The following is a 92,309-nucleotide window of genomic DNA, read 5'->3' as shown; positions in this document are numbered from 1 at the left end:
AGACCTTTCTTTCATTACTGTGTGAGACTTGATACTTTTGCCTGCAGGCAGATTCCTCGGAACCCGCCCACCGCATCGCGCATCAAGCGCCCACACTTATCGGCTGTTAGTTTTTAAAGATCGGTCCGCTTCACGTGGCGCAGCGCCTGCTTCAACTACCCGGCACTGCGTTCCGTTCTGCGTCGCTGCATCTGCAGCAGAGAAGCGGAATTATGGAGAATTTCCGCTACGCCGTCAACAGGTTTTTTCACATTTCCTGACCTGCCCGACGCGCTGGAAGCCTTGCCACTGCTGGCTTTCCCGCCTCTTCATGCCCGGAGGTCCGGCGCACGAAAGAGCGAGATTCTAGCGAGCCCAAAGGCGACTGGCAAGCGCTATTTTGACGTGCTCGACTGCGCGCCGAGCGGGCACGATAACCACGACACGAACAATTGATTATTCCAATTCTGGCAAAAAGCTGAAACCCGTAGAAAAGCGGAAACATAGTTCACACAACCGCGTGTTTGCGCATCACCCGCTCCACCACACCCATAAAGTGATCCAGATCCGGTGTCGCACGATTCTGTTCTTTCGCGCGGTCGTCCCACTTACGTAGATTCAACGCATCTTCCGCATAGGGCTTGGCCAAAAACGCCTCGGCATCTTCGCTACTGAAGATGCCGCCCTGCAATTCCAGGCTCCTTACCGAATCCGCGGAAAGCTGTCGGAAATACTTGTCGTCGATTGCGCACAGGCAGCGTTTGGCGTCGACGTGCAATCGGATCGGCTCCAGCACCGCATGCGGCAACACCGGCCGCAAGAACGGTAGCGCGAAATACTGATGCAGATCGTCGATGCCCCGCTCGGTCGGCGTGTCGCCTTGCCGGTTCAACAGATGCCCAAGGTCGTGCAAAAATGCCGCTGCCACCAGCTCGTCGCCGACGCGCGCCTCCTGGGCCAGCGTACCGCTTTGCAAAGCATGTTCCAGTTGCGTCACCGGCTCTCCGCTATAGGCCAGATTGCCGTATTGCTCGAATAGCGCACGGATGTCGCTCACACTCAATGCCACTGCGCTACTCCCACGGTAATGAAAACGTCTTCAGATTAGTGAAGCTCTTCATCGCTTCCTGCACGCCTTCCTTATAGCCGAGCCCGGAGTCCTTGATGCCGCCAAACGGCGTTAGCTCGATCCGGTAGCCGGGCACTTCCCATACGTTGACCGTCCCCACGCGCAATTCGTTGATGAAGCGCGTGATCGCGTCCTGCCGGTTCGTACACACGCCCGACGACAACCCGAACGCCGTCCCATTGCTGATGCGAATGGCGTCGTCGAGCGTATCGAACGTGATGATCGGCGAGACCGGTCCGAAGGTTTCCTCGCGCACCAGCGTCATCGACGGATCAACGCCGTCCAGCACCGTCGGCGCGTACAGCGCGCCATTGCGCCGGTTGCCGATCCGCAGCCGCGCGCCACCCGCAATCGCTTCGTTGACGCGCGCCTCGAAAAGCTGCGCCGCGGCGACGTCGATCACCGTGCCCATCTGATTCGACGCATCGAATGGATCGCCGAATGACCAGGCCCGCGTTTTCTCCACGAGCAGTTCGGTGAAATCCGCCGCCACACGCTGTTGCACCAGAATTCGCTTGACCGCCGTGCAGCGCTGCCCTGAGTTCTTATAGGAGCCCTGCGCGGCCAGCGTCGCCGCACGTTCGAGATCCGCGTCATCGAGTACGATCAGCGGATCGTTGCCGCCGAGTTCCAGCACGACGCGCCGGTAAGCGGCCTTAGCGGCGATGTATTTGCCGATCGCCACACCCCCCGTAAACGTGACGAGTTCTGCCAGCGCATGCGTGATCAGCTCGTCGGCGATTTCACGCGGATCGCCGGTGAGCACCTGCAGCATGGGCGCGGGCAAGCCGGCTTCATAGAGCACATCGGCGAGATAAAGCGCGGACAACGGCACCTTCTCCGACGGCTTGAGCAGCACGCGATTGTTCGTCGCGATTGCCGGCGCAATCTTGTGCGCGACCTGGTTCATCGGGTGATTGAACGGCGTGATCGCGACGATCACACCCTCCAGCGGCTCGCGCTGCGAAAAGACGCGCCGCTTCTTGCCGTGCGGCGTCAGATCGCAGGAGAAGCTCTGCCCGTCGTCGCGCAACGCTTCGATCGACGCGAACTTCAACACATCCGCAACCCGACCAATCTCGTAGCGCGAGTCCTGCTTCGACAAGCCCGATTCGAGCGAGATCAGATCCGACGCCTCTTCGCTGCGCTCACGCAGCAGCGCGGCCGCGCGCTCCAGGATCTGCGAACGCTCGTAACGCGTGAACGTTGGCCGATACGCGGCCGCGTAGTCGAACGCGGCGCGCACGTCGTCGACGCTCGCGAGCGGAACTGTGCCGACACGCGTGCCGGTGTAGGGATCGAGTACGTCGAGGGTACGCGCGCGGGTCGCGCGTTTGCCTTCGAGCCGCAGCGCTTCGGCGCGGAAAGCCGGATGGTCACGCAGCGTGGTGTTCATGATGCGCACACGCGATTGAGCGCAAGATCGAAGATATCGAAGTTGCGCAGTCTATTGCCATTAGTGCCGTGAGTGCCGCCCAGCGAAGCCTCGACACGCCGGTTGAACAGCAGCGGTACTTCCTGCTCGGAAATACCGCCGTGGGAACGCAGCGGCACGGTCAACCCGGACAGATCATGCTCATCGCGACGCGTGCCCAAAACGACATGTTTCGTGCTGACTACGACGACATCGCCGACGCGGTCCTCCGGTAGCTCGAAGCGTTGGCACGCCGTGCGATTGTCGAGCACCACCTCGATGCCCGGCAGCCGGCCGATGCGCTCGATCGCCAGCGCGGCATCGACTCCGCGCGGCAGATAAACCGTCGCGAACGACCCGAGCGCGCCGTGATGCACCACGTACGGATCGGTGATCGGCAGGATAACGCGCGCGGTCTTCTCGCCAAGCCAGTCGTCCAGCATGTCCTGCAGGTAGATCACGTTCGGCTCGCCGGTGGCCGGATCGTGCTTGGCGTTCATCCCGTGGTCGGCAGTCAGGCCGATCACCCAGCCGAGCGCGTCGAGCTTCGCGAGATAGCGGTCCATCATCGCGTAGAACGCGTTCGCGCCTTCGGTGCCGGGCGCCCATTTGTGCTGGACGTAATCGGTGGTCGACAGATACATCAGGTCGAGCTTGCGCGTCTGCGCGAGCCGCACGCCGGCGGCGAACACGAATTCGGACAGCCCCGCGCTGTAGACATCGGGCAACGGCAAGCCGACCAACTGGAGCACGTCGTCGATACCGTTGTCCGCGATGGTCGCTTTGTCGGCTTTCTCCGCCGAGAAGCAGATCCCCTTCAGTTGCCAGCCGAGCAGGCTGCGCAGCTTGTCCTTCGCGGTGATCACGGCGACCGCGGCGCCTGCCTCGGCAGCGGCGGCGAGCAATGTGCCGGCGCGCAGATAGGCGGGATCGTTCATCATGACCGCGGCGCCCTCGCCGTGGTTCGCGTCCGGGTCCCAGAAGTAATTGCCGCAGATGCCGTGCACCGACGGCGGCACGCCGCACACGATGGACAGATTATTCGGATTGGTGAACGACGGGATCACGCAGTCGCCCTTGAAGGCCGAACCGCTTTCGAGCATCTTGCCGATGAACGGCGCGACGCCGGCCGCGACCGCCGCCTCGAGATAATCGAACTCGCAGCCGTCGACGCACACCACGACGGTAGGTTGCGAAGGGAGCCGGTAGCTGCGGCCGTTGACTTCGATCGTGCGCTCGCCTGAGTTTGCCATCGGTGCCTTCCATGCGTGCGTGGCACGCGTGCTGTCGTTAATTGAGTCTTCCGGTCGAGCGGTCGCAACAGCCAACGCTTGCGCTCAATCGCCCGAAACGGGCGCGGCCGGCGATCCGGACGGGCCGGCCTGCGGCCGCGCCGTCTCGCACGCCGCGCGCGCGCGCTGCAGGCCGCCGTTCACGTGCCCGCGTATCAGCGCCGCGGCATGCTCGGCGTCGCGCGATGCGAGCGCCGTCAGAATCGCGCGATGCTCGGCCAGCGAGCGCGCCATCGCATGGGCATGCACTCGCAGCGCGGCACGCCGGAACAGGCTCAACTCACTCACCAGCCGCCGATACGTTTCATAAAGCTTCCGGTTGCCCGAGGCCGCCACCAGCGCGTCGTGAAACGCCACGTTGGCTCGCGCGTAACCGTCGTGGTCCTGCGCATCGGCTGCGGCGCGCATCGCGTCGAGCCAGTCGCGCAACACCGCGAGCTTCGTTGCGTCGATGCTCGCCGCCAGCATCCGGCACGCCGCTTCTTCGAGCACCGCGCGCACCGCATAAATCTCGTCCGCCTCAGCCAGCGACACCGTCCGCACGAACACGCCCCGATTCTTCTCCGTACGCACGAGGCCGGCCTGCTCCAGCGCGCGAAACGCCTCGCGCACCGGCCCGCGCGACACACGCAGGCGCGCGGCCCAGTCGGCCTCGTTGAGCTTGTCGCCGGGCGCGAGCGCCCCTTCGACGATGTGCCGCTCGATCTGGTCGCGTACCAGCGTCGTCAGCGAATGCCTGCGCACGAGATCGATTGGATCGACAGAAGGAGCCAACATATATTCGGTCATTTTGGCATATTTTGCCACATTCACATGGGTTTGCACGACGACATTGCACCCCGACGCGCTGCGCAACGACGCGTCAGTCGAGCCGACGACGCGGGACGCGCGCGGCGATCACGAGCAGCGCGGCCAGCGAAACCAGCAACAGGATCAGCGACAACGCGGAGGCCGGCAGGTAATAGCCGCGCTCCACCTGCCCGACGACGACGATCGGCACCGTCGCGAAGCCCGGCGGATAGACGGTGAGCGTGGCGCCCAGTTCGCCCAGCGACAGCGCGAAGCCGAGCGCGAGACTCGCGCGGATCGCCGGCACCAGTTGGGGCAGCACCACGCGGCGCAACACCATCGACGGCGGCGCACCGAGGCTGGCCGCCGCGTCGCGCAAAACCGTCAGCTCGGGGCGCAACGCCGCGGCCGCGCACCGGTAGCAGAACGGCAGCACTAGTGCGAGCTGCACGAACACGACGATCGCCGCCGAGCTCGACAGATCCACCGGCCGCTTGTGATACGCGATCAGCACCGCGAGCCCCAGCACCACGCTCGGCACGCCGTTGGGCATCATCGCGATGGTGTCGACGAACGCGCCCAGGCCGCGCCGGTCGCGCCCTTCGAGCGCGAGCGCAAGCCACAGCCCGAGGATGGTGCCCAGCGCCGCGACCCCCATGCCGATTTCGAGACTGGTGGTCAGCGCATCGAAGTCGCTCGAACTGAGACGTTCGAACCAGCGCATGCTCAAACCGTCGGGGAGGATCGTGCCGGACCAGTGAGAGGCCACGCTCGACAACGCGACGACCAGCACCGGCACGACGAACAGCCAGAAGCACAGCAACCCGGCCAAGCCGAGAAACAGTCCCCCCAGCACACGCACCAGCAGACTCCGGCGCACCGGCCGCGCTTTCCTGGGCATGACCGGCAACACGGTCGGCTCGAGTTCAACGGCCATGGCCCGCTCCTTTCACCTTGCGACGGTTGACCTGGCGGTACAACGCGTACAGCGACAAAGACATCGCCAGCATCACGACCGCGCCGGCGGCGGCGGCCGGCAGATCGAGGTCGACGGTGGCGGAACTGTAGATCGCGACCGGCAGCGTAATGAGATGGGCGCTGCCGAGCACGAGCAGGATGCCGAACTCGTTGAGCGTCAGCAGGAAACACAGAATGGTGCCGGCCGCGATGCCCGGCCAGGCGAGCGGCAGGATCACCTTGAACGCCACCATCAGACCGCTCGCGCCGAGGCTGCGCGCGGCTTCGATCAGACGCCGGTCGAGCAGCGCGAAGGAGGCGAGCGTCGGACGCACGACGAATGGCGCGTAGAACACGACCTCTGCGAGAATCACGCCGCCGACGCCGAACAGAAAGTCGAGCGGCGGCGCCGGCAGGTTCAACAGTCGCTGCAGGCCGATGCTCACGGAGCCTTGAGAGCCGTACAGGAAGATCAGCGTGAACGCGACCAGAAACGAGGGGAACGCGACGAACAGCTCGAGAAAGCGCGTGATCAACCGCGCGCCGGGAAACGGCTTGAAGAACAGGATCGAGGCCAGCGCCACGCCGAGCAGCGATGCGAGGCCAGCGCTGGCGAACAGAATCCACAGCGTGGTGCCGATCACGCCGCGCGTCTCCGGATTGCCGAAGAAGGTCGAATACGCTTGCAGGCTCAGGCCGTGTGCGCCGGTCAGGCTCAGCATCACCAGACGCACGAGCGGGTAGATCACCAGCGGCCCGAGCACCACCACGGCGATAAAAAGCAGATGCCATTGCGCCGCGCGCGCGCGACGCTTCACCGCGGCGGTATGCGACGCGGCGCTGGCGCGGCGACGCGCATCGGCGCAGGCGTCGGCCGCGCTCAACGACGCCGGCGTATCAGGGCTGGATAAGGACGACATCGTCTGCCTCATAACGCAGGGACACGCGCGCGCCCTTCACCGGCGCCATGCCTTGGCCGCGCTGCAGGGTGACGAGCACCGGTTCGCCAGGCAGCGCGTCGAGCATGAGCTGCACCGACAGCACCGCGCCGTACCACTCGACCGACGTGATCACGCCATGCATCTGCCCCTCGCCGAGCGGCACGATGCACAGCGCCTCCGGACGCAAACAGGCGACCCGCTCGCGCTCGTTGTAGCGCACGTCGTCCATCGCGAACGCGACCTGCGGCGGCAACAGATTGGCCGCGCCCAGATAGCGCGCGACGAAGCTGTCGACCGGCGTGTCGTACAGCTGTTGCGGCGTGCCCAGTTGCGCGATGCGTCCGTCGCGCATCAGCAGCGTGCGGTCGGACAGCACCAGTGCGTCGTCCTGATCGTGCGTCACGCACAGGATCGTCAGATTCGGCAAACGCTCGTGCAGCGCCTTCAGCTCGGAACGCACCGACGCGCGCAGATTGGCATCGAGTGCGGACAGCGGTTCGTCGAGCAGCAATACGTCCGGCTCGATCACCAACGCGCGGGCGAGCGCCACCCGCTGCTGCATGCCGCCCGACAGTTGTGCCGGCATCACGTGGCCGGCGTCGCCCAGCTGCACCAGCTTCAGCACATCGGCGACACGTCGCGCGATGTCGCGCGCCGGCGTGCGGCGCGCGCGTAAACCGAACGCGACGTTCTCGAACACCGACAGATGCGGAAACAGCGCATAGCTCTGAAACAGCAGACCGAGATTGCGCCTGTGCGGCGGCACGTGCGTGAGATCGTGGCCGGCCACGCTCAGGGTGCCGGCGAGACCATCGGCCTCGATGAACCCGGCGATGAAGCGCAGCAGGGTCGTCTTGCCACAACCGCTGCGGCCAAGCACGGTAAGCAACTCGCCGCGCTGGATGGTCAGCGACAGATCGTCGAGCACCGTGCGCGTGCCGAAGCGCACCGTCAGATGGTCGATCTGCACGCCGCCCGGCGCGTTCGAACGCGCGGCATCGAGCGCGTCCGGTGGGGCGTCGAGCGCGTCGGGGGGAGCAAGACTGGCCATATTCACCGGATGGTCCTCCAACAGGATTGATGCTGACCGGCGCCGGTCCATTCCGCAAGGCGCCGCCCGACTCCGTTACGTCGATTTCACCGCGAGCGGCGCTCTACTTCGGTTTGACCACTTCGATCTGCTTGCCCGAGGAGCCGATCACCTCGCTCTTCCAGCGTGCGGTCCACTCGGCCTTCTTCGCCATGACGTGGTTCCAGTCCACCGGAATCAGCTTCACGCCGGCGATGGCCTGCTTGACCGTCTCGCCGTTCTTGCCGGCGAGCGGCACGTCGGTGCGGCCCGGAATGCCGAAGATGTCCGGCACCTTGGCCTGCACTTGCGTCGACATCAGGTAATCGATCAGCTTCTTGCCTTCAGCCTGATTCGGCCCGTTCTTGATCAGACCGATCGCGTACGGCAACTGGAACGTGCTCGGCTGGCCGCCGGGCTCGGCCGCGAGGAACACCGGCTTGAGCGACAGGCCGCCGTTGGCGGCGTCGTCGAGATCCATTTGCAGGTCGCCGTTGGCGACGGCGATTTCGTTGCGCGAGAGCAGCACGTCCAGGTAGCCCGTGCCCTTGGTGTGGAACTTCGCGCTTTGTTCGAGCTTCTTCAGATAGTCGAACGCCTTGTCCTCGCCCATCAGCGACGAGGTCAGAATGATCACCGCCATGCCGTCACCCGCCGTAGCCGGGTTCGAATACGCGACCTTGCCGCTGTAGTCCGGGTGCAGCAGGTCCGCGAAGGTCTTCGGCGGAGTTTTGGTGACGTCCGGGTTGATCGCGAAGGAGAAATAATTGTTCACGAAGGTCGCCCACGCACCGTTGGGCGCCTTCGCGATCGCCGGTACGTTCTTGTAATTGGCGCTCTCGTACGCCTGCAGCAGGCCCGCCTGGTCCGCTTGCTGGATGAACGGCGGCAGCGTGACGATCACATCGGCCTTCGGCTGATCCTTTTCGATGGTTGCGCGGTTCACCACCTCACCGCTGCCCGCCGTGACGATATTGACCTTCACGCCTTCCTTCTTTTCGAAGGCCGGCAACACGTCCTTGTAGAGATTTTCGAGGCCGTCCGCCGTATACAGAACGACGGCGTCGGCCGCGTGGGCCTGGATCGCCGCGCCGCCGAATGCCGCCGAGGCGACGAGCGCCGGCAGCAGTTTGCGAACGAGAGCGGCGGTAGCGTGTAGGGAATGCGTCGTTGTCATGTCGTTTTCTCCGAAAGGCAAAAACCAGACGGTCGGGATAACCCGAGACCTGTTGTGATTGAACGGCGTTAGCGCCGTGCCGCTTGCGTGTTGCCCGCAGCCAGCGGTCATGGCATTGCACGCGCACAGTTGCGCGCCGATTGCCGACCAGTGGCCCGATTGCAGATTGCCGACAACCTAGCTGCTTATTCTCCAGCCAAAATTCCAGCCCCTCTACGACGCTCGCGCTGCCTGCCATGCGTGAACGGGCATGGCAAGGATCACAGGTTCGCGTGACAACGCCATGACGATTGTGGCGAGTTCCACAAAACTACACAATTCGCCAATAACAGCCAAAATGTATTTGTTTGCCAACCTGCCTACGGCGGCATATGCGCCGGATAGCCGCAGTCGCGGGCCCGTGGAAATGGTGCGATCCTGCGCGCAGGATCGCGGTCCACTCACGGGTGCTTCACTTCTTTTCTCGCCGACGCGCGCTGAGCGATGCGGCTACCAACGCGGCGAACCGATCCCCCGGCTGACCAGCGCACGCACGACCGCTTGCGCGCCGCGCTCGGTGGAAATCGTACATGGCGAAAATGTCTATGTGTGCATCCCGGTTCATGTGCAGCGGGAGTTGAGCCGTCGAAACGGCTTCTCGCACGCAACTGCTCGACTATCGCTGTGCCCCTGAGCTCAAAGCGGCGCGCATCAGTTCGCCCGATTGAGGTCTGCAGTGAGCAAAGGTGTGCGCGTTTGGACGCGACGACGCGAGAAGACGATGCGGCCTGCGGCAGCTAGCGGTGCATCCACCGCGATGCTGGATGCCGTTTCGGGACCCGTCGCGGCAGCGTGCCTTGAGTGCATGGGCTTGTGCGGGGTCCGCAACGCAATCGCATCATGCGTTGCCCGCGCTCGAACGCATGCTCGCACGAGTCGGCATCGCGAGACGGGGCGTGCAGCCCCGCAGCAAGTCCGCAGTCACGCGATCAGAATTTCCGGCCCATGGGCGGTAATCGCCTTGCCGAGCGCTCGCTCGGGCGCCAGTTCGGTCACCAGGTAGCGCGCCGCCTCGATCCCGTTGATCCGCACCGGCGTGACGCGTCCGAATTTCGAATGATCGGCGACGATCACCACGGTGTCGGCGGCGGCGATCATGCGACCGCGTACTTCGGCCGCCATGCGGCTGTAGTCGGTCAGATAGCCGTCCGGCGAGATCCCGCCGGCGCCGATGAACGCGAAGTCCGCGTGATACTGCGTGAGTTGCTGGACCGTGTCGAGCCCGAATGTGGCGTCTTCGATGTCCGACAGCTCGCCGCCCAGCAGCGTCACGCGGTTGTCGTTGCGTCTGCCGAGCAGCAGCGCGATGCGCCAGTCGTTCGTGTAGACCACCAGACGATGCCGGTCGAGCAGCGCCCGCGCCACGGCCTGCGTGGTGCTGCCCGAATCGATGATGAGCGACGCGCCGTCCGGCACGAACTCGGCTGCGCGCTCGCCGATCGCACGCTTCGCGCCGGCGTTGGCCGCTTCGCGCGTATCGAGGTCCGGCTCGCGACGGTCGCTCGACAGCGCGCCGCCGTGCGTCGTGACGAGTAGTCCGCGCACGGCGAGCGCGTTCAGGTCGCGACGGATGGTCTCCCGCGACACCTTCAGTTCGCGCACCAGTTCGGCGACCGAAAGCGCGCCGGTCTTCGCGACTTGCGCCAGGATGTATTGGTGACGTTGTTCTGCGAGCATTGACGGCTTTTCCTTCATCATCCGGCGAGACGCTTGTCACGCGAGACGTTTCTTGATTCAACGCCCTTTAGTTTAGATAAGGGCTTTTTGCATCCGCGATTTCCGCAGGGAGAGGCATCTGCGGGCATCTGCAAATCACTCAACTTTAGACGTTGGCGCAGCTTTTTCACTCATTCGCTGAAAACCTCGCCGGTCGTGCAATTGGGTGCAAGCCGCGAAACAGCTGAAGCTCGATACCCACATGGTTCGGGGCATCCCCGTGCCTTCGTCTCGAAGCGACCACATCGCGGCGCAGTTGAACCTACCGATGCGAGCCGGCCGTCGACGGCCCGATGCGTGAGCAGAAGCGTGAAGAGTGGCAAAGCATCCGGGCGCGCCGCGAAGCTGGCGACGACCTCGTTCTCACGCGCATCGAACCGCCTGTAGCGGCGTTGACGCCGGAATCATACACGGTGCGAAAACTGTGTGAGGATTTCGTCACGGACCACATTGAACGGCACCGCGATGCTCTATGCGCCTCGCACTTCCGGTCTGCGCATCATGACAAGGATCGCCGCGATTGCACACTTGCCAGCCGCGTCGATTACGCGAAAACGGGTGCTCGAGTTGCCAGATAGGAGCGTCAGACATCACGCAAGCGCAGAGTGGCGGGCTTGTGCCGGTGGTTCGCCGGTCGCGTTGCCATGCGCGAGTCTGCATTGCAGGAATTACAGGTTGGCGGTGTAGTCACTACAGTGCGAGCGGATCTCGTCGACGTCATACGTTTAGAAGGTTCGTCGCCGCGATCGTCTCGATCGTCCTTGCCGGACGTCGAAAAACGGGCGGGAGTCGACAGCGATCACCGACGCCGGCGATGCTTTCGGCAAGCGCGGCGTGAGGCGCCTGCGCTTGACGATGCATCCTCGCTCGATCTGAACGAGCACGCCATAACAATGCGTCCACGAATACCGCGACACTGTCGGGAATCCATCGGCCCTTTTCCATAGTATTTCCCTTTTACCCCAACGACTCCGCCGTCGATACCTCACTGCATGCGTCAGTGGCCGCTGGACCGAGACCCCACGCCGACGCTCTATCGGTTTCGCCAATGCTCAACGTAGCGGAGCAGAGCACTGTCCAGTGTGGGCAGAATCGCTCCGCGGTGACTCCTCAGTACGCTGTAGGCCGGCCTCGCAGCGCCATGATTCATATCTTTCACCGGGCGCGCTTGCACGAGCGCCGCGTTCATGTGCGCAATGGCCGCGGCCTGCAGTGCCACGCTCGCCCGTGTGACGGCCCCGAGGTTGCTGAGATGGAGAATTCCGGTTTCCGCGTCGATAAGAAAATCCAGACAGGCATGTACCAGATCCGGCACATACGTCAGCGATACGGTCACATCCGCCTCGGCGATAAACGGCAAATCGCGAGACAACGCATCAAGCGCCCGGAACAGCAGGTTGTCGTTGTCCCACGGCCCGAACAAAGCGCCCGTGCGAACCACGAGCGCCTGCGGACACACACAGAGCACTCGCCGCTCGGTTTCAGCCATGCTGCTGCCGTAGCGGTTAAGCGGAGCCGCGCCGTCGGTCTCGCAATACGGTTGCGCGCGTAGACCGTCGAAGACGAAGTGGGACGAGAACGTTAGATACTGGGCTTGTCGCGCGGCACAGGCTCGCGCAAGTCTCGTCGTTCCGATCATGGTGCCCCAGAGATGGTGTTCGGCGCAGCGCTCGGCTTCGTCGACGTCGATGGCGTCGGTTGCATTCACAACGGCCCAGGCGGATTCCCGTCGAATCAGTTGCTGAACAGCTTCGCCGTCCGTCAGGGCGATGTCGTCGAGCCGCACTGCCCTGTGCTTCAGATCGCGCTGCTCGCAGATTTGCGCGAAGGCACGGCTGAGTGCGCCGTTGCCAATGATGACGATGGGCGCGGCTGCACGGGTCGCAATCTGCACCGGGCGAGGTCGCGAAGCGGTGCCGTGTGCATCGTGCTGCACCGGCTCGCAGAAAAAGCGCCCCGGCCGACGCCACCAACCCGTGCCATGCAGCGCCGGATGCATCGCGGGACGGCCGGCGGCGAGATCGCGCATCAGACGACCGATTGCCGTCTCTCGCGGCTCGGCAGCACGAACGTCGAACGCGCCCACCTCGTAGTACCCGCGCTCGTCCGTGACGAGGCAATTCCAGTCGTACGATCCGAGCAATGCCCAGACCGTCACGGCGCGCACGTCCACGCCTTGCTCGCGTGCATCGTTGGCGTCCGTCCATATCTCATGGAGCCAACGCATCTGATCCTGGCGTGTCGAGTCCGTGTGAGCCTCAGTGACCGCAATGGTACGGTGATAGCGCTGCCATGCTTCGTCGATGAGTGTCTTGATGCCAGACGGCGGAACCGCTAGCGCACGCGCTGCTTCTATATCAGCCAGACGATAACCGTGCCACTCGCAATGATAGGCGCACGGATACTTGTCCAGCCGATCGTCCAGCCACCGCGCGCTCGTGATGTAGTAATTAAGTCCGATGATGTCGGGAGGACAGGGATTGTCGGCAAACCATAGAACTTCATCGGATGGAATGCCTGCGTCGATGAAGTACTTCCACAAAGAGTGGCCCGGCACGACTGTTCCGCAGAGCAGGTCCCATGTAAGCCAGCGCCGTTCATTGTAGAACTCGACCAGCTTGCGCATCGCAGGGCTGCCTTCTGTCTTACCCAGGTCGTCAGTCTGGACGAGTTTTGCCTCCGGATTGACTTTCCGCACTTCACGCATTGCGTACACGGTGGCCTTGCACTGGTTGATCAGTACCTGCAGATAAGTGCGGTCGTCTCTTCCATGCGGGTGCCAAACGCCGTAGAGCCCGCTAAAACGCGCCGTCGTGTTCGGCTCGTTCACCGGCGTGTAGTACTCGAGCCAGGGGTAGCGTTGCGCGAGCACGCCGGCGTATCGGGCGAGACCTCTGGCGAAATCGGCGTCGAGGAGCCCGCCCGGCAAGGGCCCACTGCCGTGATGAAGCAACCCGGCAATAGGCTGCACGCCAAGATCGCGCAATTCGGGCAGGCGCGCGTCAAGCCACCACCATTGGGCATGTTCGATACCGGCCGGCGCCGTTCTCTCCCACAGTGCCGGATAACGTAAAGCCCGTATGCCCAGGGAGGCGAAACGCTTCAGATCGGTTGCGCGTGTTGCATGTCCATTACGCTCCAGCTGACTAAAAACTTGGTCGCCAACGCGATTGAGCGTGCATTCCACCCCACCCCACAATGCCAACCGCTCTTCCATGGGCCTATACCTTTTTGCTGCCGGCGCTCGTTGCGCCGAATGCGCGACCTGCTCGCGTCCGAGCACTATTCGTGCCCCAACCAGGTGCTGGCTTTTTGGGAGTCCTCAACGGAACTCGGGAATGGTGATTGCGCAGGCAAGCGCAACGAGCCCAGATTTCGAATGATGGTGAAGCACAGCAGCACGGTCGACACCGGTGGTATCTCGCATGGCTATATGCGAACCAGTGCAAGAGCATCGCTGAGAAAGCCGCTATTGCTCCGACTACGAGTACTTGTGTAGTGCGTCCAGTCGGCTCGGATCGGAGTGCGACTCGCGTGGCAAGCCGCGAGCAGTTCATTACGGAGGCTATCCCTTGTCTTATCTGGAAGCTCAACAAATGGGGCGAGTCGCCAGTGCGAGCGCCCCCGCCACCGTCGTTCGTGAACGTCTGTACCCGAACAGGGCGACAGCACCATCCGGTTTGCCGCGGACCGTTCTGTGTCTTTCGCACTTGCGCTGGGACTTCGTGTATCAGCGGCCGCAGCACTTGCTCTCGCGCATCGCGAAACATACTGAAGTGCTTTTTTTCGAGGAGCCAGGACGCAGCGAGCGGCCCGAGGCATGGCTCGAGGTGCGAACTACCGAGGAAGGCATTCGCGTCCTGACGCCTTGCCTTCCCGCTGGCCGCACCGCGGAACAGGACGAAGCGGCGCAGCGTGTACTACTCGACCAATACCTTGCCAGCGCCGACGTGCGAGATCTTGGACTGTGGTACTACTCGCCGATGGCGCTTGCCTTCACCGGTCACCTGCACGCGCGACTGGTCGTGTATGACTGCATGGACGAGTTGTCGGCGTTCAAGATGGCCCCGCCGCAGATCGCGCAACGAGAAGCCGCGCTGATGCGCAAAGCGAACGTCATATTCACCGGCGGTCGAAGCCTGTATGAAGCCAAGCGCGGGCTTCATCCTAACGTCCATGCGTTTCCCAGCAGTGTCGACATCGGTCACTTTGCAGGCGCTCTTAAAGCGTCGCCCGAACCGTCCGACCAGGCCGGCATAGCGCGACCTCGCCTCGGGTTCTACGGCGTGCTCGACGAACGCTTCGATGCACCGTTGATCGGCGGGCTGGCCGCAGCCAGACCCGACTGGCAATTCATCATGCTCGGACCCGTCGTCAAGATCGAGCTGACTGACCTGCCTCGAGCCGACAACATTCATTACCTGGGTCAGAAAGCGTATGCGGACCTGCCGCGCTACCTGGCAAGTTGGGACGTCGCACTCATGCCGTTCGCCCTAAATGAGGCAACCCGCTATATCAGCCCGACCAAGACCCCGGAGTATCTTGCCGCCGGCCGTCCGGTCGTATCGACGCCGATCACCGATGTCGTGTCGCGCTATGGCGACAGCGGCGTTGTGCGTATCGCTCGTAACGCGGCCGAATTCGAGCGCAGTATTGAAGCTGCGTTGGTCGACGCGGCAGACCGGGCCGCCTTTCTCGCCCGCGTCGAAACAGTGCTCGCGGGAATGTCGTGGGACAACACTTGCGCGGCAATGCTGGCCGAGGTGGAGAAATGCGCGTTCTCCACAATTTAGGACAACGATCAGACCGTAGCCAGGACGGAAACGCAACCGCGCCGGAGCCTGCAAGGTTCAAGTCGAAGGGCTTCGATTATTTGATAGTAGGGGCGGGCTTCTCCGGTAGCGTCATGGCCGAAAGGCTCGCGCGGCAATACGGTCGACGTGTACTGATCGTCGACCGGCGTTCCCATATAGGCGGCAATGCCTACGACGAGTACAACCGCGACGGCCTTCTCGTACACCGCTATGGCCCACACATTTTCCATACTAACGCGCAACGGGTCGTCGATTACCTGTCGCGCTTCACCCAGTGGCGCCCCTATAGCCACCGGGTACTCGCGTCCGTCGATGGGATGCTGTTGCCGGTGCCCATCAACCTGACGACGCTCAACCGCCTGTATTCGCTCGCGCTCTCGCCGCAGCAGGCAGAGGCGTTCCTGACCGAGCGCGCTGAACCCGTCACGGAGATCCGTACGTCCGAGGACGTCGTTGTCAGCAAGGTTGGCCGGGAACTGTATGAAAAGTTCTTTCGGGGCTATACGCGCAAACAGTGGGGCCTGGATCCGTCGGAGCTCGATCGCTGCGTCACGTCGAGAGTACCGATACGCACCACCACGGACGACCGGTATTTCACCGACACGTTCCAATGTATGCCGCTGGAAGGCTATACGCGTATGTTCGAAAAGATGCTCGCGCATCCGAACATCAAGATCATGCTGAACACCGAGTACAAGGAAATCCGCGATGAGGTCCGCTATTCCAACCTCATCTACACGGGCCCCATAGACGAGTACTTCGAGCATTGCCTCGGTAAGCTTCCGTACCGCTCACTGATATTCGAGCATGCAACGCTCGAGCAGGAGCGCTTCCAGTCAGCCGCCGTCGTCAACTATCCGTCTGCGGACGTGTGCCATACGCGCATTACGGAATACAAGTACCTGACCGGGCAGCAGCATGCCCTCACAAGTATTACTCGCGAGTATCCGAGCGAGCACGGCGATCCGTATTATCCGATTCCGCAGCCGGCCAACGCTGAACTGTTCAAGCGTTATCAGGCGCTGGCCGACGCTCGTCCGGAGGTGACGTTTGCGGGAAGGCTAGGAACTTACCGTTACTACAACATGGACCAGGTGGTCGCGCAGGCGCTGACTATCGTGGAGCGGATCGCCGAACGGGAGGCATTGAAGGCGACGGCCTAGACGCTATCCGTGACGATCGCGTGGCTGTACCGTGCGACGCGCTGGCGGGCTTGTACGCTTCCTTGCTGCGGCTAGGCGCGCATTTCCCGGGTGCAGCAGTGCTTCATGACGAGAGCGGAGATGGAACGCTGCTATCAGGAGACGTGCTTCAGGTGACGCCCGAGCGCTCGCACGTATCGTTAATGTATAGTTATCCGAATTATTTTACAGTGTCGGCCGCTTGCGTCAAGGCGATCGGCATGGCGCTGGAGAACTTGCGCTACGACAGCGTGTATGGCAGCTTCGAGCACGCGGAGCTCCGCGGCGACGCCACGCAAGCTGTCAGAACATCAGTTGAACGTTATCTTGCGCTGCTCGATGGCCGTTTTCCGGAAACGCATTGCGTACGGCTTTATTCCGGATGGCGTGACGCGTCGATCGCGCCACAGATGTTCACGACGATTCCAGCAAACTATCGCATCCACCGGTTGAATTCGCCGGCCCGACCCGCCGGCCGCTCATCGGCGGTGGACCGGCAGCTAACAGCGGGCGGATCACAATGTTCACTTCCGGAAAGATGCCGCAGACCGGCTGTTGGCTTCGCTTGACGTAGGCTTTACAACGGAAGGCCGTCAGCCAAGGCGCCTACGTTATTCTGCGAGCATCCTGTAAATGGCCGGAAACCGGCACGCTGGGATTTCGCCACGATTTGAGAGGGCCGCTGTATCGTATTAGGCCCGACATCGCAACGCTACTGCGGCGCGCCCGTCTGCTCGTTACCTGCTAACCTGAGCCCTGGCCGCGCGCCGATATCCGGTCGATGCGCGTCGATGCCCGTCGATCTCTGTCGATCCTGCTGCTCCGTCAACCGAACATCCAATGCCGCCACTGCTTCGCCGTCTACTGCTGCTGTTGCACGCGCTGCGCTACGGCGCGCGCCTGATCTGGCTGGCCGCGCCGCCCGGGCGCAAACTCCACTGGATGGTCGAACTGCTCGGCCGTATGCATGCATCGGGGCGCAGCGTCGACAACCTGCACGGTCTGCTGCCGACGCTCGGACCGCTCGCAACCCGCTTCGCGCAGACGCTCGCGCAACGCCCTGAACTCGCGAGCGCGACCTTGCACGACGCAATCGACGCGGTCGATCACATGGAGGCGCCGCTGCCGCCGCGCGAATCCGCGGCGGCGCTGGCGCGCGCGTTCGGCATTCCGCTCGACACGCTGTTCAGCGCAGTCGACCTGGTGCCGGTGCGCAGCGGCTTTGCCGAACAGACGCATTTCGCACGGCTGCTGACGCCCATCAAAGGGCATCGCGAAGTGGCGATCAAACTGGTGCGCGCGGAGCAGCTTCGGCAGATCGGCGACGAACTGGCGCTTTTGCGCTGGGTCGCACGCTGGTTGGAAAAGCTATCGGGCACGGCGCGTCGCCTGCAACTGCGCGCGCTCGCGCAGACCTTCACCGACGACATTCTGCGCCGCTTCGACCTGCGCGCGGAAGCGGCCAACCTGAGCCAGACCGGCCATCATTTCGACGGCGACGCGCGCCTCGTCGTGCCGGACGTGATATGGGAGCTGTGCACTCATTACACGCTGACGATGCAGCGCATCAACACCTTGCCGGCGACCGACCTGGCCGGCCTCCACGGGCATCATGTGAAGCTCGCGCCGCTCGCCGCGCATATCGTCGAAGTCGTTTCCGAGCAGGCGTTCGAGCATGGCTTCTTCCACGCCACGCTGGACGCGCGCCGCGTGCGCGTGAGCATCGAGCGGGACACGCTCGGGCGCCTCGTGCTCGCGGAATTTTCGGTCATGTCGACACTGTCCACTGCCGAGCGCGAGTTCTTCGTGCACGGCGCGAGCGCGCTGTTCGAGCAGGACTACGGGCGCCTTGCCGAGATGCATCGCGATGCGGGGCACGTGTCGGCCGACACTCGCGCCGAAATGCTCGAAGCGGAGTTGCGCACGCGCGCCGAAGCCCATTTCGCGGCCGTGCCGGCGGATCGCTCCGCGGGCTCGCTGTTTCATCATCTGCTGCACGCCGTGCATCCGTTCGACGGCGCGGTGCCCGCCGGCCTCGCCACCGCGCAGCGCTCGTTCCAACAGGCCGAGACGCTTGCGCGTGTGCTGCATCCGGGCGTCGACACATGGAACATTGCGCGTCGCGTGATCGCGGACATTGCGCAACGCGACATCGACCATCGCGGCTGGATCAAGCGCATCTCGCGCGAGTTGCCGCATCTCGCGCATATGCTGCCGCGCGTACCGCAACTGGCGGTTCGCTATTTGCAAGCCGAACACGAGCGCGCGCGTACGCCGCAACAAAACGCGCAGTTGATCGCGGAGATCGGGCGCGAGTACCGCCGCACGCGGATGTTGCTGTGGGCCTGTGCGGTATGCGGCGGGCTGCTAGGCGCGGGGACGATGCTGCTGATCCGGTGATGAGTGAGCGCTACCGGTAGAACCACCTGCCGCACGGCCGTTCGCTGCCGCGCGATATATTGCAGCTTCGAACAAGACAGGCCACGCGCGTCCGGCCAGGATGGCGGCTTTCCACGCCATCCTTTTTTCGATGCTCGCTTCGCTCATTGCCGCTGTGTTCGTCGTGCTGTGGTCGACCGGTTTCGTGGTTGCCCGCGCGATCACTCCCTACGCCGATCCCAACCTCTTCCTGCTAGCGCGGTTTGGCGGCACCGCGTTGGTTTTCGCGCTCGCCGCGATAGTCGCACGCTCGGCTTGGCCCACAGGCCGCAGCCTGGGCAAGCACCTGGCGGCGGGCGCGCTCCTGCAAGGCATCTATCTGGGCGCCGGCTACTGGGCCGTCGCGCAAGGCATGAGCGCGGGCGTGATGGCCTTGCTCGGCGCGCTGCAGCCGCTCGCCACAGCCGCCGCCGCAGCGCCGCTGTTCGGCGAGCGCCTGTCGCGACGCGGCTGGACCGGCATGGCGCTAGGCCTCGCAGGCGTGGTGCTGGTGCTCGAGCCGAAGCTCGCGGCGGCCGCGCCGCCGACGGCGCATGGCAATGCGCCCGGGTGGCTGGTCGTGGTCATCTCGGTCGCCGCGGTCGCGTCGATCACGGCGGGCACGCTGTTTCAGAAGACCTCGCTCGCGAAGGCCGATATCCGCAGCGCGAGCGCTGTGCAAAATGTCGGCGCAGCGCTCGTCGCGGCGGTGCTTGCTCTGGCGCTCGGCGAGCATCGCTGGATCGGGTCGGCCACCTTGTGGGCCTCGCTCGCGTGGGGCATCGCGATGCTTTCGGGCATCAGCGTCACGTTGCTGGTGTGGATGGTCAGGCGCGGCGATGCGGCGCGCGCCACCGCGCTGATGTTCCTCGCGCCGCCACTCGCAGCGCTCGAAGGCTATGCCGGCTTCGGCGAAACGCTGCTGCCGGTGCAGATCGCGGGGTTCGCCGTCGCGCTGACGGGCGTGCTGCTCGCGCGCTCATGAAGTTGCCAGCGAGGACGCTCGCCAACGCTCATGCCCGCATCCGTCAAGCGTCTCGCCGAACGCGGACTCAATCGGCGGTGTCCGCGGCCTCCGGCACTTTCGCGCGCGCCTTGCTGCCGGGTACCGGCGCCCATGCGGGCCGGCCTTTGCGCTGCGAGTCCACCACAACGATGTAACGCCCCGCCCAAGGCATGATCTGCCGGTCACTTTTCAACACCCAGAGCGATTTTCCCGAGTCGATCAGCGCCGAGTATTCGGCATCGAGAATGCCGTAGTGGTCGAGAAAGGTATTGAGCGACGCGGGTATCCGCACGCAGCCTTTCGAGTGGCGGATGCCCAGGAGCGGTTCGAGCCGGTCGGGGTCGGTCGCATGCATCTGCAAGCGCATCTGCGACATGCCGCCTTTGCCCCACCCGCGTTCGCCCTGCGCCCAGCCGAGGTCGAAGATCCGCATATCGCGCTTGCCGTAGCCACGAATGTGGTTCTCGTTCTGCGTGCCCTCGGAACGGAAATCCATGTTGCTGGGCGTATGTTCGAAGACGCCGAGCGGCGTGATGAAATGGTCGTATTCCCCAGGCCGGCCGGTCGACACCGGCGATGCGCCAATCATCTGCCAGTTGTCGGCCGGCGCGGCGCGGAAGAAAAGAAACAGCGCCTGCACGTTCGCGCTGCGATCGACCAGCGCGACGTACTCGCCCGACAGATTGCCAAGCGTGTCGGCAGTGAGCGCCGTTTCCAGACGATTGGCATAAGCTCGCTGTTCGCCTGCCGGCACTTTCAACCGCCGCGTGACGGTTTGCGCGAACACCTCGCTCAGGATAAACGCACGGCGCGGATCGACGACGCCCGCCGCGTCGGGCGCGGCGACCGCCGACGCGTTGACCGTAGCTGCGGGCCCGTCCGCCCCGCCCTGCCCGCCTGCCGGCGCCGCGGGCCCGTTACCTGGCGCTGCCACGGCGCAGGCGCACGAAATCGCACAGACACTTGTGGCAACAGCGCGCGCAGCAAAACGAAATACAGCCACGGCGTGTGCGCCCCCCCTGCGGGTGGCACGGGCAACGCAAGCAGTGCGCGCGAACCGCGGCTCGCAGAACTCGCAGCGAAGTTGCCACAAGCCCGCTTTGTCGCACCGATGAGCTACCGGAGTGGAAGTCAGGCGGTCCGATACAAGCTGGCCAAGCCGATCTGGGTAGTTCATGCGTATTAGAGCAAACTTGATTTTTTATTGACTGCTCGCCCGGTTATGCGGCGCTCGGAACGAGAATGTTACTAAGCAGTTCACTTCCTGTCGATCTAGTTCGCGATGATTCATACGTCGCGTCATAAACTTCGGGCTTATTGGATAAGCCGCACGGGAGTTTTAAAGAACGTATATAAGTGTTAAAGCGCATCCGGGCGATAAATCGCCGATGCTGAATCAGCTTGCGTTGCTGGTTAAACTGCGTCGCCTGCCCGCGCTCGCGACATCGTTGATCATCCTATCGGCGCACGAGCGTTGATCGGTGAGAATGCGCAAGCAGAGCAATCAAATCATCACACAACACGACGCCATCGCGTTCAGGAGCGCATCGCAATGAACGCAGGTCACCGCCGCGCTTTATGCCGAATGAGAGCAGCTCGCCGCCGAAAAAAGACGCTTCGATAGTTACAACGCATATTTCGTCGCAATACGGTTGCCTTACGAAAACCAGAAAGACGCAGCCTGTACGTAGCAGGCGTTCAGCTTTTTTGCGCGGACAATAATCGCGCGCTCGACATGAAACCGCACGCCTATGCGATGCTCGCCACCCCGGATAACAGCGACGTGTTATTCAGGGACTAACGGACACAGGATTTCATGCTCGTCAATATCGAGACGCAGCCGATGATTGCGCAGTATGCGGTGGCTGGCGGGGGGGCAAGCCTGATGACCCGCAGCAAGCATGCGGCGGAGTGGCTCTATCATGGCGATGCGCAGCGGCGTAGTGCCGAGCGCCGACCTAAAGAGGAAGAAGCGCCGGCTGCGCACGTTCGCGAACGCACTTGCCGCATTCGAGACGCTGGCGCACAAGGCGCCGACCGCCGGCCACGAAATGCCGGCTCGGCCGCGCGCCGGTGAACACATGAACCGCATCCGCTGCGACGTGACCGGTGACTTCCTTCGCAAGCTTGCCACCAACGCCGAGCGCGGGAACGTTATGCACGACATGACGCGTCGCAAGCGGACGTGGTCGTACTGCCCGGTGCGGGCGAGCACGAGCATAAACAGAACGCCACGCAACCAACGCCGAGGCAAGCCCGACAAGCCTGCGGGGCGTCCACTCGCTAGTCGAAACGCATCCCCGCCACAGGCGCTTCGGCGGGATGGCCCGAGGCCGGCTACTGTGCAGGCGGTTCGTCGGTGAACAGATCGGCGCTCGCTTCGAGCGCCTGACCGCCGAGGTGCTTGCCATGAATCTGCCGCGCGATTACCTCGCCGACATACGGGACGTCGGCGTCCAGTTCGGCTATCGCGTACGCGCCCGGCTTGCCGGCGTCGATCACCTCGACGTTTTTCGCGTAGTGCCCGAGCTCATGCTTGAGGAAGTCCAACACTTGCTGCTCGCTGCACGACTGCGAAATGTTGCGCACGATGAGGTTCATACGGCCTACCCTCGACGCGCGTCGTGGCTCATGCGTCGATCCCCGGTCTCAATGCGCGCCGGGCGCAGCGCCGCACGTTGTTTCGCCTGCGTTGCGGCGAGTTCGCGGAGCACTGCAACACCGCCTGCGCCTAAAGCAATCAATGACAGGTAGAAGGCAATCATCTGAAACTCCTCTGCGAATCCATGCATGTTCAGATACTCAGGAATAACCGCATTCGGTAATAGCGCCGCCCCAACGGTAGGGTAACAGCCGGCTGAAAAACCGCCGTCAATGCACTGTACCTGAATACCCGCTAGTGCCCACAGCAAATCGTCAGTTCATTTCAAGACGGCGCATCGCGCGCCTCGGCGATCCTGCACGACCGCGCGAGCAAGACGGCTACGAGGGCGACAGCGAGCGTCCGACAGAGCGGCGCAGGCGAAGCGCCGGCTCACGCGCCGCCGCATCGCTTCGTAGCACAGGTTAGAGACGCGGGAAATTCCGAACTGCCGCCGCTACCCGCATGGTCCCTCGGCAAATGCGCCGCTAGTTCGCCGCTCGCGCCTGCAAGGCGCGAATCCGGCCAAGCGCCTGCGTATTCGACACGGTCGCATCGTACATTTGCGCGAGGTCCGCCTTCAGTGCGGTGCGTGACCCGCCGTCGAGATAAACCATGTGCCCCGATGGATAAAAGCGCGCCGACAGGTTCTGCCGGACCTGCTGACTGAGCAGCGGCATCTGCTGTAGGTCGAGCACGGTCTGATAGAACGGCGTCACGTAGTCGAAGAAGCCGTTCGCCGACAGCACCTTCAGATCGGGATTGAGCGCCATCACCGCGGCAAGATCGCCGGCGGTGTAGAGAATGATGTTGCCTTTGGAGTCGAGCCCTTTCTGTGCGCCGGTGGGATCGATGTGACCGAAGTCCCAGTACTTGAACGCCTGATCGTTCAGGTCCGTGAACGACGAAGTCGACGTGTATTTCAACTGCTCGTTCAGATACACGTTCCACATCGTCGTGTACACACCGGTCACCGCCGTCATGGTCGGATCGTTGCCGCCGGAGTTCGGGTCGATCTTGCCGGCAATGCCGGTGTCGATCGCCGTCACGCGACCGTCGTACTCACCGAGCGCGAGGCCTTGCGACTTCAGCAGCGTGGTCAGGAACAGCGAATTGCCCCGGCTGTCGTAGGCCGCGATGTCCAGGCTCCACGCAAGCAGGCTGGTTTTGTCGATGCCGGTGTACTCGCTCAGCTTTTCGACGGTCGCCGAATCGGTGGTGGGAAACTTGCGCAGCGCCGCCAGATAATCGGTGCGCGCGAACTGCGCGACTTCCTCGGCGAACGCGCCCAGATCGGCCGGCCGCGGCGCGATGCCGAGTTTCTTGTGATACCACGCGTCCGCGGCTGCGGTGGGCAGCGTGCCGACCGGGTTGCCGGATTGCGTGTAATCGAGAATCGACGATTGCAGCGTGATGCCGTTCAGATCGACGCCATCTTCGTGCAAGCGATACGCCAGCACGCAACTGCGCGCCGTCCCATACGATTCGCCGAACAGATACTTTGGCGAATTCCAGCGATTGTTTTTGGTCAGGAAACGCTTGATGAACTGCTTGATGGAGTCGGCGTCCTGGTCGACGCCCCAGAAGTCGCGATTCTTCTTCGGCGCGATGGCTGCCGAGTAGCCGGTGCCGACGGGATTGATGAACACCAGGTCGCTGCGGTCCAGCAGGCTGTCCGGGTTGTCTTCTATCGAATATGGCGCGGGCGGCGTGAAGCCCGGCATCGACGTCTTGATGCGGCGCGGCGCGAACGAGCCCAACAGCACGAAGACGGCCGACGATCCCGGGCCGCCGTTATAGAAGAACGTCAGCGGGCGGGTTTCCTCCTTCTGGTTGTCCTGCGTGAACGCGACGTAGAACATCCGCGCTGCCGGCTGCGAACTGCTCGGGTCGACGATGACCAGGTGACCGGCCGTCGCCGTGTAGTTGATCTTGTGGCCGCCGATGGTGACCGAATGATGCGTGAGCGCGGCGGTCTCGTCGACTGCGGTGACGGAATCGTCCGGCCCGTTGCCATAGGCGACTGGATCGAAGAACGGTTGATCGCCGGCTTGATGCGCGGCGCCGGAAGCGGCCGGAGCAGCCCGGGTGGCCGAAGCATGAGAATTGTGCGGCGACTGCGGACTAACGGAAGCTGACTCGGTGTTCGTCATGATCGCTCCATGGGTTCGTTCACGTCTTGTGGGCCGCCCTCAAAGGGACTTCCTTCTGGCGTCCCTACGATACACGTTGCAGGGCGCCGCCAATGAGACTTCCTTCGGCATCGCACAGCGACAACTGCAGGGCCTGAGTTCCAGACCTGACCTGCAGACTATAGTGCCGCCGCCACTTTCTGACCATTGGGACTGCCGAGCCCCGTGCAGGCATCCCAGCCCGCGGCCGCCGCGAAACTGCCGTTGTTGCCCTGTGTGATGTCGTTGCACGCGGCCGGCGTCTTGTACAGCTTCGGGTTGATGAAGCCGGCGGGCTGCCCCTTCGCCGCGTTGATGCGCGCGATGAGTGCCGCCCACAGCGGCGCGACCGCGCTGGTGCCGCCCACCACCGTCTGCGTGCCGTCGATCAGCACACTGTAGCCAGTGACAGGCGACGCGTCGCCCGCCACGTCCGGCACGCCGCGCCCGCCCAGCGGCTTCCTGCCGCCGCCCAGCGCGGTGGCCGACAAGCCGTTCTGCCACGTCGGCACCGGAAACGCCCGGCTCACGCCGCCGCCGCTGGCGCCACCCTGTGCGCCGTCGTTCCACACCACCTCATGCTCGATCGACGTGCCCGACGCGGCCAGGCTCGTGCCGCCGCACGCCAGCACATACGGGCTCGAGGCGGGAAAGTCGACCTGATCGCCACCGACCGCGCCATCGCTGGAACCGCTGTCCCCCGATGCCGCGCAGACCGTCACGCCCAGCGCCGCCGCGCTCTGCAACACACTGTTGAACGCCTTCAGCGACTGACTGGTCCAGCTCGATTCCGGCGCGCCCCAGCTGATCGAAATCACCGACGGCTTGTTGACTGTGTCGTGCACCGCCCGGCTCACGGCGTCGATGAAACCGGCGTCGCTGTTCTGCGTGAAATACACCGCGATGGTCGAGGCAGGCGCAATCGCGCCGACGATCTCGATGTCGAGCGTCACCTCGCCGTCCGGCCCGTTCGGGTCTCCGCTCGGGTGATTGCCGCCTTGGTCGACGCCGACCGACTTCACCGTGGGCGAAGCTACGCCGAGGCTCGCGAAATAGGACTTGAGATCGGCGGCGTTGTAGCCGCCGCCGAGTTCGATGATGCCGACGCATTGCCCGCCGCCGTCGCCTTGCGGAAACTGGTAAAGGGCCGCGAGCTGCGGCGGCGTGAACGACGCCTGCTGCCCGCGAGACGGCACGAACGGCGGCCGGATGCGAAAGTGCGGCCGCGCCTGGGGCCGGTTGTCGAGTCCGAGCACCGCTTCCACCACGCCGTGCAGGTCGTCCGGCACGCTGATCGTGCCGGTGCGCCCCCGAAACTGCCCGGCCGAGTGGTGCTGGAACTGCTCGAGCTTGACCTCGAACGCACTCTGAAATTGCCCGATGGTGCCGCTTAGCAAAACCGAGCGCGCCGCGAGGTCCTCGTGGACCACCGTCAGTCCATGCGCGGCGGCGAAAGCCTTCACCCTGGCGACGTCGTCCGGTGAGGCGCCGTACTCTTTGGCGAGCGCCTCTCGCGACAGCGGCTTGACGTTCGGGTCGCCGGCTTCGATCCGGCTAATCAGCGCATCGAACTGCGCCTGCTGCTGGCGGCGCAGCATCACAAACACTTCGATGCGCTGCGCCGGGTCGCACTGTCCAACCACCTTTGAACCTTGTTCGACGGTTCGCTCGCTTCCCGGCAACGGGTGCTTGTTGACCATGGTTTCGACTCTCCTGTTAACGTGACCGCGCGGGCCGCAACTTGCAGCCGGAGCACGTCACGGACCTGCACGAGCGCCGCAGAGCAACACCTGGCCCCCTACGGCGGCAGCGCGCTGTTCAAGAAACGCGTCAAGCGTCCGACCCAAGCATTCGACCACAGTTCCGGGACACGTGGCAGTTATCCGAATGGCTAACGCTGCCGCGCCTCGATGCCGACGCGCGTCGCTCGCGCTATGATGCTGCAGCGGCAATCCAGCCGTTACATCGCCTCGCGCGCCCGGCGCGCACGATTCAGAAGCAGAGGAACCCATGTCAATTTCGATGTATCAAGCATCCGTGCCCGTGCTGATTCGCGGACTCACGAACCTGCAAGCCATCCTGGGCAAGGCCGAAGCGCATGCCGCCGCAAAGCAGATCGATCCCTCGGTGTTCACCAGCGCCCGGCTCGCGCCGGACATGCTGCCGCTGGTGCGCCAGGTCTATATCGCGAGCGACACCGCGAAGGGTTGCGCCGCGCGTCTGGCCGGGGTCGAAGCGCCCGCATACGAAGATGTCGAACAGACTTTCGAAGAACTGCAGGCCCGCCTTCAAAAGACGATTGATTACCTGAAGGAATTCAATGCGACGCAGATCGACGGCTCGGAAGAGCGCACGATCACGCTGAAATTGCGCAGCGGCCCGGTCGAGTTCACGGGTCTGTCCTATCTGCTCGGTTTCGTGCTGCCGAATTTTTATTTTCATGTGACGACGGCCTACGACATTCTGCGTCACAACGGCGTCGAGATCGGCAAACTCGACTACCTGGGCGGCATCAAGTAAAGACCTGCGTGCGGGGCGGCAGGCGCGGGCGCAACCGCATTGACCGCCACGCCGGCCAGTGTCGGCGCCACTCGGCGCCGCCGGCAATGGCGTGGGCCGCGTCTCCTGGACGGCCTGCGGCAAGACGATCGCGACCGCCTCGTACGCCCCGCTGCAAAATTATCGAGGAGCCTACGCGCCGCGCGCAGAAGCCAACCAGGTGAACGGCATGCCAGAGCCGCGCCGCATCGAAACGGCGCGTGCCTGCGGCCAGGCTTCAGTCCAGCGAGAGCCGCAGCGCGAAGCCGATCAGCGCGGCCGAGAACGTCCAACGCTGCAACGTCTGCGCAAGAGGATGGGCGCGCATCCAGGCGGCAATCCGCGCGGCGCCGATCGCATACATCACGTCGAAGCACGCGCCGATAGCAAGCAGCACCAGGCCGAGTTCGACCATCTGCAACGCAACCGGCCCCGCCTCGGTCCGCACGAATTGCGGCAACAGCACCGAGCAGAACAGCAGCGCTTTCGGGTTGAGCAAATTCGTCAGCAAGCCTTTGACGAAGGCCGTCCGTAGCGGATGCCGGCCGTCATTCGCAGCGAGCGCCGCGGCGCCGCTCTCGGGCAGCGCGAACACCGGCGAGCGGAAAATCTGAATGCCGATCCACGCCAGATACACCGCGCCGCCATAGCGTACGACGTCGTAGAGCCAGGGTGCATTGCGCAACAGCGCCGCCACGCCGCAGGCGGAGAGCGTCACATGCGTCGCGCGCGCCAAGCCCAGGCCCCCGGCGGCCGCGAAGCCATTGCGCATGCCGCGTCCGATACTCGTTTGCAGCACCAGCGCCATATCCGGGCCGGGCACCGCATAAACTACCAGCAACGCAGCGACATACACGGCGAGCAGGTGCGCGGAAATCATCGAAGTCTCCTGTTTTGAAGGCTCTATCTTGCCCTCAGAGACGGAGAGTTTTCTGGCGAATATCAGTTCGTCAAGCCTCTTGCGTGGAGGAATACGCTAAGATCTAGCATTATCACGATGGCTTCCGCCAAACAGCGGCAGCCGCCCAAAGCCATGACGTCCGACCTCGACAGAACCGACCGCGCAATCCTCGCCGCGCTGCAAAACGACGGCCGCATGTCGAATGCCCGGCTGGCCGAAACGGTCGGCCTCAGCGAGACTCCTTGCGCGCGCCGCCTCAAGCGCCTGGAAAACGAAGGCTACATCGATCAATACCGGGCAGTGCTGTCGCGCTCCGCCCTCGGCTTTGGCGTAGTCGCGTTCGTCTATGTGCGCTTTGCCGTGCACGACCGCACGGTGGCCACGCGCTTCGAGCGCGAAGTGCAGGCGATCCCGCGCATTCTCGCGTGCCACAACGTGTCGGGCAGTGCCGATTACATCCTGCAGGTGGTGGCCCGCGACCTCGACGACTACGGCACGTTCATGCGCGATGAAATGCGCGGTCTGCCGGGCGTGACATCGGTGGAGTCGGCCTTGTCGCTGCATGAGGTGAAGGCCAACGGCGGCTTGCCGCTGTCCTGAGCGCGAACATGGCATAGTCCACTCTTTGCCACGGCGCGAGCCGACCCGAAGAACACGGAGTTTTCATGGACGACGAAAAGGCGCGAGCCGAAGAAACCGCCGCGATGGAGCGGGTATTGACCGCGACGCAACGTGTGCAGTCGGCGTTTGCGTCGCTGCAATCGCAATTCCCGCCCGCCGGCAGCGGCAAGCCTTCCCAGTTCGCGTTGCAGACGTTCGATGCGGCGTTGCAGGAACTGGAAGACGCGCAGGCGGCGTTCGACGAATTGCTCGGCGATCTACTCGACGGCAATCGTTGAGGCGCAGCCGGGCGATGGTCGCGTCACCGTCTGTTGCATCGCCGCTTATGCGTCACGGCCCGTTGCATCCGAAGGGCGTTCGGCAAAGCGTGGCCAGCGCAGTTCGCGCTTTTTTCCGCAACGGCGGCGCGGGTCATCGCAGGCAAGAATGCTTCGTTCAATGAACCCGCTGGCTCGTGACCGCAGCCGCGCGGTACCGTTTTAGTTTGCCGGCACACTGCAGCAAGCCGCGTGCGCTCATTAACACGCTTGCGTTTCGATCACCGGTTCACAGTGGATCGGAAAATTGACCGAGTTCGCGATATAGCATTTCTCGTGCGCCACATGATGCAGTTGCGCAGCCCGTTCCGCATCGCCCCCGGCCCGAATGACGACGTGCGGGCGAAGCACGATCTGTGAAAAACGGCCTTGCTGCCGCGTGTCGAGCATGGTGCCTTCGGCATTGTCGCGATAGTCGAGCACCACGATGCCGGCGTCCGCACAAAGATGGAGATACCAGAGCTTGTGGCACGCGCAAGCGGAAGCGACCAGCAGGTCTTCCGGATTCCATCGATTCGCGTCGCCGAGAAACGCCGCATCCGACGAGCCGGCAATGGCGGGCTTGCCCCCGGCCGTGATCGTATGATCCCGGCTGTAGTCGCGGTATCCCGAGGTGCCGGTGCCAAGGTTGCCCGTCCACTGCACCGATACCTGGTATGTGTGCTCGCCGTATGCCATGCCCCTCTCCATGTTGTCGAACCAGGCCCGGACCCGATTGCCGGGACATGCATTCTATACTCGGCGATGCGCAAGCTGCATGCGAGCGTGGCCAATCTCCTAGCGAGGCGGCGCGGCCCTGCCGGTCACGTTCGGTGCGCGCGGATCGGGGTTCATATAGAGGGCCGTGCCGTTCGCCCGCATCGTGTTGAGCGCCGGGCCCGAGCCGATGCTGCCCGTCGCGCCTGCCGAGGTTCCGGTACCGGGCATTGGCGCGGGACTCACATGCAAACCCGTTCCCGGGGAAGCGCCCGAATTGTTTGAACTGCCCGGCTGCGCGCCGGGCAACCCGCCGCCCGCGTTGTTGGGCTGCTGCGCATCAGCCGCCCCCGCCGCGCCAAGCATCAGCGCCGCCACGAGCGCCGACATCGTCATTGCGATACTGCCGGTTACGATTTTCATCATGCACTCACCACATCGTTGAACTGCGTTGCGCGCGACGCCCGCAATGCGGACCGCTCAAACATATGACGTCGCGTTGGGTGCTTCGTTCAAGTGCGACGGGGTGCGCGGAGCGGACGGCACATCGCATTGACGCCCGCAGCAAGCCGAGCCGCAGGGCGGCGCGAGAATCCCGCAGCAAGGCCGACGCGCGCCGCTCTCGCGCGGCCGTGCGCTCGCGGCGCCGCCCACACAGCCGCACAACATCGCGGTCACCCAATCCTTGCGGACGAACGACGGACCGCAACGCTCTCAACCCCACGGCCACGAAGCGACTCATCGAGCAGACAGTTCCACGACGCCCGCCACATTTCGCCGCCCGCGACCTTTCAAAAGGGAATAACACCACTGCCTCGCGCGTTATGATCGGCTGTCATGCCAGAGCGGCCGAGCGCGCACGATGGAGCATGCCTACATCCACCTTCTGCATCAGCTAGCCGGCCATTCGGCGTGGATGCTTGCGGTCGTCTTCCTCGCGGCTTTCCTCGAGGCGATCGCCGTGATCGGCACCTTCATTCCCGGCAGCACCGCGATGTTCCTCGCCGGCACGCTGACGGGCACCGGTTCGCTGAGCCTGGGCTGGGTCTTCGTGTGGGCGATCGTCGGCGCGATCGCCGGCGACGGCATGAGCTTCTGGATCGGCAGCCGCTACAAGGAACGCATCATCCAGCTATGGCCGTTTAGCAGACACCCGGAACTGCTCGACGCGGGCAACCGTTTTTTTCACAAGCATGGCGCGAAGAGCGTCGTGCTGGCGCGCTTCATCGGTCCGCTGCGGGCCATCGTGCCGGTCGTCGCGGGCATGCTCGACATGTCGCCGCTGCGCTTCTACGCGATGAACCTGCTGTCCGCGCTGCTGTGGGCGCCCGCTCATATCCTGCCGGGCGTCGTGTTCGGTGCGTCGGTGCTGCTCGCGGGCGCGGTGTCGTTCCGGCTGGTCGTGATTCTCGCGCTGCTGGTGTGCATCGTCTGGCTGAGCTTTCGCGGCGCCCGGTTCGTGCTCGCGCACGCCAATGCGTGGTCCAGTGCCGCGGGCCGCCATCTCGGCGACTGGGCGTGCCGGCACCCCGGTCCGCTCGGCCGGACCGCGCGCAAGATGCTCGACCCCGAGTTGCCGGACGCGACCAGCCTGCTCGTGACATCGCTGATCGTGCTCGCGTGCGGCGCGCTTTTTTTCGGCGTGCTCGCGGACGTGGTCAGCGGCGATCCGCTGACGATCGTCGATCTGTCCGTCTATCACTTCCTGCAATCGGTGCGCACGCCGTGGGGCGACACGGTGCTGGCGGCGCTCGCGACGCTCGGCAGCAGCATCACGCTGGCGATGCTATTGGTCGCAGTCACGCTATGGATGCTGTGGGAGCGGCGCTGGCGCACCATCGGCTACTGGCTCGCCGCGGCAGCGTTTTCCCAATTGCTGATCTTCGGGCTGCAATTCGCGATGCACCGCTCGCCGCCCAATGAACTGATGACCGGCCACTATGTGTTTCCGAGCAATCACGTGGCTGCGGTGGTCATCGTGTACGGCTTCCTCGCGTTCCTGCTCGCGCGCCGGGTCGGCATGGTGCAAGCCGTGCTGGTGGCGGCGGCGAGCATGATCGTGGTGATCGTCGTGGCGCTCGCGGGCGTGTACTTCGGGCGCTACTGGCTGTCCGACGCGATCGGCGGTGCGGCGCTCGCGTATGCGTGGGTGGGATTCGTCGCGCTGACGGCGATCTGGCGGCATCCGCAAGCGCCGCCGCAACGTCCGTTGATGCCCGCGGTGATGCTGGTGGTCGTTCTGCTCGGCGCGGGCGCACAGCTCGCCATCAATCTCCCGGCGCCGCCCGGCAGCCTGCCCAACCCGCCGCCCATCCGCGTCACGCAATCGGAATGGACCCGCTCAGTGTGGAAACGGCTGCCGTGCTATCGCTCGGATATCGGCGGCGACCGCAAGGAGCCGCTCACGCTGCAGTGGGCGTCCAGCCTCGATTCGATCCGCGCACAACTGCGTGCGCAGGGATGGATCGAGGGCGCCGACGTGTCCGCGCACAGCCTGCTCTCGCTTGCATCGCCCGACGTCGCGGCGGTGTCGCTGCCGGTGCTGCCGAAGCTGGACAACGGCGTGCCTTCGTCGCTCGTCCTGATGCGTGCCGGCGACACGCGCGCCCAACGCGACGTGCTGCGTTTCTGGCCGAGCGGTTACGCGGTGGAAAACGGCAGCTCCGCCACGCCGCTATGGCTCGGCGCCTTCGCCCACGAACGGCTGTTCCGGCCGTCGTGGCCGCTCAACATCCTGCGAGTCGACAGAGACCCCGGTTCGTTCGACACCCACGCCAAAGCAGTAGCGGGATCCGGCGCACGCATTCTGGCCCAGGTCGATTGTCATGGGGTGCCGGTGTCGCTGCTGACATCCGCGGCGAACTGAGCGGCGGGATCAGGCTTTTTTGGCGCTGGCCGTTGCCGCCGCCGCGCACTATGCCGGTTCGTTGCACCTGCAAACGATTTGCCGTCGGCTCAGACAGTTGGCACGGTTGCCAAGGATTTCGACACAACGTCGCAATCGGTTTGCGCGGACAAGCGTCAGCAAGCGACTGCTTTGAGTCCGGCTGCAGGTCATAACGTGATCTGCACCGCGCCATAAACCAGGCAGGCTTATGTACTTGTCGACGCGAATGTGAAATCCGCTAGAAGCGCTTTTACAATTCGCAGGCCGCATGCAGACGCAGATTGTGGCTGAATATATTCAACGAGCAAGTGTCAGTTAATGCGTTGCGCCAATGCAACGTCGATTGACCCAATACGGCTTCTTTGCTGCACGCTTGACGAATTGGTTTCGCAGAACTTATCAAGTCCCAAGGCCGATGCATAGGCGTGGCGATATCGGTCGAGGACGACGGCCGCCTAAGACCGTGAGGACTGCCGCATAAAACCTGTCGTAGACACCCGATCACGCTCGCATCATCAGCCGCGCAAACCAGAACTTTTTTGCCAAAATGTCCCGCTTTGACGTTATCGTCTCACTGCGACGTGAATTCGTAGATCAATAGGAGTCCCTGTGAAGAGTCGATTGATGTTTCGAGTCAAGAAAAACCGCGTGTCCGGCATTCGCGGCAGGGAGTCACACTTTGGCGGGTTATCTCTGCGAGTAAGCGTACTGATGCTATGCGCGAGCTATCCGGCTTATAGTTTCGCTGGCGTCGCCGTGCTGCGTCCGCCGCGCGAGGCGCTTTCCACTGCGCCGCTCGACGTGATAGTCGTCTATTCGGGCGATCGACCCGGCGGCACCGAGACAGACGTTCCCGCGCAGTTGAGCATCTCGATCAGCAACCCGGATGTCATTCCGAGCCCACTCAAACTCACGCGCGAGAGCGGCGCGCCGGACCACCTGAAGCTGGCGCCAGGCGATCTCAAAGCGGTCCGCTACAGCGGCACGTGGCCCAAGTGGGCGCGCGGCGCGATGAAGATCGACGTGCCCGAACTCGATGTCTCGCCTTCTTTTGTGCTGCTTACGCGACCGCCGGAATCCGGCAAGTCAAGCGCGCTGGCCTCCGTTGAAGGCGCTCGTGGCGAATCCGCCGGCATCGCCCAACAGCCCGCGAGCACGTTCCCCGTTTCGCCAACGCCGGCTCGCGCAAATGCGCCGATACCGGAACTGAACAGCTTCCTGAGCCGCTTCTCCGCCTATGAACCCATGTACTTCGCCGATGGCTCCAACGGAGAAAACCTCGCGAAATTCCAGTTGAGCTTCAAATTCCGCCTGGTCGTGCCGGACGATCCGCGCTCGCGCGGCTTCGTCGACAACCTGTACTTCGGCTATACGCAAACCTCGTTGTGGGATCTCGGCGAGTACTCCGCACCGTTCCGCGATACGAGCTACATGCCTCAAATGTTCTATTCGATCGACGACACCGGCTGGAAAAGCTCGTGGTTCACCAAGATGGGCATAGCGGCTGGCTACAGTCACGAATCGAATGGCCGCGACGGTCCGGAATCGCGCGGCATCGACATTTTATTTGTGCGCCCGAAATGGGAATTCGGCGACCTGAGTGCCAATCACCTGACCGTCGAGCCGAAGATCTATTACTACGCCCACATTGCGGGCGAGAACTCGGATATCGCGGACTATCGAGGCTACGTCGATCTGCTGCTCAAATACGGCAGTACCGACGGCTGGCAACTGGCCGCGACGTTGAGAAAGGGCATGAAATCCACCTATGGCAGTATCGACACGCAGTTCACCTATCCGTTGGCGAAGCTGATCAACAGTTCGTGGGGCGGCTACCTCTGGGTCGGCTTCTTCACCGGTTATGGCGAAGATATTCTCGACTACAACAAGCATCGGTGGATTGCGCGGATCGGGTACGCCGTTACGCGGTAGCCCGGGCCGCACAATGTGACGTTTCCGTCCGCATCCGCTTAGCGCGGTCGCGCGCCGTCTGATAACGGACGGACCGATAACGCCTCACGGCCCAAGCGACGGCGGCGCACGGCGGCCGCCATCAACGCTCCGCCCGACGCGGCGCGCTCGGCTCTGCAATGCCGATTGCATCACTTTAAATCGTGCCGACGGGTTTACGTCAATAGGGAATCACTGGAGTGTTAGTGATCAGACGGGCACATCGCAGCGGTTTTCTCTAGAGTTGCAGGGTTGTCTGTCGCTTTGACGGCCACACGCTAACTTTCCAGCGTAATTTCAACCCACGGGAAATCCAATGAAAACTTCTCTTCGCAAAGAAGTGTTGACCCACTCCGGCGAGCCAAATGGACTCCATTCGCAATCAAACCGCGCACCCCTCACGCTCAAACACACCATTCACCCTGAGCAGATCCGCGATAACCTGCCCACGAGTCATGGCGGCGTCGGTTTTCTATTTCACGCGACAGACTGGGACACCCTTTCATTTTCTTTTCATAACGTCAAGCACAGAAACGCCGCGTTCGAAGAGGAGTTGTGGAACACCAAGCCTTTTATTGCGTCGCCAATCTACTCGGGCTCTCAGGTCATCGGTGCGAATATCGCCTGCCCGGTGCCGCTCGAGATGTGGCTCGGCAGCGCGCGTGGCATCAAGCGGTTCAGGGAAACCCAATTTTTCCCGGCTCTCGAACTGGCGCGGCAAGCGGGCCTGAACATGGTGGCGATGGGTGCATCCACGCCATACGCGTGCAATTACGGCGCGCTGCCGCGGCCTACGAAGCCGCCTCACATCACCACCGGCCATGCGGCCACCGCGGCGATGCTGCAAGACTGGGCGGTCCATTGCTGCAATGAGCTCGACCTCGAATTCGGCAACACGAGGCTCGCGCTATTCGGCGCGGCCGGGCGCCTGGGCACGACGGTCGCCAAGTATCTGCTCTACAAGGACGTGCCGAAAGAGCTGATTCTGATCGACCTGCCCGACAAATTGAATCTGCTCACCGAACAGGCGAAAGAACTGCTGGCGTCCGACCTGCTCGGCAAGTCGCGCGTGTCGGTGCATACGTTCAGCCCGGACACGCCGCTGCCGCAATTCGACGGCGCGATCCTCGCTAGCAGTACCAGCGTGCCCTACCTGAGCGCCGCCGATCTGAAGAGGGCACAGTTCTGGATCGACGACTCCCACCCGCGCGCGGCGAGCGTAGAAGCCGAACTCGCTTCGCGCGACCATACGCTATATATTGAGTGCTTCGCCCGTGGCCCAGCCGGACTCGACACCGCATTCCCGTTCCGGCTGCCGTCCACGCGCGATTGCTACACCTGTTTCGCGGAGGGCTACTCGGCCTGGCAGGAAGGCATTGCTTCGGACTTCATCATCGGCAGCCCTCCTGTATGGTCGGTCTCTTATACTCACAGTCTATTGAAGAAGTACGGTTTCTCGGTCGGGCCTTTCCACGGAAAAAACGGCTTGCCGATCAGCCTCGAAGCGCAGCAACGCAGCAAACACGAGTTGATAGGATCGTAACGACGATGGAGGCCTGATGGCGATATCGCGCGAAAGCATGCGGGATATGCTGGAACGAAGCAGGTTCGCAATTCGATGGGGCGGCGCGCTTGGCCTCCTGTGCCACCCCATCTATTTCGTCGTGTGGACGTATGTCCTGCCGCAGCCATACGACAATCTTTGGCTGCGCCTGAGTGCCGCGCTCGTCTGTATTCCATTGGTTTTTCAGGCGCATTGGCCCAAGCGCTTCAACCATCTTCTGCTGATTTACTGGCATTGCTGCCTGATCTACGTATTGCCGTTCGTCTGCACGTTTCTGACGGTCAGAAATGCATTCTCCACCATGTGGATGATGACCGAGGTCATGATGATTTTCATCATGGCGCTGTGTATCGACAATCCGCTGTTGCTGCTCACCTGTATCGGCATTGGCGTGTCTTCCGGCGCGGCCGCGGCGGTGATCTCAGCGCCGGCGCCCATCGTCCTCGCCGCGGCCGACAAGTCCAATCTCGCATTGCTGCCGGTCGTCGTATTGTGCAGCATGGCGTTCAGCCACGCGATCAGCAAGGGACGCATCTTCGTGGAAAAGAACCGCGCGCTGCAGGCGCTCGCGGGCTCGATCGCGCACGAAATGCGCAACCCCCTCAGTCAGTTGAGGCATGTGCTCGAGCGCGTCGAAGAAGCCTTGCCTGCGACGACGGAACCAGACCGCGCGCCCCTGCTGTCCTCAGCCCGTGCGGCGTCGCTGTATGAACATCTTGCCCAGGGACAGCTATCGATCGAGCGCGGCCTGCGCATCATCGCGATGACGCTCGACGAAGTCAGCGCCAAATCGGTCCGCTCGGATCACCTGACGTATCTGCATGCGGGGGCGACCACGCGCAAAGCGCTGGAAGAATACGGCTTCGACAATGACAAGGAGCGCGCCAAGGTGAGCCTCGTGGTGCGGGAAGATTTCGTTTTCAAAGTGGACGAGACCGTCTTTCTGTTCACGCTGTTCAATCTGATCAAGAACGCGCTGTATCACATTGCGACCCATCCCGCGGCGACGCTGACGCTTACGGTCGACAGGCAGTCGGTGATCGTTCGCGACACCGGCAGCGGCATCGCGCCCGAGATCCTGCCGCATCTGTTCGAGCCGTTTCGCACGGCGGGCAATTCGGCCGGCACGGGCCTCGGGCTCGCGTATTGCCAGCGCGCGATGCGCGCGCTCGGCGCAAGCATCAGTTGCCAGTCGGAAGTCGGCCAGTTCACGGAATTCACGCTGCGGTTTCCCGTCGTTTCCAAAGAGGAAGTCGCGCAACACGAGCAGCGGATCTTCGAGCGTGCCGCGCCGGTTTTCAAAGGCAAGCGAATCCTGATCGCCGACGACGACGCGGGTCAACGCGCGCGGACTGCTCGCGTACTGACGCAGGCGGGCGCTCATGTGAGCGAAGCGGAAAACGGCGCGCTCGCGTTGACCATGCTGCGGCAGTCGTCGCCGTACGACCTCGTGCTGATGGACATCAGGATGCCGGTTCTGGATGGCTATGCCGCGACCGAAAAGATTCGCGCCGACCCCCAATGTCCGAACCGCAGCGTGCTGATCGCCGCCTATACGGCGGAGCCCTGCAACGCGGCGCGCGTGCACGCCCGCCGGGCCGGGATGGACGAAATCATTAGCAAGTCGGCGAGCGTGCAGGAACTGATCAGCGCCTTGCAAACGCTCCTCGAAAACGGCAGCCGGCATCTTGCGAGCCAGCGTTCGGACGGCTTCGCCGGCAAATCGATCCTGCTGGCCGACGACGACACCTACAGCCGACTGGTTGCCAAAACCTATCTGGAGCGCTGCAGCGCGAACGTGATCGAGGCCGAGCATGGGCAGGCCGTGCTGGCGCGCTTGCAGGAAGACGGCGCGATCGACGCGGTCCTGATGGATATGAACATGCCGGGCCTGAGCGGCGTGCAGGCCACCATGCAGATTCGCGCCCGCACCGACCGGCACGCGCGCGTGCCGATCATCGCATTGACGAGCCAGTCGGATATCGAATCCGTGCACGCGTGCCTCGCCGCCGGCATGAACGAGGTGATGATCAAACCGGTCCAGGCGGGCTCGCTGTATGCGTGTCTTGCCCGACAATTTGCACCGCGGCCCGCCTTGAACGCGGCGCCGCAAACCGATCGGTCCTCCCTGCCGGTTGCGTCGACTGGCAAACCGCAGGCCATCGCGCAAGACGATCTGCTCGATGAAGACCACCTCGAAGAACTGGTCGCGCTCGATCTGCTCGACGACTCGTTCGTCAACGGTATCGAACAGATTCGCGCGCTGGTCGAGCGGCTCGCGGCCAGCACGGTGGCGCTCGACATCGAGTCGGCGCACGGCGCGTTGCACGCTTTGCTCGGCGTCAGCGGCAATATTGGCGCAAGGGCGCTGCACCAATTCGCGCGGCAAATCTATCCGCGTGTGATCGACGGCGAATGGCCCGCCGAACCGGACTGGCTCGCACGAATCTGCACGTTGGGCGAACGTTCTGCCCACGCGTTGCAGACTTATTACGCGTCGACCAAAGCGCGGCGCGCTCATCGCGATGCGGTGAACGAATAGCGGCCCCGCTCGCGGAGTCACGATGACAGGTGCGCGCGATGCGCTCGAACCACGGTTGCACGCGCGGGTTCACTGCCCCGCGGCCGGCATCCGCCCTTTGGCGCCCGGAAAGCCCATCGTGACCGTGGTCCCTGCGCCCAACTCGGACTCGATCCGCAGGCACCCGCCGAACGATTGCATGATGCGGTTGCAAAAGATCATCCCCATGCCGTGACCGCCCGCGCCGGCGTAAGTGGTCACCGGGTCCAGCAGCAGGCGCGCCTTGACCTCGGGTGCGATGCCGGGACCGTTGTCGCGCATGCGGATCTCGGGTTCGGGGCTGTCCGCTATTTCGAGGCACAGCGCAGGCGCGGCTGTGCCGTCGAGCGCGCGCAGTGCATTGGACAACAGCGACGAAAGGACGAGCGCCACGCAATTGGGCATCGCGCGCACGACGAAGTCGCCCTGAACGTCGACCCGTACCCAGTCGCGTTGCGAGCCGACGAACGGATAGGTGTCGAGCAGCGTCGCGATCAAACGCGTCGCCTTGACTTCGCGGCTGCCCGCCTCCGACGCCGACTGCTGGCCGCCGCTTTTGTGCACCGTCTCCCAGAACGACGAGATCAGCGTCAAACAATACTGCGCATTGTTCAGCATCGATCGCGCCGCGTGGCCGATCTCCTTCTGGCGCGCCGGATCGTATTGCTCGACTACGTCGTTCTCGACGGAGCGCGCAAAGAGCGAGATGGTCGCCAACGGCGTATTCAGTTCGTGAGCGAGGAAACCGAGCGTCTCGTCCATCGCCAATAGTCGTTGTTGACGCGTTTCCCGCTCCGAGTAGCGCGCGATTGCCGATTGCAGAACCTCGCGGACCTTTTCCGTGCGCAGCGGCTTTTCGAGGATACGGAACACGTCGCCGGTATTGACGGTCTGCAACAGCATGCTCTTGTCCGCATAGGCGGTTACGAGTATGCGCACGATCTGCGGATACTCGTGCGCAACCTGGCGCAGCAGATCGTCGCCGTCGCGCCCCGGCATCCGGTAGTCCGTCACCAGCACGGCGATCTGTGCGCCGTGCTCGCGCAGTACGGCAATCGCCTCGTCCGCGCTCTGCGCCACATGCACGCAATAGTCCGCACGGATCGCGCGTGCGAAGTGGTTGCGCGACATCTCCTCGTCATCGACGAAAAGAACGGAAAACGGCGGCTGTGTGATGTCACTCATGGTCGCTCATGGTCACTCATGGGTCGCTCGTTGCATTCGCAACGATCGCGGCAAATCGGAACTGAACCGCAACAACATCGCGGTGGAAAAGCAGCGGTCTGCCGCGATCATAACCAAAGCGCGACGCGATGGGGGCTCGAGTCGATCATTCGCAGGGTTCGGCGGGCAGTGTGCGTCTTTGGAGCGCTTCTCGTGGAAACGCCGAGACGTTGCACGATTTGCCCGCGGGTCCGCAGCCGAGCCAACGGCAACTGACCGAAAAGCAATTGCCCCCATTGCCTGCAGTGCTTTCATCCATATCGTACAATTCCGATACATGATTCGTCCTGTAGCGATGCAGATGCGTCGACGCCGGCCGGCGTCGCGTCTGCCCGTTGCCGAACACCTAGAAGCCAACGCAATGAAGCCCGATATCGACGCGATTCACAAAGCGCTTGCCAACCCGGTCCGCCGGGAGATTCTCGGCTGGCTGCGGGAACCGCACGCGCATTTTGCCGATCAGGAGTTTCCGCTCGAGCACGGCGTGTGTGCGGGCAAGATCGACACACGCTGCGGACTGTCGCAGTCCACCGTGTCGGCGCACCTCGCGGCCTTGCAGCGCGCGGGGCTCGTCACGTCGAAGCGGGTCGGCCAATGGGTGTTCTTCAAACGCAACGAGCCCGTCATTCAGGCGTTCCTCGAACACATGAACGCCAGGCTCTGAATGCATCGTTCGCATCGCCGCGCTTCTTTCATCACGTAATTTTGTCAGGCTCGGGCCGCGCCCGCCGCCAAAGGTGAACACTTATGCCGACTCTTTTCGATCCGTTGCAAATTGGCGACCTCACGCTGTCGAACCGCATCATCATGGCGCCGCTGACGCGTCAGCGCGCCGAAGAAATCCGCGTGCCGAACGCGCTGATGGCGCGCTATTACGCCGAGCGCGCAACGGCGGGGCTGATCATCAGCGAAGCGACTTCGGTCACGCCGCAAGGCGTCGGTTATGCGGAAACGCCGGGCATCTGGTCGCAGGAACAGGTCGAAGGCTGGAAGCTGGTCACGAATGCGGTGCACGCGGCCGGCGGCAAGATTTTCCTGCAACTGTGGCACGTGGGCCGCATTTCGGACCCGCTGTTTCTCAACGGCGAATTGCCGGTCGCGCCGAGCGCAATCGCGGCCAAGGGTCATGTGAGCCTGGTGCGTCCCGAACGGCCTTACGTGACGCCACGCGCGCTGGACCTCGAAGAGATCGCCGGCGTGGTCGAAGCGTTCCGCAAAGGCGCCGAAAACGCCAAGGCCGCTGGTTTCGACGGTGTCGAAGTGCACGGTGCGAACGGCTATCTGCTCGACCAGTTCCTGCAGGACAGCACCAACAAGCGCACCGATGCGTACGGCGGCCCGATTGAAAACCGCGCGCGTCTGCTGCTCGAAATCACCGACGCCTGTATCGATGTGTGGGGCGCAAACCGTGTCGGCGTGCATCTTGCACCGCGCCGCGATTCGCACGCCATGGGCGATTCGGACCCGGCCGGCACGTTCGGCTATGTCGCCCGCGAACTCGGCAAACGCAAGATCGCGTTCATCGCCGCGCGGGAATCGCTCGGCGAGGACCGACTCGGCCCGCAACTGAAGAAAGCATTCGGCGGCCCGTACATCGCAAACGAAAAGTTCACCCGGGAAACCGCGCAACAGGTGCTCGATGCGGGGGAAGCGGACGCCGTGGCATGGGGTCAGCTGTTCATCGCGAATCCGGACCTGGTGCGCCGCTTCGCGACGAATGCGCCGTTGAACAAGCCGAATCCGTCGACCTACTATGCGCGCGGCGAAACCGGCTACATCGACTATCCGGCGCTGGAAGCGGTGGAATAAACGGGCACGCGGCACCTCGATGCGTCGATGCGCCGACGTATCGAGGCGCGGCATGAACAGCGCTCGCCAGTGGTGAATACGCTGTAAGAGACGCGGCGGGTGTGACTGAACGACATGTCAGTCACGCCCGCCGCGTTTTTGTTGCACGTCGAAAAGCCTGCCCGTCATCCAACGTCGCGCCGCATGAACACGCGCTTCGATTCATCGAGTCCTCGCTCGATATGCGCGTCGCGCCGTGCAATCAGCGCCGCGTCCAGTTGCGCTGGCGCGATATCGCGAAAGCCAAGCCGCCGGTAGTACGGCGCATTCCACGGCACATCGCGAAACGTCGACAGCACGAGCTGCGGTAGCCGCCGCGCGCGCGCCAGTTGCGCGACCTGCTCGATCAGCGCCGCACCGATGCGCCGTCCCGCATGCGAAGTGAGCACGTCGAGTTCCTGAACATAGATGCGCTCGGGTTGCGGCTCGAACATCACGAAGCCGGCGCAGGTTGCGTCGGCGTCCAGCGCGACGATGATCTCGCCCGCCGCGATCTTTCGCTCGACGACGTGTCGCGCCATCGGCGGCGCATCGGCAATGCCGGCCATGCCCACGCCGATGAAACGCTGGCCTGCCTCGAATTCGATCGCACGAATCGCCTCGGCGTCGTGCGGCAACGCAAAACGGAAGATAACGGGGACTGAATGTGGCATGGGGTTCCTCGGTGCGCGTTCGCGGGCTGGCGTCCGTGCGCCAGCCTCCATCGCCGGAGATATTCCCTGATATTGGCATCGCGGCTGACCAATGCACAAGCAAGACCAGCCAGACACCTGTGAAACCGGCATAAAACCACTGCGCACGCCGTCACAGGACTACACTCCACACATCGGATCGCCTTCGGCACAACATGGACCTCCTGAATCTGTTCCAGATCGCCCTGCACCTCGATCAGCACCTGACCACGGTGATCGAGCAGTTCGGCACCGCAGTTTACGCGCTGCTGTTTGTCGTCGTGTTCGTCGAATACGGTTTCCTGCCGCTGTTCTTCCTGCCGGGCGATCCGCTGATCTTCATTTGCGGCGCGCTCGCGGCCACCGGCGCGCTCAATGCGTGGATCGTGGTGCCCGTGCTGTTCGTCGCGACGGTGGCCGGCAGCATCGTCGGGTATGGGCTCGGCCGCGCGGTCGGGGAAAAAGTTTATACCGCCGACTATCGCTGGCTGAACAAGCATGCGCTGCGCAAAGCGCACGCGTTCAGCGAAGCGCGTGGCGGCCTGACGTTCCTGCTGTCGCCCTACATCGCCGTGCTGCGCACCTTCGCGCCGTTCGTGGCGGGCGTCTCGCGCATGACGTTCTCGCGTTATGTGTGGCTCGTCAGCGCCGGCGCGGCGCTCTGGGTCGTCTCGCTGATGGCCGCCGGCTTCCTGTTCGGCAACGTGCCGGTCGTGCGCGAACACATGAGCTCGCTCGTGCTGCTAGGCATCCTGCTGGGCGGCGCAATGCTGCTGTGCGGCGCGCTGTGGCGCCTGTACCAGCGGCGTCTGCGCGCGGACTGACCGCAGCAGCATCCGCCACACGCGTTGCGGGGCGCGATGACGATAGCGGCGGCGACTTGACGCTCGCGTCATAGGAAGGTAACCTTTTCAGGTAGCCTTCCTATATCGGTCATCGCATGAGCAGGAACGACACCCCGGCCACAGCCGACACGCTGCATGCATTGGCCGAAGATCTGCGTGTGGTGGCCGCCGGGCTGCGCCGCCGTCTGCGCGAAGAGTCCAATGTCGGCGACTTCACGCCTTCCCAAATGCAGGTTCTCGCCCGGCTGGAGCGCGAAGGTCCGGCCACGGTCACCTCGCTCGCCCGCGCCCACGGCATGCGTCCCCAGTCCATGGGCGAAACCCTTGCGGCTTTGAAAGCTGCCGGCTTCGTCAGCGGTGCACCCGACCCGAACGACGGCCGGCAAACCGTGCTTTCCATCACCCCGGCGTTACGCCGGAAGGTCAAGGCAACCCGTGCCGCGCGCGAGGACTGGCTATTGCGCACCATTCAGAGCCGCTTTTCGGCGGCCGAGCAGAAACAGCTCGCCATCGGCGTCGACTTGCTCAAACGCCTGATCGACTCTTAACGCGCAGGAGCACACCATGGCACTCACCACCCTCGACACAAAGACGGCGCTAATCGTCATCGATTTGCAGCGCGGCATCGTTGCGCTGCCCACGGTTCACCCGTCGAGCGACATCGTCGAACGTTCGGCCGCGCTGCTCGACGCATTCCGCCGTCATGGGTTACCCGTCGTGCTGGTCAACGTGGCCGGGACCGCCCCGGGCCGCACGGACCAGGGCAGCCACACCGGCGACTTCCCCGCCGGCTTCGCGGACCTCGTGCCTGAACTGAAGCAGCAGCCCTCGGACCATGTGGTCACCAAGCGCACCTGGGGCGCGTTCACGAACACGGATCTCGCAGCGTATCTGCGCGAGCAGCGCGTCACGCAGGTAGTGCTGACGGGCATTGCGACAAGTATCGGCGTCGAATCCACCGCGCGTTGCGCAAGCGAACTTGGACTGAACGTCACGCTCGTTGTCGACGCCATGACCGACCGGAATGCGGACGCGCACACCAATAGCATCACGCGCATCTTCCCGCGTCTGGGTGAAACCGGCACGACGCAGCAAGTGCTCGATCTGCTGGAACGCATGCGCAGCTCACATGCCCAACCAGACATGCGTACCTGAGCCTGCCCCAAGCGGGCGGTTGCGCCCACACGCCGCTCGCCTGCTTAGAAAGGAATCCTTCGGTGACCGCCACCTTCCGTTCACTGCGCAACTTCAACTACCGGGTCTGGGCGAGCGGCGCGATCGTCTCCAACGTCGGTACATGGATGCAGCGCACGGCGCAAGACTGGCTGGTACTGACGGAACTGACGCACCACAATGCGACCGCCGTCGGTATCGTGATGTCGCTACAGTTCGGGCCGCAAATGGTGTTGTTGCCGCTCACCGGCTATGCGGCCGATCACTGCGACCGCCGCAAGCTGCTGTTCGCCACGCAGGCCGCGATGGGCTCGCTGGCGCTGGCCTTGGGTCTACTCACCGTCGCGGGACTCGTGCGGCTCTGGCAGGTCTACCTGTTCGCGGGACTGCTCGGCTGTGTCACCGCATTCGATTCCCCCGCGCGCCAAACCTTCGTGTCGGACCTGGTCGGCGAACGCGATCTGGCAAACGCGGTCGCGCTGAATTCCACGTCGTTCAACGCGGCTCGCATGATCGGGCCCGCGGTGGCGGGGCTGCTGATCGCATCGGTCGGCACCGGCTGGGTGTTTCTGGTCAACGCGATCTCTTTTCTCGCCGTGCTCGGCTCCCTGCGCATGCTTCGGGTCGGCGAATTGCATCACAAGCCCCGCCCGATACGCTCACCCGGCAGCTTCGTGGAAGGCTTCAAGTATGTGTGGACGCGCCCCGATCTGAAAGCGGCACTGCTGATGCTGTTCCTGATCGGCACGTTCGGACTGAACTTCCCGATTTTCATCTCGACCATGTCCGTCACCGCGTTTCATGCGGGTGCGAGCCAATACGGCGTGTTGAGTTCGACCATGGCAATCGGCTCGGTGACGGGCGCGTTGCTCGCCGCGCGCCGCGCGCGTCCCCGCGTGGCGCTCCTGCTCGGCGCGGCGGCGATCTTCGGGGTGGGCTGCGCGCTGGCGGCGCTGATGCCCAACTACGTGCTGTTCGGCACGATGCTCGCGGTGATCGGCGTATGTACGCAAACCTTCACCACGTCCACCAATAGCCTCGTGCAACTGTCGACAGAACCGGCAATGCGCGGCCGCGTGCTCGCCATCCTGCTGGCCATCGCGCTGGGCGGCACGCCGCTCGGCGCGCCCGTCGTCGGCTGGGTGGCGGACCGGTTCGGCCCGCGCTGGGCGCTCGGGGTGGGCGCCGCATCGGGCTTCGCCGCGGCGCTGGTTGGCCTGCTGTATCTGGTCAAATACCGCCAGTTGCGCGTGTATGCGCAGGGTCGACGGCTGCGCTACAGCATCGACGATCCACCGCCGGCTAGCGTTGCGTGGTCTGCGGCTTCGTCGTCCGTCGGCCCGGTTGGCGTGGTCCGCAACGCCGTGTTGGACGAAGCTGAAGAGAACGCTTCGTCGGGCGTATGAACGTCCGACGAGATTTACCGCATCGACAAAAAAGGCACCCCGGACATTCCGGCGTGCCTTTTCATTGGCAACAGCGACAGCCACCTCAACAGCGTCGGCACTGCTGCGGGGCCGACTTACTTCGCGACCGGCATCGTGAACTCGGCGCCCTTTGCGATGCTGTCCGGCCAGCGCTGCATGATGCTCTTGTAGCGCGTATAGAAGCGCACGCCCTCTTCGCCGTACGCATGGTGATCGCCGCATAGGGAACGCTTCCAGCCGCCGAACGAGTGCCATGCCATCGGCACCGGAATCGGCACGTTGATGCCGACCATGCCCACCTGAATCTGCCGCCCGAACGCACGCGCGACACCGCCATCGGACGTGAACAGCGACACGCCGTTGCCGAACTCGTGCGCGTTGATCAGTTCGACGGCGCTCGCGAAGTCGGGCACGCGCACTACCGCCAGCACCGGGCCGAAGATCTCTTCTTGTAGATCTTCATCTGGGTGCCGACATGATCGAACAGCGTACCGCCGATGAAAAAGCCCGCTTCACCCGACACCGGATGCGCGCGGCCGTCGACAATGAGCCTTGCGCCTTGCGCCTCGCCCGACGCAATATAGTCCGCCACCTTGGCCTTATGTTCGGCGGTGACCAACGGTCCCATCTCGGCGTCCCGATGTTCGCCGTTCTTGATGACGAGCGCCTTGACGCGCGGCACGAGTCTGTCGATCAGCTGATCGGCGACATTGCCGACCGCCACTGCCACCGAGATCGCCATGCACCGCTCGCCCGCGGAGCCGTAGGCGGCTTACGTAGGCGCCGCGCCACCGTCACCGCCATTGCTCGGTCAGTTCGTTGGCCAGCATCATCTTCTCGCGGACCACCTCGACCAGACCCACGTCGACACCGCTTTGCGCCTTCAGGAACTTCAGCGCGGCGGAATGCACCGTGCGCATCGCGCGTCCATCGATCCCGGTCATGCGAGCCGCGCTGCGCCGCGTTTCTTCGACCAGGTCGCGTGCGCTGGCAAAGTCGGGCGACAAGCCGGTGTACGTCTCGAACCCAGCGCGTAAGCCGACCGCGTAGTCGCGCGACTGCCCGAGCCTGTCGATGTCGACCAGCAGATCGACGCCTTGCGCCATCCGCAGCGCGCACAGAATCCACAACGCGATGAACGCCCGATACGCGTTATTGCCTTCGGCGGTGCGCGCAAATTGCTCGCACGCCATCGCATAGGCGTCGTCCGACATCGACGCCACCGGCGGCAAGCTCGCGCCACACGCGTCGAGCGCCTGCCGGACCAACGCTTCCGACTGATTCAGTCCGAGTACGCGAAACGGCGCGGCGACGAAAAACGGATTGCTCCATTGCTGACTGAGCAGCCATCCCGACGCGAATTGCGACGCGGGATTGCGCAGCACGCCGACATGCAGCGCGTCCGGAAACGCGGCTTTCAACCACGCCAAGCGTCCCGACGAGCGACAGAACTTGAACACCGGCACGCGGCGCTGTTCGACCGTCCGCTCACACAGATTACGCAAATAAGCCTGCAGAGCGGGGAATTGCGCATCCGGCTCGCTTGCGAAGCGATCGATGCCGAAGGGTTTGCGATATCCAGCAACTCCGCGCGTGCTTGCCTGAAGAAACGGCCGGTACTCGTCGAAGTACGGTGCGGCGAGTGGCGGGTGCCCGGAGGTCAACGTGGGACGCGATGCGTCGACGTCGGCAAGGCTCAGTTCGGCAAGCACGTTGCTGAGCGGTTCATAAAAACCGGTAGCCGTGTCGAGTTCGCGCAGCCGCGACCAGACCCAGGTCCCTGCGCTGCGCCAGCCGGTGTGCAGAAACACCGCCTGTTTCAGGACACTCTTGCGTGCAGTCTCGTTCGGGGCGGCGGGCGAGTCGCCGGGGGCTGCTGACGGATCACTCATGGGTTCATGTGACAACGGCATGGGACTTCTCTTCAAGGTAAACGGTAGCGATATAACGGAAATCGGTACAGGCCGGGCCACGCGAATCGCAGCGGATACTTTAGCGGTTCAGGTTCGCTGGCGCATTGCGACGTGCATTCAATTTCGCTGAATCGAGGCGCTAATGAGGCTAAACGACCGAGCGCTTACCGAATTCTATAGTCGGCTCATCTTCCCCAGCCGGTGAGTCCATGACTGCTCCATCCGCGTTCCCGCAAGCGGTCCTCTTCGACCTGCTCACCGCCCTCCTCGATTCCTGGAGTTCGTGACGCTTTCACGGTAGGCCGGTAAGTGCGGCTGCCGAGCCTTTCAGAGTCCAGGTCACTCGTCTTCTTCTGCTAGCCCGGCCAGCAGATCGTCGACCGCGCGATACACGCGCTCGACGATCTCCGGCCCCACCTTGCGCTCCAGTTCCCGGTAGTGCGCTTCCAGATCCTTCGAAATCACGCGCACCAGTTCCGCGCTCGTGTCCGTCAGCGATACCCGCACGCGACGCTGGTCTTCGGCGAAACGCTCCTTGATCACCAGGTCCATGCTCTCCATCCGCGCGAGCACGCCGGCCATGCTCGGGCTAGAAATGGTGCAGATATCGGAGATGTGGCGCGGCTCCATCGGGCCATGTTCGTCGAGCGCGCGAATCACTCGCCATTGCTGCTCGGTCAGTCCATGAGCGGTGATCAATGGCCGGAAACGCTCCATCATTTTTTCTCGGGCACGCAACAACAGCATGGGCAGGTTGCGGTGCAAAACTCGGGTGGCAGCGGACATATAGGTAAAGAACGAAAACAGCCGCCGTTGCTTAAGGGAAAACCCGCGATCAACCGGCAGCCTATTGACCGTGAATGATATCAAGCGCAATACTACTAACATGTTAGTGTTTTCGTCGAGTTTTTTCCAAGAGATCGATCCGTTATGTTCGCCGTTGCTGATCACCTGCTGCATCCCGAAAGCGACGCGTTGCCTCGCGACGTCGACGCACGCACCGCAGCCGCGCTGCTCGCACGAGGCACCGTGTGCCGTGCGCCGGTCAGTGGCGCGGTGTACGGGACGCTGCTTAACGACCGTGCAGCGCTCGATGCGTTAGGTGACACCATGCACGCCGCGCCGTACAAGGCGCCGCCCAAAGCGCCCATTCTCTATCTGAAGCCGCGCAACACGCTTGCCGGGCATCGCGTGCGGGTTGTCGTGCCGGACGACGCTGCGGGCGTTGAGGTCGGCGCTTCGCTGGGCATCGTCATAGGCCGCACTGCAACGCGCATTAGCGTCGATCGCGCGGCGGACTACATCGCCGGCTACACGCCGGTCGCGGATCTCAGCGTGCCTCATAGCAACGTCTATCGGCCTTCGGTTCGCCTGCGCGCACGCGACGGCTTCTGCGTGGTCGGGCCGGCCGTAGTCGCGGCACGTCATGTCGCCACGCCGGATCAACTCGGTATCGCGGTCGTGCTCAATGATGCGAAGCGCTTCACGGCGAGCACCGCATCGTCGGTGCGCAACATCGCGCAACTACTCGCGGACGTGACTGACTTTATGACGCTCAGTGCAGGCGATGTTCTTATGCTCGGCGTGCGGTATGGATCGCCGGTCGCGCATGTCGGCGACACGGCCGCGATCACGATTGGAGAACTGCCACCGCTCATGGTGTCGTTTGTCGGCGCAACCCAACCGGATGGAGAACAACCATGATGCGCGGCCGTGTTGCGTATGCAGGCGCGCTCCACGAAGCGTATCCGCATGTAGATGGCGTGCGCCTCGCAGACGGTCGCGTGTGTCGCGAAGATGAAGTGGTTTGGCTCGCGCCGCTCGAAGTGGGCACGATTTTCGCGCTCGGCCTGAACTACGCCGAGCATGCGAAGGAATTGCAGTTCAACAAGCAGGAAGAACCGCTCGTCTTTCTCAAGGGGCCCGGCACGGTACTCGGTCATCGTGGCGTGACGCGCCGCCCCGCCGATGTCACGTTCATGCACTACGAGTGCGAACTGGCGGTCGTGATCGGCAGGATCGCGCGGAACGTGACGCGCGAGAACGCGATGCAACACGTGGCCGGCTACACGATCGCCAACGACTACGCGATCCGCGATTACCTCGAAAACTACTACCGCCCCAACCTGCGCGTGAAGAATCGCGACGGCGGCACGGTGCTCGGGCCGTGGTTGGTCGACGCCGCCGACGTCACCGACGTGACGCAACTGGAATTGCGCACGTTCGTCAACGGCACGCTGCAACAGCACGGCAACACGCGCGAGCTCGTCACCGACATCCCCGCGCTGATCGAATATCTGAGCGGCTTCATGACGCTCGCGCCCGGCGATGTGATCCTGACCGGCACGCCGGAAGGCATCGTCAATGTGAATGCGGGCGATGAAGTGGTCTGCGAGATCGACGGTCTGGGCCGTCTCGTCAACACGATTGGGTCCGATGCGGACTTCGGCCGTGCGTGATCGGCTGATTTTCAAGAGAACGGCATGTGCGCGCAAGCGCCAACCTGGGTCACACGCTGACTGCGATCGGCAGCATAAGAAAGGACAAACGCAATGCGAATCGACCATCTGATCAACGGCAAGACCTGCGCCGCGAGCGACTATTTCGAAACGGTCAATCCGGCTACGCAAGAAGTGCTCGCGCAAGTCGCACGCGGTAGCGCGCAGGAAGTGGACGCCGCCGTAAGCGCCGCGAAAAACGCGTTTCCGGCATGGCACGCGAAGCCCGCAGCCGAGCGCGCGAAGCTGATCCGCAAGCTCGGCGAACTGATCACAAAGCATGTGCCGGAAATTTCGGAGACCGAAACGCGGGACACCGGTCAGACCATTTCGCAAACGCGCAAGCAGCTGGTGCCCCGCGCCGCCGATAACTTCAACTACTTCGCCGAGATGTGCACGCGCGTCGACGGCCACACCTATCCGACCGACACGCATCTGAACTACACGCTGTTTCATCCAGTCGGCGTGTGCGCGCTGATCTCGCCGTGGAACGTGCCGTTCATGACGGCCACGTGGAAGGTCGCGCCGTGCCTTGCGTTCGGCAACACGGCCGTGCTCAAAATGAGCGAACTGTCGCCGCTCACCGCATCGATGCTGGGCCAGCTCGCGCTGGAAGCGGGTATTCCGGCCGGCGTGCTGAACGTGGTGCACGGCCTGGGCAAGGAAGCCGGCGAGCCGCTCGTCGCGCATCGCGACGTGCATGCGGTATCGTTCACCGGGTCGACGGCAACCGGCAACCGCATCGTGCAAACCGCCGGGCTGAAGAAGTTTTCGATGGAATTGGGCGGCAAGTCGCCATTCGTGATTTTCGACGACGCCGATTTCGAACGCGCACTCGATGCCGCCGTGTTCATGATCTTCTCGAACAACGGCGAACGCTGCACGGCAGGCTCGCGCATTCTGGTGCAGCGCTCGATTTACGCGCGGTTCGCCGAGCGCTTCATCGAGCGCGCGAAGCGTTTGACCGTGGGCGATCCCCTCGCGGACAGCACCATTGTCGGCCCGATGATCAGCCAGGGCCATCTCGCCAAAGTGCGCAGCTATATCGAGCTCGGTCCGAAAGAAGGCGCAACGCTCGCCTGCGGCGGCCTCGACATGCCCGAGCTGCCCGACACGCTGCGCCGAGGCAACTTCGTGATGCCGACGGTATTTGTCGATGTCGACAACCGTATGCGCATTGCGCAGGAAGAGATCTTCGGCCCCGTCGCGTGCCTGATTCCGTTCGACGACGAGGCCGATGCAATCAAGCTTGCCAACGACATCTCGTACGGCCTGTCGAGCTACATCTGGACCGAGAACACCGGCCGCGCACATCGCGTCGCCGCTGCTGTCGAGGCGGGCATGTGCTTCGTCAACAGCCAGAACGTGCGCGATCTGCGGCAGCCGTTCGGCGGCACGAAAGCATCGGGCGTGGGGCGCGAAGGAGGCACGTGGAGTTATGAAGTGTTCCTCGAACCGAAGAACGTGTGCGTGTCGCTCGGCTCGCATCACATTCCGCGTTGGGGGGTTTGAGCGGTCGGAGGCATCGGGTGCGAGGCCGAGCGCGCCGCGGACAACGGCGACTATTGTGCATGGGACCGCAGTAAGCGCCGAAGCGCCCACTGCGGTCGACATTTGGAGACCCTGATGGGTAAGCTAGCGTTGGCGGCAAAAGTGACTCACGTCCCGTCGTTATATCTGTCCGAACTCGACGGCCCTCATCAAGGCTGCCGTCAGTCCGCGATCGACGGCCATCATGAAATCGGCCGGCGTTGCCGCGAACTCGGTGTGGACACGATCGTCGTGTTCGACGTCCACTGGCTAGTCAATAGCGAATATCACATCAATTGCGCACCGAAGTTCGAAGGCGTCTACACGAGCAACGAACTGCCGCATTTCATCAAGAACATGCCCTACGCGTATCCGGGCAATGTCGGGCTCGGCAAGCTGATCGCGGAAGTCGCCAACGAAATGGGCGTAAAGAGCCGCGCGCACAGCGATACCACGCTCGAACTCGAATACGGCACGCTCGTGCCGATGCGCTACATGAACGGCGATCAGCATTTCAAGGCGGTCTCGGTGGCGGGCTGGTGCATGTGGCACGCCCTGGAAACGAGTGCGCGCTTCGGCCTCGCGGTGCGCAAAGCGATCGAGGATCGCTATGACGGCACCGTCGCGATTCTGGCAAGCGGCTCGCTCAGTCATCATTTCGCCGACAACGGCACGGCCGAGCAATTCATGCACAAGGTATGGAGTCCGCTTCTCGAACGCATGGACCGCAGCGTGGTCGAGTTGTGGGAAGCCGGCGACTGGAAGACCTTCTGCGAAATGCTGCCGCTGTACAACGAAAAGTGCTGGGGCGAAGGCGGCATGCACGACACGGCGATGCTGCTCGGCGCGCTCGGTTGGGATCGTTACGACGGGAAGGTGGAAGTCGTCACGCCGTACTTCGGCAGTTCAGGCACCGGCCAGATCAATGCGATCTTCCCGGTGACGCCGCTGCCTGCCTAAGCTTTGAGGAGAGCCACGTGCCGCATCTGACACTCGAATACAGCGCCAATCTCTGCGACGCACCGCGCATCGGTCGACTGTGCGACATGCTCGCGCAATGCCTGGATGCGCAACGCGAGAACGGCCAGAAGGTCTATCCGCTTGGCGGCATCCGCGTGCGCGGGTTGCGTTGCGAGCAGTACCGCATCGCCGACGGACGTCCCGACGCCGCGTTCCTGCACGCGAACCTGAAGATCGCCGCAGGCCGTTCCGAGGCCGTTAAAAAGGCCACCGGCGACGCGCTGTTCGCACTCATCAAACAGCACTTCGCGACCGAGTTCGAACAACAGGGGCTGGCCTTGTCGCTGGAAATCAACGAGTTCAGCGAAGCGGGCACCTGGAAGCACAACAATCTGCACGCGCGGCTGAAAGCGTGACGCCGGCTCCCGGGAATCCATCATGCTAGACGAAACGACCATCCGCAACCTCGCAGCACAGCTCGACCACGCCGAGAAAACGCGCACGCAACTGCGCCACTTCTCCGCTCAGTATCCGCAGATGACGGTCGAGGATGGCTACGCGATCCAACGCGAGTGGGTCAAGCTCAAGCTCGCGGAAGGCCACGTCATCAAGGGCCGCAAGATCGGCTTGACTTCGCGCGCAATGCAGCGCTCGTCCCGGATCGACGAACCCGACTATGCTCCGCTGCTCGACAGCATGTTCATCGAAAACGGCCAGGACATTCGTGCCGAGCGCTTCATTGCGCCGCGTGTCGAGGTGGAACTGGCATTCGTGCTCGGCAAGCCGTTGAAAGGCCCCGGCGTCACGCTGTTCGACGTGCTGGACGCCACCGCTTACGTGAGCCCCGCGGTGGAAATCATCGACGCGCGCATCGAACAGTTCGACCGCGAAACCCGGGCGCCGCGCAAGGTCTACGACACCATCTCGGACTTCGCGGCGAACGCGGGCATCGTGCTGGGCGGGCGGGCGGTGCGCCCGCTCGATGTCGATCTGCGCTGGGTCGGCGCGCTGCTCTACAAGAACGGCACCGTCGAAGAAAGCGGCCTCGCGGCCGCCGTGCTGAATCACCCGGCAACCGGCGTCGCCTGGCTCGCCAACAAGATTGCTCCGTACGACGAAGCATTGAACGCGCATGACGTGATCCTGAGCGGCTCGTTCACGAGTCCCATCCCCGCGCGTGCGGGCGACACCTTTCACGTCGACTATGGTCCGCTCGGCGGCATCGGCTTGAATTTCATCTGACTGGATCGATCGACATGTCCGTATTGCACAATCCGTTCAAGCGCGCGCTGGCCGAAGGCCGGCCGCAATTCGGCCTATGGGCCGCGCTCGCCGACGCCTACGTCACCGAGTTGCTGGCCACCGCCGGTTTCGACTGGCTGCTGATCGACAACGAGCATGCGCCGAACGACGTGCGCAGTACGCTGTCGCAACTGCAGGCAGTGGCTGCGTACGCGTCGCATCCGGTGGTGCGCCCGGTGCGCAGCGACAGCGCGCTGATCAAGCAGTTGCTCGACATCGGCGCGCAAAGTTTACTGCTGCCGATGATCGACACCGCCGACCAGGCCGCCGACGCAGTTGCCGCAACGCGTTATCCGCCGCAAGGCATCCGCGGGGTGGGCAGTGCGCTGGCGCGCGCGTCGCGTTGGAACCGCGTGCCCGACTATCTGAATACGGCGGCCGATCAACTATGCGTGCTGGTCCAGGCCGAGACCGTGCGAAGCATGGAGAATCTCGCCTCCATTGCCAGCGTGGAAGGTGTCGACGGCGTGTTCTTCGGGCCATCCGATCTGAGCGCGTCGATGGGACTGCTCGGCAAGCCCGGCGACGCGCGGGTGCGCGAGGCGATTTGCCGCGGCATCGAAACCGTGCGCGCCGCCGGCAAGGCCGCAGGCGTGCTGGCACCCGACCCCGCGATTGCCAGCGAATACAGGGCGGCGGGCGCGAGCTTCGTGGCAGTCGGCACGGATACCGGGCTGCTCAGCCGTGCGGCCGCAGAGCTGGCCGCGTCGTACAAGCACACGGCGGCGATAGCGGCGCCGGGCAAGGGCGGCTATTAACCTCTTTCGGCCTCTCATGAGGCCTCTATCACTCAGAAGTTCGCAGCCAGCCTCTAACGAGCCAACCTGCACAGCGGGAAACGCACTACTCGCCAGCCGGCCACGGCAACCCCGATTCCGACCAATCCAGTTCCACCCCGATCACCGTTCGCCCGGCGGCAAGCTGCAGGGACAGAGTCACCGCGATGCAGGGCCGCCCGCTCGCCAGCGAAAGATAAGGACTACTGGTGATCGTCGTACCCGGCAGTAACACCGCATTGCGGAAATACGGCCGGTGGTCCCATCGCGCAGCGCGAGGATTCGCCACGGGCTGCAGCGATGCGCCCTCCCTGCTCCACGCTGGCCCCGGCACTTCATGACCTATCTGCCGGCCCGTGTCGTCGAGAATGAAGCAGCTGATGCAACGCTCGAAGCCTGCCAGCGTCGCGAAAGCGTCTTCCATGATCGTGCCGGCCAATAGTGCGTCGCCGGCGCCCCGCAACGCGGTGCGATACGGCTCCACTTCGGATTCGAACAGCGCGTGCTGATGCGCGCGTCCCTGGGCGATCACGTCGAACGCCTGGTCGATTTGCCGGTGCACCGACTCCGGCGGCGCGATCTGCGCGGTCGGCCGCCCGAGCAGATAACCCTGCGCGAAATCCACGTTCGACTCCACCGCGAGTATCAGTTCTTCGGCGGTCTCGACGCCTTCCACGACCACGAGCATGCCCGCCTGGTGCAGCAGCGACACCAGCTTCGGCAGAATCGGCTGCCCGGTGCCATGGGTGGTTGCGCGAATCAGTTCGCCGTCGAGCTTCACGAGGTCCGGCCGAATCCGCAGCAGCCGGTCGAGATTCGACTGCCCGGCGCCAAAATCGTCGACGGCGATCAGGAAGCCATGCTCGCGGTACAAGGCCGCTGCGCGCGACATGGCGTCGACACTGCCGCCGTGCGATTCGAGAATCTCCAGAATCACCCGTTCGGTTTCGAAGCCCGCCGTGCGCACGATGCTCGCGAGCCGGTCGGCGTAGCCGTCGGCGATGAACGTGGCCGGCAGGATGTTGAGAAACAGCCACGTGTCGCCGGGCAGCAGCCGGCATGCGTTGCCCAGGTGCACGGCATGACTCGCGCGGTCGAGCGCGGCTTCGTCGTTCGACGGCTTCGGCGCGAACAGCACCGCTGGCGCCACCAGCGTGCCGTCGTCCTGCTCGCCGCGCAGCAGCGCCTCGAAGCCCACCTGCTTCTGATGCGACAAACTGTAGAGTGGCTGGAAGTGCGAGATCAGGTAGAGGTCGTCCCATCGATGCCGCCGCGCCGCACCGGGTTCGCTTTGCTCGCCGCCCTCTGCTTCGCCCGCGAACCGCCGCAGCGTTTCGAGCGGCAGCGCACGCTCGGCGCATACCCGGTTGCGGCCCGAGTGCTTGGCGCGCAGCAACGCTTCGTCGGCGCGGTCGAGCAGCACCATGATGCTTTCGCCATGCCGGTGTTCGGCCACGCCGAAGCTCGCGGTGAGGTTGCCGTCCGGCCGCTCGATCGCGGCAATCGCCACACGCATGCGCTCTGCCAGTTGCAGCGCGCGCTCGAGTCCGTCGTGCAGCAGCACCGCGAACTCCTCGCCGCCGATGCGGCTCGCGCTATCGTCGGCGGTGGTTTCGTCCATCAGCACCCGCGCGACCCGATGCAACGCCTGATCGCCGACCGCGTGGCCGAACCGGTCGTTCAAGGACTTGAAGTTGTCGATGTCGAGGAAGATCGCGCTGACCTGGGTGTCGGGCGCAAGCGCGCTCAGGCGGCGTTCCGCCTGCCTGACGAACGCGCGGCGGTTTTGCAGTCCGGTCAGCGAATCGGTTGCTGCGAGTTCCGCCAGTTGGCTTTCCAGCAGGAAGTGATTGCGCCGGAAGCGGTAGAAGCCGAAGTGAAACACGATGGAGGTCGGCACGCCGATCGCCACGATCCACATCCACACAACCACGTCGACGTCATGCGGATGCGGCTCACCGGGCAGCAGCGCAAACGTGGCTGCGTAAAACAGGGTACTGCCGATGAAGAAATGCGTTGGCGTGAGCCACAGTGGCGCAGCGCAGATCGGAATCACCACCAATGCGGGCAGCGCCCACAGCAACGGCTGGGCGAGACCCCCGGTGTTCAGGGCGAGGCCGGCCAGCAGGACCTGCATGTACGCCACGCCGAGCGCGCCGAAGAGCCACGGCGACTTTGCAATGGGGATCGCCAGCACCAGCAACAGCAGCACCAGCGCGCACGTCAGCCGGTATGCAAGCGGCGCGGCCGGGCCATCGACGAGGTTGCGGGCTCCCACCATGCACAGGAACGCGACCACCGTGAAGCCCAACGTCACCGTGCACAGCGGCCGCTGAAGCTCCAGCGAACGCCGGTGAAAGCGATCGCGCAAACCGGGATCGGGCAGGTCCTGCGTTGAGGTGGCAGACATAGGGATTAGGTATCAGGCTGGTTCCAGTCACTCCGCCAATGGTTATCGGCAGACAGCCGGCCAATGTTTATGCCTGACGTGCGGGTACGGGTAAAAAATTGTTTTGACGCACTCGGGGAGCGTCTACCGGATGGCAGAGAGCCGTTGCGGCTCGCTCGCGGCAAAGACTGTCGCTCGAGCCGAATTCCCACATTGCGGGAGTCCAATGCGTCTGACCACCGTATGCGCGCAAGCGCACAGAGCGATCGGCGCCGGGCGCCCTATTCTGCGGGATGCCGCAAAGCGAAGCCCTGCCTCCCCAGGATGCCTTTTGCGCGTACTCGACACCAGCCCAGGCTCTATGAGCAGTCGAGCCCATATCGGTCACGACACCACGTCGACAACGGCAAGCCGCGCTGCCCCGTGGAAAGAAGCGCTCACGCCAACAGGTGCCACCGATGTCTCTCCCGTCCATCGCCAACGTCTTTCGTGTGCTGGTGCTGACCTGCGGCTGCATGGCTGCCGCCAATGCGCACGCAGCCGACGTCGCCGGCACCGCCAATCCCGCCCATGCCGCTGGCGTCGTCAAGACCGTGAAGGGCACCGTGCGGATCGAGCGGGCCGGTTCCAGCTCGGTCGCCGCCGTCGGCAGCGAGGTGTACAGCAGCGATCGCGTCGTGACGGGCCCTGAATCGTCCGTCGGCATCACGCTGCGCGACACGACCCAACTCTCGGCCGGCGCCAACACCACGCTCGAACTCGACCAGTTCGCGTTCAACAGCACGACCCATGACGGCGTGCTCCATGCAAGCGTCAAACGCGGTTCGCTTTCGGTGATCTCCGGCAAACTGGCCCACGCGAACCCGGACTCGGTCCGCTTCAGAACGCCGACCACCACGCTGGGCGTGCGCGGCACGGCATTCATCATCGAAGTCGGTGACAAAGGGGAGCGTGCCCGTTGACAGCCGTCTTCCCACCTCGGCGCCTCGTGTCGGCGGTGGCATGCGTCACGCTGGCCTGGCTCGCCGGCTGCAGCACGCCGCCGGACAAAATCATTCTGTTGCCCGATCCGGAAGGCAAGGTCGGCGCGGTCGTGGTCCACACCGCGAACGGCGAGCAGATCATCGACAAGGCTTATGCCGGCGTCGACGTCGCGCAGAGCGGCACCATGGCAAACACCATGGACAGCCAGTCCAGCGTGCAGGCCCGCTATGGCCCACTGCTCGCGGCCCGCCCGCCCCGCCCGATGACATTCACCCTGTTCTTCCTGTTCGACTCGGCCACCGAACTTGCGCCGCAATCCCCAGCCACGGTCGAGAAGCTGAAAGCCGTGCTGGCTACGTGGCCCGCGCCTCAGGTGGTGGTCATCGGCCACACCGATCGCGCCGGCTCGCAGGCGTTCAACGACCGGCTGTCGTTGCGGCGGGCCCGGAGCGCCGCAGCATTCCTCGTCAAACAAGGCATTGCTGCGCGGCAGATAGAGGTCGCCGGCTGGGGCAAGCGCGAGCCGCTCGTCCCGACCGCGGACGGCGTTCCCAACCGGATGAACCGGCGGGTCGTCATCACGATTCAATGACCCCGCCCGCTCATCGCCGCTAAATGCCCTTGCCTTCGATGAAACGCGACTACGACGCATGGCGTGAGCGGATCGGAAAACTGCTGAAGGCGGTTCAGGGGCGCCCGGTGGCATTGGTGGTGCTGTTCGGGCTGAGCCTGTTGAACCTGACGAGCGAATGGCCGAGCGACATCCCGCGTCCCGCTTTCGTCGACACGCTCGACGACGCGCTGCCAGACTCTTTCAAAACGGCCCGCCAGGTCCTGTTCGATCAATATCAACGTCACTACCCCCGCATTCCGGCGACGCAGCCCGTCACCATCGTCGAGATCGACGAACAGACGCTGGCGAGCGTCGGCCAATGGCCGTGGCCGCGCAACCGGCTCGCGGGCCTGATCGATGCGATCGCGGCGTACAAGCCGCTCGCCATCGGCCTGGACATCTACATGCCCGAGCCGGATCAGACGTCTCCCGACCGGGTCGCCGACAATCTGCCGAAGACAGCTGCGGCGCTGGCCGCCGCGTTGCGGGCGCTGCCCACCCACGATGCGATCCTCGCCAGATCGTTGCGCGCGGCACCCACCATTCTGGGCGCCGCGGCGCTCGACCACGCCGCGCTCGCCACGCGCACCACGCTGCGCATTGCGCCGGTTCGGGTGCGCGGCGGCGATCCGCTGGACCATGTGCGGCGCTTCGACTACGTGCTCGCGAGCCTGCCCGAACTGCAAGCGGCGGCCCACGGGCAAGCGCTGCTGAGCGTGGCGCTCGAACAGGGCGTGGTCCGGCATATACCGCTCGTGCAGGGGCTGGGCGAGCGGTTGGTGCCGAGCCTGCCGATGGAAATGCTGCGCGTGGCCACCGGTTCGTTGGCGCTCGATATCTATACCGACACCTCGGGCGTGCAGGCGGTGGGCGTTGCGGACGTGCAAGTGCCCACGCAACCAGGCGGCGACATCTGGCTGCATTTCGCATCGATCCGCTCGACGCTGGAACGCTACGTGTCCGCACGCGAACTTCTGCAAGGCAAGGTGGACCCCGAGCGCATCCGCGACAAGCTCGTGCTGGTCGGACTCACCGGCGCCGGTGTGACCGACATGCGCACCACACCGCTGGGCGAACTGGTGCCGGGTATCGAGATTCAGGCTCAGGTGATCGAGACGATCTTCGACGGACGTTTCCTGCGCCGCCCCACCTGGCTCAAATGGGCGGAGAGCAGCTTCATCATGACATTCGGTCTCCTGATCGTCTGGTATGTGCCGCGCAAGAAATCGCGGCTCGCGGAATTTGTCAAAGCCGTCCCCAAGGGCGTTGCGGTGGCGGGGCTGTCGCTGCATCTGCTCAATCTGCTGTGCTGTTTTTACATTTTCATCCGTTTCGGACTGCTGGTCGACGCGGCGGCGATCTTCATCATCCCGTCGGCGGTCATGGGATGCTTTCTGTCGCCCGCGTTGCTCCATCAGCACGAACAGGCTGGTGCTGAACCCACCCTCGCGCCAATCGACGCAGCCGGCAAAAACAGCGCGGGCAAAGCGCCCGAGGCCTGACGCGACGCGCCCGTAAGGTCGCTGTAAAAGCGGCGCACCACGAGCTCTTTTTGGCTAGCTGACCCCAAAGCAGCCGATTTGCACTACAGTACATGCACGATCACACAGATCGCGAACCGTCTCGACGATTTTCCCGGTTCTTCCAACGCGTTCAACCTATCGACGTGCGAGGTGACGGAGATGCCATATGCGAAAAGGTTCCTGTTGGGCGTGCAGTCCAGCAATCAGTTCTGCCAATCGATGAACGCGCACCCGTCGCGAAAAATAAAACCGATCACGTGTCGAGGCAACCAGCCCCTCGGAAGATAGCGCGCCATGCCCTTTTTTGTGGTCGCCTACTGCGGGCCGGCCGCCGTCCCCGGCGATCTGTGGCTGCGCTGGAACACCGACCCGCTGCTGCTCGCGGCGCTCGCCGCGCTCGCGCTGGTGGTCGCCATCGGCCGCTGCGCCGATAGACGCGCGGGCTGGTGCGCGATTGCGCTGATGCTCGTGGTATTCGTCTCGCCGTTATGCGCGCTGTCTTCGGCCTTGTTCTCAGCGCGCGTCACGCATCACATCATTCTGATTGCAGCCGTCGCGCCGTTGCTCGCGCGCGCGTTTGCGCTGCCGCGCCTGGGCTATCCCCCGCTTGTGCCCGTAGTGGCCGCGCATGCGCTCGTCGTGTGGCTGTGGCATGCGCCGGGCCCCTATGCATGGGGACTCGCCACCGTGCCCGCTTACTGGCTGATGCAGACCACGCTTCTCGCAAGCGCGTGGCTGATGTGGCGCGGCGTGTTCGCGCCGTCGGTGCAGACGGGCGCCGCGCTGATGGCACTGGTCGCGACGATCGGCCAGATGGGTCTGCTGGGCGCGTTGATTGTCTTCGCGCCCGCGCCGCTGTACGTCGTGCATTTTGCCAGCACCGCCGCGTGGGGGCTCACGCCGCTCGCCGACCAGCAGCTCGCCGGCCTGCTGATGTGGGTGCTGGCGATGATCCCTTATCTCGCAGCGGGACTCTGGATCGCCTGGTCCAGCCTGCGCGTCAGAGAGCCCGCCCTGTGACGACCCTGCTCAAGTTCATCCACCTTGCCGCGATCGCAATCTGGTCAGGCGGCCTGATCGTGCTGCCCTTTCTGTTCCGGCAGCGCCGCGCGCTCGCACCCGGCTCCGAACTCGACCGGCTGCACCGCATCACGAGACTGGTTTATGTGGGGCTGACTTCGCCCGCTGCGTTCATCGCGATTGCGAGCGGCACCGCGCTCATCTTCCTGCAAGCCACCTTCGTCGAATGGTTCTCCTTGAAGATGCTGCTGGTCGGCATTATGGCGATGCTGCACGTCGTGGCGGGCCTCGTCATGCTGCATCTGTTCATGCCCGACGGACATTTCGGCCGGCTGTCGTCGGTCGCGCTGACGAGCGCTTACATGCTGGTGATCGTCGCGATCATCTGGGTCGTGCTCGCCAAGCCGCACCTCGATTCAACCCTGTTCGCCGCGCATCTGTTCGAGCCCGGCGGACTCGCCCGATGGCTGCATCATTCCTTCGGCGACACCAGAATGCCGACACCATGATCGAACACGAGCTTGCCTCCATGCCAGCCGGCGAAGCCCGTCATCACCGACGCGAGCGCCGACAGCGCGAGCCCATGCGGCAGGATCTGCCCGGGATAGTAAAGACGCACGCCCCAGTTGGCCCCGGCGATCGCGACGAGCGTCATCGCAGCCACCGCGTGAGACCAGCTTGCTTCCTTGAGGCGGATGCCGCGCACGAGCAGCAGTTCCGCCGTGCCGACGAGGCTCGCGGCCACGCCGCTCCAGAATGCGAAGCCGGCCGCCCACAGGCCCGCCCTGATCCAGAACGGATCGCCCGACCACCAGTAGATGAGGTCCACGCCCAGCGTAGCGACGACGAACGCGATCGGGAAGTGCACCATCATCACGTGGATCGGATGGCCGACGAAGGCCACGGCCGAACCTGCATCGAGCCGCTCCAACTCGAGCAGCACTTCGCTTTTCGGATGAGATGCGGAATGGTTTCTTCTTGCCATGGTTCGTCCTCCGCGCGTCGAATGGGTGAGCCTGCGAATCATCATAGCTGCTGGCGGGGAGTGGTCCAAGCCGGAATGATCGTGGCGTTGTCCGGCTGCGCGGGGCCGCTGTCGACGCTCGCGCCGTCCGGACCCGCGGCGGCGTCGATCGCGGGGCTGTGGTGGGCGATGCTGGCCGGCTCGGCGCTGCTGTTCGCGATGGTGCTGGCGCTGTTCGCGCTGGTGATGCGGCGCCCGGGCTGGGGCTCGCACGTGTCGCCCGCGCGCTGGATCGTCCTGGGCGGGCTTGTGCTGCCCGCCGTGATCCTGATCCCGTTGATCGGCTATGCGCTCCTGGCCGGCGAGCGGCTGCTGCCGCTGCCGGGCCACGCGCCCGCGCGCATCGACGCGATTGCGCAACAATGGACCTGGACCTTCCGCTATCCGGACCAGGGCGGCCTGCTCACTCACAACGTGTTGCATCTGCCCGCGGGCACGCCCGTCGATATCGTCGTCACCAGCAACGACGTCGTGCACGCGTTCTGGATTCCGCGCTTCGCGGGCAAGATCGACGCCGTCCCCGGACACGCGACGCGCGTGCGCGTGCAAGCCGATCAACCCGGCCGCTACGAAGGACAATGCAACCAGTTTTGCGGGGTCGGGCATGCAGGGATGCACTTCACGGTGATCGTCGATCGTCCGGAAGACTTTGACGCCGCCGTCAAGCAGGCGGCCACCAGCGCGGAGGAGAAAAAATGAGTGTGCCCGTCGAGTCGCCGTCACAGCGCCTGAGCGCGCTGCGGCTGCACCGCCAGCTTGCTGCGATCTGGGCCACCGGACCTGGCGTGCAACGGCTTGCCGCCGTGAACCATACGGTCCTCGGTATGCGCATGATGATCACCTCGTTCGTATTCTTCGCGATCGCCGGCGTGCTGGGCATGCTCACGCGCGTGCAGCTCGCGACGCCGCGGGCGGCCTTCATGGACGTGGAGACCTACAACCAGGTCTTCACGATGCACGGCTCGATGATGCTGTTCCTGTTCGCGATTCCGATGGTGGAGAGCTTCGCGGTCTACCTCACGCCGAAAATGCTCGGCACGCGCGACTTCGCGTTTCCGCGCCTCACCGCGTACGGCTACTGGTGCTATCTGCTGGGCGGCACGATCCTGACGGTCTCGCTGATCCTGCGCGCCGCGCCCGACGGCGGCTGGTTCATGTACACGCCGCTCAGCTCGAACGTCTACACGCCGGGCATCAACGCCGACGTGTGGCTGCTCGGCATCACCTTTGTCGAGATTTCGGCGCTGTCGCTCGCGATGGAGATCGTCGTGTCGATCCTCAAGATGCGCGCGCCCGGCATGTCGCTCGAGCGCATGCCGATCTTCGCGTGGTACATCCTCGTCACCGCGATGATGATGATCGTGGCCTTTCCGCCGCTGATCCTCGGCTCGATCCTGCTCGAAGTGGAGCGCGCGTTCGACCTGCCCTTCTTCGATCCGCGGCGCGGCGGCGATGCGCTGCTGTGGCAGCATCTGTTCTGGCTGTTCGGCCACCCGGACGTCTACATCATCTTCCTGCCGATGGCCGGCGTACTCTCGACCATCATCCCCGTGTTCGCGCGGCGGCCGCTGGTTGGCTATCGGGCCATCGTCGTCGCCATCATCGCGCTGGCTTTCCTGAGCTTCGGGATCTGGGTGCACCACATGTTCACGGTGGGCATTCCGCACCTCGCGCTCGCGTTTTTCTCGGCGGGCTCGGCAATCGTCGCGGTGCCGACCGCGATCCAGTTCTTCGCGTGGCTCGCCACGCTGTCGCACGGCCGACCGCGCTGGGACGTGCCGATGCTGTACGTGTTCGGCTTCTTCTTCGTGTTCACGGCGGGCGGGCTGACCGGCGTGATGCTCGCGATGGTGCCGTTCGACTGGCAGGCGCACGACACCTACTTCGTCGTCGCGCACCTGCACTATGTGGTGGCCGGCGCGCTGGCCTTTCCAATGCTCGCCGCGTTCTACTACTGGCTGCCGTTGCTGACGGGCCGCACCGCCGTGTACAAGCTGTCGCTGCCGGCCTTCTGGCTGGTTTTCATCGGCTTTAACATGACGTTTTTCATGATGCATCTGACGGGCCTGCTCGGCATGCCGCGGCGCGTGTTCACCTATCGCGGCGACGAGGGCTGGAACTGGCTCAATCTGCTGTCATCGGTGGGCGGCTTCGTGATGACGATCGGCTTCGCGCTGGTGGCCATCGACATCATCGTGCAACTGCGCTACGGACGGCGCGTGCGGCGCAATCCGTGGGACTCGACGACGCTCGAATGGGCCATGCCGATTCCACCCGCGCCGTATGCGTTCGCGTCGATTCCGCGCATCGGCGACGAAACCGAAGGCGTCGCGCCGGGTCAGCTCGCGGCGCGGCTCGCGCGCGGCGACGGCTATCTCGGCTTCACGCGCTATGGCTGGCAGGAGACGCTCGGCGTGCATATGACCTCGGGCGAACCCGAGCAACTGATCGTGCTGCCGCGCTCGACGTATCTGCCGCTCGTCACGGCGCTCGTGACTTGCGCGGCGGTGCTGGCGATGCTGTTCAAGTTCTATCTGCTGTCGCTCGCGCTCGCGTTCGTGACCTTTGGCCTGTTCATCTACGCCGGCCAGAGCGCCGGTCATGCGCGTGACTACGGACCGCTGCCGGTGGGACGCGGCATCAGCGTGCCGCCGCATACGGAAGTGGCCGGCGCGCCGGCCTGGCTCGCGCTGGTGTGCACGCTGGTCGCGAACGGCACGCTGTTCACGTCGCTGGTGTTCGGCACGTTCTATCTGTGGATCGCCGCGCCGAACTGGCCGGCCGCCGTGACACCCGAGCCGAGCCGCCTGCTCGCGCTCGTCACGGTGCTCGCGCTGGTGATCGCCATTGCCGCCGACGTCGCACTGATCGGCGGCGTCACGCCGCATCCGCGCGAGCATGCGCTCGGCGCAACGGCCGCCGCGCTGCTCACTTATGTCGGGATTCATGCCGGCATCGGGCTGCTGTTTCTGACCAGCAACGTGCTGCGCATCGGGGCCGGTTTCGTTTCGCCACGGCGGCTCACGGACCTGCGCCTCACGCGCTTATGGGTCGACTACACGCTGGGGACGGGCATCATCGCGCTGGGCCTCGTGCTCGCGTTGCCCGCGCTGGTGACGATGCTGGGAGCCAGACCATGAACGAACCCGCGCTTGCACCGCGGCGCTTGTGGTGGCTCGCCGTGGGCTTCACGATCTGGTGCGTCGCGCTAGCGGCGCTGTATGCGCTGCACGCGACCGGCTGTGCGTTCGGCTGGTCCGCCGGCCCGCTGCGCGTAAGCCTCGCGCTCGTGCTGCTCGCGCACCTGGTGGCGATTGGCTGGCTGTGGCGCTATCGCGCCGCCGCAGCGCGCGACCCGGGCCCCGAGCGCATCAGCACGTTCATGCAGACGGTCGTCATCTGGACTTTGATCGCGGCGCTGGTCGCGACGCTCATCACCTTCGCGCCCGCGCTTTTGCTGACCACGTGCGTCTGACGCTCGCGGCTTCGGCCGGCGGCTACGAGGGCCCGCGCCACGGGCCGCTCGAACCGCTTTGCTGCTCTGTGCTGTTTAAACAGAAAGGGACTTCATGCAGTATCGCGATCTCGTACGCAAGGCCATCTGGTCCGCCATCTATCTGCTGTTCATTCTCGCGCCGCTGTTCGCGCTGCTCGCGGGCAAGCTGCCGCCCGCGCGCAACTTCGGCACCGAGTTCTCGGTGGCCCTCGGCTATAGCGGCCTTGCGATGATGGGACTGCAATTTGGCCTCACCGCGCGCTTTCGGCACGTGACCGAACCGTGGGGCGAGGACGTCATCTATCATTTTCACCGGCGCATCTCGCTGATGGCAGTCGGACTCGTCGTCGCCCATCCGCTGATATTGCTCGCGATCCGCTCGCCGTCGCTCGCGCTGCCGGATTCGGTGTGGGATATCCCGTGGGGCGCGCGCTTCGCAGTGCTATCGATAGGCTCGCTGATCCTGCTGGTCGTCACGGCGCTGTGGCGTCGGCAGTTGAAGATCCGTTACGAGCTTTGGCATCTGTCGCATATCGTGCTCGCGCTGGTCGCAATCGGCGCCGGCCTGCTGCACATGGTCGGCTGGGGCTTCTATCTGGTCGATCCGCTCAAGCGCACGCTGTGGATCGGCATGACGCTGTTCTGGGTCGGGCTGCTGTTCTATGTGCGGCTTTTCAAGCCGCTTTTCATGCTGCGGCGTCCTTACCGAGTCTCCGAAGTAAGCGCGGAACGCGGCGATACGACCACGCTCGTGATGCTGCCCGACGGACATGCGGGCTTCCGTTTCAAGCCTGGGCAGTTCGGCTGGCTCACGTTATGGGCGAGTCCGTTTCGCATCACCGGTCATCCGTTTTCGTTTTCGTCGAGCGCCCAGGCCGCGGACGGCCGCGTCGAGATGACGATACGCGAACTCGGCGATTTCACTAGCGCCGTGAAGACGGTGACTGTTGGGCAGCGGGTGTATCTCGACGGACCGTATGGGGCGTTCACGATCGGCAATCCGACGGATATGCATGTGCTGATCGCGGGCGGCATCGGCATCACGCCGATGATGAGCATGATCCGCACGCTCGCCGATCGCGGCGACACGCGCCCGCTCGTGCTGCTGTACGGCAGCAAGACCTGGGACTCGCTGACCTTTCGCGAAGAGCTGGAGACGCTGACAACGCGGCTCGATCTGAAGGTGGTCTATGTGCTCTCGCAACCGCCCGAAGGCTGGACCGGCGAAAGCGGACGCATCACCGCCGAGGTGTTCATGCGGCATCTGCCGCCGCAGTACGCGGCGCACGAGTACTTCATCTGCGGACCCGACGTGATGATGGACGCGATCGAAACCGCGCTCGGCGAGATGAAGGTGCCACTCGCCCGCTATCATTCCGAGCGCTACAGCTTCGTTTAGGAGAGTTGCGATGCGACGCTTGTTCGCTAACCGCCTGGCTGTTGCGACGATTGTGATCGTGGTGGCGCTGTCGCTGCTATTCGCGTTCTTGCGCACGGCTTCCATGCGTTAGCTGCGACCGCTCACGCCGGACACGACTGAAGCGCGTGTATCTGTGTGTCTGGCCAAACAATCATTCGGGGGCAGGCTCCGCTTCGCTGGCGGACCAGCTCACGCTGGAGACGCCTTTTTCCATACTCAGGCGGCTCGCAATCTGCTCGAGTCTCGCCTGATTCCCTGGATGGGCGCGGCACCTCGCCGTGACCTCGAGTCGCGGCGGCTGGCCGTCACAGTCGCGACTCGCCAGACTCTGGAACGACAATGGCTCGGCATACATTGCGTTGGACAAGACCGCACGAATGTGGACTTCGTCTTCTTCCCTGCAGACGACCGACAACTGATACTCGCGCACCACGTCAGCATTCGAGACGGGCGCTGAATTGATTGCGCGGCTGACTTCCCGCAGCACGGTATTGGTGAGCAGCACGACAAGCGTTCCCGCGATCGCAGGTCCAAAGTGACCGGTGCCTGACAGCACGCCGACGGCCGCAGCACACCAGAGCGTAGCCGCAGTGTTGACTCCTTGTATGGAACCCTTGTCTCGCATGATGACGCCGCCGCCGAGGAAGCCCACACCGGACACGACATAGGCAGCGATCTGCGTGACGCCGGAACCCATGAGCATCCCGAGCGAGACGAACAGGCATGCGCCACTTGCAACGAGCGTGATTGTGCGCAGCCCCGCCGTACGCTGGCGCATCTGCCGTTCCAGGCCGATGGCGACACCACACGCGAAAGCGGCGAGCAGCCGCCAGACGAACTCCAGGGTCATTCCGGGTCTCGACAGAAAGGGCATCGGTGACGACGTGCGCGGCCAGAGCAATGCGGCCTGCAAGGCCCGCTAGTATGGCACTTTCGTGCGTCGCATTTCTGACACCGGGACCGTGACGTTGCAGGCCTCGCCAAGGCCTCACGGCAAACCAGGTCTACCGCGCGATGCATCTGAACGAGCATCGCGCGGCGTGCCTGCTCGACTTGGCGGCCGATACTGCCCAATGCCTGTCCGGACGCCAGGGTCTCGGCATCGGGCGTCAAATCGTCAGGCAAGCGCGCTTTGCACGACCTTCACGACGACCAGCGCGACGGCGATCACCAGATAGCCTCGCAGTACGCCCATCCAGATCCGGTTCGACAGGGTGAGTCGCGCCGGCGGCAACTGATCGAGTGACGGCATGCGCCAGGACGCGCGGATCTCTTTCAGCTCGGCATGGGTCAGCTTGCTGGGCTGCGGGCCATCGTCAGCGGTCGAGTCGCCGCTCGCCTTGCGCAGCAGTCCCCAGCCGGCGTAGGCGACGAGCGCCAGCAGGCTGCCGCCGACGAGAATCCAGACAATCGTGTCCCCCGACATGTCGGGGAATACGGTCGCCGCGGTCAGGACGATCGAGAGCACCACAAGCACCCAGATCACCGCGCCCGTAAAGAGACTCAGCCGCCTCGAATTGACCCACGGCCCGAGCACGGCCTGGTCATTGCACAACAGCAGCAGGAACACGGTCGCGCTAGGCAGCAGTACGCCCGCGAGCGTTTGGACGGCAACCGTCAACAGGCCAAGCGGACTGCCCGGAATCAGCACCAGCGCGGCGGACAGCGCGATGATGCCGAAGTAGACCAGGTAGAATCCCTTCGCGTCGAATACGCTGCGATGCAGCGAATGGCGAATCCTGAATACGTCGCCCATTGCGTAGGCCGTGGAGAGCGACACCGCTGCGGCGCCGATGACCGACGCGTCGAGCAGTGCGACCGCAAAGATCGTCGCCGACGTGCGGCCGACGTACTTGTGCAGGCCCTCGATGACGCCGCCCGCATCGGTGAAATTGCCGAACTCCGGCCGGCCCGAAAAAAGCGCCGCGCAAAACGCGATCATCGCAATTGCGCCGATCATGACGAACACGATGCCGATCCACAGATCCGCCTTCTCGTATTTCATGAAGCGCGGCGTGATGCGCTTGTCGATCACATAGCTCTGCTGAAAGAACAGTTGCCACGGCGCGATGGTCGTGCCGACGATGCCGATCACGAGCAGCATGACGTCGGAAAGCTTCGATCCCTTTGGCCAACCGGGCACGAACAGGTCATGCGCGATCTGGCTCATCGGCGGATGAATCGACACGAGCACGGGCACGAGCAGCAGGCTCAACAGACACAGGACGATCGCGAAACGTTCGAAGCGCCGAAAGTCGCCCGTACTGACCGCGGCCATCGTCAGCACGGCGGCGATGCCCACCCCGAGCACCCTGGGCAGGCCAAGATACTGGAGGGCAAACGTGATGCCGATGAACTCCGTGACGATGGTGAGCGCATTGAGCAGAAACAGATCGATGACGCTGAAAGCGCCCCAGAACTTGCCGAAGCGCTCGAAGATCAAGCGGGCATGGCCGACGCCGGTCACTGCGCCCAGCCGCAATACCATTTCCTGGTTCACATAAAGCACCGGCACGAGCAGCAAGAGCGTCCACAGCAGCGTGGTGCCGTAGTTCTGGCCGGCCTGCGTGTAGGTGCCGAATGCGCCGGCGTCGTTATCGCCCACCATCACGATGAGGCCGGGGCCGACGATCGCAAGCAGCGTGCGCAGACGTGCCCACCAGGTATGACGGGGGGCCGTGTCGTGATGAGCGATCGTGCCGAAAGCGCCCTTGATGTCGCCGACGTGGGCGTCATCCAGCACCGCGCCGCGTGGCGGCGAGACGTTTGCAGGTGTGGACATATTGTTCTCTTCTATAAGAATCGTTGATTGACATGACGTCGCGCTTCTGCGGCCTACGCTTGCGGATGTGCCGTCGAACGACGGCCTCGCGTGCGTAGGGTCGACAGAGCGCGAGGACTTAGGACATGAGGGCTTTGACGCGTTGCCAAAGGACGGCAATCTTGCGCGGCTCGCGCACGTGCAGCGCGAGCATGGCGTCGTAGTGGCTGCGCGATTGCTCGACTTGGGGCAGCTGCGACAGCAGGAGGCAGAAGTTCATGTGTTTCTCCGTGCGTCTGGCTTGACGCGGTTCGCGGAAAGCCAGCAGACGCGGAGGTCGGGCGCGCCGGGCGCGCAGCGACAGGTGTCTACTCGCTTTCCTCAGGCAAAGGAATGAGTGAGTGGCATAAGGGACAACTGTCACTGTCAGGCATGGCGGCTCCTTGTTTGCTTTGCGCGGTTGATACGCGCGTTGACCCACGCGTTCGGTCGCGCCAACGATTTAAAAAGGCGCGAGGCGACGCGGCCGCGAGTTGGCACTCGCAACGCATTAGCCATGCGGACGCGTCAATGCTGCGTCCAGATGGCGCTAATCAAGGTGCATGCACGGGAGGTGTTGCTATGCGCGCACCGTCTGCCAGATGGCAAGACGGCGGCTAAGAGAGGAAAGCGCGGACGTCCTGCCGGTCAGGCAGCGAAACAGTTCGAAAATCGACTACTGCAGGTTTCCAAGGCGTGAGCCCCCGCTTGTGAAGATTCCGAAATTGTAGGCACTAACGGAACCGGGAGTCAACAGGCGTCGTTCAGTAGAACCAACATACAACGGTCGCGCATCGCGAGCTAGCGGCCGCAGGATTGCTCCTGCGCCACGACAGGAAAATGCCGGGACAAACGGAAACTGACGGACCACGGCAAAAGGCCGCTCGTGAACCGAAACCGTGAACCGAAGCGGCGAACGGGAGCCATGAAACGCAGCTTGACGCCAAGGACAGCGCTGCGTCTGCCCATCAAGGTCTCATCGGCCACGTCGAACTTCATGATCGGCGTGACCGCGAGCGCCGGCGCGTACTTTCTGCGCGGCGACATCGTGAGCGCGATCGCCGGGCCGGTGGCGCTGGGCTCCGTCGCCGGCGCGGTGCTTGGCGCGCGGGTGCTGATGCGCGTGTCCAACGAGCGGCTGCGCGTGCTGTTCGTCGCGATAGTCCCGGCGCTGGCCGTGCAGATGCTGCTCGAAGCGTTCGGCGTCCATCTGTTCGGGGTGTCGGCATGACGCCCGCCGCACGGGCCGGCGCGTGGCTGGAACGGTGGCTGGCGAACCTGCTGCATTACGGCACGTGGATTGCCAGCGGCACGATCGCAGCCGGCCTCGCAGTCGCGCTGTCGGCGCCGGCCGGGCTCGGCACGCAGCGCGCAGCCCCTGCGGCGTCGGCCGGCATGTCGATCGTGACGGCGGGAATCGCGCTTTTCGTCCTGCTGCCGCTAATGCAGCTTATATTGATGTTAGGCGTGTTCCTGCATCAACGCGATTACCGGTTCAGCGCGATTGCCGCGCTGGTGCGGGCGATCGTCGCGGCGGGACTGCTGGTCGGCGCGGCGTGATTCGCGCGGCCGCAGCGCGTGCGGGTATGATGCCTCGCGCGCCCTCGTCGAAGCACCATATAGCGTCGCTCCCATGCATTTTTCAGCCCGAGAACCATCATGCCTGCCCATCACGAAGAAGCCCCCACCACCCGCGCCAGGCCGGGCGAGCTCAAGCGCAAGACGCTGTCCATCACCGCGCGCAATCTGCTGATGGTCGCCGTGGGCGTGGTGGTGTTCGCGATCGTCGCCACCTTCGTGCTGTACGGCACGATCATGTATGGCGACCCGGTGCCCAACTTCGGCATCATCCTGATGATGACCGTGCCGGTGATCGCGGGCGTGGCGTTCCGCGTCGGCCTGGATGCGTGGCTGGACCGCGAGTGAGCGCCGCGCCAGGCGAACGAGCCGGGCGCGCGTGGCCGCACGGCCCCGTGGCCCTGCGCGGCCCTGTGCGTCCCTGCGCAATTCGCGCGGCCCGGCGTGGCCCTGTGCGTTCCTGCGCAATTCGCGTGGCCCGGCGTGGCCCTGCGCGTCCCGGCGCAATTCGCGTGGGCCTGCGCGGCCCGGCGTGGCCCTGTGCGTCCCTGCGCAACTCGCGTGGCCCTGCGCCGCGGTCCTGCGCGGTCCTGTGTGGCCCTGCGCGGTTCTGTGCGAGCCGCCGCGACCCGGCGCGGCCCGTCAGCCGGCCGTCACGGGCAACACCACCCACACTTCCAGCCCGCCGCCCTCGCGCGGATGAAACTGCAGGCTGCCGCCATGCAGCCGCGCAATCCGCTCGACGATCGACAACCCCAACCCCGTGCCGCCGCTATGCGCGCGCGCATTGCGGCCGCGCTGGAACGGCGCTTTCAGTCGCTCCAACTCCTGGGCCGACAGCCCTTTGCCGCGATCGCCCACCGCGACCGTGACCGCATCGGCGCTCGCCCAGGTGCGCACGGCGAGACCGCTGCCGCCGTACACGATCGCGTTCTGCATCAGGTTCATCAATAGCCGCATCATGCTGATCGGCCGATACGGCAGCGCCGGCAGCGGCGCCAGCGACAACTCGAACGCGTGGCCCAGTCCCGCGAAGTCGCCCGCGAGCCGTTCTATCAGCGCATTGAGATCGCCCGGTACCGGCGACTCGCGCTCGCCGCTGCCCGCGTAGTCCATGAACTGCTGCAAGATCGTCTCGATCTGCTCGAGATACGATTCGGCGGCGATCACAAAACTGCTGTCGCTGCCGTGCGGCATCGCCATCGCCATCGACAGACGGAGCTTGGTGAGCGGCGTGCGGATGTCGTGCGAAATGCCTGCCAGCATCAGTGCGCGGGTCGCGTCGGCTTCCTGCAACGCGTGCGTCATCTGATTGAAAGCACTGCTGACCGCCGCGATTTCGCTGGGGCCGTCGGTGGGCAGCGGCGCGGGGGTTTCGCCGGCGCTCACGCGGCGCGCCGCGCGCGTCAGTTCCTGCAGCGGCTCGTTCAGGTGAAGCTGGATTGCGTAGCCCGCCAGCGCAGCGAGCGCGCTCAGTCCGAGCGACAGGAAGATCGCCGCTTCGAGTCCGTTGCCTTGCGCGTCTTCGGGAATCTGCAACGCGATCCAGTACGGCGCTTGCGGCGCGTCGGCCGGTGCGTGCATGCGAATCCACAGGTGTTGTGCGCGTCCGGCTTGCCAGCGCGCCGGCATGTCGGCGGGTAGATGCGCGCGCAGGCTGTCGAGAAAAGTGTCGCGCTGGTAGCTCAGATAGGCGTGTGAAAGGCTCCGCGGCGGTGTCTCGGTGGCCTCCGGCGGCAGTTGGGCGCGCGCGTCGAGCCGCGCTGTGACCGCGCGGCGCGTGTCTCGCGGCGTAGCGCGCAGCACCGCGTCGAGCGTGGTCACGTAGACGGCGAAGACGGCTGCCGCACGCTCGACCCGAGGCCGCTGCACGTAATGCAGCAGCACGCCTAGCGAGCACACCTGGCTCAGCATCACGAGCACGATCAAGAGCGCGATATTGCGCGCAAGCAGCGTGCGCGGCAGCGCCCGACGCAGCAGCGAGCGGGCGGTCACTCGACGTCCGCGGCCAGCATATAGCCGACGCCCCACACCGTCTTGATGAACCGCGGCTTGGACGGGTCCTGCTCGACGATCTGCCGTAGCCGCAGTACCTGCACGTCGATGCTGCGATCGAGCGCGTCATGATCGCGCCCGCGCGCACGCGCGAGCAGGTTGTCGCGGCTCACCGGCCGGTTCGGCGACGACGCCAGCGCGACCAGCAGCAGCATCTGCGCCGAGTGGATCTCGAGCGGCACGCCCGCGCGCGAGAGCTCCTGCTTGCTCACATCGAGCGTGAAGTCGCCGAAGCTCACGCTTTGCGAACTCACGGTGACATCGCCCGATGCGATCTTCTGACGGCGCAGCAGCGCGTTGATACGCGCCACCAGTTCGCGCGGCAGGAACGGTTTGGCGAGATAGTCGTCCGCGCCCGTTTCGAGGCCGACCACGCGGTCGAGCGGATCGCCCTTCGCGGTCAGCATCAGGATCGGCAAGGTCTGGCCCTGCTCGCGCAAGCGCGCGCAGATCTGCAGGCCGTCCTCTTCGCCGATCATCAGGTCGAGCACCAGCAGATCGAACGGCTCGCGCTCCAGGTAACGGTCCAGACGCCTGCTGTCCTCGGCGACGCGCACGTCGAAGCCGTGGCTGCGCAAAAACCGCTGCAGCATGTTGCGCAGTTCGACTTCGTCGTCGAGCACGATGATCCTGGCGGGGCGATCCATGCGAAAGCTCCTCGGTTCAAGCGTCGGGCGACGCCTCAGGTACTGCCTCGTTTGCCCGATCACGTCGCAGAAAGCCGCTCGACGGCACGCACAACGACGGGACCCACGGCACGGCGCTGCGGGCACCAGCGGCCATCGCTGAAAATGCCGCGAATAGCAAGCGAACCGCGCGCGCTCATGCTGGCACCGGTCGCGCTCGCGAGCGGCGCAGCACCGGGAATGAGCATGAACGAGGTCATCACATCATAGTCTGCCGCAACCGTTTGAGCGCGGGCTATGAGCATCCGACGCGCGCGCGGACGCGGCCAGCGTGTCGCGTGGTCTGCTGCCTCGGGATCGCTATCTCGCCGATGCCGGCGCGGCTCAGTGCGCTGCGCCGCGTTCCACCATGAATGCCTCGATTTGCGGCAAGGTGATATAGCCGGCCTTCTGCGTATCGATTTCGTCGAAATGCTGGGCCACCCTCGGCATGCCCGCCTCGGCCTGCTGCCGGGTGAGCTTGCCGTCGTGCGTGGTGTTGGCGTTCGAAAAGCGCATTTGCAACTGCTGCGCCATCCGTTCCATCCGCTGGGGGTTGACGCCCTGCGGCGCGGCGCTCTGAGCGAACGTGACGGTGGATGCGCAGCACAGCAGCATGGCGGCGAGCAACTTCTTCATGACCTACTCCTTCGATTGATCTTCACCTGATTCATCGGGCGTCGCCTGCTCGTGCCGCGATCCGCGTCGATGACAGGCCGAATTCTTGTGGATGCGTCGCCGGATGGCAATCGCGCAATCATGTCGACTTGTGTCACGGCTTTTTGCGCGCAGCGCAGCGGGCGCACGCGCCTCGCGTGCGCATTGCAGCACGCGCTTCATACATCGGCGCATAACTGTGCCCGCGGCCTCATGCCTGCAGCGAGCCGCGCCGTGACATCGAATGAAATCAGTTTGCGGTGTCGTTTCGACCCTGCGTTGCGTATCTTTCGTCTGCCGGCAGAACGCAGTACAGCATCGCCAGCAGCGTATGCAGCGTTCTTGCCGCCCGCGCCACGAGCGCACCACGCAACGGCTGAGCGTCCGCGCAAAGCCGGACCGGCGGCGCGTCGTTTCAACAGGACACGCGCCGCTCAACGTCTTAGGAGTACCCAGTGACTATTCGTCTTGCCTGCGCTTCCACCCTTACCGCCCTCGGGCTCGCCTGCTCATCCACCGCGTTTGCCAGGGTCGTCGTGTACGTGCCCGCCGCCATGGTCTACGCGCCGCCGCCGCGGCCGGTCTACTGCTGCCTGCCGCTGAATGTTGCGTACGTGACGGCTCCACCGCCCGTCGCGGCTCCCGCTGCGGTGGCCGCCGCGGTGTCCGTTACCGTTGCGCCGATCAAGCCGGCTGCGCTCGATACCAACGTCGTCGGGCCGCCGCCCAACTACGCGCCCGCGCCTGTGGTGACCTACGCGCAGCCGGTCATCGCGATCCCGCGCTGACGCGCGCATCGGCTTGCGAGCGGCTCGCTGCATCCGGCCGGCCGCGCCTACGCGTGGCTTATGTGTCCGTTTCCGCACAACAGTCGAGCCTTGCGTAGGACGAGCTCCCCACCGCCAGCCTGATAACTCCCGTCTGTCGTTGCCCATTGTCGAAGCCCGGCGAGAGAGGACCGTCGGCCTGCTCGCGTGGAGGCTTCGTTGCGCGACCAACGACGGGCGCGTCGGTTGGGAACAGGCCTTGCTACCCACCTTGTGGGCATTTGCCGCCGTCTTGACACCGAGCTTCCCTACTTCGCCGCAAACATCAAATGAGTTATCACGACATAGACAAGGAAATCGCTCACCTCGAAGTTGTCTTCGGGCTGATCTCCACACGCGACCGCTTTCCGCTCTCCTATTGGCATCAGCGCCTGTGCGCCCTGCACCGCGCGTCGTTGATGCCGGCGCAGCGCGCTCGCATCGCGCGGCTGGAAGCGACGTTGCGCTCGCTTTGCGAGTCCGAACAAACCGCGGGCATCGGGTCACCGCGCCATTCGCCGGCGGCCCAGCCATGACGCAGGGATTGAAAGAAAAACAGGCAAAACGAGCGACGGCGGAGAGCGACAACCGGGGCCCACGCGCACAGGATGCGGGCGCGGACTCGCCGCATCTGGACGAGGGCGAACAGGATCAGGCCGCCCACCATACAGCGCCGCATGCGCTGATCCTGCATGAAATCGTTCGTGCGGAAGGCGAAGCCGCGCTCGAGAGGACCTTCGGCGCGCTGATGTGGTCGTCATTGGCGGCGGGCTTGTCGATGGGCTTCTCGTTTCTCACCCAAGCGGTGCTGCAAGCCGGATTGCCGGACGAGTCCTGGCGCCATCTCGTCGCGAGCGTCGGCTACTCGATGGGCTTCGTGCTGGTCATCATGGGGCGGCAGCAACTGTTTACCGAAAGCACCTTGACGGTCGTCCTGCCGGTATTGACGCGACGCGATATGCCGACCTTTTTCAAGGCGTTGCGCCTGTGGATCGTCGTGCTGTTCTTCAACCTGATCGGCACGTGGGTATTCGCGGCGATGCTAAGGATTCCTGAAGTCTTTTCTCCGGCCGTCGCGAATTCGCTCGGCGAGCTGTCGCGCGCGGCGCTCGGCCCGCCGCAGGCACTGCCTGTTTTCGTGCGCGCGATCTTCGCCGGTTGGCTCATCGCGCTGATGGTGTGGCTATTGCCGAGCGCCAGGTCCGCGCGGCTATTGACCGTTTTGCTGATCACCTATGTGGTGGCCGTGAGCCATCTGTCGCACATCATTGCGGGATCGACTGAAGTGGCTTACGCGTTTCTCGCCGGCGACGCCAGCCTGCCCGACTACTTGTTGCGCTTCCTGTTGCCGACGCTCGCGGGCAACATCATCGGCGGCATGACGCTGGTCGCGCTGCTCAATCATGCGGCGATCGCGCCGGAGATCGGCGGTAACCGCTGAGACGCCGCATGGTGCGTTTCCAAGCTTTTGCTGCTGCGCCGCTCGGCCGCCGCATGGGCGAATGCGTGCGGCGACCGGGCAGGCGGCGGCGCATCACGCCGGCAGGCGCCGCCCCCTCAACCAGTCAGCAGCCGTGCGCCGAGCGCGAGCACGAGGGGCGGCACCATCACGAGCGCGCCGACCTTCAGGAATTTCATGAAGCTCACGTCTTCGCCCTCGCGGCGAATTGCGTTGAGCCACAGAATGGTCGCGAGCGAGCCGGTGATCGACAGGTTCGGACCGAGATCGACCCCGATCAGAAGCGCGTCGATCACGCGCTCGGGACTGTGCGCCTGAATCACGGTCGAGCTGGCGATCAGGCCGGCCGGCAAGTTGTTCATCAGATTGCTGCCGAATGCGATCAGCGCGCCGGCCCATCCCGCCGTCGCCATTTCGTTGTGCTCGGTCGCGCGCCGCAGGGTCGCGGCGAGCGCCGCGATCACCCCGGTGTGATCGAGCATCTCGACCAGCACGAACAGCGCCGCGACGAGCGGCAGCACGCTCCACGAGATTTCGCTGATCATGGGCAGCGGCGATTTGCGCTCCAGCACCAGCACCACCAGCGCGGTCAGCGTGCCGAGTATCGCGGTCGGCATGCCGAGCGGGATGTCGTACGCGGAGACCGTCAGCAGGACGCCCGCCGTCACCGCGATGCCCGCCAGCGCGACCCGTCCGCTCGACGACAGTTCGAGCGCTTCGAGATTCGCCTCGCACGCGCCCGCGAGCGCGTCACGCTGGGTCCAGCGCAACATCGCATATGTCGCGGCGATCGACAGTACCGAGGGCAGCGTGAAGCGCAGCATCCACGGACCGAGCGCGGGTGTGTGGTTGCCGTACAGCACGATGTTGGCCGGGTTCGAAATGGGCAGCACGAAACTCGCCGCGTTGGCGACGAACGCGCAGATGAACAGCAACGGCAGCGGCGGCGTCTTCGCTTTCTTCGCGGCGGCGAACACGGCGGGCGTGAGCACGACCGCGGTAGCGTCGTTCGACAGAAACGCGGTGATGACCACGCCGACCAGGTACACCAGCACGAAGAGCTTGCGCGGCGAGCTTTGCGCGTGGTTCACCGCGAGCACGGCGACCCAGTCGAACAGCCCTTCGCGGCGGCCCACTTCGGACAGCAGCATCATGCCGAACAGGAACAGGTAGACGTCGGTACCCTTGCCGATCGCCTCGATGGCCAGATGCACCGGCAACAGTCCGAGCGACACCAGCAGCAGCGCGCCGGCAACGGCCCAGACGGCCTCGGGCCATTTGAACGGCCGCGCGATGACGCCGGCGGTGGCGAGCGCCGCGATGCTCCAAGAGAGGAAAACAGAATTCACAGCGTAGGTCCTGGAAGATGAGTTGCGTGCCTGCTTATGCGGTCTCGTGGCAAGCCAGCCGGAAAATTACCACAGCGCGAGCGCATTTGATTCAGATTGGCGTCAGCGCGACAACCCCTCTCTTCTTTGGCATCCGGCTATTGCGTGTTCGTCGGCCTGGCTGGCAACCGCATGCCCGATCGATGCGTCGTCCACACTCCATGCTTCACGCAAGCTCGCGTCACACAGTGGCGGCAAACGCGGCGTGGAGCCGTGAGCACTCTGTTTCAGGTGCGAGCCGCGCCCCCGCAGCAAGGTACTATTACGGTTTGGCGCCCGCCACACGACCGGCGCAGCGCCGTCTCCGTCATCTGCTGTCACCGCCCATGAGTTTTCCCGTCCGCCGCATCGCGCATCTCGACATGGACGCGTTCTACGCGTCCGTCGAGCTATTGCGCTATCCGGAATTGCGCGGCCGCGCAGTGGTGATCGGCGGGGGCCGCGACGGCGTGCCGCAAACGCTCGCCGACGGCAGCCGCAGATTTGCGAAGCTGCGCGACTATGCGGGCCGTGGCGTCGTGACCACCTCCACTTACGAAGCGCGCGCGCTCGGCGTGTTCTCGGCGATGGGCATGATGAAAGCGGCCGCGCTCGCGCCCGACGCGATCCTGCTGCCCACCGACTTCGACTCCTATCGCCATTACTCGCGTCTGTTCAAGGCGGCTGTCGCGACTTTCACCGACCGCATCGAAGATCGCGGCATCGACGAAATCTATATCGATCTCACCGACTTGCCAGGCGAGCCGCGCGAGATCGCCGCGCGCATCAAGCAGGCGGTCAACCAGGCCACCCAGCTGACCTGCTCGATCTGCGTGGCGCCCAACAAGCTGCTCGCGAAGATCGGCTCGGAGCTCGACAAGCCCGACGGTCTCACGATCCTCACGCCGGCCGACGTGCCCTTGCGCGTGTGGCCGCTGCCGGTGCGCAAGGTCAACGGGATCGGTCCGAAGGCCGCCGACAAGCTCGCGGCGCTCGGCCTCGCGACGGTCGGCGACCTGGCGGCGGCGGACGCGGGACTGTTGCAGGACAACTTCGGGCGCAGCTATTCGGCCTGGCTGATGCAGGTCGCGCAGGGTCATGACGAGCGGCCGGTGATCGTGGAATCGGAGCCTAAGTCGATGAGCCGCGAGACCACCTTCGAGCGCGATCTGCATCCGCGCCATGACCGGCCCGCACTGTCCAGTTCGTTTACCGGCCTATGCGTGCGAGTGGCGGAAGATCTGGTGCGCAAGGGCTACGTAGGTCGGACCGTGGGGATCAAGCTGCGTTACGACGATTTCCGCACGGTCACGCGCGATCTGACGCTCGACGAACCGACCGCGGACGCGATCGAAATCCGCCGTGCGGCAACCGAATGTCTGCGGCGAGTCGAATTGAATCGCAAACTGCGGCTGCTCGGCGTGCGCGTGAGCGCGTTGGCGCCCGCCAGTGCGCAAGCGTCGAAGCCGCGCGTGCCGGTTCAAGCCGACTTGCCTTTCGCCAGCGACGAGTAGCCGCCCGCTCCCACCGTCACGCCGGCGCCTGGGCGCATGGTCTGCGCGCCGTTGTCGATGTGCGAGACCGCGACGGAGAACGCGAACGTATTGATCCCGCGTTCGCTGTGCGCCGACACCGTGCCGCGATGCATCTCCGCGATCGCCTTCACGATCGCCAGACCCAGCCCATGATTTTCCCGGCTATTGGTGCGCGACACTTCCGCGCGATAGAAGCGGTCGAACAGATGTTCGAGCACGTCCTGCGCAATCGGCTCACCCGGATTGGCGACCGCGACGCGCACATGATCGCCTTCGCGCGTGATCGTCACGCTGATCGTGGCGCCCGGCTCGCAATGCTCGATCGCGTTCATCAGCAGGTTCGTGCACGCACGGCCGAATAGCGAGCGGTTCACGCGCGCCTGTGCGTCGCCATGCAACTGCGCATTCACGCGCGCCTCTTCGAGTGGGAGTTCGAGAAACTCCAGCGTATGCGCGACTTCGGCGGCCAGCGATACTTCCATCAAGCCCGTCGCGCGCTCGCCCTGATCGGCGCGTGCGAGGAACAGCATGTCGTTGATGATCGCGCGCAAGCGCCCGAATTCTTCGAGGTTCGATTGCAGCGTGTGACGCAGATCTTCCACCGAGCGGTTGCGCGTCAGTGCCACTTCCGTCTGGCCGATCAGGATCGTCACCGGCGTGCGCAGTTCGTGCGCGACGTCCGCGTTGAACGATTCGAGTCGGCCATACGCGCCGTCCAGTCGTTCGAGCGCACCGTTGAACGAGTTGGCGAGATCGTTCAGTTCGAGCGGCAGCGCCGCGGTATTCAGACGTTGCGAGCGGTTGTTCGGGCTGACGGCGGACGCGTCGCGTGTGAGGCGCGTGAGCGGCGCGAGGCCGAGGCGCGTCACCGAATAACTGAGTAGCAGCACCGCGAGACTGCCCAACGCGGACAGCGCGGCGAGCGCCGAACCGAACACGCGCATCGTGCGCACGTTGGGCGAATAGCTCGAGGCCACCTGCAATCGCACCGGCGGCCGCGTGCCGTAGGCCGGTATGCTCTGCGTGACCGTGAGCATGTCCTCGCCGCCGCCGGCCGGACTCACGCGCGCATAGCCGCCAGACCAGTTCTTCAGCGCCGTGCCTTCTATCGGCTTGCCGTAGTTGAAAGACGGGTCCGCGCTCGATAGGGCGTACACCGTGCTGCCGTCCACCGGCGTCATGTCGGTGAGTTTTTCCTTTGCCATGCGCCACTTTTCCGGCGTGCTCGCATGAAACACGATGATGCGCGCGATCTGCGTACGATCGTCGAGCGACTCGCGCAGATGATGTTCGAGCTGCGTGCGCAGTATAAGGAAGAGCCCCGCGCCCACCAGCGTGAACACGAACAGCGCGACGAGCGCGAACATCAGTGCGAGGCGGCGCGCAATCGACCGGTTCATGACGCCTGAGACTCTTCGCGCACTTCCAGCACGTAGCCCATCCCGCGCACGGTGTGCAGCAGCTTCGAGGGGAACGGGCCGTCGAGCTTCGCGCGCAAGCGTTTGATCGCGGTCTCGACCACGTTGGTGTGACTATCGAAGTTGACGTCCCACACGAGTTCGGTGATGGCGGTTTTCGACAGGATGTCGCCCTGCCGCCGCGCGAGCACGCTGAGCAGCTGAAATTCCTTCGCGGTGAGGTCGAGGCGCACGCCGTCGCGTGTGGCGCGCCGGCCGATCAGATCGACGAACAGATCGCCCACCGAGATCAGCGTCGACTCTTGCGACCGCGTGCGGCGCGCGAGCGCATGCAGCCGCTCCACGAGTTCGAGGAACGAAAAGGGTTTTGTGAGGTAATCGTCCGCGCCTTCGCGCAGGCCGCGCACGCGGTCGTTCACGTGGTCGCGCGCGGTCAGCATGATGACCGGCGTCGATTTGCGCATGCGCAGCGCCTTGAGCACGCTAAAGCCGTCGCGCTTGGGCAGCATCACGTCGAGCACGATCACGTCGTAGTCGAATTCGGTGGCCAGATGCATGCCTTCCTCGCCGTCGAGCGCGACGTCGACCACCCAGCCCTGCTCTGTCAAACCGGAGCGCAGGTAGTCCACTACCTTTTGCTCGTCTTCAACGATCAGCAATTTCATCCCTGTCCATCCCATGCAACTCGAAGTTATACGAAACGCCCTTACCCACCAGCCTGCGGCACTGCGACCACTGCCGCATCGTGAACCGTCGGCTCACGGCGCCGGAACCATGGCCTCCTTCGTCGCGACAGGCTGCACCTCGTTCGGCCCACTCGCGAGGTCGTCGGCCGCATTCCAGCCGCCGCCGAGCGCCTTGACCAGCGCCACCGACAGCGTCATCTGCTGACCGCGGATCTGCGCGTCCTGGCGCTCGATGTTGAGCAGCGACTGCTGCGCGGTGATCACGTCGAGATACGCGACGAGGCCGCCCGAGTAGCGATCGTTCGCGAGCGACAGCAGACGCCGCGCATCGCCCACCGCCTCCTGCGACTGCCTGGCCGCGCCGTCCAGCACCGACAGGCCCGTGATGCCGTCCTGCACCTGCTGGAACGCATTGAGCACGGTTTGCCGGTAGTTCGCCTCGGTGGCCCGATAGCCCTCGCTCGCATATTTGACGTTGGCCGCGCGGCGGCCCCCGTCGAACAGCACTTGGCTCACGGTCGCGCCGAGCGTCCACATCAGCGACGGCGCGCTCAGCAGCGTGGCGAACTGCGTGCTCTCCCAGCCGATGCCAGGCGTGAGCGTCAGACTCGGAAAGAACGCCGCCTTGGCCACGCCGATCTGCGCGTTGGCCGCGGCCATTGCGCGTTCGGCCGACGCGATATCGGGGCGCCGTTGCAGCACGTCGCTCGGCAGACCGAGCGGGATCGGCGGCGCCTTCGCGTCGAGCACCTTCGGTTCGATCGCGAACTGCGGGGCCGGCACGCCGACCAGCGCGGCGATTGCGTGTTCGAATTGCTGGCGCTGGTTCACCAGCAGTTGCGCCTGCACGCCCGTGGACTCGAGCAGCGACTTTTGCTGCAACACTTCGAGCCCCGACACCGCGCCGAGCTGATGCTCGGAGTTCACGTAGTCCAGCGCCTTCTGCTGCAGTTTCACCGACTGGTTCAGCACGTCGATCTCGGCGTCGAGTTCGCGCAGCGTGAAGTAGTCGGTGGCGAGCTCGGTGGTGAGCACGAGCCGCGCATTCGCGAGGTCGTCCGCCGATTGCTGCGCCGAGGCCTCGGCGCCTTCGACCTCGCGACGTATCCGGCCGAACAGATCGGTGTCGTAGCTGATCGTCGGCCCGAGTTGCAGATAGTTCTGCACCGTCGACTCGCTCGGCGTCGCGTAGTTGGTCAGCGGCCGGTTCTTCGAAATCTTGAAGCGCGATGCGGTGGCACTCAGATCGACTTCGGGCACGCGCTGCGCGCTGGTGTTCGCAAGCGTCGCCTTGGCCTGTTCGTAGTGCGCGCTCGCCGCGACCAGCGTCTGGTTCTGCGCGAGCGCCTCGCCTTCGAGCGCGGCGAGCGTCGGATCGCCAAAGCCGTTCCACCAGTCCGGCGACAGCGGCGCATGCGACGGCGCGGCGAGCCGCCAGAACGAATCGGTGTGCCAGGCGGGCGGCACCTCCGCCTCGGGCCGCTGATAGTCCGGGCCGACCGTGCACGCGCCCAGCAACGTCACGCTGGCGACGCTCGCCGCGCCGGCAAAGCTCGCGAGCGCCCGGCAAGGACCGGTGGACTTCACGACGCCCCCTTGGCGTTCTTGCCCGGCTGCGCGACCTGCACGTGATCGCCGTCGGCGATCGAGTCGCTTGGGTTGATGATGATCCGGTCGTCCGGCTCGATTCCGCTTTCGATTTCGAGCGACTGTCCCAGGTCCCGCGCGATCACGATCTTGCGCAACTGCACGTTGCCCTTCGCATCGACCACGGCGACACGCGGACCTTCGGCGCGAAACAGCAGCGCGTTGCCGGGCACCGACAGTTGCGCGTGCGCCGTCTGCGGGACCGCGACCTGCACGTACGCGCCGGGCCGCAGTCTGCCGTCGGGATTGGGCAGCGTCACCTCGATCTGCAACGAGCGGGTCGGCACGTCGATCGCGCCGGAAATGTGCGTGACCTTGCCGTTGAATTGCTGGCCCGGCAATTCCGCCTGCGTGACCACCACCTTCTGTCCGACCGACACGTTCTGCGCGTAAGCCTGCGGCAATTGCACGTAGACGCGCAACGGATCCGACTGCGCGAGCGCGAACAACGCCCGGCTCGTGCCGCTGCCCGCGTCGATCAGATCGCCCACATCGACGTTGCGCTGCGTGACTACGCCCGCGAACGGCGCGACGATCCGCTTGAAGGATTCGAGCTGCTGCAAGCGCTTGACGTTGGCATCGGCGGCGGCGAGATTGGCGACGTCCTGCGTGTAGGTGCTTTGCCGCTCGTCGAGTTCCTGCTGCGAGACCGCATCGCGTTGACGCAACTGCTGCCAGCGCTCGAGCGAGCTTTTGGCGAGGGCGAGACTCGAACTGGTTTGCTGACGCTGGGCCAATGCCTGCGCGAGTTCCTGATCGATTTCGGGCGTGTCCAGTTGGGCGAGCAATTGGCCCTGCTTCACCTGGGTGCCGATATCGGCGTACCAGTGCAGCAGGTATCCGGTCGAGCGCGCATAGATCGGCGATTCGACGTAGCCGCGCAAGGTGCCGGGCAACAGCGTGTTGCCGCCGTTTTCTGTCTGCGTGGGGATCACTACGTTCACGTACTGCGTGGCGTTCTGTTGCGTGGTCGCCTCGACAGAACGGTTCAGCATGATGTTCGCGATCACGGTGCGCAACGCGCCCGCCGCCAGCAGCAGCAGCACGACGCAGATAGCGATCTTCGCGCGCTTCCACTCCCGGTGGCGCGGCGGCAGCATGTGCCCCCCTTCGGTCTCCCGCGTCGGGATCGCTAGCGATGCATGAGTTTTCTCGGTCATTTCAATTAGCCGTCGTTTAACTTTTACGCAGGCACGCCAGCGCCGCCGTGATCCGGCTCGGAGCCGTCTTTGCCGCTTTTGTCCTTGCCATCGCCGCCGCTCTCCGGATGGTCCATGTCGTCGTCGTTGCTGTGACGGCGCGCGAGGCGGGTGTGAATGCCCGCGAACACGATCGGCACGAAAAACAGCGTAGACACCGTCGCGAACAGCAAGCCGCCGATCACCGCGCGGCCGAGCGGCGCATTCTGCTCCGCGCCTTCGCCAAGACCCAGCGCCATCGGAACCATACCGATGATCATCGCGAACGCGGTCATCAGCACCGGCCTGATCCGGCTCGCGCCCGCTTCGAGCGCGGCGGTGAGCGGCGGTGCGCCGGCGCTCAGCCGCTGACGCGCGAACGAGACCATCAGAATACTGTTGGCGGTCGCGACGCCCATGGTCATGATCGCGCCGGTCAAGGCCGGTACGCTCAGATGCGTGCCGGTCAAAAACAGCATCCACACGATACCCGCGAGCGCGGCCGGCAGCGCGCTTACGATGATCAGCGGATCGACCCACGACTGGAAATTCACCACGATCAACAGGTAGACCAGCACGATCGCCATCGCCACGCCCAGGCCGAGCCCCACGAACGAACTGCGCATGGTCTGTACCTGGCCGCGTACGGTGATCTGACTGCCGCGCGGCAGCGTCGCGCGCACGTTGTCCACGAGCTTGTCGACCTGATTCGCGACGCTGCCCAGGTCGCGCTTTTCGACGCTCACGTATAGATCGATCACCGGCTTGATGTTGTAATGCGAGATGGAGGCGAACTGGCTTTGCGGCGACACGCGCACCAGATTGCCCAGCAGTTGCGTCGGCCCGTGGCTCGAACCCGACACCGGCGTGCGCAGCAATTCGTCGATCGACGAGACGCGGTACTGCGGCGTCTGCACCGCCACCCGGTATTCGACGCCGTTCCTGTTGTTGATCCAGAATCCCGGCGACGTTTGCGAACTGCCCGACAACGATATGAGCACATTCTGCGCGACATCGTTTGCACTCAGGTTGAGCTGTTGCAGGCGCGTGCGGTCCATGAAAAGATCGAGCACCGGTTCGTCCAGCTTCTGCTGGATGTGCGTGTCGACCGTGCCCGGAATCATCCGCACCTGTTTGAGCAGCTTGCGCGCGACGTCGAAGTTGCCCTGCTGGTTGGCGCCGGAAATCTGCACGTCCACTGCGGCGGGCAAGCCGAAGTTGAGAATCTGCGTAACGATGTCGGCCGGCTGAAAGAAGAATTCGACGCCCGGAAAACGCTGCGGCAGGACGGCGCGAAGCTTGTCCATGTACATCTGCGTCGGCTTGTGGCCTTCGTTCAGCGCGATCTGGATCTCACCGTCGAGCGTGCCGATCGTGCCGGCGTTGCTATACGACAGGTTGATGCCGCTATACGGCAAACCGAGGTTGTCGAGAATCGTGCCCAATTCCGGCGGCGGCACGACCTCGCGAATCGTTTTTTCGACTTCGTCGGCCAGACGCGCGGTTTCCTCGATGCGCGTGCCGGTCGGCGCACGCATGTGCAGGCGAATGTCGCCGGCGTCGACGCTCGGAAAGAAGTCCTCGCCAAGCGCGAATGCAAGACCCATCGACACCACGCAGAAGCCGAGAAACAGGCTGCCGAATCTGCCGCGCCGCACCAGCAGCCTGCTGAGAATCACAATGTACGCGGAGCGCATGCGCTCGAAGCCGCTATCGAAGCGCCGATAAAGACGCGTGAAAAGATTCGGCTTCGCGTCGCGCTTGGGCTTGTGCGCGTGGCCCATCAGCAGCATCGCGAGCGTCGGCACGAGTGTGCGCGACAGGATGTACGACGCGAGCATCGCGAACACCACCGCTTCGGCAAGCGGCACGAACAGGTAACGCGCGACGCCGGTCAGAAAGAACATCGGCACGAACACGATACAGATGCACAGCGTCGACACGAGCGCCGGAACCGCGATTTCGCCGGCACCGTCGAGAATCGCATCATGCAGATGGGTGCCCATATGCAGATGCCGTTCGATGTTCTCGATCGTCACCGTGGCGTCGTCGACCAGAATCCCGACTGCCAGCGCGAGCCCGCCGAGCGTCATGATGTTGATGGTCTGCCCGAGCGCATGCAGCGCGATCAGCGAGGACAGGATCGACAGTGGAATCGAGATCGCGATGATGCACGTGCTGCGCCAGTTGCCGAGAAACAGCAGGATCATCGCGGCCGTCAGCGAGGCTGCGATCAACGCTTCGCGCACCACGCCCTGTACAGCCGCTTTAACGAACACCGACTGATCGAACAGCGCCGTGATGTTCAGGTCCGGCGGCAACTCGGCGCGCGCGTTTGGCAACAGCCCTTTGAGCGTATCGACAATCGATAGCGTCGACGCATTGCCGTTTTTCAGCACCGAGATCAGCACGCCCCGATGGCCGTTCTGCCGCACGATGTTGGTCTGCGGCGAGAAGCCGTCGCGCACGTGCGCGACTTCGCGCAGATAAGTGGTGGCGCCGTTGAGCGTGCGCACCGGAATATTGTTGAGGCCTTCCATCGTGGCGGGCGACCCGTTCATGTTGACCGTGTATTCCTTCGGTCCGATCTTGGCCGTGCCGGTGGGCAGAATCAGGTTTTGCGCGTTGAATGCGTTGACCACGTCGGAAGGCGTCAGCCCCTTGGCAAGCAGCGCACGTGTGTCGAGATCGACCGAGATCAGACGCGACTTGCCGCCATACGGATATGGCACGGCCGCGCCTGGAATCGTCACGAGCTGCGGGCGCAGGAAGTTCAGCGCGGTGTCGTTCAGGTCCTGCTCCGAGAGCTTCGGACTCGACAAGCCGAGCTGGATCACCGGAATGCTGGAGGCCGAGTAGCTGATCACCAAAGGCGCGGTCGCGCCCGGAGGCATCTGCTTGAGCTGAGCCTGTTCGACGGCCACCGTCTGCGCGATCGCCGTCTGGATGTTTGCGTTCGGTTGCAGGAACACCTTCAGGATCGAGATGCCCTCGAGCGATTGCGACTCGATGTGCTCGATGTCGTTGACCGTGGTCGTCAAGCTGCGCTCGTTGACCGACGTGATGCGGTTGGCCATGTCCTCGGCCGACAAACCCGTGTAAGTCCAGATGATGCTGACCACCGGGATATTGATCTCCGGCAGTACGTCGACCGGTGTGGTGAACAGCACGAACGGCGTCGCCAGCAAGATCAGAATGGCCATCACGATGAACGTGTATGGCCGCTTAAGCGCTACGTTGACGATCCACATTGAAACGCGCCCGAGAGAGTGCAGGTAGGGAGATTGAAGGAATCACCGCTCATGCTAGGACGGTAGCACCAACACCGGCATGGCGCGAAAATGGCATAGATGTCAGGAAGGTTAATGTAAGAACAGGTGCTGTTCGGATGTCGAGCGGGTTGGCGACAGGCAAACGTTTGTTGGAGAAAGATGGCGCTTTTTGGTGCGCGCGCGCCACTGCGCGTCTAGCGCGAGACGGTAGGAAATTGTGTGAAATATGGGTTCCGTGATCGTGCTAAGGGGAGGACCGAGTGCCAAGAAGGATCGAGGGAAAACCCTTGGTCGGACGTTGATTGCGACAAATATCCCGATTCAGCGGCCGTCTGTACCCGCGTCGGGAAGTGTGGCGCAAAGCGCCCGAGGCGGTTTTCAGAATTGCGCCGTCACCTGAAAGCCCAGCGTTACGCTCGGCGCAGGAAAGCCGGACGGCGCATAGATTGGCGTACCGGCGAATACGTCGTAGCTGTACGTACCGAGACGCGACGGCACCGAACCCTTCACGCCGATGGCCGCGCCCGCGAGCTGCGTGCCTGCGAGCTTCGCGGCCGATGCGCCCCACAGGCGGCCGTAATCAAGGCCCGCATAGAGCACCTGCCCGGTCTGCCCGAGCGGATACTGGAGTTCGTTGCGCCAGTAGAAACCCTTCTCGGCCGCGAGCATCGTCTGACCGCTAAAACCGCGCACCGTGTAGCGACTGCCGATGGTCAGATCGTCGATATAGTTCAGTTCGTCGTTGGTGAACTGCCCGTGTACGGTTCCCACGTAACGCAGCGACTGGCCGGCCACCTTGAACGGCACCGAAAGGTTCGCGTCGAGCGTCGCCATCTTGAAGCGGTAGGTCGGACCGCCCGGCGTATCGGGCTGCGCGCCTAGGTCGCCGATCCCCTGCCGGTAAGCGAGCGTGCCGTCGAACTGCGCCGCGCCAAAGTAATGCCGCTTGGTCAGCCCCGCCTCGATGAACGTGTTGTCGCGGTACTGCTGTGGGATTTCGGTATCCTCAATAAAGCTCGCGCCCCACCGCTTGACAAGCTGGAACTCGACGCCCGTTACGTCGTTCTGGCTGCGATGGACAACCCGCTCAAGTTTGAAGCCCGCCGTCTGTGCGTTGCCGCTCGATACGAACGTCTGGTTAACCCCGGCGACCTGCTGGTAGTAGGTGTTCGTGTACCCGTCACGTTCAGGTTCGCGATGGGCCCAAGCGTCGTCGTGGTCCGTGTCGCGCCCGTCGCGCTCACCTGGTTGACGGTATTCGCCGCGGTATTGAGGATCAGGTCGCCGCCCGCGTTCAGCGCGAGGCTCCCGGCGTTCACGGTGGCCGAGGTCAGGTCGACATTGCCCGTCGTCGCCAGCGACATGAGCCCGCCGCTTTGCAACGTACCGAACGCGTTGTTGATCTGCTGGCCCTGAATCGACAGCGTATTGCTCGCCTGTACCGTCCCGCTGTTATTGAAGGTCTGCGCGTTCTGCAGATCGATGTCGGTCGCGGCGATCAGCGGCCCGTTCATATCCTGCTGGCTGGCCTTCGCGAGATACACGACCGGCACCAGCACGGACTGGCCGTCGACGACCTCGGTTTGCATGATGATCACGTTGCTCGTGAGTGCCGCTACCTGGTCCGCTGACACCTACGCGGATTGACCCTATGAAACGAGGCATTCTCCTCGCACTGCTGACCTGCCTTGCCTGTGCAACAACCTCCAGCAACTGATATCGACAGGGCTGGCCGATTCACCGAATGCACCGAAAGCGTCTGTTGACCTGGCAATCCAATTGGTAAAACAGGGCGTGCCCGGTGGCTATTACGACATCGCGCATTACCTCGAACTTGGCTACGGCCTGAAACAGGATAGCGAGAACGCCCTGCGTTATTTCCGCAAGGCAGCGGACCTGGGCAGTCCAGACGCACAGTATTACGTCGCGGAGAAACTGGCTCCAATCGATGCTGCGCCTGAAGTTGGGCTGCAAATGTGGCGATGTGCCGCCGACCAGGGACACGGCAAGGCCGCGACCTCCCTCGCTAACGACCGTGCCGCCGACAAGTTCTACGCTGAAGCCGTGAAGGCTTTCCAGCAGGGCGTCATCGCGGGAAACAGCATGGCCGCGTCGTTTCTCGAAGACGGCTTCAAGGGCCCTCCCCCGGGCGATCGACTGAACTACCTTGGTGTTCCGAACGATCCCGAACGCTCGCGCCGCTACAGAGCGATCCGTAAATTCCTCGACAGTAACGACGGCCTCAACCCGAAACTCCCCGACATCGACCAGATCGTGCCGCTGCCGCCCGCGAAGCTGCCGGACTGGGACGGCACGTTCCAGTGGCAGAAGGAACAGGACGCCGCCACGCCACCTCAGAAGCCTGCTGAATCGCTCGTTGCAAAACTGGCCCGTGAGAAGAACCTCGACCCTGCTACGGGACTCCCCCCTTGCGCCGGCCAAAAGCGCGAAGGATGAACGCATGCCGTTGGGGACGGTTGTCCGCACCGGGCAGGTATGCCCGCAAGACGGGCTCTGGACTGTGCAGGAATTCGCGGACGTTTCCTATGATGCGACGCGCCGCTTCAGGAAAGGCGAGACGATGCCACAACTCGCCCTGAACGATCCCCGTCCCATTCCTGGCCTCGATTGGCTGCTCGGCATGCGCAAGTATCGCCGGGACAGGGAATGGACCCTGAAGGCCTACATCGACCAGGCGTAAGGGGTGACCGAAACGGGTCTCGCCCGCTCTTAGAAAGACACAGTACCGACTTCTCGCCTCGCGGACGGACCGGGATTGACCGGATGACAATACTGGCACCAGCAAGTCGCGTCCAGACGCAAAAAGGCCGCCGAAGTGAACGGCCTTTGCTCGTCGCGACGCGGCGCGCTTCGTACAGCTTGGGCCGCTATTTGGCAAACAACGACGACATATCGGCGAATGCCTTGAACTCCAGCGCATTGCCCGACGGATCGAGGAAGAACATCGTCGCCTGCTCGCCGGCCTCGCCCTTGAAGCGCACGTGCGGCTCGATAATGAAGTCGATCCCGGCGCTGCGCAGCTTGTCGGCGGCGGCCTGCCATTGCTCCATCGACAGCACCGCGCCGAAGTGACGGACCGGCACCGCGTCGCCGTCTACCTTGCTGGTCTGGCGATGGCCGATCTCTTCCGGCGCGAGGTGCGCGACGATCTGATGGCCGTAGAAATTGAAATCGACCCACGTGTCCGCGCTGCGCCCTTCCGGGCAGCCCAGCAATTCGCCATAGAACTGGCGGGCGGCGGCGATGCTATGAACAGGAAACGCCAGGTGAAACGGCGGCAACACATTTTCGGTAACGCTCATGATGGGGACTCGCTGACTGTTGGGTTGGTAGCAGGCCGATTTTAATCATGATTAAAAATGCTGCAAAACGATATATATTTGAGCTCACCATCACCGTTCTCGATCAGCCGAATGCTCAACGAACTGAAAACCTTCATCGCCGTCACGCAGTACGGCACGTTTTCCGGCGCAGGCGCGCGTATCGGGCTGACCCAATCGGCGGTGAGCGCGCAGATGCAGCGGCTCGAAGAGGAACTCGGCTTCGCGCTGTTCGACCGCACCGGCCGCTCGGCGACGCTGAACGACGCCGGCCGCGAAACGCTCGCGCTCGCCGAAGAAATGATGACGCTCTACGCGCGGCTCTCGCAACGCGGCGCGGTCGCGGCGGAAAGCGGGATGCTGCGGGTAGGGGCGATTGCCTCCGCACAAGTATCGTTTTTGGCCGACGCGCTCGCACGCTTTCGCGACGATCGGCCCGGCT

At 64.1% G+C, this 92,309-nt stretch carries 80 protein-coding genes and 5 pseudogenes (1 of these 85 cut by a window edge); 45 read left to right on the top strand and 40 right to left on the bottom strand.

The annotated features are described in order from the left end of the window. Positions 1-487: 487 nt before the first annotated feature. The 9 genes from ABQJ48_RS18455 to ABQJ48_RS18415 all read right to left on the bottom strand — a co-directional run bounded on the left by ABQJ48_RS18455 (position 488) and on the right by ABQJ48_RS18415 (position 10,463). Complete coding sequence (locus tag ABQJ48_RS18455; RefSeq protein ID WP_367839441.1) at positions 488-1,048, bottom strand: phosphonate degradation HD-domain oxygenase; 561 nt, start codon at positions 1,046-1,048, stop codon at positions 488-490. 4 nt (positions 1,049-1,052) lie between these two features. Continuing rightward, the gene (gene phnY, locus ABQJ48_RS18450) at positions 1,053-2,504 is read right to left on the bottom strand and encodes a phosphonoacetaldehyde dehydrogenase (RefSeq protein WP_367839440.1); all 1,452 of its coding nucleotides are present in this window, start codon (positions 2,502-2,504) and stop codon (positions 1,053-1,055) included. After that, a complete protein-coding gene (gene phnA, locus ABQJ48_RS18445) occupies positions 2,501-3,775 on the bottom strand; it encodes a phosphonoacetate hydrolase (protein WP_367839439.1) in 1,275 nt (424 codons plus the stop codon). Before phnA ends, phnY begins: the two co-directional genes overlap by 4 nt. A gap of 84 nt (positions 3,776-3,859) precedes the next feature. Further along, entirely contained in the window at positions 3,860-4,603 is a 744-nt protein-coding gene (locus ABQJ48_RS18440) for a phosphonate utilization associated transcriptional regulator (RefSeq protein ID WP_367839438.1), read from the bottom strand. 73 nt (positions 4,604-4,676) lie between these two features. After that, positions 4,677-5,540 carry a 2-aminoethylphosphonate ABC transport system, membrane component PhnV gene (gene phnV / locus ABQJ48_RS18435; protein ID WP_367839437.1) on the bottom strand — a complete coding sequence of 288 codons (864 nt, stop codon included), beginning with the start codon at positions 5,538-5,540 and terminating at the stop codon, positions 4,677-4,679. Beyond that, on the bottom strand, positions 5,530-6,480 hold the full coding sequence (phnU, locus tag ABQJ48_RS18430; protein WP_367839436.1) for a 2-aminoethylphosphonate ABC transporter permease subunit: 951 nt from the start codon (positions 6,478-6,480) through the stop codon (positions 5,530-5,532). The genes phnV and phnU overlap by 11 nt, the downstream gene beginning before the upstream one ends. Beyond that, positions 6,458-7,558, bottom strand: coding sequence for a 2-aminoethylphosphonate ABC transport system ATP-binding subunit PhnT (gene phnT / locus ABQJ48_RS18425; protein ID WP_367839435.1), 1,101 nt, complete (start codon positions 7,556-7,558; stop codon positions 6,458-6,460). The genes phnU and phnT overlap by 23 nt, the downstream gene beginning before the upstream one ends. A gap of 97 nt (positions 7,559-7,655) precedes the next feature. Further along, complete coding sequence (gene phnS, locus ABQJ48_RS18420; RefSeq protein ID WP_367839434.1) at positions 7,656-8,747, bottom strand: 2-aminoethylphosphonate ABC transporter substrate-binding protein; 1,092 nt, start codon at positions 8,745-8,747, stop codon at positions 7,656-7,658. Between the two features lie 960 nt (positions 8,748-9,707). Continuing rightward, entirely contained in the window at positions 9,708-10,463 is a 756-nt protein-coding gene (locus ABQJ48_RS18415; protein ID WP_367839433.1) for a DeoR/GlpR family DNA-binding transcription regulator, read from the bottom strand. Positions 10,464-10,795: 332 nt separating this feature from the next. Between ABQJ48_RS18415 and ABQJ48_RS18410 the strand changes: the two genes are divergently transcribed. Beyond that, complete coding sequence (locus ABQJ48_RS18410) at positions 10,796-11,080, top strand: hypothetical protein (RefSeq protein WP_367839432.1); 285 nt, start codon at positions 10,796-10,798, stop codon at positions 11,078-11,080. A gap of 455 nt (positions 11,081-11,535) precedes the next feature. On the opposite strand, the gene ABQJ48_RS18405 is transcribed toward ABQJ48_RS18410, so the two are convergent. Next, positions 11,536-13,719, bottom strand: coding sequence for a family 1 glycosylhydrolase (locus tag ABQJ48_RS18405; protein WP_367839431.1), 2,184 nt, complete (start codon positions 13,717-13,719; stop codon positions 11,536-11,538). 355 nt (positions 13,720-14,074) lie between these two features. Between ABQJ48_RS18405 and ABQJ48_RS18400 the strand changes: the two genes are divergently transcribed. From ABQJ48_RS18400 to ABQJ48_RS18380, 5 genes are all read left to right on the top strand, one after another. After that, entirely contained in the window at positions 14,075-15,295 is a 1,221-nt protein-coding gene (locus ABQJ48_RS18400; RefSeq protein WP_367839430.1) for a glycosyltransferase family 1 protein, read from the top strand. Then, complete coding sequence (glf, locus tag ABQJ48_RS18395) at positions 15,274-16,479, top strand: UDP-galactopyranose mutase (RefSeq protein ID WP_473094152.1); 1,206 nt, start codon at positions 15,274-15,276, stop codon at positions 16,477-16,479. The genes ABQJ48_RS18400 and glf overlap by 22 nt, the downstream gene beginning before the upstream one ends. A gap of 239 nt (positions 16,480-16,718) precedes the next feature. Further along, complete coding sequence (locus ABQJ48_RS18390) at positions 16,719-17,066, top strand: hypothetical protein (protein WP_367839428.1); 348 nt, start codon at positions 16,719-16,721, stop codon at positions 17,064-17,066. 271 nt (positions 17,067-17,337) lie between these two features. Next, entirely contained in the window at positions 17,338-18,897 is a 1,560-nt protein-coding gene (locus ABQJ48_RS18385) for an ABC1 kinase family protein (protein ID WP_367839427.1), read from the top strand. A gap of 130 nt (positions 18,898-19,027) precedes the next feature. Further along, positions 19,028-19,900: a DMT family transporter gene (locus tag ABQJ48_RS18380; protein ID WP_367839426.1), complete on the top strand. Its 873-nt coding sequence runs from the start codon at positions 19,028-19,030 to the stop codon at positions 19,898-19,900. A 67-nt stretch (positions 19,901-19,967) separates the two neighbouring features. Here the strand turns inward: ABQJ48_RS18380 and ABQJ48_RS18375 are convergent, their stop codons facing one another. Next, complete coding sequence (locus ABQJ48_RS18375) at positions 19,968-21,098, bottom strand: L,D-transpeptidase (RefSeq protein WP_473094151.1); 1,131 nt, start codon at positions 21,096-21,098, stop codon at positions 19,968-19,970. A 639-nt stretch (positions 21,099-21,737) separates the two neighbouring features. On the opposite strand from ABQJ48_RS18375, the gene ABQJ48_RS18370 reads away from it, so the two are divergent. Beyond that, complete coding sequence (locus ABQJ48_RS18370; protein ID WP_367839424.1) at positions 21,738-21,998, top strand: hypothetical protein; 261 nt, start codon at positions 21,738-21,740, stop codon at positions 21,996-21,998. Between the two features lie 260 nt (positions 21,999-22,258). On the opposite strand, the gene ABQJ48_RS18365 is transcribed toward ABQJ48_RS18370, so the two are convergent. The 4 genes from ABQJ48_RS18365 to ABQJ48_RS18350 all read right to left on the bottom strand — a co-directional run bounded on the left by ABQJ48_RS18365 (position 22,259) and on the right by ABQJ48_RS18350 (position 26,433). Beyond that, complete coding sequence (locus tag ABQJ48_RS18365; protein ID WP_367839423.1) at positions 22,259-22,522, bottom strand: RNA-binding protein; 264 nt, start codon at positions 22,520-22,522, stop codon at positions 22,259-22,261. A gap of 5 nt (positions 22,523-22,527) precedes the next feature. Beyond that, positions 22,528-22,686: a hypothetical protein gene (locus ABQJ48_RS18360; protein ID WP_367839422.1), complete on the bottom strand. Its 159-nt coding sequence runs from the start codon at positions 22,684-22,686 to the stop codon at positions 22,528-22,530. A gap of 364 nt (positions 22,687-23,050) precedes the next feature. Further along, entirely contained in the window at positions 23,051-24,715 is a 1,665-nt protein-coding gene (locus ABQJ48_RS18355; RefSeq protein WP_367839421.1) for a S10 family peptidase, read from the bottom strand. Between the two features lie 158 nt (positions 24,716-24,873). Then, on the bottom strand, positions 24,874-26,433 hold the full coding sequence (locus ABQJ48_RS18350) for a S53 family peptidase (protein ID WP_367839420.1): 1,560 nt from the start codon (positions 26,431-26,433) through the stop codon (positions 24,874-24,876). A 310-nt stretch (positions 26,434-26,743) separates the two neighbouring features. Between ABQJ48_RS18350 and ABQJ48_RS18345 the strand changes: the two genes are divergently transcribed. Next, the gene (locus ABQJ48_RS18345) at positions 26,744-27,253 is read left to right on the top strand and encodes a DUF1993 domain-containing protein (protein ID WP_367839419.1); all 510 of its coding nucleotides are present in this window, start codon (positions 26,744-26,746) and stop codon (positions 27,251-27,253) included. Between the two features lie 256 nt (positions 27,254-27,509). Here ABQJ48_RS18345 and ABQJ48_RS18340 read toward each other — a convergent pair whose 3' ends face one another. Next, a complete protein-coding gene (locus ABQJ48_RS18340) occupies positions 27,510-28,151 on the bottom strand; it encodes a LysE family translocator (protein ID WP_367839418.1) in 642 nt (213 codons plus the stop codon). Positions 28,152-28,304: 153 nt separating this feature from the next. On the opposite strand from ABQJ48_RS18340, the gene ABQJ48_RS18335 reads away from it, so the two are divergent. Both ABQJ48_RS18335 and ABQJ48_RS18330 read left to right on the top strand, forming a co-directional pair. Beyond that, a complete protein-coding gene (locus ABQJ48_RS18335; protein ID WP_367839447.1) occupies positions 28,305-28,772 on the top strand; it encodes an Lrp/AsnC family transcriptional regulator in 468 nt (155 codons plus the stop codon). A 65-nt stretch (positions 28,773-28,837) separates the two neighbouring features. Then, complete coding sequence (locus ABQJ48_RS18330; RefSeq protein ID WP_367839417.1) at positions 28,838-29,071, top strand: hypothetical protein; 234 nt, start codon at positions 28,838-28,840, stop codon at positions 29,069-29,071. 240 nt (positions 29,072-29,311) lie between these two features. Here the strand turns inward: ABQJ48_RS18330 and ABQJ48_RS18325 are convergent, their stop codons facing one another. Then, complete coding sequence (locus tag ABQJ48_RS18325) at positions 29,312-29,788, bottom strand: OsmC family protein (protein WP_367839416.1); 477 nt, start codon at positions 29,786-29,788, stop codon at positions 29,312-29,314. A gap of 99 nt (positions 29,789-29,887) precedes the next feature. Next, positions 29,888-30,232, bottom strand: a complete 345-nt coding sequence (locus ABQJ48_RS18320; RefSeq protein ID WP_367839415.1) for a hypothetical protein — start codon at positions 30,230-30,232, stop codon at positions 29,888-29,890. A gap of 436 nt (positions 30,233-30,668) precedes the next feature. Here ABQJ48_RS18320 and ABQJ48_RS18315 point away from each other — a divergent pair, with 436 nt between their 5' ends. The 4 genes from ABQJ48_RS18315 to ABQJ48_RS18300 all read left to right on the top strand — a co-directional run bounded on the left by ABQJ48_RS18315 (position 30,669) and on the right by ABQJ48_RS18300 (position 38,749). Next, positions 30,669-32,672, top strand: a complete 2,004-nt coding sequence (locus ABQJ48_RS18315; RefSeq protein ID WP_367839414.1) for a bifunctional DedA family/phosphatase PAP2 family protein — start codon at positions 30,669-30,671, stop codon at positions 32,670-32,672. Between the two features lie 630 nt (positions 32,673-33,302). Next, positions 33,303-34,625, top strand: a complete 1,323-nt coding sequence (locus tag ABQJ48_RS18310) for a phospholipase A (protein ID WP_367839413.1) — start codon at positions 33,303-33,305, stop codon at positions 34,623-34,625. Positions 34,626-34,959: 334 nt separating this feature from the next. After that, on the top strand, positions 34,960-36,186 hold the full coding sequence (locus tag ABQJ48_RS18305) for a hypothetical protein (protein WP_367839412.1): 1,227 nt from the start codon (positions 34,960-34,962) through the stop codon (positions 36,184-36,186). A 16-nt stretch (positions 36,187-36,202) separates the two neighbouring features. Then, a complete protein-coding gene (locus ABQJ48_RS18300; RefSeq protein WP_367839411.1) occupies positions 36,203-38,749 on the top strand; it encodes a response regulator in 2,547 nt (848 codons plus the stop codon). Between the two features lie 69 nt (positions 38,750-38,818). Here the strand turns inward: ABQJ48_RS18300 and ABQJ48_RS18295 are convergent, their stop codons facing one another. After that, a complete protein-coding gene (locus ABQJ48_RS18295) occupies positions 38,819-39,952 on the bottom strand; it encodes a hybrid sensor histidine kinase/response regulator (protein ID WP_367839410.1) in 1,134 nt (377 codons plus the stop codon). Positions 39,953-40,352: 400 nt separating this feature from the next. On the opposite strand from ABQJ48_RS18295, the gene ABQJ48_RS18290 reads away from it, so the two are divergent. Both ABQJ48_RS18290 and ABQJ48_RS18285 read left to right on the top strand, forming a co-directional pair. Next, positions 40,353-40,655, top strand: coding sequence for an ArsR/SmtB family transcription factor (locus tag ABQJ48_RS18290; protein WP_367839409.1), 303 nt, complete (start codon positions 40,353-40,355; stop codon positions 40,653-40,655). A gap of 83 nt (positions 40,656-40,738) precedes the next feature. Continuing rightward, positions 40,739-41,800 carry an alkene reductase gene (locus ABQJ48_RS18285; protein ID WP_367839408.1) on the top strand — a complete coding sequence of 354 codons (1,062 nt, stop codon included), beginning with the start codon at positions 40,739-40,741 and terminating at the stop codon, positions 41,798-41,800. Between the two features lie 164 nt (positions 41,801-41,964). Here the strand turns inward: ABQJ48_RS18285 and ABQJ48_RS18280 are convergent, their stop codons facing one another. After that, positions 41,965-42,492 carry a GNAT family N-acetyltransferase gene (locus tag ABQJ48_RS18280; protein WP_367839407.1) on the bottom strand — a complete coding sequence of 176 codons (528 nt, stop codon included), beginning with the start codon at positions 42,490-42,492 and terminating at the stop codon, positions 41,965-41,967. A 194-nt stretch (positions 42,493-42,686) separates the two neighbouring features. On the opposite strand from ABQJ48_RS18280, the gene ABQJ48_RS18275 reads away from it, so the two are divergent. The 4 genes from ABQJ48_RS18275 (at position 42,687) to ABQJ48_RS18260 (ending at position 45,934) form a co-directional block, all read left to right on the top strand. Further along, a complete protein-coding gene (locus tag ABQJ48_RS18275) occupies positions 42,687-43,334 on the top strand; it encodes a VTT domain-containing protein (RefSeq protein WP_367839406.1) in 648 nt (215 codons plus the stop codon). A gap of 116 nt (positions 43,335-43,450) precedes the next feature. Further along, positions 43,451-43,903: a MarR family winged helix-turn-helix transcriptional regulator gene (locus ABQJ48_RS18270; protein ID WP_367839405.1), complete on the top strand. Its 453-nt coding sequence runs from the start codon at positions 43,451-43,453 to the stop codon at positions 43,901-43,903. Positions 43,904-43,919: 16 nt separating this feature from the next. Beyond that, complete coding sequence (locus ABQJ48_RS18265) at positions 43,920-44,510, top strand: cysteine hydrolase family protein (RefSeq protein ID WP_367839404.1); 591 nt, start codon at positions 43,920-43,922, stop codon at positions 44,508-44,510. Between the two features lie 62 nt (positions 44,511-44,572). Next, positions 44,573-45,934, top strand: a complete 1,362-nt coding sequence (locus ABQJ48_RS18260; protein WP_367839403.1) for an MFS transporter — start codon at positions 44,573-44,575, stop codon at positions 45,932-45,934. Between the two features lie 116 nt (positions 45,935-46,050). On the opposite strand, the pseudogene ABQJ48_RS18255 reads toward ABQJ48_RS18260, so the two are convergent. From ABQJ48_RS18255 to hpaR, 3 genes and pseudogenes are all read right to left on the bottom strand, one after another. Next, positions 46,051-46,697: pseudogene (locus ABQJ48_RS18255) on the bottom strand (aldehyde dehydrogenase family protein). A gap of 52 nt (positions 46,698-46,749) precedes the next feature. Next, positions 46,750-47,847 (bottom strand): hypothetical protein, encoded by a 1,098-nt coding sequence (locus ABQJ48_RS18250; protein WP_367839402.1) that lies wholly within the window; start codon positions 47,845-47,847, stop codon positions 46,750-46,752. A 360-nt stretch (positions 47,848-48,207) separates the two neighbouring features. Beyond that, positions 48,208-48,615, bottom strand: a complete 408-nt coding sequence (gene hpaR / locus ABQJ48_RS18245; protein WP_367839446.1) for a homoprotocatechuate degradation operon regulator HpaR — start codon at positions 48,613-48,615, stop codon at positions 48,208-48,210. Positions 48,616-48,798: 183 nt separating this feature from the next. Here hpaR and ABQJ48_RS18240 point away from each other — a divergent pair, with 183 nt between their 5' ends. The 7 genes from ABQJ48_RS18240 (at position 48,799) to hpaI (ending at position 54,916) form a co-directional block, all read left to right on the top strand. After that, on the top strand, positions 48,799-49,572 hold the full coding sequence (locus tag ABQJ48_RS18240) for a fumarylacetoacetate hydrolase family protein (RefSeq protein WP_367839401.1): 774 nt from the start codon (positions 48,799-48,801) through the stop codon (positions 49,570-49,572). After that, entirely contained in the window at positions 49,569-50,327 is a 759-nt protein-coding gene (locus tag ABQJ48_RS18235; RefSeq protein ID WP_367839400.1) for a fumarylacetoacetate hydrolase family protein, read from the top strand. The genes ABQJ48_RS18240 and ABQJ48_RS18235 overlap by 4 nt, the downstream gene beginning before the upstream one ends. A gap of 93 nt (positions 50,328-50,420) precedes the next feature. After that, on the top strand, positions 50,421-51,878 hold the full coding sequence (gene hpaE / locus ABQJ48_RS18230; RefSeq protein WP_367839399.1) for a 5-carboxymethyl-2-hydroxymuconate semialdehyde dehydrogenase: 1,458 nt from the start codon (positions 50,421-50,423) through the stop codon (positions 51,876-51,878). Between the two features lie 114 nt (positions 51,879-51,992). Further along, a complete protein-coding gene (gene hpaD / locus ABQJ48_RS18225; protein ID WP_367839398.1) occupies positions 51,993-52,856 on the top strand; it encodes a 3,4-dihydroxyphenylacetate 2,3-dioxygenase in 864 nt (287 codons plus the stop codon). 17 nt (positions 52,857-52,873) lie between these two features. Further along, on the top strand, positions 52,874-53,272 hold the full coding sequence (locus tag ABQJ48_RS18220) for a 5-carboxymethyl-2-hydroxymuconate Delta-isomerase (RefSeq protein ID WP_367839397.1): 399 nt from the start codon (positions 52,874-52,876) through the stop codon (positions 53,270-53,272). Between the two features lie 22 nt (positions 53,273-53,294). Then, positions 53,295-54,098 (top strand): 2-oxo-hept-4-ene-1,7-dioate hydratase, encoded by an 804-nt coding sequence (gene hpaH / locus ABQJ48_RS18215; protein WP_367839396.1) that lies wholly within the window; start codon positions 53,295-53,297, stop codon positions 54,096-54,098. Between the two features lie 14 nt (positions 54,099-54,112). Then, a complete protein-coding gene (gene hpaI, locus ABQJ48_RS18210; protein WP_367839395.1) occupies positions 54,113-54,916 on the top strand; it encodes a 4-hydroxy-2-oxoheptanedioate aldolase in 804 nt (267 codons plus the stop codon). An 85-nt stretch (positions 54,917-55,001) separates the two neighbouring features. Here hpaI and ABQJ48_RS18205 read toward each other — a convergent pair whose 3' ends face one another. Beyond that, entirely contained in the window at positions 55,002-57,344 is a 2,343-nt protein-coding gene (locus tag ABQJ48_RS18205) for an EAL domain-containing protein (protein WP_367839394.1), read from the bottom strand. A 437-nt stretch (positions 57,345-57,781) separates the two neighbouring features. On the opposite strand from ABQJ48_RS18205, the gene ABQJ48_RS18200 reads away from it, so the two are divergent. The 5 genes from ABQJ48_RS18200 to ABQJ48_RS18180 all read left to right on the top strand — a co-directional run bounded on the left by ABQJ48_RS18200 (position 57,782) and on the right by ABQJ48_RS18180 (position 61,972). After that, a complete protein-coding gene (locus ABQJ48_RS18200) occupies positions 57,782-58,285 on the top strand; it encodes a FecR family protein (protein WP_367839393.1) in 504 nt (167 codons plus the stop codon). Next, complete coding sequence (locus ABQJ48_RS18195; RefSeq protein WP_367839392.1) at positions 58,282-58,899, top strand: OmpA family protein; 618 nt, start codon at positions 58,282-58,284, stop codon at positions 58,897-58,899. The genes ABQJ48_RS18200 and ABQJ48_RS18195 overlap by 4 nt, the downstream gene beginning before the upstream one ends. Positions 58,900-58,937: 38 nt before the next feature. Beyond that, complete coding sequence (locus ABQJ48_RS18190; protein WP_367839391.1) at positions 58,938-60,422, top strand: CHASE2 domain-containing protein; 1,485 nt, start codon at positions 58,938-58,940, stop codon at positions 60,420-60,422. Positions 60,423-60,737: 315 nt separating this feature from the next. Then, positions 60,738-61,463: a cytochrome c oxidase assembly protein gene (locus ABQJ48_RS18185; RefSeq protein WP_367839390.1), complete on the top strand. Its 726-nt coding sequence runs from the start codon at positions 60,738-60,740 to the stop codon at positions 61,461-61,463. Beyond that, complete coding sequence (locus tag ABQJ48_RS18180) at positions 61,460-61,972, top strand: CopD family protein (protein ID WP_367839389.1); 513 nt, start codon at positions 61,460-61,462, stop codon at positions 61,970-61,972. Before ABQJ48_RS18185 ends, ABQJ48_RS18180 begins: the two co-directional genes overlap by 4 nt. Here ABQJ48_RS18180 and ABQJ48_RS18175 read toward each other — a convergent pair. After that, entirely contained in the window at positions 61,936-62,448 is a 513-nt protein-coding gene (locus ABQJ48_RS18175) for a DUF2231 domain-containing protein (RefSeq protein ID WP_367839388.1), read from the bottom strand. The two genes, ABQJ48_RS18180 and ABQJ48_RS18175, sit on opposite strands and share 37 nt — an antisense overlap. Before the next feature lie 60 nt (positions 62,449-62,508). On the opposite strand from ABQJ48_RS18175, the gene coxB reads away from it, so the two are divergent. The 4 genes from coxB to ABQJ48_RS18155 all read left to right on the top strand — a co-directional run bounded on the left by coxB (position 62,509) and on the right by ABQJ48_RS18155 (position 67,382). After that, on the top strand, positions 62,509-63,186 hold the full coding sequence (gene coxB / locus ABQJ48_RS18170) for a cytochrome c oxidase subunit II (protein WP_367839387.1): 678 nt from the start codon (positions 62,509-62,511) through the stop codon (positions 63,184-63,186). Next, positions 63,183-65,627: a cytochrome c oxidase subunit I gene (gene ctaD / locus ABQJ48_RS18165; protein WP_367839386.1), complete on the top strand. Its 2,445-nt coding sequence runs from the start codon at positions 63,183-63,185 to the stop codon at positions 65,625-65,627. Before coxB ends, ctaD begins: the two co-directional genes overlap by 4 nt. After that, a complete protein-coding gene (locus ABQJ48_RS18160) occupies positions 65,624-65,962 on the top strand; it encodes a hypothetical protein (RefSeq protein ID WP_367839385.1) in 339 nt (112 codons plus the stop codon). Before ctaD ends, ABQJ48_RS18160 begins: the two co-directional genes overlap by 4 nt. Positions 65,963-66,056: 94 nt before the next feature. Next, entirely contained in the window at positions 66,057-67,382 is a 1,326-nt protein-coding gene (locus ABQJ48_RS18155) for a ferredoxin reductase family protein (protein ID WP_367839384.1), read from the top strand. Between the two features lie 172 nt (positions 67,383-67,554). Here the strand turns inward: ABQJ48_RS18155 and ABQJ48_RS18150 are convergent, their stop codons facing one another. The 3 genes from ABQJ48_RS18150 to ABQJ48_RS18140 all read right to left on the bottom strand — a co-directional run bounded on the left by ABQJ48_RS18150 (position 67,555) and on the right by ABQJ48_RS18140 (position 70,444). Further along, positions 67,555-68,253 (bottom strand): MgtC/SapB family protein, encoded by a 699-nt coding sequence (locus tag ABQJ48_RS18150; protein WP_367839383.1) that lies wholly within the window; start codon positions 68,251-68,253, stop codon positions 67,555-67,557. Between the two features lie 267 nt (positions 68,254-68,520). Beyond that, the gene (locus ABQJ48_RS18145; protein WP_367839382.1) at positions 68,521-70,185 is read right to left on the bottom strand and encodes an NRAMP family divalent metal transporter; all 1,665 of its coding nucleotides are present in this window, start codon (positions 70,183-70,185) and stop codon (positions 68,521-68,523) included. Positions 70,186-70,303: 118 nt separating this feature from the next. Then, positions 70,304-70,444, bottom strand: coding sequence for a hypothetical protein (locus ABQJ48_RS18140; RefSeq protein WP_367839381.1), 141 nt, complete (start codon positions 70,442-70,444; stop codon positions 70,304-70,306). 708 nt (positions 70,445-71,152) lie between these two features. On the opposite strand from ABQJ48_RS18140, the pseudogene ABQJ48_RS18135 reads away from it, so the two are divergent. The 3 genes and pseudogenes from ABQJ48_RS18135 to ABQJ48_RS18125 all read left to right on the top strand — a co-directional run. Continuing rightward, a pseudogene (locus tag ABQJ48_RS18135) lies at positions 71,153-71,434 on the top strand (TSUP family transporter); the annotation flags it as partial. Then, positions 71,431-71,763 (top strand): DUF1634 domain-containing protein, encoded by a 333-nt coding sequence (locus ABQJ48_RS18130; protein WP_367839380.1) that lies wholly within the window; start codon positions 71,431-71,433, stop codon positions 71,761-71,763. The pseudogene ABQJ48_RS18135 and the gene ABQJ48_RS18130, both read left to right, overlap by 4 nt. Before the next feature lie 99 nt (positions 71,764-71,862). After that, positions 71,863-72,129: a hypothetical protein gene (locus ABQJ48_RS18125; protein WP_367839379.1), complete on the top strand. Its 267-nt coding sequence runs from the start codon at positions 71,863-71,865 to the stop codon at positions 72,127-72,129. 294 nt (positions 72,130-72,423) lie between these two features. Here the strand turns inward: ABQJ48_RS18125 and ABQJ48_RS18120 are convergent, their stop codons facing one another. The 3 genes from ABQJ48_RS18120 to ABQJ48_RS18110 form a co-directional block, all read right to left on the bottom strand. After that, positions 72,424-73,776, bottom strand: coding sequence for an ATP-binding protein (locus ABQJ48_RS18120; RefSeq protein ID WP_367839378.1), 1,353 nt, complete (start codon positions 73,774-73,776; stop codon positions 72,424-72,426). Further along, entirely contained in the window at positions 73,773-74,483 is a 711-nt protein-coding gene (locus tag ABQJ48_RS18115) for a response regulator (protein WP_367839377.1), read from the bottom strand. The genes ABQJ48_RS18120 and ABQJ48_RS18115 overlap by 4 nt, the downstream gene beginning before the upstream one ends. A gap of 363 nt (positions 74,484-74,846) precedes the next feature. Beyond that, positions 74,847-75,140: an EF-hand domain-containing protein gene (locus ABQJ48_RS18110; protein ID WP_367839376.1), complete on the bottom strand. Its 294-nt coding sequence runs from the start codon at positions 75,138-75,140 to the stop codon at positions 74,847-74,849. Positions 75,141-75,613: 473 nt separating this feature from the next. Between ABQJ48_RS18110 and ABQJ48_RS18105 the strand changes: the two genes are divergently transcribed. The 3 genes from ABQJ48_RS18105 (at position 75,614) to ABQJ48_RS18095 (ending at position 77,405) form a co-directional block, all read left to right on the top strand. Beyond that, positions 75,614-75,946 (top strand): hypothetical protein, encoded by a 333-nt coding sequence (locus ABQJ48_RS18105; RefSeq protein ID WP_367839375.1) that lies wholly within the window; start codon positions 75,614-75,616, stop codon positions 75,944-75,946. A gap of 308 nt (positions 75,947-76,254) precedes the next feature. Beyond that, entirely contained in the window at positions 76,255-76,500 is a 246-nt protein-coding gene (locus ABQJ48_RS18100) for a hypothetical protein (RefSeq protein ID WP_367839374.1), read from the top strand. After that, positions 76,497-77,405 (top strand): formate/nitrite transporter family protein, encoded by a 909-nt coding sequence (locus ABQJ48_RS18095; protein ID WP_367839373.1) that lies wholly within the window; start codon positions 76,497-76,499, stop codon positions 77,403-77,405. Before ABQJ48_RS18100 ends, ABQJ48_RS18095 begins: the two co-directional genes overlap by 4 nt. A 116-nt stretch (positions 77,406-77,521) precedes the next feature. On the opposite strand, the gene ABQJ48_RS18090 is transcribed toward ABQJ48_RS18095, so the two are convergent. Next, positions 77,522-78,772: an arsenic transporter gene (locus ABQJ48_RS18090; protein WP_367839372.1), complete on the bottom strand. Its 1,251-nt coding sequence runs from the start codon at positions 78,770-78,772 to the stop codon at positions 77,522-77,524. A gap of 365 nt (positions 78,773-79,137) precedes the next feature. Here ABQJ48_RS18090 and dinB point away from each other — a divergent pair, with 365 nt between their 5' ends. After that, positions 79,138-80,304 (top strand): DNA polymerase IV, encoded by a 1,167-nt coding sequence (gene dinB / locus ABQJ48_RS18085; RefSeq protein WP_367839371.1) that lies wholly within the window; start codon positions 79,138-79,140, stop codon positions 80,302-80,304. Here dinB and ABQJ48_RS18080 read toward each other — a convergent pair. The 7 genes and pseudogenes from ABQJ48_RS18080 to ABQJ48_RS18050 all read right to left on the bottom strand — a co-directional run. Further along, positions 80,271-81,725, bottom strand: a complete 1,455-nt coding sequence (locus ABQJ48_RS18080) for a heavy metal sensor histidine kinase (protein ID WP_367839370.1) — start codon at positions 81,723-81,725, stop codon at positions 80,271-80,273. The genes dinB and ABQJ48_RS18080 overlap by 34 nt on opposite strands. Further along, positions 81,722-82,408 (bottom strand): heavy metal response regulator transcription factor, encoded by a 687-nt coding sequence (locus ABQJ48_RS18075; RefSeq protein ID WP_367839369.1) that lies wholly within the window; start codon positions 82,406-82,408, stop codon positions 81,722-81,724. Before ABQJ48_RS18075 ends, ABQJ48_RS18080 begins: the two co-directional genes overlap by 4 nt. 93 nt (positions 82,409-82,501) lie before the next feature. Continuing rightward, on the bottom strand, positions 82,502-83,953 hold the full coding sequence (locus ABQJ48_RS18070) for an efflux transporter outer membrane subunit (protein WP_367839445.1): 1,452 nt from the start codon (positions 83,951-83,953) through the stop codon (positions 82,502-82,504). 59 nt (positions 83,954-84,012) lie between these two features. Beyond that, positions 84,013-85,236, bottom strand: a complete 1,224-nt coding sequence (locus ABQJ48_RS18065; protein WP_367839368.1) for an efflux RND transporter periplasmic adaptor subunit — start codon at positions 85,234-85,236, stop codon at positions 84,013-84,015. 23 nt (positions 85,237-85,259) lie between these two features. Beyond that, positions 85,260-88,505: an efflux RND transporter permease subunit gene (locus ABQJ48_RS18060; protein WP_367839367.1), complete on the bottom strand. Its 3,246-nt coding sequence runs from the start codon at positions 88,503-88,505 to the stop codon at positions 85,260-85,262. A 399-nt stretch (positions 88,506-88,904) separates the two neighbouring features. After that, a pseudogene (locus ABQJ48_RS18055) lies at positions 88,905-89,705 on the bottom strand (ShlB/FhaC/HecB family hemolysin secretion/activation protein); the annotation flags it as partial. Next, positions 89,702-90,160: pseudogene (locus ABQJ48_RS18050) on the bottom strand (hypothetical protein); the annotation flags it as partial. The pseudogenes ABQJ48_RS18050 and ABQJ48_RS18055, both read right to left, overlap by 4 nt. 64 nt (positions 90,161-90,224) lie before the next feature. Here ABQJ48_RS18050 and ABQJ48_RS18045 point away from each other — a divergent pair. Continuing rightward, positions 90,225-91,227 (top strand): annotated as a pseudogene (locus ABQJ48_RS18045) (SEL1-like repeat protein); the annotation flags it as partial. A gap of 187 nt (positions 91,228-91,414) precedes the next feature. Here the strand turns inward: ABQJ48_RS18045 and ABQJ48_RS18035 are convergent. Next, positions 91,415-91,849, bottom strand: a complete 435-nt coding sequence (locus ABQJ48_RS18035) for a VOC family protein (protein WP_367839364.1) — start codon at positions 91,847-91,849, stop codon at positions 91,415-91,417. Between the two features lie 111 nt (positions 91,850-91,960). Here ABQJ48_RS18035 and ABQJ48_RS18030 point away from each other — a divergent pair, with 111 nt between their 5' ends. Continuing rightward, on the top strand, positions 91,961-92,309 hold the start of the coding sequence (locus ABQJ48_RS18030) for a LysR family transcriptional regulator (RefSeq protein ID WP_367839363.1). 527 nt of this gene lie beyond the right edge of the window; the window shows 349 of its 876 coding nt (coding positions 1-349); the start codon lies at positions 91,961-91,963; the stop codon falls past the right edge of the window.

The organism is Paraburkholderia suaedae, from assembly GCF_040812055.1.
Taxonomy (GTDB): Bacteria; Pseudomonadota; Gammaproteobacteria; order Burkholderiales; family Burkholderiaceae; genus Paraburkholderia.
The sequence above is the reverse complement of the archived record's forward strand: the minus strand, read 5'-3'. Positions and strand labels throughout refer to the sequence as shown.

Excerpts from the sequence above, each read along its gene's own strand:
- phnY (WP_367839440.1), bottom strand. The coding sequence starts at position 2,504 with ATGAACACCACGCTGCGTGACCATCCGGCTTTCCGCGCCGAAGCGCTG.
- phnA (WP_367839439.1), bottom strand. The coding sequence starts at position 3,775 with ATGGCAAACTCAGGCGAGCGCACGATCGAAGTCAACGGCCGCAGCTAC.
- ABQJ48_RS18440 (WP_367839438.1), bottom strand. The coding sequence starts at position 4,603 with ATGACCGAATATATGTTGGCTCCTTCTGTCGATCCAATCGATCTCGTG.
- phnV (WP_367839437.1), bottom strand. The coding sequence starts at position 5,540 with ATGGCCGTTGAACTCGAGCCGACCGTGTTGCCGGTCATGCCCAGGAAA.
- phnU (WP_367839436.1), bottom strand. The coding sequence starts at position 6,480 with ATGTCGTCCTTATCCAGCCCTGATACGCCGGCGTCGTTGAGCGCGGCC.
- phnS (WP_367839434.1), bottom strand. The coding sequence starts at position 8,747 with ATGACAACGACGCATTCCCTACACGCTACCGCCGCTCTCGTTCGCAAA.
- ABQJ48_RS18415 (WP_367839433.1), bottom strand. The coding sequence starts at position 10,463 with ATGCTCGCAGAACAACGTCACCAATACATCCTGGCGCAAGTCGCGAAG.
- ABQJ48_RS18410 (WP_367839432.1), top strand. The coding sequence starts at position 10,796 with ATGCGTGAGCAGAAGCGTGAAGAGTGGCAAAGCATCCGGGCGCGCCGC.
- ABQJ48_RS18405 (WP_367839431.1), bottom strand. The coding sequence starts at position 13,719 with ATGGAAGAGCGGTTGGCATTGTGGGGTGGGGTGGAATGCACGCTCAAT.
- glf (WP_473094152.1), top strand. The coding sequence starts at position 15,274 with ATGCGCGTTCTCCACAATTTAGGACAACGATCAGACCGTAGCCAGGAC.
- ABQJ48_RS18390 (WP_367839428.1), top strand. The coding sequence starts at position 16,719 with ATGGCGCTGGAGAACTTGCGCTACGACAGCGTGTATGGCAGCTTCGAG.
- ABQJ48_RS18385 (WP_367839427.1), top strand. The coding sequence starts at position 17,338 with ATGCCGCCACTGCTTCGCCGTCTACTGCTGCTGTTGCACGCGCTGCGC.
- ABQJ48_RS18380 (WP_367839426.1), top strand. The coding sequence starts at position 19,028 with ATGCTCGCTTCGCTCATTGCCGCTGTGTTCGTCGTGCTGTGGTCGACC.
- ABQJ48_RS18375 (WP_473094151.1), bottom strand. The coding sequence starts at position 21,098 with ATGAACTACCCAGATCGGCTTGGCCAGCTTGTATCGGACCGCCTGACT.
- ABQJ48_RS18370 (WP_367839424.1), top strand. The coding sequence starts at position 21,738 with ATGCTCGTCAATATCGAGACGCAGCCGATGATTGCGCAGTATGCGGTG.
- ABQJ48_RS18365 (WP_367839423.1), bottom strand. The coding sequence starts at position 22,522 with ATGAACCTCATCGTGCGCAACATTTCGCAGTCGTGCAGCGAGCAGCAA.
- ABQJ48_RS18360 (WP_367839422.1), bottom strand. The coding sequence starts at position 22,686 with ATGATTGCCTTCTACCTGTCATTGATTGCTTTAGGCGCAGGCGGTGTT.
- ABQJ48_RS18355 (WP_367839421.1), bottom strand. The coding sequence starts at position 24,715 with ATGACGAACACCGAGTCAGCTTCCGTTAGTCCGCAGTCGCCGCACAAT.
- ABQJ48_RS18350 (WP_367839420.1), bottom strand. The coding sequence starts at position 26,433 with ATGGTCAACAAGCACCCGTTGCCGGGAAGCGAGCGAACCGTCGAACAA.
- ABQJ48_RS18345 (WP_367839419.1), top strand. The coding sequence starts at position 26,744 with ATGTCAATTTCGATGTATCAAGCATCCGTGCCCGTGCTGATTCGCGGA.
- ABQJ48_RS18340 (WP_367839418.1), bottom strand. The coding sequence starts at position 28,151 with ATGATTTCCGCGCACCTGCTCGCCGTGTATGTCGCTGCGTTGCTGGTA.
- ABQJ48_RS18335 (WP_367839447.1), top strand. The coding sequence starts at position 28,305 with ATGACGTCCGACCTCGACAGAACCGACCGCGCAATCCTCGCCGCGCTG.
- ABQJ48_RS18330 (WP_367839417.1), top strand. The coding sequence starts at position 28,838 with ATGGACGACGAAAAGGCGCGAGCCGAAGAAACCGCCGCGATGGAGCGG.
- ABQJ48_RS18325 (WP_367839416.1), bottom strand. The coding sequence starts at position 29,788 with ATGGCATACGGCGAGCACACATACCAGGTATCGGTGCAGTGGACGGGC.
- ABQJ48_RS18320 (WP_367839415.1), bottom strand. The coding sequence starts at position 30,232 with ATGATGAAAATCGTAACCGGCAGTATCGCAATGACGATGTCGGCGCTC.
- ABQJ48_RS18315 (WP_367839414.1), top strand. The coding sequence starts at position 30,669 with ATGGAGCATGCCTACATCCACCTTCTGCATCAGCTAGCCGGCCATTCG.
- ABQJ48_RS18305 (WP_367839412.1), top strand. The coding sequence starts at position 34,960 with ATGAAAACTTCTCTTCGCAAAGAAGTGTTGACCCACTCCGGCGAGCCA.
- ABQJ48_RS18300 (WP_367839411.1), top strand. The coding sequence starts at position 36,203 with ATGGCGATATCGCGCGAAAGCATGCGGGATATGCTGGAACGAAGCAGG.
- ABQJ48_RS18295 (WP_367839410.1), bottom strand. The coding sequence starts at position 39,952 with ATGAGTGACATCACACAGCCGCCGTTTTCCGTTCTTTTCGTCGATGAC.
- ABQJ48_RS18290 (WP_367839409.1), top strand. The coding sequence starts at position 40,353 with ATGAAGCCCGATATCGACGCGATTCACAAAGCGCTTGCCAACCCGGTC.
- ABQJ48_RS18285 (WP_367839408.1), top strand. The coding sequence starts at position 40,739 with ATGCCGACTCTTTTCGATCCGTTGCAAATTGGCGACCTCACGCTGTCG.
- ABQJ48_RS18280 (WP_367839407.1), bottom strand. The coding sequence starts at position 42,492 with ATGCCACATTCAGTCCCCGTTATCTTCCGTTTTGCGTTGCCGCACGAC.
- ABQJ48_RS18275 (WP_367839406.1), top strand. The coding sequence starts at position 42,687 with ATGGACCTCCTGAATCTGTTCCAGATCGCCCTGCACCTCGATCAGCAC.
- ABQJ48_RS18270 (WP_367839405.1), top strand. The coding sequence starts at position 43,451 with ATGAGCAGGAACGACACCCCGGCCACAGCCGACACGCTGCATGCATTG.
- ABQJ48_RS18265 (WP_367839404.1), top strand. The coding sequence starts at position 43,920 with ATGGCACTCACCACCCTCGACACAAAGACGGCGCTAATCGTCATCGAT.
- ABQJ48_RS18250 (WP_367839402.1), bottom strand. The coding sequence starts at position 47,847 with ATGAGTGATCCGTCAGCAGCCCCCGGCGACTCGCCCGCCGCCCCGAAC.
- hpaR (WP_367839446.1), bottom strand. The coding sequence starts at position 48,615 with ATGCTGTTGTTGCGTGCCCGAGAAAAAATGATGGAGCGTTTCCGGCCA.
- ABQJ48_RS18240 (WP_367839401.1), top strand. The coding sequence starts at position 48,799 with ATGTTCGCCGTTGCTGATCACCTGCTGCATCCCGAAAGCGACGCGTTG.
- ABQJ48_RS18235 (WP_367839400.1), top strand. The coding sequence starts at position 49,569 with ATGATGCGCGGCCGTGTTGCGTATGCAGGCGCGCTCCACGAAGCGTAT.
- hpaE (WP_367839399.1), top strand. The coding sequence starts at position 50,421 with ATGCGAATCGACCATCTGATCAACGGCAAGACCTGCGCCGCGAGCGAC.
- hpaD (WP_367839398.1), top strand. The coding sequence starts at position 51,993 with ATGGGTAAGCTAGCGTTGGCGGCAAAAGTGACTCACGTCCCGTCGTTA.
- hpaH (WP_367839396.1), top strand. The coding sequence starts at position 53,295 with ATGCTAGACGAAACGACCATCCGCAACCTCGCAGCACAGCTCGACCAC.
- hpaI (WP_367839395.1), top strand. The coding sequence starts at position 54,113 with ATGTCCGTATTGCACAATCCGTTCAAGCGCGCGCTGGCCGAAGGCCGG.
- ABQJ48_RS18205 (WP_367839394.1), bottom strand. The coding sequence starts at position 57,344 with ATGTCTGCCACCTCAACGCAGGACCTGCCCGATCCCGGTTTGCGCGAT.
- ABQJ48_RS18200 (WP_367839393.1), top strand. The coding sequence starts at position 57,782 with ATGTCTCTCCCGTCCATCGCCAACGTCTTTCGTGTGCTGGTGCTGACC.
- ABQJ48_RS18190 (WP_367839391.1), top strand. The coding sequence starts at position 58,938 with ATGAAACGCGACTACGACGCATGGCGTGAGCGGATCGGAAAACTGCTG.
- ABQJ48_RS18185 (WP_367839390.1), top strand. The coding sequence starts at position 60,738 with ATGCCCTTTTTTGTGGTCGCCTACTGCGGGCCGGCCGCCGTCCCCGGC.
- ABQJ48_RS18175 (WP_367839388.1), bottom strand. The coding sequence starts at position 62,448 with ATGGCAAGAAGAAACCATTCCGCATCTCATCCGAAAAGCGAAGTGCTG.
- ctaD (WP_367839386.1), top strand. The coding sequence starts at position 63,183 with ATGAGTGTGCCCGTCGAGTCGCCGTCACAGCGCCTGAGCGCGCTGCGG.
- ABQJ48_RS18160 (WP_367839385.1), top strand. The coding sequence starts at position 65,624 with ATGAACGAACCCGCGCTTGCACCGCGGCGCTTGTGGTGGCTCGCCGTG.
- ABQJ48_RS18155 (WP_367839384.1), top strand. The coding sequence starts at position 66,057 with ATGCAGTATCGCGATCTCGTACGCAAGGCCATCTGGTCCGCCATCTAT.
- ABQJ48_RS18150 (WP_367839383.1), bottom strand. The coding sequence starts at position 68,253 with ATGACCCTGGAGTTCGTCTGGCGGCTGCTCGCCGCTTTCGCGTGTGGT.
- ABQJ48_RS18145 (WP_367839382.1), bottom strand. The coding sequence starts at position 70,185 with ATGTCCACACCTGCAAACGTCTCGCCGCCACGCGGCGCGGTGCTGGAT.
- ABQJ48_RS18140 (WP_367839381.1), bottom strand. The coding sequence starts at position 70,444 with ATGAACTTCTGCCTCCTGCTGTCGCAGCTGCCCCAAGTCGAGCAATCG.
- ABQJ48_RS18130 (WP_367839380.1), top strand. The coding sequence starts at position 71,431 with ATGACGCCCGCCGCACGGGCCGGCGCGTGGCTGGAACGGTGGCTGGCG.
- ABQJ48_RS18125 (WP_367839379.1), top strand. The coding sequence starts at position 71,863 with ATGCCTGCCCATCACGAAGAAGCCCCCACCACCCGCGCCAGGCCGGGC.
- ABQJ48_RS18115 (WP_367839377.1), bottom strand. The coding sequence starts at position 74,483 with ATGGATCGCCCCGCCAGGATCATCGTGCTCGACGACGAAGTCGAACTG.
- ABQJ48_RS18110 (WP_367839376.1), bottom strand. The coding sequence starts at position 75,140 with ATGAAGAAGTTGCTCGCCGCCATGCTGCTGTGCTGCGCATCCACCGTC.
- ABQJ48_RS18100 (WP_367839374.1), top strand. The coding sequence starts at position 76,255 with ATGAGTTATCACGACATAGACAAGGAAATCGCTCACCTCGAAGTTGTC.
- ABQJ48_RS18095 (WP_367839373.1), top strand. The coding sequence starts at position 76,497 with ATGACGCAGGGATTGAAAGAAAAACAGGCAAAACGAGCGACGGCGGAG.
- dinB (WP_367839371.1), top strand. The coding sequence starts at position 79,138 with ATGAGTTTTCCCGTCCGCCGCATCGCGCATCTCGACATGGACGCGTTC.
- ABQJ48_RS18080 (WP_367839370.1), bottom strand. The coding sequence starts at position 81,725 with ATGAACCGGTCGATTGCGCGCCGCCTCGCACTGATGTTCGCGCTCGTC.
- ABQJ48_RS18075 (WP_367839369.1), bottom strand. The coding sequence starts at position 82,408 with ATGAAATTGCTGATCGTTGAAGACGAGCAAAAGGTAGTGGACTACCTG.
- ABQJ48_RS18065 (WP_367839368.1), bottom strand. The coding sequence starts at position 85,236 with ATGACCGAGAAAACTCATGCATCGCTAGCGATCCCGACGCGGGAGACC.
- ABQJ48_RS18060 (WP_367839367.1), bottom strand. The coding sequence starts at position 88,505 with ATGTGGATCGTCAACGTAGCGCTTAAGCGGCCATACACGTTCATCGTG.
- ABQJ48_RS18035 (WP_367839364.1), bottom strand. The coding sequence starts at position 91,849 with ATGAGCGTTACCGAAAATGTGTTGCCGCCGTTTCACCTGGCGTTTCCT.